Annotated in this window: 101 protein-coding genes and 1 pseudogene (1 of these 102 only partly in view); 52 read left to right on the forward strand and 50 right to left on the reverse strand. The window is 74.1% G+C overall.

Going from position 1 to position 112,386, the window contains the following annotated elements; genetic code table 11:
* The 3 genes and pseudogenes from IE248_RS21100 to IE248_RS21110 all read right to left on the reverse strand — a co-directional run.
* Positions 1-114 (reverse strand): annotated as a pseudogene (locus IE248_RS21100) (IS5/IS1182 family transposase); the annotation flags it as partial.
* 53 nt (positions 115-167) lie between these two features.
* Positions 168-614 (reverse strand): nitroreductase family deazaflavin-dependent oxidoreductase, encoded by a 447-nt coding sequence (locus tag IE248_RS21105; protein ID WP_047960468.1) that lies wholly within the window; start codon positions 612-614, stop codon positions 168-170.
* A gap of 208 nt (positions 615-822) precedes the next feature.
* On the reverse strand, positions 823-1,233 hold the full coding sequence (locus IE248_RS21110; protein ID WP_037797056.1) for a DUF5997 family protein: 411 nt from the start codon (positions 1,231-1,233) through the stop codon (positions 823-825).
* Between the two features lie 58 nt (positions 1,234-1,291).
* Here IE248_RS21110 and IE248_RS21115 point away from each other — a divergent pair, with 58 nt between their 5' ends.
* A complete protein-coding gene (locus tag IE248_RS21115) occupies positions 1,292-2,113 on the forward strand; it encodes a LysR family substrate-binding domain-containing protein (protein WP_190031395.1) in 822 nt (273 codons plus the stop codon).
* Between the two features lie 112 nt (positions 2,114-2,225).
* Here the strand turns inward: IE248_RS21115 and IE248_RS21120 are convergent, their stop codons facing one another.
* Positions 2,226-4,151, reverse strand: a complete 1,926-nt coding sequence (locus IE248_RS21120) for a serine hydrolase domain-containing protein (RefSeq protein WP_190031396.1) — start codon at positions 4,149-4,151, stop codon at positions 2,226-2,228.
* Positions 4,152-4,295: 144 nt separating this feature from the next.
* On the opposite strand from IE248_RS21120, the gene IE248_RS21125 reads away from it, so the two are divergent.
* The 4 genes from IE248_RS21125 to IE248_RS21140 all read left to right on the forward strand — a co-directional run bounded on the left by IE248_RS21125 (position 4,296) and on the right by IE248_RS21140 (position 8,754).
* On the forward strand, positions 4,296-5,402 hold the full coding sequence (locus IE248_RS21125) for a nitronate monooxygenase (protein WP_190031397.1): 1,107 nt from the start codon (positions 4,296-4,298) through the stop codon (positions 5,400-5,402).
* Positions 5,403-5,411: 9 nt separating this feature from the next.
* Complete coding sequence (locus IE248_RS21130; RefSeq protein WP_229895436.1) at positions 5,412-6,992, forward strand: acyl-CoA synthetase; 1,581 nt, start codon at positions 5,412-5,414, stop codon at positions 6,990-6,992.
* A 25-nt stretch (positions 6,993-7,017) separates the two neighbouring features.
* Complete coding sequence (locus tag IE248_RS21135; protein ID WP_037797050.1) at positions 7,018-7,368, forward strand: hypothetical protein; 351 nt, start codon at positions 7,018-7,020, stop codon at positions 7,366-7,368.
* Between the two features lie 153 nt (positions 7,369-7,521).
* Positions 7,522-8,754 (forward strand): calcium:cation antiporter, encoded by a 1,233-nt coding sequence (locus IE248_RS21140; protein ID WP_073798140.1) that lies wholly within the window; start codon positions 7,522-7,524, stop codon positions 8,752-8,754.
* Between the two features lie 56 nt (positions 8,755-8,810).
* Here IE248_RS21140 and IE248_RS21145 read toward each other — a convergent pair whose 3' ends face one another.
* Positions 8,811-11,282, reverse strand: a complete 2,472-nt coding sequence (locus tag IE248_RS21145; protein ID WP_190031398.1) for a penicillin acylase family protein — start codon at positions 11,280-11,282, stop codon at positions 8,811-8,813.
* 180 nt (positions 11,283-11,462) lie between these two features.
* Between IE248_RS21145 and IE248_RS21150 the strand changes: the two genes are divergently transcribed.
* Positions 11,463-12,980, forward strand: a complete 1,518-nt coding sequence (locus IE248_RS21150; RefSeq protein WP_190031399.1) for a fatty acyl-CoA synthetase — start codon at positions 11,463-11,465, stop codon at positions 12,978-12,980.
* Between the two features lie 33 nt (positions 12,981-13,013).
* Here IE248_RS21150 and IE248_RS21155 read toward each other — a convergent pair whose 3' ends face one another.
* The gene (locus IE248_RS21155) at positions 13,014-13,835 is read right to left on the reverse strand and encodes a YhjD/YihY/BrkB family envelope integrity protein (protein WP_198944832.1); all 822 of its coding nucleotides are present in this window, start codon (positions 13,833-13,835) and stop codon (positions 13,014-13,016) included.
* Positions 13,836-13,929: 94 nt separating this feature from the next.
* Positions 13,930-15,240 (reverse strand): phenylacetate--CoA ligase PaaK, encoded by a 1,311-nt coding sequence (gene paaK / locus IE248_RS21160; protein WP_073798136.1) that lies wholly within the window; start codon positions 15,238-15,240, stop codon positions 13,930-13,932.
* 106 nt (positions 15,241-15,346) lie between these two features.
* Between paaK and IE248_RS21165 the strand changes: the two genes are divergently transcribed.
* On the forward strand, positions 15,347-16,201 hold the full coding sequence (locus IE248_RS21165) for an alpha/beta fold hydrolase (protein ID WP_190031400.1): 855 nt from the start codon (positions 15,347-15,349) through the stop codon (positions 16,199-16,201).
* Positions 16,202-16,226: 25 nt separating this feature from the next.
* On the opposite strand, the gene IE248_RS21170 is transcribed toward IE248_RS21165, so the two are convergent.
* Entirely contained in the window at positions 16,227-17,858 is a 1,632-nt protein-coding gene (locus IE248_RS21170) for an acyl-CoA synthetase (RefSeq protein ID WP_073798134.1), read from the reverse strand.
* Between the two features lie 185 nt (positions 17,859-18,043).
* On the opposite strand from IE248_RS21170, the gene IE248_RS21175 reads away from it, so the two are divergent.
* From IE248_RS21175 to IE248_RS21195, 5 genes are all read left to right on the forward strand, one after another.
* A complete protein-coding gene (locus IE248_RS21175) occupies positions 18,044-18,844 on the forward strand; it encodes a crotonase/enoyl-CoA hydratase family protein (protein WP_073798133.1) in 801 nt (266 codons plus the stop codon).
* A 192-nt stretch (positions 18,845-19,036) separates the two neighbouring features.
* Positions 19,037-20,011 (forward strand): Zn-ribbon domain-containing OB-fold protein, encoded by a 975-nt coding sequence (locus IE248_RS21180; protein ID WP_190031401.1) that lies wholly within the window; start codon positions 19,037-19,039, stop codon positions 20,009-20,011.
* Positions 20,011-21,078 (forward strand): thiolase family protein, encoded by a 1,068-nt coding sequence (locus tag IE248_RS21185; protein WP_190031402.1) that lies wholly within the window; start codon positions 20,011-20,013, stop codon positions 21,076-21,078. Before IE248_RS21180 ends, IE248_RS21185 begins: the two co-directional genes overlap by 1 nt.
* Positions 21,075-22,250, forward strand: coding sequence for a thiolase family protein (locus IE248_RS21190; RefSeq protein WP_037797038.1), 1,176 nt, complete (start codon positions 21,075-21,077; stop codon positions 22,248-22,250). Before IE248_RS21185 ends, IE248_RS21190 begins: the two co-directional genes overlap by 4 nt.
* 134 nt (positions 22,251-22,384) lie before the next feature.
* On the forward strand, positions 22,385-22,612 hold the full coding sequence (locus IE248_RS21195; RefSeq protein WP_250568806.1) for a DUF397 domain-containing protein: 228 nt from the start codon (positions 22,385-22,387) through the stop codon (positions 22,610-22,612).
* An 83-nt stretch (positions 22,613-22,695) separates the two neighbouring features.
* Here IE248_RS21195 and IE248_RS21200 read toward each other — a convergent pair whose 3' ends face one another.
* A complete protein-coding gene (locus IE248_RS21200) occupies positions 22,696-23,907 on the reverse strand; it encodes a low temperature requirement protein A (protein WP_190031403.1) in 1,212 nt (403 codons plus the stop codon).
* Between the two features lie 26 nt (positions 23,908-23,933).
* Here IE248_RS21200 and IE248_RS21205 point away from each other — a divergent pair, with 26 nt between their 5' ends.
* On the forward strand, positions 23,934-24,341 hold the full coding sequence (locus IE248_RS21205) for an ACT domain-containing protein (RefSeq protein WP_073798130.1): 408 nt from the start codon (positions 23,934-23,936) through the stop codon (positions 24,339-24,341).
* Positions 24,342-24,442: 101 nt separating this feature from the next.
* Positions 24,443-27,403, forward strand: coding sequence for an ATP-binding protein (locus IE248_RS21210; protein WP_190031404.1), 2,961 nt, complete (start codon positions 24,443-24,445; stop codon positions 27,401-27,403).
* Between the two features lie 36 nt (positions 27,404-27,439).
* Here the strand turns inward: IE248_RS21210 and IE248_RS21215 are convergent, their stop codons facing one another.
* The 4 genes from IE248_RS21215 to IE248_RS21230 are packed head-to-tail and all read right to left on the reverse strand — an operon-like array spanning position 27,440 to position 31,234.
* A complete protein-coding gene (locus IE248_RS21215; protein ID WP_190031405.1) occupies positions 27,440-28,846 on the reverse strand; it encodes an FAD-dependent monooxygenase in 1,407 nt (468 codons plus the stop codon).
* Complete coding sequence (locus tag IE248_RS21220) at positions 28,843-30,060, reverse strand: MAB_1171c family putative transporter (protein ID WP_100583758.1); 1,218 nt, start codon at positions 30,058-30,060, stop codon at positions 28,843-28,845. The genes IE248_RS21215 and IE248_RS21220 overlap by 4 nt, the downstream gene beginning before the upstream one ends.
* A 2-nt stretch (positions 30,061-30,062) precedes the next feature.
* Entirely contained in the window at positions 30,063-30,608 is a 546-nt protein-coding gene (locus IE248_RS21225) for a toxin-antitoxin system, toxin component (RefSeq protein WP_073798145.1), read from the reverse strand.
* A 14-nt stretch (positions 30,609-30,622) separates the two neighbouring features.
* On the reverse strand, positions 30,623-31,234 hold the full coding sequence (locus IE248_RS21230) for a helix-turn-helix domain-containing protein (RefSeq protein ID WP_100583759.1): 612 nt from the start codon (positions 31,232-31,234) through the stop codon (positions 30,623-30,625).
* 600 nt (positions 31,235-31,834) lie between these two features.
* On the opposite strand from IE248_RS21230, the gene IE248_RS21235 reads away from it, so the two are divergent.
* Positions 31,835-32,335: a hypothetical protein gene (locus IE248_RS21235; protein ID WP_008742792.1), complete on the forward strand. Its 501-nt coding sequence runs from the start codon at positions 31,835-31,837 to the stop codon at positions 32,333-32,335.
* 61 nt (positions 32,336-32,396) lie between these two features.
* Here IE248_RS21235 and kstD read toward each other — a convergent pair whose 3' ends face one another.
* Both kstD and IE248_RS21245 read right to left on the reverse strand, forming a co-directional pair.
* A complete protein-coding gene (kstD, locus tag IE248_RS21240; RefSeq protein WP_190031406.1) occupies positions 32,397-34,190 on the reverse strand; it encodes a 3-oxosteroid 1-dehydrogenase in 1,794 nt (597 codons plus the stop codon).
* 209 nt (positions 34,191-34,399) lie between these two features.
* Positions 34,400-35,524: an aminoglycoside phosphotransferase family protein gene (locus tag IE248_RS21245; protein ID WP_190031407.1), complete on the reverse strand. Its 1,125-nt coding sequence runs from the start codon at positions 35,522-35,524 to the stop codon at positions 34,400-34,402.
* Between the two features lie 232 nt (positions 35,525-35,756).
* Between IE248_RS21245 and IE248_RS21250 the strand changes: the two genes are divergently transcribed.
* Positions 35,757-37,241: a DNA-binding protein NsdB gene (locus IE248_RS21250; protein WP_037794433.1), complete on the forward strand. Its 1,485-nt coding sequence runs from the start codon at positions 35,757-35,759 to the stop codon at positions 37,239-37,241.
* A gap of 119 nt (positions 37,242-37,360) precedes the next feature.
* Here IE248_RS21250 and IE248_RS21255 read toward each other — a convergent pair whose 3' ends face one another.
* Both IE248_RS21255 and IE248_RS21260 read right to left on the reverse strand, forming a co-directional pair.
* Entirely contained in the window at positions 37,361-38,797 is a 1,437-nt protein-coding gene (locus IE248_RS21255) for a PP2C family protein-serine/threonine phosphatase (protein WP_190031408.1), read from the reverse strand.
* 236 nt (positions 38,798-39,033) lie between these two features.
* Positions 39,034-39,282 (reverse strand): SCO4226 family nickel-binding protein, encoded by a 249-nt coding sequence (locus tag IE248_RS21260; RefSeq protein ID WP_008742797.1) that lies wholly within the window; start codon positions 39,280-39,282, stop codon positions 39,034-39,036.
* Between the two features lie 310 nt (positions 39,283-39,592).
* On the opposite strand from IE248_RS21260, the gene IE248_RS21265 reads away from it, so the two are divergent.
* Positions 39,593-41,515 carry an APC family permease gene (locus IE248_RS21265; protein ID WP_008742799.1) on the forward strand — a complete coding sequence of 641 codons (1,923 nt, stop codon included), beginning with the start codon at positions 39,593-39,595 and terminating at the stop codon, positions 41,513-41,515.
* On the opposite strand, the gene IE248_RS38210 is transcribed toward IE248_RS21265, so the two are convergent.
* Entirely contained in the window at positions 41,451-42,665 is a 1,215-nt protein-coding gene (locus IE248_RS38210; protein WP_190031409.1) for a PucR family transcriptional regulator, read from the reverse strand. The two genes, IE248_RS21265 and IE248_RS38210, sit on opposite strands and share 65 nt — an antisense overlap.
* A gap of 175 nt (positions 42,666-42,840) precedes the next feature.
* Between IE248_RS38210 and IE248_RS21275 the strand changes: the two genes are divergently transcribed.
* The 8 genes from IE248_RS21275 to IE248_RS21310 all read left to right on the forward strand — a co-directional run bounded on the left by IE248_RS21275 (position 42,841) and on the right by IE248_RS21310 (position 47,489).
* A complete protein-coding gene (locus IE248_RS21275) occupies positions 42,841-43,404 on the forward strand; it encodes a TetR/AcrR family transcriptional regulator (RefSeq protein WP_008742801.1) in 564 nt (187 codons plus the stop codon).
* A 41-nt stretch (positions 43,405-43,445) separates the two neighbouring features.
* Complete coding sequence (locus IE248_RS21280; RefSeq protein WP_229895437.1) at positions 43,446-44,084, forward strand: DUF6461 domain-containing protein; 639 nt, start codon at positions 43,446-43,448, stop codon at positions 44,082-44,084.
* A gap of 233 nt (positions 44,085-44,317) precedes the next feature.
* Positions 44,318-44,560, forward strand: a complete 243-nt coding sequence (locus tag IE248_RS21285; protein ID WP_037794439.1) for a helix-turn-helix domain-containing protein — start codon at positions 44,318-44,320, stop codon at positions 44,558-44,560.
* A 160-nt stretch (positions 44,561-44,720) separates the two neighbouring features.
* A complete protein-coding gene (locus IE248_RS21290; RefSeq protein WP_008742805.1) occupies positions 44,721-45,125 on the forward strand; it encodes a hypothetical protein in 405 nt (134 codons plus the stop codon).
* The gene (locus IE248_RS21295) at positions 45,122-45,910 is read left to right on the forward strand and encodes a hypothetical protein (RefSeq protein WP_008742806.1); all 789 of its coding nucleotides are present in this window, start codon (positions 45,122-45,124) and stop codon (positions 45,908-45,910) included. The genes IE248_RS21290 and IE248_RS21295 overlap by 4 nt, the downstream gene beginning before the upstream one ends.
* A 71-nt stretch (positions 45,911-45,981) precedes the next feature.
* The gene (locus tag IE248_RS21300) at positions 45,982-46,422 is read left to right on the forward strand and encodes a roadblock/LC7 domain-containing protein (protein WP_190031410.1); all 441 of its coding nucleotides are present in this window, start codon (positions 45,982-45,984) and stop codon (positions 46,420-46,422) included.
* A 73-nt stretch (positions 46,423-46,495) separates the two neighbouring features.
* A complete protein-coding gene (locus IE248_RS21305; RefSeq protein ID WP_008742808.1) occupies positions 46,496-46,870 on the forward strand; it encodes a hypothetical protein in 375 nt (124 codons plus the stop codon).
* A gap of 130 nt (positions 46,871-47,000) precedes the next feature.
* Positions 47,001-47,489, forward strand: coding sequence for a VOC family protein (locus IE248_RS21310; protein ID WP_190031411.1), 489 nt, complete (start codon positions 47,001-47,003; stop codon positions 47,487-47,489).
* A 33-nt stretch (positions 47,490-47,522) separates the two neighbouring features.
* On the opposite strand, the gene IE248_RS21315 is transcribed toward IE248_RS21310, so the two are convergent.
* Both IE248_RS21315 and IE248_RS21320 read right to left on the reverse strand, forming a co-directional pair.
* On the reverse strand, positions 47,523-47,780 hold the full coding sequence (locus IE248_RS21315) for a hypothetical protein (protein WP_008742810.1): 258 nt from the start codon (positions 47,778-47,780) through the stop codon (positions 47,523-47,525).
* Entirely contained in the window at positions 47,767-48,054 is a 288-nt protein-coding gene (locus tag IE248_RS21320) for a DUF6400 family protein (RefSeq protein ID WP_100583763.1), read from the reverse strand. The genes IE248_RS21315 and IE248_RS21320 overlap by 14 nt, the downstream gene beginning before the upstream one ends.
* Positions 48,055-48,182: 128 nt before the next feature.
* On the opposite strand from IE248_RS21320, the gene IE248_RS21325 reads away from it, so the two are divergent.
* Entirely contained in the window at positions 48,183-48,770 is a 588-nt protein-coding gene (locus tag IE248_RS21325; RefSeq protein ID WP_229895438.1) for a hypothetical protein, read from the forward strand.
* A 167-nt stretch (positions 48,771-48,937) separates the two neighbouring features.
* Here IE248_RS21325 and IE248_RS21330 read toward each other — a convergent pair whose 3' ends face one another.
* A complete protein-coding gene (locus tag IE248_RS21330; RefSeq protein ID WP_190031412.1) occupies positions 48,938-49,663 on the reverse strand; it encodes an SIR2 family NAD-dependent protein deacylase in 726 nt (241 codons plus the stop codon).
* 169 nt (positions 49,664-49,832) lie between these two features.
* Between IE248_RS21330 and IE248_RS21335 the strand changes: the two genes are divergently transcribed.
* Both IE248_RS21335 and IE248_RS21340 read left to right on the forward strand, forming a co-directional pair.
* Positions 49,833-50,255 (forward strand): hypothetical protein, encoded by a 423-nt coding sequence (locus IE248_RS21335; RefSeq protein ID WP_190031413.1) that lies wholly within the window; start codon positions 49,833-49,835, stop codon positions 50,253-50,255.
* 77 nt (positions 50,256-50,332) lie between these two features.
* Positions 50,333-51,199, forward strand: a complete 867-nt coding sequence (locus IE248_RS21340; protein WP_073793910.1) for a GNAT family N-acetyltransferase — start codon at positions 50,333-50,335, stop codon at positions 51,197-51,199.
* 106 nt (positions 51,200-51,305) lie between these two features.
* On the opposite strand, the gene IE248_RS21345 is transcribed toward IE248_RS21340, so the two are convergent.
* The 3 genes from IE248_RS21345 to IE248_RS21355 form a co-directional block, all read right to left on the reverse strand.
* Positions 51,306-51,749, reverse strand: a complete 444-nt coding sequence (locus IE248_RS21345; RefSeq protein WP_037794445.1) for a subtilase-type protease inhibitor — start codon at positions 51,747-51,749, stop codon at positions 51,306-51,308.
* 218 nt (positions 51,750-51,967) lie between these two features.
* Entirely contained in the window at positions 51,968-52,426 is a 459-nt protein-coding gene (locus tag IE248_RS21350) for a Crp/Fnr family transcriptional regulator (RefSeq protein ID WP_123076111.1), read from the reverse strand.
* Between the two features lie 294 nt (positions 52,427-52,720).
* Positions 52,721-53,023 (reverse strand): hypothetical protein, encoded by a 303-nt coding sequence (locus tag IE248_RS21355; protein ID WP_037794447.1) that lies wholly within the window; start codon positions 53,021-53,023, stop codon positions 52,721-52,723.
* Positions 53,024-53,273: 250 nt separating this feature from the next.
* On the opposite strand from IE248_RS21355, the gene IE248_RS21360 reads away from it, so the two are divergent.
* On the forward strand, positions 53,274-55,193 hold the full coding sequence (locus tag IE248_RS21360) for a glycoside hydrolase family 5 protein (protein WP_190031414.1): 1,920 nt from the start codon (positions 53,274-53,276) through the stop codon (positions 55,191-55,193).
* Between the two features lie 31 nt (positions 55,194-55,224).
* On the opposite strand, the gene IE248_RS21365 is transcribed toward IE248_RS21360, so the two are convergent.
* Positions 55,225-55,965: an HAD family hydrolase gene (locus IE248_RS21365; RefSeq protein ID WP_229895458.1), complete on the reverse strand. Its 741-nt coding sequence runs from the start codon at positions 55,963-55,965 to the stop codon at positions 55,225-55,227.
* A 265-nt stretch (positions 55,966-56,230) separates the two neighbouring features.
* On the opposite strand from IE248_RS21365, the gene IE248_RS21370 reads away from it, so the two are divergent.
* On the forward strand, positions 56,231-58,969 hold the full coding sequence (locus IE248_RS21370; protein ID WP_190031415.1) for a DNRLRE domain-containing protein: 2,739 nt from the start codon (positions 56,231-56,233) through the stop codon (positions 58,967-58,969).
* A 79-nt stretch (positions 58,970-59,048) separates the two neighbouring features.
* On the opposite strand, the gene IE248_RS21375 is transcribed toward IE248_RS21370, so the two are convergent.
* The gene (locus IE248_RS21375; protein ID WP_190031416.1) at positions 59,049-59,537 is read right to left on the reverse strand and encodes a hypothetical protein; all 489 of its coding nucleotides are present in this window, start codon (positions 59,535-59,537) and stop codon (positions 59,049-59,051) included.
* A 105-nt stretch (positions 59,538-59,642) separates the two neighbouring features.
* Here IE248_RS21375 and IE248_RS21380 point away from each other — a divergent pair, with 105 nt between their 5' ends.
* Positions 59,643-59,936: a hypothetical protein gene (locus IE248_RS21380; RefSeq protein WP_008742824.1), complete on the forward strand. Its 294-nt coding sequence runs from the start codon at positions 59,643-59,645 to the stop codon at positions 59,934-59,936.
* 90 nt (positions 59,937-60,026) lie between these two features.
* Here IE248_RS21380 and IE248_RS21385 read toward each other — a convergent pair whose 3' ends face one another.
* Both IE248_RS21385 and IE248_RS21390 read right to left on the reverse strand, forming a co-directional pair.
* Positions 60,027-60,569: a P-loop NTPase family protein gene (locus IE248_RS21385; protein WP_190031417.1), complete on the reverse strand. Its 543-nt coding sequence runs from the start codon at positions 60,567-60,569 to the stop codon at positions 60,027-60,029.
* A gap of 123 nt (positions 60,570-60,692) precedes the next feature.
* Positions 60,693-61,169 carry a hypothetical protein gene (locus IE248_RS21390; RefSeq protein WP_190031418.1) on the reverse strand — a complete coding sequence of 159 codons (477 nt, stop codon included), beginning with the start codon at positions 61,167-61,169 and terminating at the stop codon, positions 60,693-60,695.
* A gap of 200 nt (positions 61,170-61,369) precedes the next feature.
* Here IE248_RS21390 and IE248_RS21395 point away from each other — a divergent pair, with 200 nt between their 5' ends.
* The gene (locus tag IE248_RS21395) at positions 61,370-62,674 is read left to right on the forward strand and encodes an MFS transporter (RefSeq protein WP_190031419.1); all 1,305 of its coding nucleotides are present in this window, start codon (positions 61,370-61,372) and stop codon (positions 62,672-62,674) included.
* Positions 62,675-62,978: 304 nt separating this feature from the next.
* On the forward strand, positions 62,979-63,764 hold the full coding sequence (locus tag IE248_RS21400; protein WP_079195817.1) for a peptidoglycan-binding domain-containing protein: 786 nt from the start codon (positions 62,979-62,981) through the stop codon (positions 63,762-63,764).
* A 50-nt stretch (positions 63,765-63,814) separates the two neighbouring features.
* Here the strand turns inward: IE248_RS21400 and IE248_RS21405 are convergent, their stop codons facing one another.
* From IE248_RS21405 to IE248_RS21430, 6 genes are all read right to left on the reverse strand, one after another.
* The gene (locus tag IE248_RS21405) at positions 63,815-64,567 is read right to left on the reverse strand and encodes an SDR family oxidoreductase (RefSeq protein ID WP_008742830.1); all 753 of its coding nucleotides are present in this window, start codon (positions 64,565-64,567) and stop codon (positions 63,815-63,817) included.
* Between the two features lie 87 nt (positions 64,568-64,654).
* Positions 64,655-65,122 (reverse strand): hypothetical protein, encoded by a 468-nt coding sequence (locus IE248_RS21410; RefSeq protein WP_190031420.1) that lies wholly within the window; start codon positions 65,120-65,122, stop codon positions 64,655-64,657.
* Positions 65,123-65,124: 2 nt separating this feature from the next.
* Entirely contained in the window at positions 65,125-65,625 is a 501-nt protein-coding gene (locus tag IE248_RS21415) for a hypothetical protein (protein WP_190031421.1), read from the reverse strand.
* Positions 65,626-65,651: 26 nt separating this feature from the next.
* Positions 65,652-66,992 carry a hypothetical protein gene (locus tag IE248_RS21420; RefSeq protein WP_229895439.1) on the reverse strand — a complete coding sequence of 447 codons (1,341 nt, stop codon included), beginning with the start codon at positions 66,990-66,992 and terminating at the stop codon, positions 65,652-65,654.
* Between the two features lie 30 nt (positions 66,993-67,022).
* Positions 67,023-67,448 (reverse strand): hypothetical protein, encoded by a 426-nt coding sequence (locus tag IE248_RS21425; protein WP_037794457.1) that lies wholly within the window; start codon positions 67,446-67,448, stop codon positions 67,023-67,025.
* Positions 67,449-67,532: 84 nt separating this feature from the next.
* Complete coding sequence (locus tag IE248_RS21430; RefSeq protein WP_190031423.1) at positions 67,533-68,834, reverse strand: ROK family transcriptional regulator; 1,302 nt, start codon at positions 68,832-68,834, stop codon at positions 67,533-67,535.
* A 182-nt stretch (positions 68,835-69,016) separates the two neighbouring features.
* On the opposite strand from IE248_RS21430, the gene IE248_RS21435 reads away from it, so the two are divergent.
* The 5 genes from IE248_RS21435 to IE248_RS21455 all read left to right on the forward strand — a co-directional run bounded on the left by IE248_RS21435 (position 69,017) and on the right by IE248_RS21455 (position 74,596).
* Complete coding sequence (locus IE248_RS21435) at positions 69,017-70,339, forward strand: ABC transporter substrate-binding protein (RefSeq protein ID WP_100583775.1); 1,323 nt, start codon at positions 69,017-69,019, stop codon at positions 70,337-70,339.
* Positions 70,340-70,348: 9 nt separating this feature from the next.
* Complete coding sequence (locus IE248_RS21440; RefSeq protein ID WP_190031424.1) at positions 70,349-71,284, forward strand: carbohydrate ABC transporter permease; 936 nt, start codon at positions 70,349-70,351, stop codon at positions 71,282-71,284.
* Positions 71,277-72,182, forward strand: a complete 906-nt coding sequence (locus tag IE248_RS21445) for a carbohydrate ABC transporter permease (RefSeq protein WP_190031425.1) — start codon at positions 71,277-71,279, stop codon at positions 72,180-72,182. The genes IE248_RS21440 and IE248_RS21445 overlap by 8 nt, the downstream gene beginning before the upstream one ends.
* The gene (locus IE248_RS21450; protein WP_100583778.1) at positions 72,179-73,534 is read left to right on the forward strand and encodes a GH1 family beta-glucosidase; all 1,356 of its coding nucleotides are present in this window, start codon (positions 72,179-72,181) and stop codon (positions 73,532-73,534) included. Before IE248_RS21445 ends, IE248_RS21450 begins: the two co-directional genes overlap by 4 nt.
* Positions 73,535-73,678: 144 nt before the next feature.
* Complete coding sequence (locus IE248_RS21455) at positions 73,679-74,596, forward strand: NADP-dependent oxidoreductase (protein ID WP_190031525.1); 918 nt, start codon at positions 73,679-73,681, stop codon at positions 74,594-74,596.
* Between the two features lie 88 nt (positions 74,597-74,684).
* On the opposite strand, the gene IE248_RS21460 is transcribed toward IE248_RS21455, so the two are convergent.
* The 4 genes from IE248_RS21460 to IE248_RS21475 all read right to left on the reverse strand — a co-directional run bounded on the left by IE248_RS21460 (position 74,685) and on the right by IE248_RS21475 (position 82,533).
* Positions 74,685-76,844, reverse strand: coding sequence for a discoidin domain-containing protein (locus IE248_RS21460; protein WP_190031426.1), 2,160 nt, complete (start codon positions 76,842-76,844; stop codon positions 74,685-74,687).
* A 335-nt stretch (positions 76,845-77,179) separates the two neighbouring features.
* The gene (locus tag IE248_RS21465) at positions 77,180-80,050 is read right to left on the reverse strand and encodes an RNA repair domain-containing protein (RefSeq protein WP_190031427.1); all 2,871 of its coding nucleotides are present in this window, start codon (positions 80,048-80,050) and stop codon (positions 77,180-77,182) included.
* Positions 80,050-81,876: an RNA ligase family protein gene (locus IE248_RS21470; RefSeq protein WP_190031526.1), complete on the reverse strand. Its 1,827-nt coding sequence runs from the start codon at positions 81,874-81,876 to the stop codon at positions 80,050-80,052. The genes IE248_RS21465 and IE248_RS21470 overlap by 1 nt, the downstream gene beginning before the upstream one ends.
* Before the next feature lie 93 nt (positions 81,877-81,969).
* A complete protein-coding gene (locus IE248_RS21475) occupies positions 81,970-82,533 on the reverse strand; it encodes a hypothetical protein (RefSeq protein WP_190031428.1) in 564 nt (187 codons plus the stop codon).
* 239 nt (positions 82,534-82,772) lie between these two features.
* Between IE248_RS21475 and IE248_RS21480 the strand changes: the two genes are divergently transcribed.
* The 5 genes from IE248_RS21480 (at position 82,773) to IE248_RS21500 (ending at position 87,110) form a co-directional block, all read left to right on the forward strand.
* Positions 82,773-83,879 (forward strand): NUDIX domain-containing protein, encoded by a 1,107-nt coding sequence (locus IE248_RS21480; protein ID WP_229895440.1) that lies wholly within the window; start codon positions 82,773-82,775, stop codon positions 83,877-83,879.
* Between the two features lie 75 nt (positions 83,880-83,954).
* The gene (locus IE248_RS21485; protein ID WP_047960462.1) at positions 83,955-84,485 is read left to right on the forward strand and encodes an SRPBCC domain-containing protein; all 531 of its coding nucleotides are present in this window, start codon (positions 83,955-83,957) and stop codon (positions 84,483-84,485) included.
* Positions 84,486-84,646: 161 nt separating this feature from the next.
* Positions 84,647-85,381 (forward strand): SDR family oxidoreductase, encoded by a 735-nt coding sequence (locus IE248_RS21490; protein WP_100583781.1) that lies wholly within the window; start codon positions 84,647-84,649, stop codon positions 85,379-85,381.
* A 68-nt stretch (positions 85,382-85,449) separates the two neighbouring features.
* Entirely contained in the window at positions 85,450-85,953 is a 504-nt protein-coding gene (locus IE248_RS21495; protein WP_047960461.1) for a hypothetical protein, read from the forward strand.
* A 233-nt stretch (positions 85,954-86,186) separates the two neighbouring features.
* On the forward strand, positions 86,187-87,110 hold the full coding sequence (locus IE248_RS21500) for a class I SAM-dependent methyltransferase (protein WP_037797028.1): 924 nt from the start codon (positions 86,187-86,189) through the stop codon (positions 87,108-87,110).
* 90 nt (positions 87,111-87,200) lie between these two features.
* Here IE248_RS21500 and IE248_RS21505 read toward each other — a convergent pair whose 3' ends face one another.
* A complete protein-coding gene (locus IE248_RS21505) occupies positions 87,201-88,700 on the reverse strand; it encodes a DEAD/DEAH box helicase (protein ID WP_078899645.1) in 1,500 nt (499 codons plus the stop codon).
* 329 nt (positions 88,701-89,029) lie between these two features.
* Here IE248_RS21505 and IE248_RS21510 point away from each other — a divergent pair, with 329 nt between their 5' ends.
* Complete coding sequence (locus IE248_RS21510) at positions 89,030-89,233, forward strand: cold-shock protein (protein ID WP_037797027.1); 204 nt, start codon at positions 89,030-89,032, stop codon at positions 89,231-89,233.
* Between the two features lie 102 nt (positions 89,234-89,335).
* Here the strand turns inward: IE248_RS21510 and IE248_RS21515 are convergent, their stop codons facing one another.
* Together IE248_RS21515 and IE248_RS21520 are read right to left on the reverse strand one after the other, a co-directional pair.
* Positions 89,336-89,902 carry a TetR/AcrR family transcriptional regulator gene (locus IE248_RS21515; protein ID WP_037797026.1) on the reverse strand — a complete coding sequence of 189 codons (567 nt, stop codon included), beginning with the start codon at positions 89,900-89,902 and terminating at the stop codon, positions 89,336-89,338.
* Complete coding sequence (locus tag IE248_RS21520) at positions 89,899-90,252, reverse strand: DUF1304 domain-containing protein (protein ID WP_073780438.1); 354 nt, start codon at positions 90,250-90,252, stop codon at positions 89,899-89,901. Before IE248_RS21520 ends, IE248_RS21515 begins: the two co-directional genes overlap by 4 nt.
* A gap of 101 nt (positions 90,253-90,353) precedes the next feature.
* Between IE248_RS21520 and IE248_RS21525 the strand changes: the two genes are divergently transcribed.
* The gene (locus IE248_RS21525) at positions 90,354-91,355 is read left to right on the forward strand and encodes a BtrH N-terminal domain-containing protein (RefSeq protein ID WP_190031429.1); all 1,002 of its coding nucleotides are present in this window, start codon (positions 90,354-90,356) and stop codon (positions 91,353-91,355) included.
* A 12-nt stretch (positions 91,356-91,367) separates the two neighbouring features.
* On the opposite strand, the gene IE248_RS21530 is transcribed toward IE248_RS21525, so the two are convergent.
* From IE248_RS21530 to IE248_RS21540, 3 genes are all read right to left on the reverse strand, one after another.
* Entirely contained in the window at positions 91,368-91,568 is a 201-nt protein-coding gene (locus IE248_RS21530; protein WP_073780478.1) for a ferredoxin, read from the reverse strand.
* 5 nt (positions 91,569-91,573) lie between these two features.
* Complete coding sequence (locus tag IE248_RS21535; protein ID WP_190031430.1) at positions 91,574-92,761, reverse strand: cytochrome P450; 1,188 nt, start codon at positions 92,759-92,761, stop codon at positions 91,574-91,576.
* Positions 92,762-92,849: 88 nt separating this feature from the next.
* A complete protein-coding gene (locus IE248_RS21540; RefSeq protein WP_037797021.1) occupies positions 92,850-93,200 on the reverse strand; it encodes a thioredoxin family protein in 351 nt (116 codons plus the stop codon).
* 255 nt (positions 93,201-93,455) lie between these two features.
* On the opposite strand from IE248_RS21540, the gene IE248_RS37460 reads away from it, so the two are divergent.
* From IE248_RS37460 to IE248_RS21550, 3 genes are read left to right on the forward strand one after another with little or no spacing between them, the layout of a single operon-like run.
* Positions 93,456-94,100, forward strand: coding sequence for a molybdopterin-dependent oxidoreductase (locus IE248_RS37460; protein WP_209520581.1), 645 nt, complete (start codon positions 93,456-93,458; stop codon positions 94,098-94,100).
* Positions 94,101-94,102: 2 nt separating this feature from the next.
* Positions 94,103-95,386, forward strand: coding sequence for a Dyp-type peroxidase (locus IE248_RS21545; protein ID WP_373301582.1), 1,284 nt, complete (start codon positions 94,103-94,105; stop codon positions 95,384-95,386).
* 38 nt (positions 95,387-95,424) lie between these two features.
* Complete coding sequence (locus tag IE248_RS21550) at positions 95,425-95,694, forward strand: hypothetical protein (protein ID WP_073780433.1); 270 nt, start codon at positions 95,425-95,427, stop codon at positions 95,692-95,694.
* A 126-nt stretch (positions 95,695-95,820) separates the two neighbouring features.
* Here IE248_RS21550 and IE248_RS21555 read toward each other — a convergent pair whose 3' ends face one another.
* Positions 95,821-96,198, reverse strand: a complete 378-nt coding sequence (locus IE248_RS21555; RefSeq protein ID WP_190031431.1) for a DoxX family protein — start codon at positions 96,196-96,198, stop codon at positions 95,821-95,823.
* 208 nt (positions 96,199-96,406) lie between these two features.
* Between IE248_RS21555 and IE248_RS21560 the strand changes: the two genes are divergently transcribed.
* Positions 96,407-96,766 (forward strand): YciI family protein, encoded by a 360-nt coding sequence (locus tag IE248_RS21560; RefSeq protein ID WP_190031432.1) that lies wholly within the window; start codon positions 96,407-96,409, stop codon positions 96,764-96,766.
* Between the two features lie 57 nt (positions 96,767-96,823).
* Positions 96,824-98,053 carry an RNA polymerase sigma factor gene (locus IE248_RS21565; RefSeq protein ID WP_073793950.1) on the forward strand — a complete coding sequence of 410 codons (1,230 nt, stop codon included), beginning with the start codon at positions 96,824-96,826 and terminating at the stop codon, positions 98,051-98,053.
* 26 nt (positions 98,054-98,079) lie between these two features.
* On the opposite strand, the gene IE248_RS21570 is transcribed toward IE248_RS21565, so the two are convergent.
* The 4 genes from IE248_RS21570 to IE248_RS21585 all read right to left on the reverse strand — a co-directional run bounded on the left by IE248_RS21570 (position 98,080) and on the right by IE248_RS21585 (position 106,672).
* The gene (locus IE248_RS21570; RefSeq protein WP_124289854.1) at positions 98,080-99,540 is read right to left on the reverse strand and encodes a condensation domain-containing protein; all 1,461 of its coding nucleotides are present in this window, start codon (positions 99,538-99,540) and stop codon (positions 98,080-98,082) included.
* Positions 99,541-99,624: 84 nt separating this feature from the next.
* The gene (locus tag IE248_RS21575) at positions 99,625-100,632 is read right to left on the reverse strand and encodes an ABC transporter ATP-binding protein (protein ID WP_073793953.1); all 1,008 of its coding nucleotides are present in this window, start codon (positions 100,630-100,632) and stop codon (positions 99,625-99,627) included.
* The gene (locus IE248_RS21580) at positions 100,629-103,409 is read right to left on the reverse strand and encodes a hypothetical protein (protein ID WP_190031433.1); all 2,781 of its coding nucleotides are present in this window, start codon (positions 103,407-103,409) and stop codon (positions 100,629-100,631) included. The genes IE248_RS21575 and IE248_RS21580 overlap by 4 nt, the downstream gene beginning before the upstream one ends.
* Entirely contained in the window at positions 103,406-106,672 is a 3,267-nt protein-coding gene (locus IE248_RS21585; RefSeq protein WP_190031434.1) for an FtsX-like permease family protein, read from the reverse strand. The genes IE248_RS21580 and IE248_RS21585 overlap by 4 nt, the downstream gene beginning before the upstream one ends.
* A gap of 213 nt (positions 106,673-106,885) precedes the next feature.
* Here IE248_RS21585 and IE248_RS21590 point away from each other — a divergent pair, with 213 nt between their 5' ends.
* The gene (locus IE248_RS21590) at positions 106,886-107,560 is read left to right on the forward strand and encodes an ABC transporter ATP-binding protein (protein ID WP_229895460.1); all 675 of its coding nucleotides are present in this window, start codon (positions 106,886-106,888) and stop codon (positions 107,558-107,560) included.
* 117 nt (positions 107,561-107,677) lie between these two features.
* Here IE248_RS21590 and IE248_RS38215 read toward each other — a convergent pair whose 3' ends face one another.
* Positions 107,678-111,286, reverse strand: a complete 3,609-nt coding sequence (locus IE248_RS38215; RefSeq protein ID WP_190031435.1) for an NACHT and WD repeat domain-containing protein — start codon at positions 111,284-111,286, stop codon at positions 107,678-107,680.
* Between the two features lie 192 nt (positions 111,287-111,478).
* Here IE248_RS38215 and IE248_RS21600 point away from each other — a divergent pair, with 192 nt between their 5' ends.
* Positions 111,479-112,386, forward strand: the 5' portion of a protein-coding gene (locus IE248_RS21600) for a serine/threonine-protein kinase (RefSeq protein WP_190031436.1). The gene runs 694 nt beyond the window's last position; 908 of the gene's 1,602 nt are visible here — the first part of the coding sequence; it begins with the start codon at positions 111,479-111,481; the stop codon falls past the right edge of the window.

The raw sequence follows: 112,386 nt of genomic DNA on the forward strand, positions 1-112,386 counted from the left end.
GATGCCGTCGATGATCACGCGATGACTCTTCCACCGCCCGCCCCGCCCTGTGTTCTTCGGTAAGTGCGGCTCCAGCCGAGCCCACTCCAGGTCTGTCAGATCGCCCCGCCCCATGTGGGACAGAACGATCCGGGAACGCGCCCGTCACCTGACCCACCGGACACGGCCTAGGCGTCCTTGGGCTCGATCACCACGATCGGGATCACCCGGTCGGTCTTGGCCTGGTACTCGTCGTACGAGGGCCAGTGCTTCACCATCAGCGGCCAGTACGCGGTGCGCTCCTCGGGCGTGGCCGTACGGGCCGTCCCCTGCATGATCTTCGGGCCGACCTGGATGCGGACCTCGGGGTGGGCCGTGAGGTTCTTGTACCAGAGCGGGTGATCGGGGGCGCCGCCGTACGAGGCGACGATGAAGTAGCGGCCGTCGTCCTCGCCGTAGATGAGCGGGGTCCGCACGGGGTTGCCGGAGACCCGTCCCACGGTGGTGAGCAGCAGCGTCTGGGTGCCGTTCCAGTGCTGGCCCTCGGCGCCGTTCGAGCTGACGTACTGCTTGACGTGGTCCAGGGCCCAGCCCGTCTTCGGGTCGTTCGGGTGGTCCCAGTCGATGTCTGTCATATCGCTGTGCCTGCCTTCGGTGTTGAACTGTCAACGAACCTCAACAACGAGTCCCAACACGGGCGGGCACGGTTGTATGCCGCGTCCGGGGGAGCGCACGCGGGCGGGCGGGCGACGGGCGGGCAGCACAGAGGTCCCCGGCGATCACGTCGCCGGGGACCTCTGGGTCGTCACACGGGGTGACGGGGTGTGACGGGGGTCGGGCAGATCAGGCGTTCGGCTGCTGCTTCTGCGCGCGCTCCGCCTTCTCGGCCTGCTTCTCCTTGATGCGGACGGCCTCCTTGCGGACCTCGGCCTGGGTGGCGCGCTCCTTCTGCAGCCACTCGGGGTTCTCGGTCTTCAGGGCGTCGATGTCGTCCGTGGTCAACGGGTCGGTGATCCCGCCGCGGGCGAGGCCGGCGATGGAGACGCCGAGCTTGGCCGCGACCACGGGCCGGGGGTGGGGGCCGTTTCGTCGCAGATCCTGCAGCCACTGGGGCGGATCAGCCTGCAGCGCACTCAACTCGGTGCGCGAAACGACACCCTCCTGGAACTCTGCGGGTGTGGCTTCGAGGTACACACCCAGCTTCTTCGCCGCGGTCGCGGGCTTCATCGTCTGGGCGGTCTGGTGCGACGTCATGGTGTCAAGAGTAGCGAGCGTGTGCGATACCTCCGACCACGACCGGTAATCTGGGCGGGTGACAGGCTCGGAAGTACCTCCTTCGTTCCGGCTCGCCTACGTTCCCGGGGTGACGCCCAGCAAGTGGGTGCGGATCTGGAACGAGCGACTGCCCGACGTCCCGCTGACCCTCGTCCCGGTGGAGCCCGTCGGGGCTCCCGACGTCCTGCGGGCCCGCGGCGCGGACGCCGGGTTCGTACGGCTGCCGATCGACCGGACGGCGCTCAGCGCGATCCCGCTCTACACCGAGGTGACGGTGGTCGTGGTCCCGAAGGACCACCTCGTGGCGGCCGTCGAGGAGATCTCCGTCGAGGACCTGGCCGACGAGATCGTGCTGCACCCGATGGACGACACCCTGGACTGGGAGCGGCTGCCGGGCAAGCCCGCGATCGAGCGCCCCGCGACGACGGCCGACGCGATCGAGCTGGTCGCGGCCGGGATCGGCGTGCTCGTCGTCCCGCAGTCCCTGGCGCGCCTGCACCACCGCAAGGACCTCACCTACCGGACCGTCTCGGACGCGCCGCAGTCGCGCGTCGCGCTGTCCTGGCTGGAGGACGAGACCACCGACCTGGTGGAGGAGTTCATCGGGATCGTCCGGGGGCGGACCGTCAACAGCTCCCGGGGGCGCGGCAAGCCGCCGGCCGAGACGCCGGCCGTGCAGCCGAAGGCCAAGCGGCCCGACACGGGCGGCGGGGCGCGGCGCAAGCCCGCGCCGGGCAAGAACCCCCGCGGCGGCTCCGGGGGCTCCGGCGGTGCCAAGGGCGCGAAGGGCGCGAAGGGCGCGAAGGGCGGCGGCAAGGGCGCAGGCGCCCGCCGCGGCAAGCCCCGCGGCCGCGGCTAGGGCCTGATCCGAAAGACAGGCCCTAGGCCGTCCCGGACCTCCTCGGACCCGGCGTCCGGACCCCGCGTCCGGGCGCCTCGTCCCGGTGCCTCCCCCTCGGCCGTCTCCCGGGCTAGTCGGCCGACCTGGTCCAGCCGATGGCCTCGATGAGGGCCGCGTCGCGCGGGCGGTCCTCGGCGAAGAGCAGGCGTGCCGGTTCCGCCACCCGTACGACGTCCACGTAGACCCCCCGCCCGACGTAGCGGCCGGTCGCGGCGTGCCGGAAGCGCAGCCGGACCTCGCGCCCCGCCCAGGCGGTGAGCGGGGCTTCGAGGCGGTGCCAGATGCGGCCCGACCAGCCGCTCGCGGAGCCGGCCGGCCACTGCTCGGGGGTTCCGCCGGTGGACCGCAGCGTGCTGAACGGCAGCGGCTCCCAGTTCTCGCCGTCGGCGGAGGCCTCCAGGTGGAAGGCGCCCTCGCCGGGGACGGTGTCCCACCACACGGCGCAGCGCAGCCGTGCCGTGCCCGTGGCCGGGGTGAGCGGCGGCAGGGTGAGGGTCCCCGAGCCGCCCGGGGTGATCCCGGAGAACCAGGCCGGGCCGCCGTGCCGGGTACGGACCGGGACGGCGCGGGCGAAGCGGTTGCCGACCGCCACCCGGGGGGCGCTGCCGGCGCGCCAGGTCCGTACGGGGTGGACGGAATTGCCCAGCAGGATCAGGAAGGTGTCGGTGGAGGGGTCCAGGACGATCGAGGTCCCGGTGAACCCGGTGTGGCCGGCGGAGTGCGGGGTGGCCATCGCGCCCATGTACCAGTGCTGGTAGAGCTCGAAGCCGAGGCCGTGGTCGTCGCCCGGGAACGCGGTGTTGTAGTCGGTGAAGAGCAGTTCCACGGAGGCGGGGCGCAGGATGCGCCGGCCGGCGTAGACGCCGCCGTCGAGCAGGGTGCGCGCGAGGACGGCCAGGTCCCAGGCGGTGCCGAAGACGCCCGCGTGGCCGGCGACGCCGCCGAGGGCGTACGCGTTCTCGTCGTGGACCTCGCCCCAGACCAGCCCGCGGTCCAGGCCGGACCAGGGCGGCCGCTGCACCTCGGTGGCGGCGGTGATCCGGCGCCAGGAGAGCGGTGGGTTGTAACGAGTGCGGTGCATCCCGAGCGGAGCGGTGATCTCGTCGTGGAGCAGGACATCCAAAGTGCGGCCGGTGATCCGTTCCAGGAGCAGCTGGAGCGAGATCAGGTTCAGGTCCGAGTACCGGTACACCGTCCCGGGAGTGTCCTGCGGCCGCACCGACCACAGCAGTCTCAGCTGACCCTCCCGGGTCGGCTGCTGGTAGAAGGGCGCCCAGGAGCGCAGCCCCGAGGTGTGCGTCAGCAGCTGGCGGACCGTGACCGCCTCCTTGCCGCCGCCGGTGAACTCCGGCAGGTACCGGAACACCGGAGCCTCCAGCTCCAGCCGGCCCCGCTCCATCTGCTGCACCGCCAGGATCGAGGTGAACAGCTTGGTCAGCGAGGCCAGGTCGAACACCGTGTCCTCGGCCATCGCGATGCGCTCCGACTCCGGGAACTCCCGGACCCGGTCGGTCCGCCCGTCGTACTCCGCGTAGCGGACCGCGTGCCCCATGGCCCGGTGGAGCGCGATGGTACGGCCCCGCCCGGCGAGCACCACGGCCCCGGCGTAGTAAGGATGTTCGGGGGAGGGGCCGAGGAACCGCCGCGCCTCCTCCGCCGCTCCTTCCAGGTGGGCGTCGAGCAGCCCCGCCTGGCGGGCGGAGCCGTAGCGCAGCCGCAGGCCCTGGAGGGCGCGCCGCTCGGCGGGACCCCCGGCGGCCCCGGCCGAGCCGGGTAGCGCGGCGTGCAGGACGAGCACCCCGCCGAGCGCGAGCAGCCGCGCCCCGAGCCGGCGCCGGCTCAACCCGCCCGCACGCGAACCGGCAGCGCCCGCGCCCGTACCCGCACCGGCGGATGCCGCGTCGTCCGTACCCGTACCGGCGGACGCGGCGCCGCCCGCGCCCGTGGCGGCGGATGCCGCACCACCGTTCCCGACTGCCCCCGTGACCCCGTCCATACCGGTCTCCTGTCCGCTGTCGCGCCCTCTCGAAGTATCTGCCCGCCCGCTCCGCACCCTCCGCACCGACCGGCCGTCAAAGAATCTGACACAGCATCAGAAAATCTCTTCCCTCGGCCGCCGCGCTACGGCATCCTGCGCCCCATGGAGACGGAGCTGAGCAAGAAACTGGGAGTCGAGCACGCCATCTTCGGCTTCACGCCCTTCCCGGCGGTCGCCGCCGCCATCACCCGCGCGGGCGGCTTCGGAGTGCTCGGCGCGGTCCGCTACACCGCCCCCGACGACCTCAAGCGCGACCTCGACTGGATGCAGGGGCACACCGACGGCAAGCCGTACGGCCTCGACGTGGTGATGCCTGCCAAGAAGGCCGTCGACGGCGTCAGCGAGGCCGACATCGAGGCGATGATCCCGGCCGGGCACCGCGAGTTCGTCCGCGACACCCTCGCCAAGCACCACGTACCCGAACTGGCCGAGGGCGAGGCCTCCGGCTGGCGGATCACCGGCTGGATGGAGCAGGTCGCCCGCAGCCAGCTCGACGTCGCCTTCGACTACCCCATCAAACTCCTGGCGAACGCCCTCGGTTCCCCGCCCGCCGACGTCATCGCGCGCGCCCACGACCACGGCGTCCTCGTCGCCGCCCTCGCCGGCAGCGCCAAGCACGCCCGCCGCCACGCCGAGGCCGGCATCGACATCGTCGTCGCCCAGGGCTACGAGGCCGGCGGCCACACCGGGGACATCGCCACCATGGTCCTGGTCCCCGAGATCGCCGAGGCCGTCGCCCCGCTCCCCGTCCTCGCCGCGGGCGGCATCGGCAGCGGCGAACAGATCGCCGCCGGGCTCGCCCTCGGCGCCCAGGGCGCCTGGCTCGGCTCCCTCTGGCTCACCACCACCGAAGCCGACCTGCACTCCCGCGCCCTCACCGAGAAGCTCCTCGCCGCCGGATCCGGCGACACCGTCCGCTCCCGCGCCCTCACCGGCAAGCCCGCCCGCCAGCTGCGCACCGAGTGGACCGACGCCTGGGACGACCCGGACGGCCCCGGCGCACTGCCCATGCCGCTCCAGGGGCTACTCGTCGCCGAGGCCGTCTCCCGGATCCAGAAGTACGAGGTCCAGCCGCTGCTCGGCACCCCCGTCGGCCAGATCGTCGGCCGGATGAACTCCGAACGCAGCGTCCAGGCCGTCTTCGACGACCTCACCGGCGGCTTCGAGCGCGCCATCGACCGCGTCAACCGCATCGCCGGCCGGGCCTGAGGAGTGAGTGTGAGCGAGAACGCGAGCGTGCGGTCCGACAACGAGCGGACCCCCAACGGCTTCTGGGCGCAGGCCACCGCCGACCCCGGCCGCACCGTACTGATCGCGCCCGACGGCGAGGAGTGGAGCGCCGGCCGGCTGCACGCCGACGTCAACCGCCTCGTGCACGGGCTGCGCGCCGCCGGGATGGGGCGGGGCGACGCCTTCGCCGTCGTCCTCCCCAACGGCGTCGAGTTCCTCATCGCCTACCTCGCCGCCTCCCAGGCCGGTTTCTACCTGGTCCCGGTCAACCACCACCTCGTCGGGCCCGAGATCGCCTGGATCGTCTCCGACTCCGGCGCCAAGGTCCTCATCGCCCACGAGCGCTTCGCGGCCGCCGCCGGCGCCGCGGCCGACGAGGCCGGGCTCCCCGAGAGCCACCGCTACGCCGTCGGGGCGGTCGCGGGTTTCCGTCCGTACGGCGAACTCCTCGACGGTCAGCCCGCCACCGTCCCCGCGGACCGGACCCTCGGCTGGGTCATGAACTACACCTCCGGCACCACCGGCCGCCCGCGCGGCATCCGCCGCCCGCTGCCCGGCAAGCTCCCGGAGGAGACCTACCTCGGCGGGTTCCTCGGCATCTTCGGCATCCGCCCCTTCGACGGCAACGTCCACCTCGTCTGCTCGCCGCTCTACCACACCGCCGTGCTCCAGTTCGCGGGCGCTTCCCTGCACATCGGGCATCCGCTGGTCCTGATGGACAAGTGGACCCCGGCGGAGATGCTGCGCCTGATCGACACCCACGCGTGCACGCACACCCACATGGTCCCGACCCAGTTCCACCGCCTCCTCGCGCTCCCGCAGGAGACCCGCCAGGCCTACGACGTCTCCTCGATGCGGCACGCCATCCACGGCGCCGCGCCCTGCCCCGACCACGTCAAGCGGGCGATGATCGAGTGGTGGGGCAGCTGCGTGGAGGAGTACTACGCGGCCAGTGAGGGCGGCGGCGCCTTCGCCACCGCCGAGGACTGGCTGAAGAAGCCCGGAACCGTCGGGAAGGCCTGGCCGATCAGCGAACTCGCCGTCTTCGACGACGACGGCAACCGGCTGCCGCCCGGTGAACTCGGCACCGTCTACATCAAGATGAACACCGGCGGCTTCAGCTACCACAAGGACGAGGGCAAGACGCGCAAGAACCGGATCGGCGACTTCTTCACGGTCGGGGACCTCGGCCTCATGGACGAGGAGGGCTACCTCTTCCTCCGGGACCGCAAGATCGACATGATCATCTCGGGCGGGGTCAACATCTACCCCGCCGAGATCGAGTCCGCCCTGCTCACCCACCCGGCCGTCGCCGACGCCGCCGCCTTCGGCATCCCCCACGCCGACTGGGGCGAGGAGGTCAAGGCGGTGATCGAACCGGCCGAGGGCTTCGCCGCGAGCGCCGCGCTGGCCGCCGAGATCCTGCACCACTGCGAGCGGCAGCTGGCCGGGTACAAGCGGCCCCGGACGGTCGACTTCATCGAGACGATGCCGCGCGACCCGAACGGCAAGCTGTACAAGCGGAGGCTGCGAGACCCGTACTGGGAGGGGCACGAGCGCGCCATGTGACGTACAGGATGACTAGTCTGACGGTATGTCTTCCGCTCTCGTTCTCGGCATAGACCCGCTCGCGGTCCCCGGCATCGACGCCGTGCCCTTCCGCGCCTCCCTCGACAAGGAGCTTGCCCGCTTCGGCGAGCACGGCATCGACGCGGCCATGACGCTGCTCGTCTTCGACGGGTCGGAGGAGTCCGTGATCGTCGCCGCGCTCGTCGAGCGGCCCTGGGACGTCGTCGTGGTCGGCGGCGGGCTCCGCAAGACGCCGGAACTGCTCCCGCTCTTCGAGACCATCGTGAACCTGGTGCGCCTGCACGCGCCGGACGCGGCCATCGCCTTCAACGTGGGCCTCGACGACATGGTCGAGTCGGCGCAGCGCCGGCTCTGACAGCGGTCGCCGCCACGGGCGCGGGCGTGGTCACGGTCGCCGTCACCGTCGCCGTCCTCGCCACGCCCGGTGAGGCGTGAGAAGTCCCACGTCAGGGCCCCGGAAACGCGCCGTACGCCGCACCGGGAGGACAGTTCTGGCAACTTGGGTGATATGAGTACGGCAACTCGCAAATCCCCCCTGACCGACTGGACCCTCGTGGTCCCCGTGGTGGCGCTCGTGGCGCTCGTCTTCAGCTGGGGACGCGACCTGCCCTCAGGTGTGGTGGCGCTGGTCGCCCTCTGCCTCGGTGGCGCGGTGCTGGCGGCCGTCCACCACGCCGAGGTCGTCGCCCACCGGGTCGGCGAACCCTTCGGCTCCCTCGTCCTCGCCGTCGCCGTCACGGTCATCGAAGTGGCCCTCATCGTCACCCTGATGGCCGACGGCGGCCCCAAGACCGCCTCGCTCGCCCGTGACACCGTCTTCGCCGCCGTCATGATCACCTGCAACGGCATCGTCGGTCTGTCCCTGCTCGTCGGCGCCCTGCGCACCCGGGTCGCCGTCTTCAACGCGGAGGGCTCCGGCGCGGCCCTCGCCACCGTGGCGACCCTCGCCGTACTCAGCCTCGTGCTGCCCACCTTCACCACCAGCAAGCCCGGCCCCGAGTTCTCCACCGCTCAGCTCGCCTTCGCGGCCGTGGCCTCGCTCTCCCTGTACGGGGTGTTCATCGCCGTCCAGACCGTCCGCCACCGGGACTACTTCCTGCCCGTGGACACCGGCGCGGGCCGCAGCCGCCCGGCCGGGGCCGCGTCCCCGTCGGAAGCGGCGACCGCGATGGCCTCGGCGTCGGCGTTGGCCTCCGCGTCGGCGTTGGCCTCGGCGTCGGCGGGGGGCGGCGCCGGCCGGGAGGCCCCGGCTCCCGCGGACGAGGACCACGCCGAGCCGCCCTCCGTCCGCGACGCCCTGATCAGCCTCGGGCTGCTGCTCGTCGCGCTCGTCGCGGTGGTCGGCGATGCCAAGGCCGTCTCGCCCACCATCGAGTCCGGCGTCGAGAGCGCGGGCCTGCCCAACGCCGTCGTCGGTGTGATCATCGCCCTGCTGGTGCTGGCCCCCGAGACCCTGGCCGCCGTCCGCGCCGCCCGCCGCGACCGCGTCCAGACCAGCCTCAACCTGGCCTACGGCTCCGCCATCGCCAGCATCGGCCTGACCATCCCGGCCATCGCGCTCGCCTCCATCTGGCTCTCCGGCCCGCTGCTGCTCGGCCTCGGCCCGATCCACATGGTGCTGCTGGCGCTGACCATCGTGGTCAGCGCCCTCACCATCGTCCCGGGCCGCGCCACCCTGCTCCAGGCCGGAGTCCACCTCGTCCTGCTGGCCGCCTACCTCTTCCTCGCCGTCAGCCCTTGAGCACCCGGCGGGGCGGGAGCGCTCCGCCCCGGCCCCGCCGGCCGGCGTCAGTGGCGTCAGCGGCGTTCGCGCGGCCAGAGCACCTTCAGCTTCGGCGAGGTGAGGATGTCCCGCTCGCAGAACCGCGCCTTCACCCAGCGCTCCTGCGAGAACAGCCGCGTCTGGTCCGCGTAGTAGGGCGAGTTCGGGTTCGCCGACTGGCTGTACGTGAGCAGCGTGCGCGCCACCGGGCAGGGCCCGCCGTCCCAGCCGACCGCCTGGATGTGGCTGGAGCCGTGCACGACCTCCGGGTAGCCGCCCGCCGCCGCGTCCCAGGGGGCCTCGATCTTGTTCCAGACGCCGAGCGCCTCCGTGCCGCCGCCCACCGGCAGCCTGACGCCGCCGCGCACCACGAACTGGTGCTCCCCCAGCGGAGCGTCCAGCGCGATCCCGGCCGCCTTCAGCTCGGCGACCGTGTCCGCGAGGGCCCGCCCGACGCCGGGCGCCGCCTGGTTGAGCGTACGGGGCGTCCGTACCGGATCGGCCGCGGAGAACGGCACCAGCCACAGGTCCTTGGCCGGGGTGCCCGCCGTGAGCCTGCGCCAGAACCGGTCGAAGAGCAGCGCGCCCCGGCTGGCGGAGTCCGCCGTACGGTCCCAGGCCGCCAGCACGCCGCAGGCCGCGGAGACGTCCACCGCGGTCCCGTCCGTCCCGGTCGCCCTGCCGCCCGGCAGGGCCGCGCAGGCCTTCGCCGCGTCCGCCGCGGCGAGATCGCCCGCCGGGACCCGGTTCGCGTACTGCTGCGCCTGCAGGTCGGCCACCGTCAGCCGGCCCTTCGTGGCCATCGCCGCCACGTCCTCGACAGCCCCGCGGGTGCGCAGCGAGCGCGGGGTGGCGACCGTGCCCCAGATCCGCTCGTACCCCGTCAGCGGCCGGTCGGCGTTGGCCAGCCAGGCGCTGTCGTTGCTGTTCTCGGCGTACGGGGCGTTCAGCAGCGTCGGCGCCCGGCCCGGCCCGAACACGCCCGGCTGCGCCGCGTCCGGGTCCGAGCCGAGCGCGCAGTCAGCGCGTGACCCGTCGAGCACCGCGAGCCCAGAGGAGGGGTACGTGGCCCTGCCGAGCGGGGTCGAACAGCGGGCGGCGAGCTCGTCGGTGATCCGGGGGAGCACCTGGGTCTGGGTGAACAGCGTGCCGCCCGCCGAGTCGGCGGCGACGGTGTTGACCCAGGGCAGGCCCTGGGTGCGCTTCAGGGCGGCCTGGACGCCGGCCACCGAGCGGGCCTTGCCCAGGGCCAGGGCGGTGTCGGAGCCGCGCAGGTTCGCGGCGTTCGGGTCGTTCAGCGCGTACGCCGTGCCGGTTGTCCAGGGCAGCGGCAGGCCCGTACCGAGGCCGGTGATGACGGGCCCGTAGCGGGTCCACCACTGGGTGCGGGTGACCGGAGCCCCGCCCGCCACCTGGACGCTGACGTTCCGCTCGATCATCTTCTCGGACTTCCCGTCGACCAGGTACGCCGTCGGGTCGGCCGGGTCCAGGGTGAGCTGGTGGAGGTTGACGGGGGTGCCGGTGGCGACCGTGTGGCTCCAGGCGGCCTTCTCGTTGAAGCCGATGTTCACCACCACCGTGCCGAGCAGCGAGCCGCCCGACACGTTCAGCTCGCCCGGGATGGTCTGCTGCGACTGCCAGAACCGGCGTCCGCCCTGCCAGGGGTAGTGCGGGTTGCCCAGGAGCAGGCCGCCGCCGGACGCCGTGGTGGACCCGGCGAAGGCGACCGCGTTGGAGCCCATGTCGTACCGGGTGCTGTCGAAGAAGGCCTTGGCGGCCTCGGCCGCGGTCGCCGGGTCCGGTGCGGGCTGCGCCTGCGGCTGCGGCTGCGGCGCGGTCTGTGGGCTTGCTCCGGCGGTCCGGGCCGGCGGCTGCGCCGCGGTGATCCCGTCGACCCCGCGCCCCTGGCCGCCGAGCACGGAGACCGCGAAGCCGCGCGCGGCCACGTCGGTGGCGCTGACCGGGCGCACCCAGCCGGCGCCCTTGCAGGCCGGGTCGGTGATCCTGTTCTGGGTCAGCCACGCGTTGTAGCCCGCGGCCCAGCCGCGCATCAGCTCCCTGAGGTCCTTGCTCGGCCCGGCCGGGGCGGGCGTGGCCAGCAGTTTCTCGACCGTCCCGGACTCCCGTACGCCCTTGAAGTACAGATCGCTGGAGAGGTTCTTCGTCGCCGAGGAGAGCGAGAGGTCGGGAGCCGCGTCGGCGCCGAACCAGCGGGAGCGCTCACCGGCCACGGTCACGAACCCGTCGGCGAGGACACAGACCTGATCGGCCGCCTGGGCCCAGCCGGTGCCGAATCCGAGGTGCGCGTAGTCCTTCGCCAGAATGTGCGGAATGCCGTTCTCCGTGTACCGGATGACGGCGGAGAGTCCGCCTCCGGACGGGCCGCTGTCCGCTGCGTCCGGCGCCGGAGCGGCGGTCGCCGCCTGCGGCAGCGCGGCCGCGGCGGCCAGCAGCGCGGCGCCGGTGAGCGCGACGCGACGGAGGAGCGGGCGGGTGCGGAATTGCAACGTACCTCCCAAGTAGCCTGCGGTTGGGCGAGGTTGCCCGTGAGACGGGCCGTGCTTCCGTGCCTCCACACTCATGCAGGCGACCCGATGATCTGTCAACATGCCGCTTGGTATGCCCCCGGGAATCGCGAACGGCCCCGGTCATTGACCCTGGGCGGGGCGGGAGACGAGGATCGCCCCATGACGGCAGCCCGGGCAGTGCGGCACAACACGGTCGACGGACTGGTACGGGACACCGCGCGGCGGGTCCCCGATCGCACGGCCCTGCGCTACCGCGAGCGGAGCTGGACCTACGCGGAGCTCGACGCGGCGGTCTCCACCGGCGCCGCCGTCCTGCGGGAGCGGTACGGGCTGGCGCACGGGGACCGGGTCGCCACCTTCGCCCACAACTCCGACGCCTACCTGCTGGCCTTCCTCGCCTGCGCCCGGGCCGGGCTCACGCACGTCCCGGTCAACCAGAACCTCACCGGCGAGGACCTCGCGCACATCCTGGACGACTGCGCGAGCGCCCTGGTCCTCGCGGATCCGGACCTGGCGCCCCGGGTGCCCGGCGGGCGTCCCGTACGGCCGCTGCGCGACGCGCCCGGCTCCTTCCTGGACGAGCTCGCCGAGCCCCGGGACTTCACGCCCGACCGGGACGCCTACGGGGTGGTGCAGCTGCTCTACACCTCCGGCACCACGGCCGCGCCCAAGGGCGCGATGATGACCCACGAGGCGCTGGCGCACGAGTACGAGAGCGCGATCGAGGCGCTGGACCTGGCCGAGGGGGACCGGCCGGTGCACTCGCTGCCGCTCTACCACTCGGCGCAGACGCACGTGTTCCTGCTGCCGTACCTGGCGGTGGGCGCCGAGAACACCGTCCTGGACGCGCCGGTCGCCGAGGAGATCTTCGACCTGGTGGAGGCGGGCCGGGCCGACAGCCTGTTCGCGCCCCCGACGGTGTGGATCGGGCTCGCGGGCCACCCCGACTTCGAGCGGCGCGATCTGGGCGCGCTGCGCAAGGCCTATTACGGGGCCTCGATCATGCCGGTGCCGGTCCTGGAGCGGCTGCGGGCCCGGCTGCCCGGGCTGGGCTTCTACAACTGCTTCGGCCAGAGCGAGATCGGGCCGCTGGCCACCGTGCTCGGGCCGGACGAGCACGAGGGGCGGATGGAGTCCTGCGGGCGGCCGGTACGGCACGTCGAGGCGAGGGTCGTCGGCGAGGACGGGGCGGAGGTGCCCGACGGCACGGCGGGGGAGGTGGTCTACCGGTCGCCGCAGCTCTGCCTGGGCTACTGGAACGACCCGGAGGCGACGAAGAAGGCCTTCCGGGACGGCTGGTTCCGCTCCGGGGACCTCGCGGTGCGGGACGCGCAGGGCTACTTCACGGTGGTGGACCGGGTGAAGGACGTCATCAACTCGGGCGGTGTGCTGGTCGCCTCCCGGCAGGTCGAGGACGCGCTGTACACCCACCCGGGGGTGGCCGAGGCGGCGGTGGTGGGCCTGCCCGACGAGAGGTGGATCGAGGCCGTCACGGCGGTGGTGGTGCCGCGCGGCGAGGTGACGGAGGCGGAGCTGCTGGCCTACGCCCGGGAAAAGCTGGCCCACTTCAAGGCCCCGAAGCGGGTCCTGTTCGTGGACGCCCTGCCGCGCAACGCCAGCGGGAAGATCCTCAAGCGGGAACTCCGGACCCGGTTCGGCGGGCCGAGCGACCACTGAGGCCGGCCTGCCCGGGGCCCGGGCAGGGGCCGGCTACTCCGGCAGCAGGCCGTCCCGTCTGAGGCGGCCCAGGGTGAGGTGCTCGTGGACCAGCCGGCCGACGAGTGCCCCGCCGTACGTGACGAAGCCGACGCCGACCAGCCAGGACTGGACGACCAGCAGGGTGCCGAACTGGCCGTACGTCACGGCGTTGGAGGCGATCAGCGGGGAGAACACCAGCTGGGAGAAGAGCCGCAGACCGAGCAGGCCGACGCTGGTCGCCACCGCCCCCGGGAGCAGCGCGCGCCAGCGGACGCGGCCGCCGAGCAGCAGCCGCTGGGAGCCCCAGAAGAAGAGGCAGGTGCCGAGGAGGTCGCCCGTGGTGCCGAGGGCCGTGCCGACCGCGTCGTTCGACGGCGCCGGGATCTCCACCAGCAGCCCGAGGTAGCAGACCAGCAGCGCGAGCCAGACGACGTGCCGCCACATGGTGTGCCAGCGGGCGGTCGGCAGGTCCCAGACCTTCTCGTACCCGGTCTGCACCGCCGAGCCGAAGGTCAGGCCGAAGACGGCGAGGGCGGCGAGACCGAAGGCGGTGGTGCGCTCCAGCGCCTGGTCCGCCTCGCCGAACAGCATCTCGACGCGCGCCCGCGAGGCCTCGCTGACCCCCAGCGCCTGGCCGAGCCAGCGGCCGAAGCCGGAGCCGGAGCCGGGGGCGGCGGCCGCGACGACCACGAGCAGCGGGACGAGGGTGAGGAACCCGAGAGCGGCGAAGCCCATCGCCCGGTGCATCAGCTCCATCTCACGCCCCCGGCTCCAGGCCAGCCCGGCGGGGGAGGCCTGGAACCGGTCGTACAGCGTCCGGGGCTTCGGGGTCACGCGCACTGGCCTACCCGGGAGCACCCCGCACGCCCCGGCGGACCCGGGGTAACAGGCCCGAAGGGGTGGATTTCCGGCGCCCGCGCGGGGGAACTCAGCCGACCCGGGGGGTTTCCCGGAGGTCCACGAGCCGCTTGATCTTGCCGACGGAGCGTTCCAGGGTCTCCGGCGGGACGACCTCGACGGCGACGGAGACTCCGATGCCCTCCTTGACGGCGCGGACCACGGCCGCCGCCGCTGCCTCCCGCTGCCCCGCGTCGGCCTCGCGGCGGGCCTCCACCCGGACCGTCAGGGCGTCCATCCTGCCCTCCCGGGTCAACCGCAGCTGGAAGTGCGGGGCCAGACCGGGCGTGCGCAGGAGGACCTCCTCGATCTGCGTCGGGTACAGGTTCACCCCCCGCAGGATGATCATGTCGTCGCTGCGGCCCGTGATCTTCTCCATCCGGCGGAAGGCCGGGCGCGCCGTGCCGGGCAGCAGACGGGTCAGGTCACGGGTGCGGTAGCGGATGACCGGCATGGCCTCCTTGGTGAGCGAGGTGAACACCAGCTCCCCGGGCTCGCCCTCAGGCACCACCGCGCCGGTGAAGGGATCGACCACCTCCGGGTAGAAGTGGTCCTCCCAGATGTGCAGACCGTCCTTGGTCTCCACGCACTCCTGCGCCACGCCCGGGCCCATCACCTCGGAGAGGCCGTAGATGTCCACGGCGTCGATGTCGAGCCGCTCCTCGATCTCGCGGCGCATCTCCTCGGTCCACGGCTCGGCGCCGAAGATCCCCGTCCGCAGGGAGGTGGCCCTCGGGTCGATTCCCTGGCGCTCCATCTCGTCCAGCAAGGTGAGCATGTAGGACGGGGTCACCATGATGACCTCCGGCCGGAAGTCCTGGATCAGCCGGACCTGGCGGTCCGTCATGCCGCCGGAGGCCGGCACCACCGTACAGCCGAGGCGCTCCGCGCCGTAGTGCGCGCCGAGGCCGCCGGTGAACAGGCCGTACCCGTACGCGATGTGCACGATCTGGCCCGCTCTGCCGCCCGCCGCCCGGATGGAGCGGGCCACGACATCCGCCCAGGTGGACAGATCCCCGTCGGTATAGCCGACCACGGTGGGGCGGCCCGTCGTGCCGCTGGAGGCGTGGATCCGGCGCACCTCGGAGCGGGGCACGGCGAACATCCCGAAGGGGTACTGGTCGCGCAGATCGCCCTTGGTGGTGAAGGGGAAGAGGGAGAGATCGGCCAGGGAATGGCAGTCGTCGGGATGCACGCCCGCCTTGTCGAAGGCCTGCCGGTAGAAGGGCACCCGCTCGTACGCGCGCAGCAGCGTGGCGCGCAGCCGCTTGAGCTGGAGGGCGGCCAGCTCGTCGCCGCTCAGCCGCTCGCTCCCGTCCTGGACATCCGCGTACGCCGTCATGCCGTCACCTCGCCTTTGAGTCAACCGACCGATCATTCGGTAGCCTGCCGGACGCCGACGGCTAAATCAATGACTCGAACGAGTGATCGCATGATGGGATGGCCCCATGCCGATCTTCGACACCTACGACGGAACCGCGCTCGCCTACCACGTCCGGGGCGAGGGCGAGCCGCTCGTCTGCCTCCCGGGCGGCCCCATGCGGGCCTCCGCCTACCTGGGCGACCTCGGCGGGCTGACCGCCGGCCGCACGCTGATCCTCCTCGACGCGCGCGGCACGGGCGGCTCGGCGGTCCCGGCGGACACCTCCACGTACCGCGTCGACCGCCAGGTCGCCGACGTCGAGGCGCTCCGCCTCCACCTCGGCCTGGAGCGCATGGACCTGCTGGTCCACTCGGCCAGCGGCAACCTCGGCCTGCTGTACGCGGCGGCGCACCCCGAGCGGGTGCGCCGCCTGGTCCTGCTGACCCCGACCAGCTGGGCCGTGGACCTCGAATCGACCCCGGAGCGGAGCCTGGAGGTGGTCCGGTCGCGGTCGGGCGCCGAGCCCTACGACTCCGCGATCGCCGCCTACGAGCGGATGCTGGCGGCCGACGGCGCGCCCTCCCCGCAGGACCGGCGCGAGGCGATGGTGCTCGCGTACGGGCGCTGGGACGAGCGGGCGCGCGCCCACCGCGACGCGAGCGACGGCGAGCGCAACGCGGCGGCGGCCGCCCTCTACGCCGGCCCCGGAGCCTTCGACCCGCCCGCCACCCGGGCCGCGCTGCGCCTCTTCGGCGGCGAGGCGCTGGTGCTGGCCGGGGAACTGGACGGCTACCCCGCCCCCGGCCTCGCCGCCGAGCTCGCGGAGCTCTTCGTGCGGGGTACCGCCGAGATCCAGACAGGCGCCGGGCACTTCCCCTGGCTGGACGACGCCGAGTGGTTCGCGGCCCGCGTGGAACGCTTCCTGGCCACCGGCGCCTGAACCGCACGGGCCCCCGGCGGGGCGGTCACCCGGCCGCGTCCGCCTCCGCCGCCACCGACTTCGCCCAGCGGTAGTCCGCCTTGCCGCTCGGGGATCGCTGGACGGCGGGGGCGATCACCAGCTGGCGCGGGATCTTGTACCCCGCCAGCCTGGTGCGGCAGTGGCTCTGTATCTCGTCCAGCGTGGGCTCCGCCGCGCCGGCCCGCAGCTGGACGACCGCCGCGACGTGGTTGCCCCACTTCGGGTCCGGCACGCCGGCGACCAGGGCGTCGTACACGTCCGGGTGCGACTTCAGCGCCTGCTCGACCTCCTCCGGATACACCTTCTCGCCGCCGGTGTTGATGCACTGGGAGCCCCGCCCGAGGACGGTGACGATGCCCTCCCCGTCCACCGTCGCCATGTCCCCGAGCAGCACCCACCGCTCGGCGCCCCGCCGGAAGAAGGTCTCGGCGGTCTTCACCGGGTCGTTGTAGTAGCCGAGCGGTACGTGGCCGCGCTGCGCGAGCCGCCCCGGCACGCCCACCGGCACGGGCTCGTGCGTCACCGGGTCCACCACCTGCGTACGGTCGTTGACCACCAGCCGGAAGCCCTTCTCCGGGCCGGAGTCGTCCGTCGCCCTGCCGTTGGAACCGGACTCGGAGGAACCGAAGTTGTTCAGCAGCAGCACGTTCGGCACCAGCCGCTGGAACTCGGCCCGGACCGTCTCCGACATGATCGCCCCGGACGAGGAGACGCTGAACAGCGAGGACAGGTCGGTCCCCCGGAGCGGGCCGTTCAGGGCGTCGATGAGCGGCCGCAGCATCGCGTCGCCCACCAGCGACACGCTCGACACCTTCTCCTTCTCGATGGTGCGCAGCACCTCCTCGGGCGCGTACTTGCGGTGGATGACCACCCGCTGCCCGTAGTTGAAGGCGATGAACGAGGTCAGCGTCGAGGTGCCGTGCATCAGCGGGGGAGCGGGGAAGAAGGTGAGCCCGGCGCCCTTCGACGCGACCCGCTCGGCCAGTTCCTCGGGCCGCTTCACCGGTTCGCCCGAGGGCTCGCCGCCGAAGAGCCCGGCGAAGAACAGGTCCTCGGCGCGCCACATGACGCCCTTGGGCATACCGGTGGTGCCGCCGGTGTAGATGATGAACAGGTCGTCGGGGGACCGGGGCGCGAAACCGCGCGCGGGGGAGCCGGCCGCCTCCGCGTCCGCGTAGGCGACGGGGGCGATCGAGGGCTCCGGGGCGCCCTCGGGAGCGGACCCGACCCGGATCAGGTGCCGCAGCCGGGTCGTCTGCGGGAGGGCGGCGGCCACCCGCCCGGTGAACTCGCCCTCGAAGACGAGCGCGGCGAGGTCGGCGTCGTTGTAGAGGTAGACCAGCTCCTCCTCCACGTACCGGTAGTTGACGTTCACCGGCACCAGGCGGGCCTTGAGGCAGGCCAGGACGGTCTGGAGGTATTCGACGCCGTTGTAGAGGTGCAGGCCCAGGTGCTCGCCGGGCTCCAGCCCGCTGTCCAGCAGGTGGTGCGCGAGGCGGTTCGCCGCCGCGTCCAGCTCCGCGTAGGTCAGGCGCCGTTCGGCGCCGGTCCCGGGGTGGTCCACGTAGACGAGGGCCTCGCGGTCCGGGACCACGTCCACCACCGACTCGAACAGGTCGGCAAGGTTGTACTCCACCGTTCCTCCTGACCTGGAATTCCCATGGCCGACCCCGTCAGCGGTCTGCTCGGCGGTCATTACAGCGCCGCTCAGGCCAAGGGGGAAGGGAGCCGTCCAAGAAAACTGACTGGGTGTCAGAAAACTATTGAACTGCACTCGCCCCTCCTGCAACCTGTTCTAGGTCTTGAGACGGGAGGACGGCAATGGGTGGGACGGAACACCTGACCGTGGAACGCCGCGGAGCCACGCTGGTACTCACCATGAACCGGCCGGAAGCGAAGAACGCGCTCTCGCTGCCGCTGCTGGTGGGGCTCTACGACGGCTGGCTGGAGGCGGACGCGGACGACGGGATCCGCTCGGTCGTCCTGACCGGCGCCGGCGGGGACTTCTGCGCCGGCATGGACCTGAAGGCCCTGGCCGGCAAGGGCATGGCGGGGGACCGGTACCGCGACCGCCTGAAGGCCGACCCCGATCTGCACTGGAAGGCGATGCTGCGCCACCACCGGCCGCGCAAGCCGGTCATCGCGGCGGTGGAGGGGTACTGCGTGGCCGGCGGGACGGAGATCCTCCAGGGCACGGACATCCGGGTCGCGGGGGAAGGGGCCACCTTCGGGCTGTTCGAGGTCAGGCGCGGCCTGTTCCCGATCGGCGGTTCCACGGTGCGGCTGCCGCGGCAGATCCCGCGCACGCACGCATTGGAGATGCTGCTGACCGGGCGCCCGTACTCCGCCGCCGAGGCGGAACGGATCGGGCTGGTCGGGCGGGTCGTACCGGACGGGACGGCGCTGGCCGAGGCCCTGGAGATCGCGGAACGGGTCAACGCGTGCGGGCCGCTGGCGGTGGAGGCGGTCAAGGCGTCGGTGTACGAGAGCGCCGAGATGACGGAGACGGAGGGGCTGGCCGCCGAACTGGTGCGGGGCTGGCCGGTGTTCGACACCGCCGATGCCAGGGAAGGCGCGAGGGCCTTCGCGGAGAAGCGGGCCGCGGTGTATCGGCGCGAGTAGCCGATTCCCCGTCTGCCGTCTGCCGGAGTGCCGGTGCGGCGCCGTTGCCGGGGCTCCGCCCCGGACCCCGCGCCTCAAACGCCGGCGAGGCTGGAGTTGGTCGCCGGCGGTGGTGGAAATGGCCGGCGGTGCTGGAGGTGGCCGGTGGTGGAGGTACGTGTGTTGACCGTTTCGAACATCGGAGAGCCGCTCATGACCGCAGCCGCGTCGTCGGCCGGGGTGCTCCGTGCGCCCCTCGTCGTCGAGTTCCCCTTCACCCGGTCCCTCGGGCCCGTGCAGAGCGCCTTCCTCACCGGGCTGCGCGAACGCGTCGTCCTCGGGGTCAGGACCTCCGACGGGCGGGTGATGGTGCCTCCCGTCGAGTACGACCCCCGCACCGCCGAGGAGATCCGGGACCTCGTCGAGGTCGGCGCCACCGGCACCGTCACCACCTGGGCCTGGAACGGCGCCCCGCGGCCCCAGCAGCCCCTGGCCACCCCCTTCGCCTGGGTGCTGGTGAAGCTCGACGGCGCCGACACCGCCATCCTGCACGCCCTCGACGCGCCCGGCCCGGAAGCGGTCCGCAGCGGGATGCGGGTGCGGGTGCGGTGGGCCGGGGAGCGGACCGGGGCCATCACCGACATCGCCTGCTTCGAGCCGGGCGAGGGCGGTGAGGAGCCCGGCGCCCCCGCACAAGGCGCTGCGTACGACGGGCGGTTCGGCGACCCGGTCACCGGGATCGTCGCCGAGGCCCGCCTCGACTACACCTACAGCCCCGGCCGCGCCCAGACCGCCTACATCAACGCCCTCTCCGAGCGCAAGACCGTCGGCGAGCGCTGCCCCTCCTGCCACAAGGTGTACGTGCCGCCCCGCGGCGCCTGCCCCACCTGCGGGGTCGCCACCACCGACCGGGTGGAGGTCGGCCCGGCCGGCACCGTCACCACGTACTGCATCGTCAACATCAAGGCGAAGGGCCTGGACATCGAAGTCCCCTACGTCTACGCCCACATCGCCCTCGACGGCGCCGGCCTCGCCCTGCACGGCCGGATCGGCGGCATCCCGTACGACCAGGTCCGCATGGGCCTGCGCGTCGAGCCCGTCTGGACCGAGGGCGGCCGCTACCCCGACCACTACCGCCCCACCGGGGAACCGGACGCCGACTACGACGCGTACAAGGAGCTCATCTGATGCCCCGGACCGGACCCGCCCGCGAGGTCGCCGTCGTCGCCTTCGCGCAGAGCGACCACCTGCGCCGCACCGACGAGCTGAGCGAAGTCGAGATGGTCATGCCCGTCCTGCACCAGGTGCTGGACCGGACGGGACTGAAGGCCAAGGAGATCGGCTTCACCTGCTCCGGCTCCAGCGACTACCTCGCAGGCCGGGCGTTCTCCTTCACGATGACCCTCGACGGCGTCGGCGCCTGGCCGCCGATCTCCGAGTCCCACGTCGAGATGGACGGCGCCTGGGCCCTCTACGAGGCCTGGGTCAAGATCCAGACCGGCGAGGCCGACACCACGCTCGTCTACGCGTACGGCAAGTCCTCGCCCGGGCCGGTACGGGACGTCCTGACCCGGCAGCTCGACCCGTACTACCTCGCGCCCCTGTGGCCCGACTCGGTCGCCCTCGCCGCCCTCCAGGCACAGGCCCTGATCGACGCGGGCGAGACCGACGAGCGCGCCCTCGCCGCGATCGGCGCCCGCAGCCGGGCCGCCGCCGGGGCCAACCCGCACGCCCAGCTCAGCGGCGACGCCGTCCCTCAGGGCGACTACCAGGTCGCGCCGCTGCGCACGGGCGACTGCCCGCCCATCGGCGACGGCGCGGCCGCCGTCATCCTGGCCGCCGGGGACACGGCGCGCCGGCTGTGCGCGCGGCCCGCCTGGATCACCGGCATCGACCACCGCATCGAGGCGCACGGCCTCGGGCTGCGCGACCTCACCGACTCCCCGTCCACCCGGCTCGCCGCCGAGCGCGCCGGGGTCTTCGAACGCCCGGTGGACACGGCGGAACTGCACGCGCCGTTCTCCTCCCAGGAGGTGGTGCTGCGCAAGGCGCTGGGCCTCGGGGCGGACGTCCTCGTCAACCCGTCCGGCGGGGCGCTCGCCGCGAACCCGATCATGGCCGCGGGCCTGATCCGGATCGGCGAGGCCGCCGCACGGATCCACAGCGGCGCTTCCGACCGGGCCGTCGCGCACGCCACCTCCGGCCCCTGCCTCCAGCAGAACCTGGTCGCCGTCCTGGAAGGGGAACGCGCATGAGCACCTCGGGCAAGGAGCCGGTGGCCGTCGTCGGCATCGGCCAGACCAAGCACGTGGCCGCCCGCCACGACGTCTCCATCGCCGGGCTGGTACGGGAGGCGGCCGCGCGGGCGCTCGCCGACGCCGAGCTGACCTGGGCGGACATCGACGCGGTCGTCATCGGCAAGGCCCCCGACTTCTTCGAGGGCGTGATGATGCCGGAGCTGTACCTCGCGGACGCCCTCGGCGCGGTCGGCAAGCCGATGCTGCGCGTGCACACGGCCGGTTCGGTCGGCGGGTCCACCGCGCTCGTCGCCTCCAACCTGGTCGCGGCGCGGGTCCACCGCACCGTCCTGACCCTCGCCTTCGAGAAGCAGTCCGAGTCCAACGCGATGTGGGGCCTGTCGCTGCCGGTGCCCTTCCAGCAGCCGCTGCTGGCGGGCGCCGGCGGGTTCTTCGCCCCGCACGTGCGCGCGTACATGCGGCGCACCGGCGCGCCCGACGCGGTGGGCTCGCTCGTCGCGTACAAGGACCGCCGCAACGCGCTGAAGAACCCGTACGCGCACCTGCACGAGCACGGCATCACCCTGGAGAAGGTCCAGGCCTCGCCGATGCTGTGGGACCCGATCCGGTACTCCGAGACCTGCCCCTCCTCGGACGGGGCCTGTGCGATGGTCCTCACCGACCGGGCGGGCGCGGCCCGTTCGCCGAGGCCGCCGGCGTGGCTGCACGGCGGGGCGATGCGCAGCGAGCCGACGCTCTTCGCGGGCAAGGACTTCGTCTCGCCGCAGGCGGGCAAGGACTGCGCGGCCGACGTCTACCGGCAGGCCGGGATCACCGATCCGCGCCGGGAGATCGACGCGGTGGAGATGTACGTGCCGTTCTCCTGGTACGAGCCGATGTGGCTGGAGAACCTCGGCTTCGCGGAGGAGGGCGAGGGCTGGAAGCTCACCGAGGCGGGGGTCACCGAACTGGACGGCGACCTGCCCGTCAACCCGTCCGGCGGGGTGCTGTCCACCAACCCGATCGGTGCCTCCGGCATGATCCGCTTCGCGGAGGCGGCCCTCCAGGTGCGGGGACAGGCCGGGGAACACCAGATTCCGGACGCCCGCCGGGCCTTGGGCCACGCGTACGGCGGCGGGGCGCAGTTCTTCGCGATGTGGCTGGTGGGAGCGGAAGAGCCCGGCCGCTGAACGCGGCCGCCCTTCCGGGGAAAGGGCGGCGGACCGGTCACCGGCCGCGCACGGCGGCCTGTGCGGCACCCGCCCGGGTGGTTAACCTGGCCCCCGGACGACGTACCGGGAGGAGCACGCACGTGGCCGACAGCATGATTTCGCAGCCTCTGGCCGGCTGGGGCAAGCCGGACCTCGATCTCAGCGGGGCGGACTGGCAGTCGAGCAGCCGGGGAGCGGGCGACGTCCAGATCGCCTTCGTCGAGGGGTTCATCGCGATGCGCAACAGCGAGCACCCCGAGAGCCCCTCGCTGATCTTCGCGCCGGACGAGTGGCGCAAGTTCGTGGTCAACGCGCGGGGCGGCGCCTTCGACCTGACCTGACGCGGCCCCGGACCGGGGCGGGAGCGGCGCACCACCGGGGCGCGGAACCGCCGCCCCGGTGGCGCCGAAATCCCCCGCTCCGCCTACGGGGCCGGCAGGGCGGGCCGCCCCCGCCGCCCCGGCCGGCGGCGCTCCGCCACCAGCCGGGTCCACGCGGCCGCCGCCACCAGCAGCCACACCAGGTGCGGCCCCTCGGCCTGCCGGGCCGCCGCCCCCGCCACCAGGACCACGGCCAGGGACGGCCCCACCAGCAGCAGCGTCCCGGGCACCCCGCGGCCCGAGCAGAGCGCCGCCACCCCCGCGACGGCCAGGTACACCCCGAGGCTCCCGCACAGCAGCCAGCGCACCGGCTCCGGGACCGGGTGGTGCGTGTACTCCACCGCGTCGCCGAGCCCGGCCGCGAGCGCCGCCACCGCGCCCGCCACGAAGCAGTGCGGCGGCAGCACCAGCCGCACCGGAAGCACGTCCCACACCAGCAGCGGGACCCCGTCCGCGCCGTGCCGCAGCGACAGCGACCACAGCAGGAGCAGCAGCAGGAACGAGCCGGCGCCGACCGAGTACAGCGCCGCGTCCCACTCCGCTTGCGAGGCGGCCGCCACCACCTGCGCGACCGCCTCGCCGAGCACGATCAGCTGGAACAGGCCGAGCCGCTCCCCGAGGTGCGGCGCGTCCATCAGCGCGGCCGCGGGCTTGGCCGCGATGCGCCGGCCGGGCCCCGCCTCCCGCTCCTTGCGGGCGTACCGCGCGTCCACCCGGGCGGCCAGCGCGGTGCCGGAGACCGAGAACATGACGGTCAGGTCGATGAGCAGGCCCAGCGCCCACAGCGCGTACCGCTCCGTCCCGTCGAACCACATCGACACGACCCACGGCGTCAGCCCCAGCCCCAGCTGCGTGATCGGCAGCTCCGGAACGTACTCCCCGCGCCGCTCCCACGCCTTGCCGGCCAGCGTCCGCACCAGGATGTAGGCGAGCGCGAACGCGCCCGCCCGGTCCTCCCGCACGCCGTGCACCGAGGCCGCCATCACCGCCATCCCGAACATCCCCGCGAGCACGGTCCAGGTACGGACCTCGTCCCCGCTGACGTTCCCGTACACCGTGAACAGCATCCAGCCCGTCCAGAAGGCGAGGAACATCACCGCGTACAGCGCCACGTCGTCCCAGCCGGGGCTGCCGTGCAGCAGGTGCGCCAGCTGGGCGACGCCCGCCACCGCCGTGAGGTCGAAGAACAGCTCCAGCCAGGAGGCGTGGCGCTCGCCCCCCGCGGGCGCCGACACTGCCGGCGTGGATTCGGTCATAGCGGGATGATAGTTAAGGTGGTTGCATGAGCGGCGAGAGTGACCTGAGGAAACTGCTGAGCGGAATGCGCCCCGAACTGAACGAGGGGCGGTACGTGTTCTGCACGGTCCCCGGGGCCACCGCGCCCCCGGCCGGGACCGCCCCCGTCGCCACCGTGCTGGAGGCCGAGGGGCTCACGCTGGTGCTGCGCCAGGAAGACGCCGACGCCGCAGGCCTCGCCTACGACTACACCGCGGGATGGATCACCCTGCGCGTCCACTCGGCCCTCGACGCCGTCGGTCTCACCGGAGCCTTCGCCGCCGAGCTCGCCGCCCACGGGCTCAGCTGCAACGTCATCGCCGGATACCACCACGACCACCTGTTCGTGGCGGCCGACCGGGCGGCCGAAGCCGTCGCCGTACTACAAGAACTGGCCACGCGGTCGGCGGAATAGGAAAAACCCAAAAAGTATCTGATCTTTCCCGGCCGAGCCCTCCTCGCGCACGTACGCGGGCGTACGCTGAGGCCCCCGAACAGGCCTGGGGGGTACCAGCCATGACGGAGCGACCGATCCGCAAACGGCGCGTAATGTTCGAACGCGAGACCGAACTCGCCACCGTGGAAGAGGCGCTGGACCAGCTCACCGGCACCGGTGACGGAGACCCCGGCGGGGGCGGCGCCCTGCTCGCCTTCTCCGGCCCGGCCGGACTCGGCAAGACCACGCTCCTCGCCGAGGTCCGCCGCCGCGCCCACGCCCGCTCCTGCACCCTCCTCGCCGCCCGCGGCGGCGAACAGGAACAGAGCCAGCCCTTCCACGTCGCCCGCCAGCTCATCCAGCCCCAACTGGCCGGCCTCACCGAGCGGCAACTGCGCGCCACCCTCGGCAGCTGGTACGCCATCGTCGGCCCCGCCCTCGGCCTCTGCGCCCCCGAACAGGGCGCCCCGCCCGACCCGCAGGGCCTGCGCGACGGCCTCGACTGGGTGCTCACCCACCTCACCGTCCAGCGCGCCCCCGTCGTCCTCGTCCTCGACGACGCCCACTGGGCCGACCCCGAATCCCTCAGCTGGCTCGCCGCCTTCGCGCCGCGCGCCGAACACCTCCCGCTGCTGCTCGTCGTCGCCTACCGCCCCGACGAACTGCCCGCGCACGCCGAAGCCTTCCGTACGCTGCCCGGCCGGGCCGGACAGCGCCCGCTCACCCTCGCGCCGCTCACCGCCGCCGCCGTCTCCACCCTGATCCGCGAGGCCGTCGGCGAGCACGCCGACGACGCCTTCTGCCGGGAGGCCTGGGCCGTCACCACCGGCAACCCCTTCGAGGCCGTCGAACTCACCGCCAAGGTCCGGGACAAGGGACTGGAGCCCACCTCGGCCAGCGCCCCGCAGCTGCGCGACCTCGTCGCCGCACAGCGCGGCAGCGGCCTAGTCGCCCGGCTGCACAGCCTCGGACCCTCCACCGTCCGCTTCGCCTGGGCCTGCGCGGTCCTCGGCACCGCCATCCCGCAGGACCTCGCCGCCCGCGTCGCCGGCCTCGGCACCGAGGAGGCCGTCGACTCCACCGCGCGGCTGCGCGACGCCCGCATCCTGGCGGGAGGCGCGGCTCCCACCCTCACCGTCACCCTCGCCCTCGTCCCGGAAGCCGAAGCCGACGCGCACGCCTACGGCCACCCCCACCACGACGGCGCCACCGGTGGGCACGCCGGGCCGCTGGAGTTCGTCCACCCCCTGATCGCCACCGCCCTCTACCGGTCCATCCCGGACGCCCTGCGCGTCGCCCTGCACGGCCAGGCCGCCGTGGCCGTCATCGACGCCGGACTCGGCGCCTCCGCCGCCGCCCGCCACCTGCTGGAGACCCACCCCGAAAGCGACCCCTGGGTGGTACGGACCCTGCGCGAGGCCGCCGGCGAGAACCTCCGGGCCGGCGCCCCCGAAGCCGCCCGCCGCCAGCTCGCCCGCGCCCTGCGCGAACCACCGGACTTCGACGAACGCGCCGCCGTGCTCTACGAACTCGGCTGCGCCTCCCTGCTCACCGAGCCCGCGAACACCGTCAACCACCTCCGCGCCGCCCTCGCCGAGCCCTTCGACGACCCCGCCCTGCGCCAGGGCATCGTCATCCGGCTGGCCCAGGTCCTCGCCCACAGCGACCGCCTCGCCGAGGCCTCGGAATCCCTCGCGCGGGAGATCCCCTACACCCAGGACGTGCGCGCCCGGCTGCGCCTGCAGTCCGAGCAGTTCATGTGGGACGCCTTCAACGCCCGCGAGAGCGACTCCCCGGCCCGCTCGCGCCGGCTGGCCCGGCTCGCCGACCGGCTCATCGGGCGCGACCTCACCGAGCGGTACGTCATCGGCCTGCGCGCCTGGGACGCCTGCCTGCGCGGCGAATCCGTCGACACCGTCCTGCACCACGCCCGCCGCGCACTCGACGGCGGCCTCAGCTGGGCCCACGAGGACCGCGGGTTCGAGGTCCCCGTGCTGGCCGCCATGGTCCACATGTACGCCGACCGGCCCGGCCGCGCCGAGGAGCTCTTCGAGGCCGGCACCGCCGAGTTCGAACGGGAGGGCTGGCGCGGGGCGCACCTCTCCTTCGGCTACAGCCTGCGCGCGTACATCCGCTACCGGCGCGGCCGCCTCGCCGAGGCCGAGGAACTCGCCCGGGCCGGGCTGAGGCTCGCCGAGCGCGTGGGGCGGCGCACTCCCGTCCACTGGTACGCCATCGCGATCCTCGCCACCACCCTGCTCGCCCGGGGCCGGGTCGACGAGGCCTGGGAACTGGCGCGGGACCACGAGTTCGGGGAGCCCTTCCCCTCCGCCGTCGTCTTCCCCGACTCCCAGACCGTCCACGCCGAACTGCTGCTCGCCCGGGGCCGGACGAAGGAGGCCGTCGACGAACTGGAGGCGGTGGACCGCAGGCTGACCCCGCGCGGCATCCAGAACCCCTCCTGGTGCCCGTGGCAGCTGCACCTGGCCCGGGCGGTCGCCGGCGACGACCCGGAGCGCGCCCGCGCCCTGGCCGCCGACGCGGTCCGCCGGGCCCGCGCCTTCGGCGCCCCGTCCGGCATCGGCCAGGCGCTCCGCGTCGCGGCCGAGGTCGCCGCCCCCGGCGCCCGCGCCGCGCTGCTGACGGAGGCGGTGGAACTGCTGTCGGCCTCCCCGGCCGGATACGAGCTGGCCCGCGCCCTGACCGCGCTGGGTACCGAGAGCCGGGACACGGAGCTGCTCGCCCGGGCGGTGGCCATGGCCCGGGAGTGCGGGGCCGACGGCCTCGTGGCGCGAGCGACCGAGGCCCTGCTGAGGCTGGGCGGCGCCCCGCCGCGCGGCAGCGACTGGCAGGGCGCCCTCACCGAGGAGGAACGGCGCCTGGCCGAACGGGCGCGCGACGGCGACCCGATGAGGACGGAGCCCGAACGGTCCCTGCTGTCGGCGGTGTGCCGCAAGCTGGGCACGGACCTGACCGGCCTCGCGGAGGCGCTCAACGCTTCCGCCGCCTCTGCCGCCTCCGCCGCCGTCAGCCGAGCCTGAGCCGCCCTCGGCCGCGCCGCTCCCGAACCCGGCGGGTTACGGGAGGATCCCGGCGATCGCCTCGCGCTCGGCGGGGCGCAGCGGCGGCCCGGTCAGCTGCTCCCGGCGCGGCCCCAGGACCGCCGCCAGCAGCACCGGCGGGGTGAACAGCCGGGCGGCGGTGCGCTCCAGGGTCACGACATCGGTGACGGCGCGGGCGACCCGCCCGTTTCCGGTGCTCGTCAGCAGCAGCCGGCGCACGTAGGCCGCGCCGATCCGCTCGGTCAGCGTCGGGCCGTCCTCCGTCGCGCCCGGGTAGAACACGTCGTTGCCGGTGGACAGGGCCCAGGCGGCGCCGACCGGCCCGGCGACGGCCTTCTGCGCGCGGGCGCCGAGCCCAGGCGCCGACCAGCCCAGCGCGCGGACGGTGTCCCGCAGCCCGACGGCGCTCTGCGCGGCCACCGCCATGCCGTGCCCGTACACCGGGTTGTAGGCGGCGGCCGCGTCCCCGAGGACGACGAACCGCTCGGGGAGCCGGGCCCGCTCGTAGGCGTGCCGGCGGTTGACGGTCGTACGGGTGACCGCGACGTCCGTCAGCGGCTCCGTCCCGGATATCAGCTCCCCGACGATCGGATGCCGCACCGACCGGGCGAACGCCTCGAAGAGTTCCGGGTCCTTGGTCGGCTCGCCGCCCCGGGTCCCGGAGAGCGTGACGAGCCAGCGGTCGCCCTCGATCGGCACCAGCGTCGAGGACCGGCCCGGACCTGCCTCCCGCGGATCGGCCTGGACGTTCACGATCACGGGGAAGGTGTTCCCGAGGTCCTTCGGCGCCCGGAAGACCCGGCTCGCGTACACGAGACCGGGGTCGACCGTCCGTACCGCGGCGGCCGGCAGGCCGAACTCCCGCAGCCAGGCGGGCGTACGGGAGGACCGCCCGGAAGCGTCGACCACCAGCCCGGCGGCGAGGACCCGCTCCACCCCGTCGGCGCCGCGCACCCGGACCCCGGTGACACGGCGGGCGTCGCCCTCCAGGCCCAGCACCTCGGTGCGGTCGGAGACGGTGACACGTGGCAGCGCCCGTACGGAACGGCGGACGTGCCAGTCGAGCAGGTCCCGCCCGGCGAGCACGACGTAGTGCGACGGCTCCGCCCAGCGGCGGAACCAGCCGGCGGGCGAGAAGCCCACCATGTTGGTCGGGAGCGCGATCCGGTGTCCGCCGTCGGCCAGCAGCCGCCCCACCGTGCCCGGCAGCAGCGCGTCGATGGCCCGCGCCCCGCCGGACCACAGCAGGTGCGCGTGCCGGGCCTGCGGCAGCCCCTTGCGCGGCCCGGGTCCCTCGGGCAGCACGTCGCGCTCGACGACCACCACGTCGGCGGACTCGGCGAGCGCCGCGGCGGCGAGCATGCCCGCCAGGCTGCCTCCGATGACGACAGCCGTGCGCGGGCCGGACGGCGTATCGCTCATGAGGTCACGCTCTCTGGACGGTCGGCCGGCCCGTAGCGGGCGCGGTGGGCAAGGACGGCGGGGGAGCGGCGCAGGGCCCTGGACACGGCGACCAGGTCCGGGGAACGCATCCCGCCGGGGGCGCCGGTCAGGAGGGTGGCCGCGTCCCCGGCCTCCGGCTCGGGGGCGAACTCGTCGCCGAGGCGCAGCCGGTGGATCGCGGCGATCACCGCGACCGCGTCGGCCGTGGCGGCCGCCCGCGCCGGGCTCTCGCCGCGCCCGGTGGCCTCGCCGAGCGCGCGCAGGCGCACCTCGGGGTCCATGTAGGGCTGGAGGCGCAGGAGTCCGTCGCTGATCCGGGTCCTGCGCTGGACCAGGCGCCGGCTCATGGGGGCCCGCCGCGACAGCCGGATCGTCCCCGTGTCGAGGACGGCCAGCTCCTTCACGAACGGTCCGAGGGAGCGGTACTGCCGGTAGTCCATGCAGAACCCCTGCACCGCCTCGCCGGCGTGCGGGAGGATGAACCCGACGGCGACGAAGAGCGCGCAGACCGACGCGAGCGGCGGGGCGACGTACGTGCTGAGCCAGTCCAGGTCGTTGCCGGCCCAGCGGCTCACGACCGCGATGAGCTTCACGGTGTCGTAGGCGAGGTTCAGGATGAACCCGATGACCAGCAGCACCAGGCCGGCGCGCAGCCAGCCCGACACCTGGCGCAGCCAGGTCCAGGTGACCACCGAGGTGATCGCGCAGGCCGTGGTGTGGGCCAGCAGGTAGAGCAGGATGTGCTCGCGCATCCAGGGCGTGTTGGCGTAGTAGGTGTCCAGGTCCCGCAGCCGTTCGACGGGTACGTCGGCGAACGCGAAGGTGACCCAGAGGCCGGCGACGACCGCGGAGTAGATGACGCCGATCGTCCACGTGGTCCGCCGCACGCGCCGGGGATCGCCGCCGCGCCAGTGGATGATCATCACCAGACAGGCGGCGCAGAACAGCGTGAGCACCGTGTAGACCACCGGCGCCGCGAAGTTGCTGATCCCGCTGCCGCGGTTGATCGCCGCGATGGTCTCGGGGCGGCCGAAGTAGAACACGGCGGAACCCAGGAGCAGCAGACCGCCGACGTTGCGCACGTTGGGGTCGTTGCGCCAGAACCTCATCATCACCGGAAGCCGGATGACGAAGGCCAGGGTGAGGATCGCCGCCGGGATGAAATAGGGGATGTAGTACTTGTCCGAGGTCACCGTCAGCCGTTCGGTCCGCGATAGCCGAGTGTGTTGCCGATGCGGCCGGCCACGCCGCCGCGCCGGGCCGGGCCGGTGGCGGCGTCGTCGCCGGCCAGCCAGGCCCGGCACCGGTCGCCGAGGAGCAGGCCGAAGGTCTCGGCCTCGATCTCGTGGGCGTCCTCGTGGTGCGAGCGCGCGGCGACGGCGGCGTACGTCAGGTCGCTCCCGCCCGGCAGGGACCGGGCCGCCGCGGCGGCGCCGGGGCCGCGGGGGGCCGAGTGGCCCGCCTGCATGTGCCACAACTCGTGCCCGAGGATGACGAGTTGGTGGTCAGGGGTGGTGAACTTCTCCACGACGACGATGTCGTAGTCCTCCATGTTCAGCCACAGGCCCGAGGTGGTCAGCTGGGTGGGGAAGCGCTCGAAGCGCAGGATGATGGGGCGTCCGCCGCGCCGCGCGCTCATCGCGTCGCACAGCCGGCGGAACAGGGCGTGCGGTTCGACGGGCGCTTCGAGCTCGCGATCGAGGTCGAGGGCGGACGTCAGTGCGGCGCACAGCTTGCGCATGGAGCGGGCGACGCTCACGAAGCCCCCTCGGACGACAGAATTCCGGTGATCATGCCGAGCAGCAGTGTCTCCTGTGTACGGGTGAGGGGCTTGCCCGGGGTGGTGTTGCGGGTGGAGAGGGAGACGAGCCCGTACCGGCCTACGAGTTCGGCCATCATGTCACCCCCGGAAACGTGGTCGAGGGACCGGAGCACCGGCTGGAGGGCCCGGCTCACCGCCTGCGCCGGGGTGTCGGTGAGGAAACCGGGGTCGCGGCCGAAGAACGCGGCGATGCGCAGGAGTTCCGCTTCCGATGGCTGGTTCCCCGCCCTGCCGGCGACGAGGTCGGTGATGACGCGGGGGGCGGCGCCGATCGCCTCGGCGATGTCGGCGGCCCGGTACGGGTGCCCGGCCGCGTCGCGGGAGCGCGCGCAGAGGAACGCGGCCCGCCGGCGTGCGGTCTCCCCGGGGGCGGCCTCGGCGGTGTCCTCGCCGCGCAGCAATCCGGCCACGACCTCGGGGGGAACCCCGGTCCTGGCCGCGAGGTCTTCGACGTCGAGCATCTCGGCCGCGGTGAGTTGCCTCTCCTCGGCGAGCGCCCGGATCTGAGCGAGCGTCACGGCGAGGGAAGGAACAGACTCGATCATCTGCCTGCGCTTCCTGTGTCTGAGGGCAACCACTGGGGCGTGCGCGCGCCTGCGCCAAGCCTAGGGTCCCGAAAATACAAGATCCATATTGAGCCAACGATTGTTGTCGAATCGAAAGCGACCCCTCGCCGCCGGCGCCGGCCGGTACCGGGTGGGGGAGGGGCCCGGACGTGGACCGCGTGGTCGGCCGCGGCGCCCCCCGGCCGGAGGCCGGCCCGGAGCCGCGCGAGCCGCGCGGGAGGCCGGGCCCGGGCGATCCGGTGGCCGCGCCGGGCCGAGCCGGGGGTCAGGCCGGAGGTCGGGTCGGGTCGAAGGTGGGGCCGGGCCAGAGGGGCCGGCGTCGGGTCGGGGTCGGGCTGGGGCGAGCAGGGGTCGGGGCGGGGCGAGCCGGGGGCCGGTGTCGGGGTTCGGGTCGGGGTGGGCGGGGCGCTGGGTCGGGGGCGGGTGGGACGGGCGCGGGGGCGGGATCCGGGGCGCGGGTCGGGGGCGGGCCGCGGGGGCGGAGCGGGGTCGGGCGGCGGCCGCCTCGGGGGACGGGGAAGCGGGTGGGGTTGAGGGGGGTAGCGCCGGGGAAGGGGCTCGGGCACGTACCATGGCGGCATGTCCTTCCTCCGCCGCCACCGCGCCGCCACACCCGCCGGCCCGGACTTCGACGTCCTGGCCATGGACCCGGGGGACTGGCCGGGCAATCTCGGGGCCGGGCTGCTCCCCGCCCCCGACGGCAGCTGCCAGGGCGTCTTCCTCCGCTACGACCTCTTCGGCGGACGCGGACCCGCGATGATCATCGGGAACCTCCCCGAGGGCTCCCCCGCCCGGGACCTCGCCGACGGCCAGGTCCCCTTCGAGGTGGCCCAGCTCCTCGACGCCCTGGAGAACGACGAGGACGTCGAGGTCACCGGCATCGAGGACTGCCCCGTCATGCAGGGCGACAACCTCCTCATCGTCCGGAAGGTCAAGCTCTCCGAGGGCCGGATCAGCTGCGTGCAGTTCGACCGCAGTGACAACGTCCTGGTCACCATCGCCAGCTGGGACCGGCCCATCACGGACGACCTGTACGCCCTGCTGAAGCCGCTCCCGGCCGAGCTCTTCCAGCAGGGCTGAGCCCGGCCCGGGCGGCGGCCCGGACGGCGCTCCGGGCCCCCGGGGTGAGCTACGCGTCCGGCTACGCGTCCGCGATGTCGTTCGCCGCCACGTAGCCGAAGGTCATCGCGGGCCCGATCGTCGAACCGGCGCCCGCGTAGCTGTGCCCCATCACCGCCGCGCTCGCGTTGCCCGCCGCCCACAGGCCCGGGATCACCGAGCCGTCGGCCCGCAGCGCCCGCGCCCGCGCGTCCGTCACGATGCCGCCCTTCGTCCCGAGGTCCCCCGGCACGATCTTGAACGCGTAGAACGGCGGCACCCAGACCGGCGCCAGGCACGAGTTCGGCTGCACGTTCGGGTCCGTGTAGTAGTGGTCGTACGCCGTGTCGCCCCGGTGGAAATCGGCGTCGTTCCCGCTCCACGCCTGCGCGTTGAACCGGCTCAGCGTCGCCCGCAGCGCCGCCGCCGGCACCCCGATCTGGCCCGCGAGCGCGTCCCAGGTCCACGCCTTCTTCGCCGCGCCCGCCTCGTACCACGCGTCCGGGAACGGCAGCACCGGCAGGATGTCCTTGAACAGGTACCTGTTGCGGTAGTTCTGGTCCACGATCAGCCACGCCGGGATGTGCGACCCGGCCGCGCCGCGGTCCTTCTCGTACATCACGTGCACCACATCGCTGTACGGAGCCGCCTCGTTGACGAACCGCGCCCCGTTCCGGTTCACGATCAGCCCGCCCGGCAGGGTCCGTTCGGCGAGACAGAAGTACGGCTCGCCGGGCAGCGGGATCGACGGCCCCCACCAGGCGTCCTCCATCAGCCCCAGCGCCGCCCCGGCGCGTTCGCCCGCCCGGATGCCGTCGCCCGTGTTCTCCTTCGCGCCCACCGACCACTGGGTGCCGATCGGCTGCTGCTGGTACCGCGCCCGCATCTCCCCGTTGTGCTCGAAGCCGCCCGAGCCGATGACGACCCCCTTGCGGGCGCGCACGACGCCCCGTACGCCCTCCTTCTCCACCACCACCCCGGTGACCGCGCCGCCCTCCCGCACCAGATCGACCAGGGGGCTGTTCAGCCACACCGGCACCCCGGCCCGCTGGAGTCCCGCCCGTAGCCCGGTGGCCAGCGCCTGGCCCATGGTCAGCGGCTTCTCCCCGCGCAGCGCCGCCTTCGTACCGCGTGCCAGGCATTCGGTGGAGACCGCCAGGCCCCTGGCGGTCACCGCCGCGAGGTTCAGCCACTTGTAGTCCTGGCTGAAGACCACCATCCCGGCCGGCACCGGCATGTACGCCGGGTTCAGATGGGCGAGTTCCGCGCCGAGGACATGGCCGTCGATCTGGTCCGGTTCGATGGAGCGGCCGTTCGGCAGGCCGCCCGGCAGGTTGGGGTAGTAGTCGCTGTACCCCTCCATGAAGCGGAACCTCAGCGGGCTGTTGGCCATCACGAAGTCCAGCATCCGGGGCCCGTTGGCGAGGAACGCCTGCTGCCGGTCCGCCGGAACGTCGGGCCCGACGACGGCGGAGAGGTACGCGGCCGCCTTGGCCGGCGTGTCCGGCACGCCCGCGCCCAGGATCACCGAGTTGTTCGGCAGCCAGATGCCGGCCCCGGAACGCGCGGCCGAGCCGCCGAAGGTCGGGGCCTTCTCGACCACCAGTACGCTCAGCCCCCGCTTGGCCGCGGTGAGCGCGGCGGTCATGCCGGCCGCCCCGGACCCGACCACGACGACGTCGTACTCGCCGAGCGGGGCTCCGTCGGCGGCCCGCGCGGCGGCGGGCAGCACGGCGGCGGCGAGCACCCCCGCCCCGGTCCCGGCGAGGACCGTCCGCCGGGACGGGAGGGGGGCGTGCGCGCCTTCGGTACGGACGTGTTCGGGACTCGCGGGCATGGGCGGGCTCCAGCGGGTGGGGAGGACGGGGCCGAACCAGCACATCTGATGCTGAATCAGAAAAGGTGTTCGGGGGATCATGTGAAGTCAAGGCATACGTGCCAGTCGAACGGGCCGGACCGCCGATCCCCTCCCGGAAACGGCGAAATCCCGTGGCGCGCACACCCAGGTGTGCCCGCCACGGGATCCCCGTGATCACGCCGTCCTCGTCAGCGCGTCCCCACCGCCGCGCGCACCGCCCTGCGGGCCATCCCGCAGTCGTCGTGCAGGCGGCGCAGCAGCAGCCGCTGCTCCTCGCCCGAGGACAGGGAGCCCGCCTGGAGCGGCTGAGCCGGCGCGGTCGCCTGCATCGAGCGCTGCACCGCCGTCTCGGCCATCCGGATCTCCCGGGTCAGCACCAGCATCAGGTTCACCAGGAACGCGTCCCGGGCCGCCGGACCGGCCGACTGCGCGAGGCGGCTGATCTGGCCGCGGGCGGCCGGCGCGTCGCCCAGTACCGTCCACAGCGTGGCCAGGTCGTACCCCGGCAGGTACCAGCCCGCGTGCTCCCAGTCGAGCAGCACCGGCCCCGCCGGGGACAGCAGCAGGTTCGACAGCAGCGCGTCACCGTGGTTGAACTGCCACGGGGTCCCGGACAGCTTCAGCCCGTGCAGCAGCTTCTGCAGGTCACCGAAGTCCCGGTCGGTCAGGAGCCCCAGCTCGTGGTCCCGGTTGATCCGCCGGGCGTAGTCCACCGGGTGCCCGAACAGCTCCCCCGGCGGCTGCCACTGGTTGACCCGGCACACCGCGCCCAGGGCCGCCCGCAGGTCCGGCCGCGGCGGGGCCTCCACCGGATGACGCTGCAGGGCCGCCACCCGGCCCGCCATCCGCTCGACCACCAGGGTGCAGTTCTCCGGGTCCGCCGCGATCAGCCGCGGTACCCGGACCGGCGGACGGTGCCGGACGAACGCCCGGTACGCAGCTATTTCGTGCCGGTACCGCTCCCGCCACTCCGGCGAATGGTCCAGTAAGACCTTCGCGACGGCGGTCATCCGCCCCGTGGTCCCCACCAGCAGGACCGACCGGCCGCTGCGCCGTAGCACCTGCACCGGTGCGAACTCCGGACAGATCCGCTGCACCGAGGCGAGCGCGGTGCGCAGTTGCGCACCTTGCGGCCCGGACAAGTCGATTCTTCCACTGGGCGGCTGCGACGGGGATCCGGGCGCGCGCCGGGCCCGTACGCCACCCTGGGCCGGAGCCGCCGAGCGGCCGGGATCGAGGTAGGGGCCGCCGCCCGCGGGGATGGTGCGGTGCGGCCGGACCGGTGCGGACACGGAGGACGTTGCTGCGTACATGGCGGTTACGGTTCCCTTCGTGCGCCGACGACTTGCGTACGCCGCCCCGCCGGATCCCGTACTTCACCCTGGGGAGTTCCGCCGGTGAACCGGGTCGGGGAGGCGCATTCCTACCTGACACCGCGCTGCGGGTGGCACACCATCTGGCGGACCCTGGCGAACCCTGGCGAATAGTCGCTCGGCATCTGACGGCGGGCTACTGTCAACTCAGCCGAGAACCTGGGGGCTTGACGTGAGCAAAGGTCCAAACACCCGTCTGAACGACTTGTTCGGCCTGGCCGGCTGGTCGAAGGGCGAACTGGCGAGGATGGTCAACCGGCAGGCGGCGGCCATGGGTCACCACCAGCTGGCCACCGACACCTCGCGGGTGCGGCGCTGGATCGACATGGGGGAGACCCCGCGCGAACCGGTGCCCACGGTACTGGCAGCACTGTTCACCGAGCGGCTCGGTCGTGTCGTGACCATCGAGGACCTCGGGTTCGTACGGCAGCGGCGCACCACCAAACGGCAGTCCGACGGGGCCAAGGAGAACCCCGACGGCCTGCCCTGGGCGCCCGAACGCACGGCCGCGGTCCTCACCGAATTCACGGGAATGGACCTCATGCTCAACCGTCGCGGTCTGATGGGCGCGGGCGTCGCGCTCACCGCCGGCACTGCCCTCAGCAACGCCATGTACGACTGGCTGCGTGCCGACCCCACCCCGGCGAAGGCCGCCCCGGCCTTCGGTGACTCCTTCCAGGCCGACCAGGCGGGCTACGACCGCTACGAGGCCGCCCCGATCGGCTCGCAGGAGATCGAGGCCCTGGAGCGTTCCGTCGAGGTCTTCCGGGCCTGGGACGCCTCCAGAGGCGGCGGCCTCCAGCGCAAGGCCGTCGTGGGCCAGCTCAACGAGGTGGGCGGCATGCTCGCCTACCACCACCCCGACCACCTCCAGCGGCGGCTGTGGGGGGTGGCGGCCAACCTGGCCGTGCTCGCGGGCTGGATGTCGCACGACGTCGGCCTCGAACCCACCGCCCAGAAGTACTTCGTCATCGCCGCGCACGCGGCCCGCGAGGGCGGCGACCGGCCGCGCGCCGGCGAGGCACTGTCCCGCGCCGCCCGCCAGATGGTCCACCTGGGCAAGCCGCACGAGGCCCTCGACCTGATGAAGCTGGCCCAGTCGGGCTCCGGCGAGCAGACCCTGCCGCGCACCCGCGCCATGCTGCACACCATCGAGGCCTGGGCGCAGGCCGCCATGGGCAAGGGGCAGGCCATGCGCCGCACCCTGGGCGAGGCCGAGGACCTGTTCGTGTCCGACAAGGGCGACGTACCGCCGCCGAGCTGGATGCAGAGCTTCGACGAGGCGGACCTGCACGGCATGCAGGCGCTGGCCTTCCGCACGCTCGCCGACCACGACCCCTCCGCCGCCCCGGTCGCCCAGCGGCACGCCATGGAGGCGCTGCGGCTGCGGGCCAGCGGACACCAGCGCTCGCAGATCTTCGACTACATCTCGATGGCCTCCGCCTGCTTCATCGCCGACGACCCGGAACAGGCCGACCGCTACGCCCGGCTGGCCCTGGTCTCGATGAACGAGACCTCCTCGCACCGGACCTGGGACCGGCTGCGCGAGATGTACCGGCTCACCGGCCAGTACGCCGGCTACGCCCGCATCGAGGACCTGCGTACGGAGATCAAGCTGGCCCTCCCCAACAGCCCGACGCCGCAGCACGTCGTCTAGGGCGCGGCAGGTGACCACCGGGCACCCGCACCACGTACCCGTCCCGCACCACGTACCCGTGGAGCGCACGAAGAAGGCCGCGCCGGCCGGCGCGGCCCCGATTTCCCCGGCGGCGGCCGCTACCCGCCGACCCGCGCCACCAGCACGCAGGCGTCGTCCTCGCGCTCGCCCTCGCCGAACTCCTCGATCACCATCCGTACGCAGTCCCGCGCCGACCGGGCCGCCGAGAGCCGGGGCGCGAGCTCCAGCAGCCGCTCGGACCCGTCCGAACGGCCGAACTCGATGCCCCGCGGAGTCAGCCCGTCCGTGTGCAGGACGAGTACGTCGCCCGCTTCGAGCCGCTCCTCCGCCTGCCCGTACGCCGCGCCGGCGGTCGCCCCCAGCAGCACGCCCTCCGGCGGCTGTAGCGAGCGGCCCCGGCCGCGGCGGAACAGCAGCGGAGCCGGGTGCCCGGCCTGTGCCCAGGACAGTACGCGGCGCGCGGGATCGTACCGGCAGCACACGGCCGAACCGAGCGCCGGCTGTACGGAGTTCTCCAGGAGCCGGTTCAGCCAGCCCATCAGCGGGCCCGGCTCGATGCCCGCCATGGCCATGCCGCGCAGCGCGCCCAGCATCATCGCCATGCCGGAGGCGGCGGTGACGCCGTGCCCGGTCAGGTCACCGACCGTCAGCATCGAGCTCCCGTCGGGGAGTTCGAGCGCGTCGTACCAGTCGCCGCCGATCAGCGCGTTGTCCGGGGAGGGCAGGTAGTGCGCGGCCGTGTCCAGGGAGCCGGTGCCGTGCTGCGGGAACCGCAGGGAGCCGCCCCACGGGGGGAGGACGGCTTCCTGCAGTTCGACCGCCAGTCGGCGCTCGGTCCGTGCGATCTCCCGGCGCCGCTGGAGCGATTCCCGGGTTTCGCGCACGGCCCGCTCACTGCGCCGCAGGTCGCTGACGTCGCGGAGCACGGCCCACATGGAGGCCGTGCAGCCGTCGTCGTCGAGGACGGGTTCGCCCCGCATGTGCAGGGTGCGGACCCGGCCGTCGGCCCGGACGATGCGGAACTCGCCGTCCAGGGGCCGTCCGTCCACGAGGCAGGCCGTGACCATCGCGGTCAGCAGCGGCTGGTCCTCGGAAAAGAGGGTGGAGCCCAGTTCGTCCAGGGGCAGTGCGCCCGACTCGGGGGACCGGCCGAAGATCTGGAACAGTTCCTCGGACCAGGTGACCTCATCGGTCAGCAGGTTCCACTCGGCGCTGCCGACCCGGGTCTGCCGGTCCTCGGGCGCGGGAACCGGCCCGGACTCGGCCTGTCCCGGGAACGTGACGAGGTCGGGCGCGGGCGGCAGGCCTTCCTTGAGCCGGCCGAGGTGCTCACCGAGGTCGTCGAGGTGGTGCACGGCCAGATCGCAGAGCGCGCGCTGCCAGCGGCCCTGGGCGTCCTCCTCGTCGTCCGCGACGGTGTCGCGGCGGACCGCGTCCACGTCCCCCCGGAGCCGCCGGGTCTGCGTGATCAGCGCGTCCACCGATCCCGGCTCGGGCGGTTGCGCGGGACGGTCCGCGAACAGGTGGGACGGCATGAGCACTCCGATACAGGCGCGGCGCGGCCAAGTCTGAAGGAAGGACCGCTCACGACTGTGGCACAGCGGGCGAGGGCCCGTAAGGCGTTTGGCAACATCCGTAGAGGCGTTGCTTCTGGCATGTGCCTGCGGCCCTCCGGAGGCTCCTCCGATCGTACGAACGAATCCGGTCAGCCCTTCCGGGGCGTTGCCGCCCGCTGTTCGCCCGCCGGTCGCCCGCCCCCCCGGCGGGGGGATCACACCACGAGCGGGACCGGGTGGATCTCGCTGGCCGGGTGGCCCGTGCGCTCGTGGATCCGCATGACCGCGTCCGCCGAGGGCGCCTCGGACAGGCAGTAGACCGTCCCGGAGGCGGGGTCTGCCCAGGCTCGCTCGAAGTGGACCTTCTCTTCCCCCTCGATCGCCAGATCCGCCTTGTGGGCGGCCAGCAGCTGGTCCGCCGTGATGCCGTGCATGCCGTGGTGGACGTCCATGAACTTCGTCACCGCCGCACACCTCCTCGTTCCGTCTCGGTGCGCAGAACCATTCTTTCTCCATCCTCCGCCCACGGCCGGAAACCGGCCCTCCGGAGGGGCCGGCTCGAAGGTACGGCCGATGCGTACGAGCCGTCCGCGCACCCGGACGGGTGCGCGGCGGTGTTCGCGGACTTCGGGGAAAGACCCCCCGAACGGAGGAACCGGCTCGCCACGCTACGTGCCGGTAACGAACCGGGAGCTCCGCGCCGAGCATCGCCGGCCCACAGGACACAGCCCGCAGAACGGATGAACCATGCCGTAAGTGGCTGATCATGCCTGAATGAGGCGTATCAATGCGAAACGCGTGCTGGTCGGCGAACCGCTCGACACCGCGCGCCTGGGCGAGACCCTGCTGCCGAAACGGCTCGCGCTCCCGATCTTCTGCAGCGACCCGCTCTCCTCGGTGGCCTACGCCACCGAGGAGATCCTGCTGATCCTCGCCCTCGGCGGTGTCACGCTGCTCCACCTCACCTGGTACGCGGCCGCCGCCATCGTCTTCCTGATGGTGGTCGTCGTCGCCTCCTACCGGCAGACCTGCCACGCCTACCCCGGCGGTGGCGGCGCGTACGTAGTCAGCGCCGAGAACCTCGGCCAGACCGCCGCGCTCACCGCCGCCAGCGCGCTGCTCGTCGACTACGTGCTGACCGTCGCCGTCTCGGTGGTCTCCGGAGTCGCCGCCATCACCTCCGCCATCCCCGCCCTGAGCGACCACCAAGTCGGCCTCTCCGTGGGCTTCGTGGTGCTGCTCACCCTGATGAACCTGCGCGGCGTACGGGAGTCGGGGCGGATCTTCGCCATCCCCACCTACGGGTTCGTCCTCGTCATCTACGTCATGTTCGCGGTCGCGGCGGTCCGCTACGCCACCGGCGACACCATCCGCGCCGAGTCCGCCGACCTCCCGATCATCGCGGAGGGCACCTTCACCGGGCTCGGCCTGGTCCTGCTCACCATGCGCGCCTTCGCCTCCGGCTGTACCGCCCTGACCGGTGTCGAGGCGATCAGCAACGGCGTGCCCGCCTTCCGGAAACCCAAGAGCCGCAACGCCGCCAACACCCTGGCCGCGATGGGTGCCCTGTCCGTCACCATGTTCACGGGCATCACCGTCCTGGCCATGGCTTACCACGTCCACGTCGCCGCCGACCCGACCGAACTGGGCCTGCCCGCCGGCACCCCGACCTCCACCGCGCTCGCCCAGATCGGCCGCGCCACCTTCGGGAACTGGCACTTCCTCTTCTACCTGCTCCAGGCCGTCACCGCCGGCGTGCTGATCCTCGCCGCGAACACCGCCTTCAACGGGTTCCCGATGCTCGCCTCGATCCTCGCCAAGGACCGCTACGCGCCCCGCCAGCTCTTCAACCGCGGCGACCGGCTCGTCTACTCCAACGGCGTGGTGCTGCTCGCGCTCGCCGCCGTCGCCCTCATCGTCGCCTTCGACGCCCAGCTGACCCGCCTCATCCAGCTGTACATCATCGGTGTCTTCGTCTCCTTCACCCTGTCCCAGTCGGGCATGGTCCGGCACTGGAAGCGGGAACTCGACTCGCCCGGCACCCCCAGGGAGGAGCGGATCCACATCCACCGCCGGCGCGCCATCAACGCCGTCGGCGCCTGCCTGACCGCGCTCGTGCTCGTGATCGTCCTCATCACCAAGTTCACGCACGGCGCCTGGCTGGTCGTCATCGCGATGCCGCTGCTGTTCGTCGGCATGAAGGGGGTCCGGCGCCACTACGAGACCGTCGCGGCGCAGGTCGCCGTCGCCCCCGGGGTCAGGGCCCGCATGCCCGCCCGCCACCACGTCATCCTGCTCGTCGCCGCCGTGCACGCCCCGACGCTCAAGGCCCTCGGCTACGCGCAGGGGCTGCGGGCCGACACCCTGACCGCGCTGTCCGTCGCCGCCGACGAGGAGGACGCCCGCCGGCTGCGGGAGGCCTGGGCGGAACACGACCCGGGGATCCCGCTGACCCTGCTGCACTCGCCGTACCGGGAGGTGATCGGGCCCGTCCTGGCCCACGTACAGGAACAGGCCGCCGCCGAGGACACCGACGTCCTGTCCGTGGTCATCCCCGAGTACGTGGTGGGCCACTGGTGGGAGCAGCCCCTGCACAACCAGAACGCGCTGCGGCTCAAGGCGCGGCTGCTGTTCACCCCGGGAGTCGCGGTGATCGACGTACCGTACCTGCTGGAATCGGCGAAGCAGGTGCGGTAGCCGCCGCCCGCTGGACCACCGCCGCGTGGGCCAGCGCCAGCTCCACCACCTGCGCCGGATCGGACAGCGACCGGCCGGTCAGCTGCTCCAGGCGGCGCAGCCGGTTCGAGACGGTGTTGCGGTGGCAGTACAGCCGCTGCGCGGCGTACGTCGTCGAGCCCTGGCAGGCCAGCCACGTCCCCAGCGTGGTCAGCAGCACCCGGCAGTCCTCCGGCGGCAGCGCCAGCACCGGGCCCAGCACCACCTGGCGCAGCCGGTCCGCGAGCTCGGCCTGGGCCGCGACGAGCGCCGCCGGGAGCCGCTCGTCCAGCAGGGCCGTGCGCGCTCCGCCCCCGGACCCCGGGGCGGTGCGCAGCGCGAGGTCGGCGAGCCGCCGGGCCCGCGCCAGATCGGCGGGGTCCTCCACCACCGGGCTGATCCCGGCCCGCACCCCGAGCGGCGCGAGCCCCTCCCGCAGCGACTCCAGCGGCAGGTGGCCCAGCTCCACCAGGGCGCTCTCCCCGTCGGCCCGGATCCGCCGCAGCACGCGCGGGGCGCCGGACCCGGACTCCAGGCCCTCGCTGCCGGAGCCGCCCGGCCCCAGGACGACCACCGCGAAGCGGCCGCGCTCCGGCAGGCCCAGCTGTGCGGCGGCCTCCGCGGCCGTCCCGGTGCCGTCCAGCAGCGCGTCCAGCAGGGCCGCCCGGTACGCGCGCTCGCGCTCGCCGCGCGCGGCCTCGGCCTGCCGGTACGCCTGCGAAGCGGCGTCCGTCATCTGGTCCAGTACGTCCCACAGCGCCGCGGCTCCCGGCAGCAGCCGGGGCAGCGCGGCCCGGTCGTGCGCGGCCACCGCCTCGACGAGGGTCTGCCACAGCATCCGGCCGCTGTGGCGGTAGGTGCGCAGCAGGGAGTCGAGCGGCAGCCCCTGCTCGGCGCGGAGCCTGCCGGTGGCCCGGGCGTCGGCGATCTCGGGCGCCAGCCCGCGCCCGCTGCGGACCAGGCCCTCGACGGCCTGGCGCAGGGTCAGGTGGATCCGGTCGCGCAGCTCGGCCCGCCCGAGCAGCGCGGCGTACGCGGGATCCTCGGCCAGGGTCCGGTCGGCGAGCCGGTCGGCCGTCACGGCGATCCGGCGGGCCAGGTCCTCGCGTATCTGCTCGATGATCCGATCCATGACCGGCAGGGTGACACGGGGGAGGGGGCGCTGGGGAGGGCCCGAACCGCGCCACGTCCGCTAGCGTGTGCGAAGCACTGCGCGTGCAGTGCTTCGACATGCCGGCTCAGCCGCCCCGCCGGGCCCGTCCCCCGGGTCCGGTGCGACGAGCCCCTCACGCCCCAGGGACCCGCCCATGCGCCAGAATCCGGAGCGCCGCGCCGCGCTGCTCGACGCCGCGATCGAAGTGCTGGCCGCCGAGGGCTCGCGAGGCCTGACCCTGCGCGCGGTCGACAAGGAGGCTGGCGTACCGACCGGCACGGCCTCGAACTACTTCGCCAACCGGGCCCAGCTGCTCGTCCAGATCCTGCACCGCACCCGGGAACGGCTGGTTCCCGACCCGGCCGAACTGGCCGGCCCGCTGGACACCAAGGTGCTGCTCGGCCAGCTCCTCGCCCGGATGCGGCGCGAGCGCAGCGTCCACATCGCGATGCTGGAGCTGCGGCTGGAGGCGACCCGGCGCCCCGAGCTCCAGGCGGAGGCCGCCCGGTTCCAGGGCGCCGAACTGGAGGCGAACGTCGCCTGGCACCTGGAGGCGGGCCTGCCCGGGGACCGGCAGGGGGTCGTCCTGATCTACCTGGCGATGCTGGGCCTGATCGTGGACGACCTGACCGTTCCGGCGGTCCTGGAGCCCCATCCCGTGGAGGGGCTCATTGAGGCAATGGTCGAGCGCCTCCTCCCGGATCCGCCCGCGGAGTGACTATCGTGCCGGTGGGGGAAGACCGGACACGGGAGGACACCGTGCTGACAGCCGACATATCGGACGCCGTCGGGGACACGGGCGGCAGCGGCATCCAGTGGCTCGCCCACTGGGACGGCTGGTTCGTCAGCCTGACCTTCGCCCGGGGCATAGCGCCCGAGGAACTCGCCGCGCGGCTCGGCGCGCTGCCCGGCATCCGCCCCGGCCCGCTGGGCGCCTCGGACGCGTGGAGCATGGCCGGCGAGACCGTGGACGGCGACGGCGTGGCCCGCGTCGGCCGCTGGGGCGGCTGGTCCTTCGCCGTCGAGCACGGCATGCCGTCCGGCGCCGAGCGGCTCGCCGAGGTCTCGTGGGGCGGCGTCGAGGCCGTCCACCTGGACCCGCAGCCCGACCACCCGCCGCGGCAGTTCGCGTACGCCCGGGACGGGGAGCTGCTGTGCTGCTTCGGCCTCGGCGAGGAGTGCTGGCGGGGCGGCCACCAGCCGGACCTCCTGCTCCCGGAGCTGGTCGCGGCCAAGATCCTCCTGCCGGACGGCGCCTGCGCGCGCCCCGAGGACGAGCCGTGGGAGGAGCGCGACCGGCTCACCCTCGCCGTACTGGAATCCCGCTTCGCGCTGGCCCTGCCGAGGCACCTGGTCGAGGACGCCCCGCTCCCGGCCTTCGTGACCTGCACGCGGTAGCGGTGGCGGAGGCGGCCGCGCCGACGGAGCCGCCGCCGCGCGCCCGGTCTCCACGCCCACCTTTCCCGTTCGCCCCTCTCGGGGGCGCGTTCCGGGCAGGATGGAGAGCCGCAGGGCGCTGGCCCGGCGTGCGGTGATCTTATGCTCAGGTTTAAGCGCGTCCGCTGGTTTTGCGGCCTGTGACCCACTTTGATGGGTTCGCCAGGCCTCGTACCGGAGCAGGGGGATCACTCATGGGCGCCGATCACAGCCAGAAGGACAGCACACCCACCCTCATCGGTTCCGTGCAGCGCGCGCTGCGCCTCGTCGAGGCGATGCACGCGGAGGGCGAAGCGACGGCGAAGCGCTTGTCGCGGGTGACCGGAATCCCGTTGCCGACCGTCTACCACCTCCTCCGCACCCTCAGCCACGAGGGATATGTGCGGCGCGAGCACGGGGCGTTCAGGCTCGCGGAGGACCTTCCGCTTGCTTCGTGAGCAGAAGTGGACGGGTTCCGGCCAAGCTGCTTAGCACACCTGTGCATGTTCCAGCGGAAAATGCCAGAACGCCCTTTCGTACTGTGGAACTTGAGTAAGTTCCCTCCTGTCGCGCCGTACGACCGTGCACCCAGCACGTCTGGCCGGGAGGGGAGCCCGCGTGCCCGGGATCGACGAATGCCTGCTCGAAGCCATGACCCTGCCCGGGGCGCGGGGTGCCGCGCTGGTCGACTGGAGCAGTGGACTGGCCCTCGGCACCGTCGGGGAATCACCCGTGGGGGACCACGAGACCACCGCCGCGGAAACCGCCGAACTGGCCCGCGCCGCCGCCGAGTACGAGTCCTTCGCCCCGGCGGCACCGGAAACCGGAACCCCCGACCCGGCAGGTCCGCCGCTGGAGGACCTGATCGTCACCACCCGCACCGGCTACCACGTCCTGCGCTTCGTCGAGACGAGCTTCGACAGCAGCGTCTTCCTCCACCTCTGGCTCGACCGCGCCGACGGAAACCTCGCCCTCGCCCGCCACCGACTCCGCGCCCTCGCCGAGGGACTGGTACTCAGATGACCCCCTCCACCCTCCCCGGTATCTCCGTTGAGGTGTCCCCCTTGCTCACCCGGCTCGCCGCCGAACGCGCCACCGGCGCCCTCCTCCGCGACCGCGGCACCCTCTTCCTCGAAGACGGCCGCATCGTCCATGCCGAAAGCCCCGCCACCCCCGGACTCGACGTCCTCCTCACCACCGGCGGCGGACTCGCCCCCGAGCGCTGGCGGGAGGCCGTCGACCGGGCCGGCGCCCGCCGGCAGGTCGCCCGCTTCCTCGTCGACAGCGGCGGGCTCGCGGGAGGTGAACTGGAAATCTGCCACCTCGCCGCGATATTCGACGCCGCCTTCTTCGCCCTCTCCCCGGGCAGCGGCCCCTCCCGCTTCCGCCGCGGGGCCACCCACTGGATCGGATCCATGCGCTCCGTCCCCGCGGCCGCCGTGGAACGCGAGACCCGCCGCCGCCGAGAACTCCTCGACGCGGTCTGGCCCTACCCGCTGCTCGACACCGCCCCGGTGGTGCCACGGGCCGCCGCCCCCGGCCAGACCGTCACCGCACGCCAACGGCTCCTGCTGGCGCAGGCGGACGGCATACGGACGCCGGCCGACCTCGCCTGGGTGCTGGGCCGGCCGGCCTTCCACACGCTGCTCGACGTACGCAGACTCGCGGCGGCCGGACTGGTCGACACCCCGCACGCTCCCGCTCCGGCACCGGTGGAAGCGCCGCTGCCCGACTGGATGACCCAAGCCCAACCTCCGGACGTGGCGCTGCTCCGCCGGTTACGCGACGCACTGGAGGCAAGCCTGTGAGGCTCCCGCTGCGACCGGTCCTGCGCACCGAACGCTCCGAGCGGAGGCAGCCCGAAAGGAGTAAGGCCGACATGAGTACGGCGATGGTGTCCGCCGAGTCCGAAGCCGAGATACTCGCCGAGCTCCGCCGGCTGCGCGCCCGCGTCCCCCAGCTCACCGGCGCCCTCGCCGCGAGCGTCGACGGCCTCGTGCTCGCCCAGGACAGTGCCTCCGCCGAGGCGGAGGCCGTGGCGGCCCTGACCGCCGCCGCCCTCGGCGTGGCCCAGCGGCTCAGCGACAGCACCGGCCAAGGCGGCTTCCGTGAACTCCTCGTCCGCGGCGAACACGGGTACGTCGCCACCTACGCGGCCGGCGAAGCCGCCGTCCTCACCCTCATCGCGCAGCCGCGCGTCAACGTCGGCCGCCTCCACCTGGAAGCGCGCCGCTCCAGCGTCCGCATCGCCGAGCTCATAGAGCACAGCCTCGGCCGCCGGGGCCCGGGTGCGAACCCCCCGGGCGCCCCGCCGGCCTGAGCCCCCCAGACCACCCCTCGCAGTACCGAAATCCAGGACAGTTCAGCAGTTCAACGAGAAAGAGGAATCCCTCATGGTCAACGTGGAGACCGCCCTCAAGGAAGCCACCACCACCATCGAAGGCGCGATCGGCGCAGCCCTCGTCGACTACGGCAGCGGCATGGCCCTCGGCACCATCGGTGGCGGCAAGGACCTTGACCTCGCCGTGGCCGCGGCGGGCAACACCGACGTGGTGCGCGCGAAGGTCCGCACCATGGAGATGCTGGGCCTCAAGGACGAGATCGAGGACATCCTGATCACCCTCGGCGGCCAATACCACCTGATCCGGCTGATGAAGGCGCGGGGATCCGACGGATTCTTCCTCTATCTGGCCCTCGATCGGGGCAGGGCGAACCTCGCGATGGCGAGGCACCAGCTGAAGAAGATCGAAAACGATCTGGAGGTGTAGGGCCGCAGGCCGCCGTCACAGCGCGTTCCAGGATGAAAGACGGACCGGTCCGGGCCGACCGATGAGTTTCGGTCCCGGCTCCGGTCTGTAGGTGCGGGACGCTGGTCCCGCACACACTCTGGAGGCAGTCATGAGCGTCAGCGGCAAGGGCTTCACCACCTGTCTGTGGTTCGACGGCGACGCGGAAGCCGCAGCCGACTACTACATGTCGGTGTTCAAGGACGGCAGGATCGGCCGCATCGGCCGCTACAACGAAGCGGGCCCCGGTACGGCCGGCGAGGTCATGGTCGTCGAGTTCGAGATCAACGGACAGAAGTTCGTCGGCCTCAACGGCGGACCGCAGTTCCCGTTCACCGAGGCCATCTCCTTCCAGATCCACACGGAGGAGGAGGCCGAGTCGGACTACTACTACGACGCGCTCACCGGGGACGGCGGCCAGGAGTCCGCCTGCGGCTGGGTCAAGGACAGGTTCGGCGTCTCCTGGCAGGTCATCCCGCCGGGCGCCATCGAGCTGATCTCCGACCCCGACCCGGAGCGGGCGGCCCGCGCGACCGCCGCCATGATGAAGATGAAGAAGCTCGACGTGGCGGAGCTGCGGCGGGCCGCCGACGGCGCCTGAACGGCGCCCGCGTCCTTCGGCGGCCTCAGGGCCTCAGTGGCGGGACCAGCCGCTCGTGACCCGGTCCCACAAGGAGCGGGTCGCGCCGAAGCCGCTCTCGTGCACCCAGACATGCGTGCACGACGGGCACTGCAGGTTCAGCAGGCTGCCGGTGTTGGACAGCATGTAGCGCCAGTGCTCGGAGCAGGTGCGGCGCTGCTCGCACGGCTCGCAGCCGCGGGCGTCGTCACAGCTCGGGCAGGCCACCCACGCCCGGCGTCCGATGTCCGCCTGCGGGTCAAGCGGCAGCACGGCCGCCCCCGCGCCGCGGCAGCACGCCGGCCGCGACGAGGTCGTCGTAGAGGCGCTGCTGGTCCGCGTCGAGACCGGAGTACAGCAGGTCGTACGCCGCCTCTTCGCCGCGCAGCACCTCGATCGGGTCCCAGTCGGGGCCGATGGCGGCCAGGACCTGGGCCTGCCGGAGCGCCTCCTGCGCGGTGAGGTCGACGGCGAAGTCGACCAGCTCGGGGGAGCCGGGCCGGCCGGCGCCGTCCGGGCCGGTGGGGGGTGTGGGGGAGGGAGCCATACAACGAACTTAGGTAACCCTTCCTTCTCCGGGCAAGAGGGGGTGGGAGATGTCACAGCCGCCCGGGACGGGCTCCCGGGCGGTGCGCGCGTTGTGTTCCAAGATCCACATCGGTGAGACTGCGCGGTATGACAAGGGAAAGAACGGGCCGGATCATCGGCGCGAGCTTCGGGCTCGCCTTCATCCAGGTGAACGCGGGCGCCCTGCCGGTCGCCGCGGGCACCGCGCTGCGGGTGCTGGCGGTGGCCGCCTTCGTCGCTCTGCTGATCACGCTGCGCCGCGCGCCCGCGTCCGGGCCCGCGCCCCGGCCCGAGGCGGCCGCCGAGGCCGCGCCGGCCGTGCACTTCGGGCGGCGCTACCGGTACGTGGTGGCCGCCGAAGCGGTCGTCGGCGTCGCCGGCATCGTGGTCATCAACAACGTGCTGCACACCCCGCGGGCCACGGTGGGCTGGATCGCCCTCGTGGTCGGCGTGCACTTCTTCGGCCTCGCGGTCGTCTGGCGGATGCCTGCGCTCCACCTGCTGGGCGCGGGGCTGTCCGGGTGCGGCGCCGCCGGGCTGGCGCTGGCCGCCGCCGGAGCCCCGCAGGCGGCCGTCGCCGCCGTCGCGGGAGTGCTCCCGGGCGCGCTGCTGCTCGGATCGGCCTGGTGGAAGGTGCGCGGCGACGCGGAGCCCCGCCGCGCCGCCACCCCCAGCTCCGGCGCGGCCGTCAGCTGACCCGCGCACCCCGCCGGGGCCCGGGCGCGGCCGAAGCCGGCGCCCGCTGGGCTGGTGCCTGCTGGGCCGGCGCCCGCTGGGCCGGCGCCCGGCTGGGCCCTGTCGTCATGCCGGCGCCCGGGCCGCGGCGCCCGGCGCCGCACGGCACCGGACTTAGGCGGCAGGCCCTACGCGGCGATCCGGGTGAGGAGGGCCGGTAGGGCGGTGCCGATCGGTTCGCGGATGACCTCGTCGGCCAGCTCGTCGTACGGGGTCTCCTCCGCGTTCACGATGATCAGCCGGGCCCCCGCCGTCGCGGCCATGCCGGCCAGCGAGGCGGCCGGCTGCACCTGGAGCGTCGTCCCGACGGCGATGAAGACCTGACACCCCTTGGCCACGGCCACGGCCTGCGCCAGTACCTGCGGGTCGAGCCGCTCGCCGAACATCACGGTCGCCGACTTCAGGATCCCGCCGCACGCCAGACACGCGGGATCCGGTTCCCCGGCGGCGACCCGGGCCAGCGCCTCCTCCATCCCCGACCGGGCGTGACAGGCCGTGCAGAGCACCGACCGGGCGGTGCCGTGCAGCTCGAAGACCTTGCGCGCGGGCATCCCGGCGAGCTGGTGCAGCCCGTCCACGTTCTGGGTGATCACCCGGACCGGGGTCCCGCCCCGCTCCAGCTCCGCGACGGCCCGGTGCGCGGCGTTCGGCCGCGCCCCGAGGGCGCCGATCTCGGCGCGCATCCGCCAGGAGCGCCGCCGGATCTCCGGGTCGGCCATGTAGTACTCGTACGTCACGAGCTTCTCGGCATCCGGGTCACGCCGCCACAACCCCTGGGGCCCCCGGTAGTCCGGAATCCCGGAGTCGGTGGACATCCCGGCCCCACTGAACACTGCGACAAGCGGCTTTCCCATGATCCGACCCTACGTACGGCCCGCGTCCCCCCGCGAACGGATTAACCTCCGCCCCCGCAAGCGGCGCGCCGCCGGATGGTCGTGTCTGCGGTGAATCCCGCCCGCCACCGGAGTGAGATCCGCCCCGCGCCCCTCCTGCGCAGCCGCCCGGGCGGTTAAGAAACGGGGCATGAAGCCCCTGACGCACATCCTCGGCGCCCTGCTCGTGACCGTCCTCGCCGCCGCCCCCTCCGCGGCGGCGACAACGGTCACCGCACCGGCCCCGCCCCACGACGCCGCCCAGATCAGAACCTTCCTCACCGATTTCTACGGCCATCACGGACCCTCCGAGGCCAACCGCTACGACCGGATCTCCCAGGCCCTCAGGGACAAACAGCAGCAATCCGATGTCGACGTGCTGTTGTGCTCCCGGAGCACCCCGGAGCAGATCGAGGTCGGCGCCGTCACCGTCGCCCCGGGAGCGCGCGTCGGATGGGCCACCGTCACCACCCACTGGGGCCGCGGAGCCGAGGCGCGCACCGACACCTTCACCGCGTACGTCCGCCTCGACTCCCGGCCGATCAGGCTCGACGACGTGATCTGCGCGGGCTGACGGCGCGTACTCCGGTCTCACGCCGGCCGGTTGGCACCAGCTGCCGGGGCCGCCGCGCATCTGGTACAACACCCGACATGACGGGATTCGAGATCACCGGCGCCAGCGCCGCAGACATGGAAATGATCCGCGCCTGGGCCGATGAGGAGGGCTGGAACCCGGGCGACACCGACCGCTTCGCCTTCGCGGTCGCCGACCCCGAGGGCTTCCTCGTCGGCCGTCTCGACGGCGAACCGGCCGCCTGCATCTCCGCCGTCCGCTACGGGGCCGGCTTCGGGTTCATCGGTTTCTACATCGCGCGCCCCGCCTTCCGTGGCCGTGGATACGGGATCCGGCTGTGGCAGGCCGGGATGGAGCGGCTCGACGGGCGGCTCGTCGGCCTGGACGGGGTGGTCGACCAGCAGGACAACTACCGCAAGTCCGGGTTCCGTTCGGCCTGGAACAACGTCCGCCACGAGGGTGTGCCGCAGGGGGCCGCGCTCGATGCGGCGGGCACGGACGGTGCGGACGGCGTGGAGATCGTGGACGCCGCCACCCTCCCCTTCCGTCAACTCGCCGCGTACGACCGCAGGTTCTTCCCCGCGTCCCGTGACGCCTTCCTCTCCGCCTGGACCGGCCTCCCGGGCCGCACCGCCCTCGCCGCCGTCCGGGACGGGCGGATCGAAGGGCTCGGAGTGATCCGCCCGTGCAGCTCCGCCTCCCGGATCGGACCGCTGTACGCCGCGACCCCGGGGGTGGCGGCCGCCCTGCTGCGGCGGCTCGCGGAGCACGCGCCCGGTGGGGAGGTCGCCGTGGACGTACCCGACGTGAACCGGGCCGCCACCGCCCTGTTCACCGGCCTGGGCCTGGTCCCCACCTTCGAGGCGGCCCGCATGTACACGGGCCCGGCCCCGGAGCTCGATCTGGCCGGCCTGTACGGGGTCACCAGCCTCGAACTCGGCTGACATCCGCGGGGCCGGGTCCGGAGCCGGGGCCGGGCGGCGGTCGCACGGCGCCGCCCGGCCCCTCTCCTCGTCGATACCGCGGGACGTCGCCGGACGCCGCGGGACGTCAGAAGCCGAACAGCGCCCCGGTGGTGTTCCGCAGGCCGCACGGGTTGCCGAAGGTGTACGAGTAGCTCATCCGGTGGCCCTGCCACACCCCGTCGGCTGTCACGGTCACGGGGTTCCACTCCCTGGTACACGCGGCGCCCCTGCCGGGCTTCGCCACCGCGTCCAACCGGTCGGAGTTCGCCCGCAGTTCGGCGCACGCGGCGGCGGGGGACGGGTGCGTGCCGCCCGGCCTCGGTGCGCAGACGAGGGTCACCGCGCGCAGCACCGTCCCGCTCGCGGCGTCCTCCCCGGCGGTGATGCCGAGCACGAGCGCCGACGGCGCGTACAGGCTTGCCGTGCCGGAGGGTGCGGCTCCGGCCGTTCCGGGCCAGGCCAGCGCGGTGAGCGCGGTGAGAGCCATGGCGGCGGAACCGAGTCCGAGACCCCTTGCGATGGACCGCATTTCGAACACTCCCTTGGGTTCGCGTTTCGGATAACGGACGGGAGTCTTGCGCACACGGGCTGTGAACGCCCGTTCGGACCCCTATTTCTCGTCACCGATCGTGAGCGCATGAGTGCAGTCCGCAGCGGTGCCGGGATGCTGACCTGTGGGGGAGCGCACGGCGGAAACGGCCGAACACACCCCCAGAAGCCCTTCGCGCGCCCCCTCGGGGGCCCGCTCTAGCCCGCGATGGCGTGCGGGGCGTAGAGGTCGATCAGGCGGGTCCGGGTCTGCTGGAGCCGCAGCGCGAGGACGCGCCCGACCCAGTGCCCGATGGCGGAGCCGAAGGCGGGATCGGCGTCCATCAGCACGCGTACGGTCGTCGCGTCGAACTCGTACGCGCGGACCGGTGTCATCGCCTCGGCGCTCAGCTGCCACACGTACGGCGGGAACAGCCAGGACCAGCCGACCAGCTCACCGGGGCCGAGGCTCTCGATCGGCGTGGGCCGGCGGCTGGGCATGGGGACCTCCAGGGTCATCGTGCCGGAACGCACGATCCAGAAGGACTCCGCGCGGGCGCCTTCGTCGAAGACCCGGGCGCCCTCCGGGAAATTGACCTCGCGGGCGTGGGACATGAGCCGTCCACGGTGCTCGGTGGACAGGACGGCGGCGATCCGTACAGGGGAAGGTGTGCTCACGACGGCCTCCGATCACGACCCCCCGGGACGCTCCTGCTCCCCCCAGTGTCGCCGAATCCCGGCGATCCAGGGCCGGCCCGTCACCGATCGGTGCGTCGCGGCCGCCCGGCGGCCCTGAACGGGCCGCGGCGAGGCCCGGCGCCCCCGGCGACACCCGCCCGGCACCTCGACGCCCGTCGGCGGTCGACCTCGCGCCCGCCGGCCCCCACCCGGCGGCCCGCGCCCGCCAGCGGCCGCCTGTCGGCCCGTGCCCGTGCCCGCGCCCGGCGGCCCGCGGCCGGGGGCGCCGCGAACCTAGTCCTCGGCGTTCGCCTCCAGGCAGGCCAGTTCCATCGCGTCGAGCACCGCCTCGTGGCTGCGCCGGCTCAGCTCCGCCACGTTCTCGATCTGGGCCGTCGCCCAGGCCGCCAGGGTCATCACGAGGACGCGGAGGCCGTCGGTGCCGTGCTCGGCGAGGATCGCGTCCGCCACCAGCATGGCCTCCTCGGGCACCTGCTCAGGGGGCTCCATACCGGCCAGCCCGCGCAGCATCGCGAGCGTGCGGCGCGAGATCTCCGGGGTCATCCTCGCAAGCCGCATGTCTTCTTCGTCGTCCATCCGCCCCACCCTCCCGTGCCGTGCCCAACCCTGAGGGCACGGTAGGCCCGCCGGGCGCCGCGCGGGGCCGTTTCGACAGGGTGACCCTGTGTGAAGGGGTGGCGAGGGCCGCGTCCGGTTGACGGGACTCCGGGCCCGCACGGCCCCGCCAGGGGCCCGAAAGTGCCCGCGCGCGTGGCTTCCGCTCCAGCTGACCGGCCGGTAACTTGACCGCGGCAATCCCCGACGTCCGGCCCCTGTCAGGAGCGAGATGCAGAACCACCTCTTACGCGCGATACCGGGCGTCCTCATGCTCCTGGCGGGGCTCCTGCCCGCCGTGGCGGCGACCCCGGCGGCCGCCGCTGCCGCCCCCGCGCCCGCCGTCGCGCCCGCCTGGACGGCGCCGCTGTCCACCCGCGGCCGCTACATCGTGGACGCGAACGGCGACCGGTTCCGCCTCCGCTCCGGCAACTGGGACGGAGCCCAGGGCTCCTGGAACGGCTCCGGCGACCGCAACGATCCCGCGACCCACCACAGCGGCCAGGACTCCCACGGCATCCCGCTCGGACTCGACCGGGTGCCCCTGCCCACCCTGCTGGCCGACTTCCGCGCCCTCGGCCTCAACAGCATCCGGCTGCCGTTCTCCAACGAGATGCTCCGCACCGCCGCCCCCGTCCCCGATGCGGCCGTCGCCGCGAACCCCGCCCTGCGCGGCCGCACCCCGCTCCAGGTCTACGACGCGGTCGTCGCCGCCCTCACCGACGCCGGGTTCGCCGTCATCCTGAACAACCACACCGGCACCACCCGCTGGTGCTGCGGCCTCGACGGCAACGAACGCTGGAACAGCGGCCGCTCCACCGCTCAGTGGGCCGACGACTGGGTGTTCCTCGCCCGCCGCTACCGCGACAACCCGCGCGTGGTCGGCGTGGACCTCTACAACGAGGTGCGCCGCGACGTCTTCGACGACCCCAACTGGGGCCTCGGCGACGGCCACGACTGGCACGCGGCCGCCCAGGAGGCCGCCGACCGGATCCTCACCGAGGCCAACCCGAACCTGCTCATCGTGATCGAGGGCATCAACTGGACCGGCATCCCCGTGGACGGCTTCGCCCACGGCCGCCCCGCCCTCGCCCCCGTCCGCACCCTCTCCCACACCCTGGCCGTCTCCCACAAGCTCGTCTACGCCGCCCACTTCTACGGCTACACCGGCCCCCACCACAGCGGCGCCACCGGCATCGGCGAGACCAGCGACCTCCGCTACCAGGACATGACCCCGGCCCAGCTCGAACAGACCCTCTACGACCAGGCCTTCTTCGTCTCCGCCGAAACCGGTACGCACTTCACCGCACCCGTGTGGATCAGCGAGTTCGGCATCGGCGCCGACGAGACCGGCGCGAAGCCCCGCGCCTGGTTCGAGAACCTCACCGGCTACCTGACCCGCGCCGACGCCGACTTCGCCTACTGGCCCCTGGTCGGCTGGAGCACCACCGCGCAGGGCGCCCCGGGCGGCGACAGCTGGGCGATGCTCCGCTACGACAACACCGGCCGCCGCTCCGGCGTACCGGACCCGGCGGACTGGCGCACACGGCCGTGGACCGGGCTCGCGGGCACGGCGGGCCGCACCGGCGCGATCCCCGAAGCCCCCGCCTGGTACCAGCTCGACATCGACCACCGCGACCACAACGCCTCGCTGCTCACCAGGGCCGCCGGGGACTGGGACAGCGGCGCCCGCAAGGCCGTCTGCCCCGACGGCTCCCGGCTGGCCGGCCTCGCCCACACCGGCGGCCGGGGCCTGTGCGCCGGCTCCGGCCTGCGCGCCCCGACGGGCGGGAACACGGTGGTCCGCGACGAGGCCCACGTCCCGCCCGGCGGGGACTGGGCGAGCGGGTACACGAAGCTCCAGTGCCCGGCCGGGCAGTACCTGACCGGCTACAGCCTGCGGGGCGAACGCGTCTCGGCGGCCCTGTGCGCCCCGGCGCGCACCGCCCTCCCGGCGGCGGCCGGCCGTACGGTGTGGTTCGACCGCGGCGACAACCGCCCGCCCGGTGCGGGCGGCGGCGAGTTCGCGTACGGCAACTACAAGGGCCAGTGCCTGCTCACCGAGTACGCGGCGGGCATCGCCTTCACCACCCGCGCCGCCTCCCGCCAGGGCCCGGCGGCCCTCCTGTGCCGCCCCCTTCCGGCCGGGTGACCGGGGCGGAGCCGCTTCGGGGTCCGTCCGTTCACGCCCGGGCGGTCCCCGTGGCCGGCCCCGCGGCGGCGATCAGCGACGGCAGGTCGCGCATGTCGGTGAAGACCACCGTGCCCGGTCCGGCGAGGGCCTCCGCCGGGGTCAGCCCGCCCGCGTAGCCGAAGGAGCGCATGCCCGCCGCGCGGGCCGCCTCGACGCCCGGGCGGCTGTCCTCGACCACCACGCAGGCCGCCGGGTCGACGCCCATCCGCCGGGCGGCGTGGAGGAACAGGTCGGGGGCGGGCTTGCCCCGGGAGACCTCGGTGGCGCTGTGGATCCGGCCCTCGAACCGCTCGTACAGGCCGGTGCGGCCGAGGGTGTGCCGCATCTTCTCGTGCGAGCCGCTGGAGGCCACGCAGGTCGCCAGGGTGATCGCGTCGAGCGCCTCGGGCAGGCCGTCGACCGGGGTGAGCCCCGCGTCCACCGCCTCCGCGTGCAGGGTCACGAACCGCTCGTCCCACACCCGCGCCGCCTCGGCGCCGATCCGGGCGGCCACCAGCTCCCGTATCGAGGCGCTGGAGCGGCCGATGAACCGGCGGACCACCTCTTCCTCGGTGAGCGGCCAGCCGAGTTCGGCGCCGAGCGCGACGTTCACCCGGGCGGCGATCCGCTCGCTGTCGACGAGCACCCCGTCGCAGTCGAAGATCACGAGCTCGACGGCTGCGGTCGGTGCGGTCGGTGCCGTCGGTGCGGTTGGCCGGATCGGATCGGACGGGGTGGTCTCGGTCGGCAAGATCATGTGGGAAGGATAGGCCGGACCGCCCGAGCCGGGTAAAGTCCCGCATCCCGTGGGCATCCGATGGGTCAAGTGGGGTGTCCGCCGGGCCGAATCGACCTAGAGTGCGGCCAACGCCTATGACCGTTCGGCCGTTCGCACGATCGGTTTCACGCCAAGAGCCAACGGTCCACGGCCCACGGCCCACGGTCGGTCATACGGCGGCGCGGCGCGCTCCCGTGCGCCGTGCGCGTACCAATCGGCACACCGAACTGGGGGGTTCATGCGTAGATCCAGAAGGTTGGCGGCCGCTCTCGCCCTGTCCCTGGCCGGCACCGGCGCGGCCGTGGGCCTCGGCCTCGCCCCGCAGGCGGCGGCACTCACCCCGCCCGTGGCCTTCACCGCCGACCCGCTGTCGACCTGGCAGCCCAACGGCGTCGTCTGGGCCCTCGCCGAGGCGGGCGGCACGGTCTTCGCCGGCGGCACCTTCTCCGCCGTGCGTCCGCCCGAGGGCGCCGGCGGCAGCGAGCAGCAGGCGGTGAACTTCGTGGCGCTCGACGCCGCGACCGGAGCCCCGACCTCCTGCAAGCTGTCCTTCACCGTCGGCGGCGGCACCGCCACCGTCCGCGCGCTCACCCTCTCGCCGGACAAGCGGACCCTGTACGCGGGCGGCTACTTCGGGGCCGTCAACGGCACCCCGGTCTCCAGCCTGGCCGCCATCGACGTGGCGACCTGCACCGTCAAGCCCACCTTCCGGCCGGCCTTCGCGGCCACCGTACGGGCCCTCGCCGTCACCGGTGACACCGTCTACGCGGGCGGCGACTTCCTCACCGTCGCCGGCCAGCAGCGCGAGCGCTTCGCCGCCGTCGACGCCACCGACGGGACGCTGCGCCCCTTCGTCGCCAACGCCGACGAGCCCGGGCGCGCCGTCGAGGTCACCCCGGACGGCGAACACGTCGTCCTCGGCGGTGACTTCTTCACCCTCAACGGCACGGACACGCACGCGCTGGCCGTCGTCGACGCCACCAGCGGCGCCCTGACCAAGTCGTACGCCGGCTTCATCGAGAGGAGCTCGGTGGTCAAGGACATCGCGACCGACGACACCGGCTTCTACACCGCCAACGAGGGCACCGGCGGCGGGGTCTTCGACGGCCGCATCGCGCTCAACCTCAGCGACTTCAACCAGCGCTGGCGCGACACCTGCCTCGGCGCCACCCAGGCCGTCCTCCCGTACCGGAGCGTGCTCTACAGCGCCTCCCACGCGCACGACTGCTCCAGCGTCGGCGAGTACCCCGACGGCCAGCGCCACCACCTGCTCGCCCAGCCGACCAGCGGCACCGGCAAGCTCGGCTGGGCCCCCGACACCAACGACGGCATCGGCGAGGGCATCGGCCCGCGCGTGATGGCGGTCGGTTCCAAGGGCGGCGTCCAGTACCTCTGGGTCGGCGGCGAGTTCACCACCGTCAACGGGGCGGCGCAGCAGAGTCTGACCCGCTTCTCCTCCACGGGGGACACCGGCGCGCCCACCGTGCCCGTCGCCAGCGCCGTCAGCGTCAAGCCCGGTGAGGTCCAGGTGCGCTGGCGCACCAGCCTCGACCTGGACGACAGCGCGCTGACCTACCGGATCTACCGCAACGGCGCGGCGACGCCCGTCGCCACCGTCACCGCGGACTCGCTGTTCTTCAAGCGCCCGCAGGCCTCCTGGACGGACACCACCGTCACCGCGGGCCAGTCGTACACCTACCGGGTCACCGCGAGCGACGCGGCGGGCAACACCAGCGCCCTGTCCGGGACGGCGAGCGTGACGGTACCGACCTCGGTGGACGGCTACCCGAACGCGGTCCGCGCGGACGGCGCCCAACTGTACTGGCGCTATGACGAGTCGGCGCTGCCCTTCGTCGCGGACTCCTCCGACGGCGGGAACCAGAGCGGGGTGCACCTGAACGGGCCCGCCCTGCGCCAGACGCCCGCGGCGGTCACCGGCGCGAGCACGGCGATCGGCTTCAACGGCACGGACAACCGGGTGTACGCGGACAAGCGCCAGAGCGTGGGCGGCAGCTACACCATCGAGACCTGGTTCAAGACGAACACCACCCGGGGCGGCAAGCTCTTCGGCTTCGGGAACAACCAGGACCGGCGCAGCAGTCAGTACGACAAGCACATCTACATGACCAATGACGGCCGGCTCGTCTACGGCGTGTACACCGGGGACACCCGCACCATCACCACCGGCGGCACCGACCGCTACAACGACAACCAGTGGCACCACGTCGTCGCCACCCAGGGGCCGGGCGGCATGACCCTGTACGTGGACGGAGCCCAGAAGGGCACCCTCAACGTCACCACGCACGAGAACTTCGCCGGCTACTGGCACGCCGGCGGCGACAACCTCGACGGCTGGCCCGACCGCCCCACCAGCGAGTTCTGGGCGGGCCAGCTCGACGAGAGCGCCGTCTACCCGAGCGTCCTGAGCGCGGCGCAGGTCCAGCACCACTACGCCCTGGCCTCCGCCCCGGCGGACTCGGTCGTCCAGGTCACCGCCGCCGAGGACACGTACGCCAACGCGGGCGCCCCCGGAAGCAACTACGGCACCTCGGGCTCGCTCGCCGTGCGGGGCACCTCCCCGTACGCCAGCTACCTGAGCTTCAACCTGCCCGCCGCACCCGCGGGCACGGTGCTCAAGTCGGCCACGCTCAGCGTGAAGACCAGCACCATGAGCGGCGCCGGAACGACGGACACCGTCTCGGTCGTCCCGATCACCGGATCGTGGACCGAGAGCGGGACGACGTACAACAACCGCCCCGCGCTCGGCGGCACGGCGCTCGGCGCCTTCGCCGGGATCCCGGACGGCTCGGCCGTGCACACCACCGGGCTGACCACGGGCACCGTCGCCGCGGCCCTCGGCGGCGGCTACGGCCTCGCGCTGACCAGCGGCGGGACGGACGCGCTATGGCTGTGGTCCTCGGAGGCGGCCGCGGGCGAGGCTACGCCGCAGCTCATCCTGACGTTCGGGGCGCCGTGACGTGACGTACGCGATGTGACAGCGGGCTGATACACGAGGGGCGCACCCCGGCCGGGGTGCGCCCCTCCGTACGTCGGGTTCACGGCCCGGGGGAAGTGGGCTTCGGCGGCCCGGACGCCGGTTCCACCTCCAGGAAACGCCGTCGGCGCGGGCCCCGGTACAGCAGGCACTCCCAGCCCATCGGCTCCAGCACCGCCGCGCAGGCCGTCAGGCGCTCCTGTTCCTCCTCGGCCGCGCCGCCGCCGGGCGGGACCGGCCAGGTCACCTCCACCCGCCCCGGCTCCGCGGCGGCGGCCACCCGGTAGCCGGTGCGCGTCCGCCGCCCCGCCGCGTCCACCGCCGACGGCGTGATCCCCGCCGCCTCCAGTACGAGGGCCACCGCGCGCGGCATCTGCCGCAGCTCCCACGGCGCGGGAACCCCCGTGCCCGCCCCGGCGTTCACCAGGCGACGGATCTGAAGCAAGCCCTCGTACGCCGTCCGCAGCTCCCGGGCGCGCGAGGCCGCGTCCCCGAGGTCCGCCGGCCCGTCGCCCGTGGCGGGCTCGAACCCCTGCCCGGGTACCGTCATCCCCCACCGTCCTTCGCCGCACAGGTCGCGTCTGAGTACCTCATGCCCAACGGCCTGAGTATCCGCCCCGATTCCCCGCGGCGCCGCCGGTGATCGAATGAGGGCATGACCTCAGCCGCCCCGCGCCCCGCGCTCCGCCCGCGCATGCAGCACGTGACCACCGCCGGCACCGCGCTGGCCGTGGCCCTGGTCCCGCTCGTCGTGGGGGTCCTGGTCGCCAAGGGCCTGGGAGCGGACCCGCTGACCCCGGTCAACGCCCTGATCAGCGGCGGCGGCCAGCGGGCCGGGCTGCCGCGGGCGGAATGGCGCCGCCGCCGGTACCGCACGATGCACCGGCTGCGCACCGCCCGCCGCGACACGGCCGCCCGCTGCGCCCACGTGTGCGGCCGCCGCCCCTGAGCCCCGCCGCACGTCCCGCCCGGTAGCCCGTCACCCCGCCCCGTCCCGCCCGGTAGCCCGTCACCCCGCCCCCTCCCGCCCGGTAGCCCGTCACCCCGCCCCGTTCCGCCGGGGCTCCTGGGCCCCGAGCCAGACCGCCGCGGCCCTCGGGGTGCGCAGGCGGACCACGTGCAGCGGGGCGAACCGGGCGTCGCCCGCCCGCCGGGCGATCTCGGCGCGCCGGGCCCCGTACTGCGACCAGGCCCACCACGCGGGGTGATCGGAGCGCAGCCACTCCCGCCACTTCTCCCGGTTCCCGCCGAACAGCCGCTCCCGCAGCAGGCTCCGGCGCAGCGAGCGCAGCAGTACGCGCCGCATCACCACGCGCCGGGGGAGGTCGAGCCACACGATGGTGTCGGCCCGCTCCCACAGCAGGTCCCGGACTTCCGGATAGCCCAGGGAGTCGAAGATCCACCGATCCGTCCCGGCCAGCCGCGCCGTGTCCTCGGCGAAGGTCGCGCTGACCGCCCACCCCGGCCCGCCGAAATGGAGCGCGTCCATCTCGTGGAACGGCAGCCCGAGCCGCCGCTCCAGTTCCCGGGCCAGGGTGGACTTCCCCGCTCCGCTGATTCCGACCACCAATACGCGCCGCATCCGCGGAGATTAGCGGTCGGGCCCCCGGGTCGTCGCCCCTTTCCCGCGCGGATGGAGCCGGGCGACCCGATCCTCGCCGGGCTTCGACCGGGGCCGTCGGCCGTCGGCCGTCTCCGGGCCGCGTCAGAGCGTGGGCTGCCCGTACTGGCGGACGCACAGGTCCACGATCGACGGCGGTGCGGCGCCCTCCGCCGCCGCGCACAGCTCGTCGACCCGGGGCAGCCGGCCCTGCGGCCGGGGGACCCGCGGCGCCGTGGGCCTGGCCGGGCGCACCCGGCGCGGCGGTACGGCGGGTTTCGCGCGCCGTTCGGAGGGCGGCCGGGCCCCCTTCGCGAGGGGCCGGCTCGGGTCGGGCTCCGCCCCGGGGCCGCTCTCCGGCCCCGCGCCCGGCAGGTCGCCCAGCGGCAGCGGGAGCGGTACGGACAGCGCCGGCAGCGGCCCGGCGTCCCCCGGCAGCACGGCCCCGCCGGGTACACCGGCGGTGTCGGGCGCGCCCACGGGCGGTACGGAACCCCGCGCGGGATCCGGGGCCCCCGGGCCGACGGAGACGCATCCGGCGCTCGCGAGGAGGGAGAGGGGCACGGCCCGTCGCAACTGCATCGCTCCACCATGCCGCACGCCCGGCCCGCCCGAGTGCCGCTCTCACGCATCCGGGTGACGCTGATTCAGGGCGGGTGGCGGGAATGCCCCGCGCCCCGAGGGAATTGGAACGACGGTGCGGGCGGTGGGGGAGGCGCGACCCCCGGCGCTCCGCGCTGCCGTGTCCGGTTCGTCGCCTGCCCCGTACGGAGTGCCGATTCATGACCGATGCCGATGCCGATGGCGATGCCGTCGCTCCCGCCCGTACCGCTGCCGTCGCGCCCGGCAGCAGCCCCTGGAAGGGCTGGGCGGCCGTATCGGCCGTCTCCCTCGGGATCTTCTGCCTGATCACCTCCGAGCTGCTGCCCGTCGGCCTGCTCACCCCGGTCGGGGACTCGCTCGGAGTGTCCGACGGCACCGCCGGACTGATGGTCACCGTGCCCGGCCTGATCGCCGGGTTCTGCGCACCCCTCGTCACCGTCGGCGCCGGACGGCTGGACCGCCGCCTCGTCCTGTGCGTGCTGATCGCCCTGATGGCCGTCGCCAACCTCGCCGCCGCCCTCGCGCCCGGCTTCGCCGTGGTCCTCGCTGCCCGGCTGCTCGTCGGGGTCAGCGTCGGCGGGTTCTGGGCGATAGCCGGCGGACTCGCCGTCCGCCTGGTCCCCGAGCGCCACGTCGGCCGGGCCACCGCCGTCGTCTTCGGCGGCGTCCCCACCGCCTCCGTGCTCGGCGTCCCCGCCGGGACCCTGCTCGGGGAGCTCGGCGGCTGGCGCACGGCCTTCGCCGCCGTGGCCGCCCTCGGCCTCGTCACGCTGATCGCCCTGCTCCTGCTGCTGCCGGCGCTGCCCGCCGACCGCGGCATCCGCTTCGGGGAACTCCCCGCCCTGCTGCGCGACAACCGGGCCGTGCGCGCCGGAGTGATCGTCACCTTCCTCGTCGTGACCGGGCAGTTCACCGCGTACACCTTCGTACGGCCGATCCTGCGGGACGTCTCCGGCATCGACGCCGAGTACGTCAGCACCCTGCTCCTCGGATACGGAGTGGCCGGGGTCGCCGGGAACTTCCTGGCCGGCGCGCGCGATCCCCGCCGGACCCTGCTGGTGGTCAGCGCCTCCCTCACCGCGGTGCTCGCCCTGATCGCCACCCTGCCCGGGGCCTTCGCCGGTACCGCTCTGCTGCTCGCCTGGGGGCTCGGGTACGGCGGGGTGTCGGTGAGCCTGCAGAGCTGGATGATCCGGGCGGCGCCGCGCGCGGCCGAGGCCGCCTCGTCGCTGATGGTGGCCATGTTCAACCTCGCGATCGCCGCCGGCGCGTTCGCCGGGGGTCTCGCGGTCGACGGCCTCTCCGCGCCGGCCGCGCCGCTGACCGGGGCCGCCCTGATGCTGGCGGCCGCCGTCACCATCGGGACGACCTCGGTCTCGGCCCGCCGCCGGGAGCCGGCCGCCGGGATCCCGGACCACCCGCGCCGGGCGGCGGAGGCGAGCCGGACGGCGGGGGCGGAAGTCCCGTACAAAACGGATGGATAGGGCGGATCGACTGTCCGGCTTGACCGGGGCCGTCCCGAAGGGCAAGAGTGCGCCGATCAAGAACCACCGCTCGGGCCGTACTTCGGAGATCCTCAGCATGCGCATAACCGTTCGCTCTTCGCTCGCTCCGGCTCGGCCTTCCGCTGCGGCCGTGACCGGCGGTTCTCTCACGACCGGCGGCCCCGGCGGGCCCGCCGTCGCCCCGGGCACGGTCCTCGCCGCGTGGCGGCGCGGGGCCTGACCGGCCGGGTGGAGGCCGCCGCCGCACCGCCGCGCCGGCCTCCGCCCCCGCCGGGAGACAACCGTGTCCCACCACCCCGATGAGAGCGGGGCCGTCCTCCCCGACGACCGCCTGCTCGTACGCCCCTACGTCGCGCCCTCGGGCCGTCCGTCCCCCTCGACGGCGCCCGCCTGGCCCCGGAGCGGTCCCGCCGCCACCCGCCGCGCTCCCGCCCCCGACCCCGTGCCCGCACCCGACCCTGCCCGCGGTCCGGGTTCCGCTTCTGCTGCCGCCGCAAGCCCGGAACGGACCGCGCGGCGCGGCCGCCGACTGCCGGTGGCGGTGTCCGTGCTGCTCGGGCTGGGCGTGGTGGGCGGTCTGGCGCTGCTGCTGACCGGGCCCGAAGAGCGCCGGCCGGAGCGGGCGGTGGCGCCGCCCGGGCTGTCCGTACCGGTACTCCCGGAGCGCAGCCCCGGCGCCGGAGCCGAGCCCTCGCCCGGGCCGTCCACGCCGCCCCCCGCCTCACCGCGCCCCTCCGTACCGGCGTCGGCGTCGGCCTCCGCCCGGCCCGGGTCCGCCCCCGGCGTCTCCACGAGCCCGACCGCGCCCGCGTCGGGCTCCGCCCCGGCGGGCACGCCGTCCGCCGGGATCACGGCCGCCGGGGGCGGGACGCTGCGCCCGGGGGACCGCGGATCCGAGGTGCGGGCCCTCCAGGAGCGGCTCCACGGGCAGGGGTTCACGTACGTCGTGGTCAACGGGGTCTACGACGGCCGGACCCGGCGCGGTGTCGCGCAGTTGCAGAGCGACCGAGGCATCAGCGGCGATCCGCAGGGCGTCTACGGCCCGGCCACGCGAGCAGCCTTCGGCTGAGCGCCCTTCGGCCGGGCGGCCTTCGGCCGAGCCGCCCACTGCCCCGTCCTTCAGCGGCCGCCCGCGACCCGCAGGACGGTTCCGGTGGTGTACGAGGCTTCGGGGGACAGCAGCCAGGCGATGGCCCCGGCGATCTCCTCGGGCTGCCCGGGCCGCCCGAGGGGGATCCCGGCGGCGGCCCGCGCCGGGCGGTCGGGGTCGCCCATCGCCGCGTGCATGTCGGTCTCGACGATGCCGGGCGCGACCGCGTTCACCCGGATCCCGTCCGGGCCGAGTTCCTTGGCCAGGCCCACGGTGAGGGTGTCGACGGCCGCCTTGGTGGCCGCGTAGTGGACGTACTCCCCGGGGCTGCCGAGGGTGGCGGCCGCCGAGGAGACGTTCACGATGACCCCGCCGTAGCCGCCGCCCGCCTCCGACATGTCCCGGGCGGCCCGGCGGCAGCAGAGCAGGTACCCGAGGAGGTTGACCTCCACCACCCGCCGCAGGTCGTCCGTCGTGGCGTCGGCGAGCCGGCCGAGCGGCCCGGTGACCCCGGCGTTGTTGACGAGCCCGGTGACCGTGCCGAGTTCGGCCCCGGCGATGTCGAAGAGCCGCTCGACGCCGCACTCCTGGGAGGTGTCTCCCCGTACGGTCACGCACCGGGCGCCGGCCTCCCTGACCCGCGCGGCGGTGGCCTCGGCCGCCGCGTCGTCCTTCGCGTATCCGAGGACCAGGTCATGACCGGCGGCGGCGAGCCGCACGCAGGTCGCCGCGCCGATGCCCCTGCTGCCTCCGGTGACGATGGTGACTGGGCGACGTGCCATGTGAGCCTCCTGTGCGACGCGGTGAGCGGCGCAGGCTAGCAGCCGGGTCTGCCGACGTACGTGGCCGAGGCCGCCGCGCGCGGCCGGTCAGAGCTTGCGCAGCACTCCGCGCCAGGTCCATCCCGCGGCGAGGACGGTGTCGCGGAGGGGGTTCTTGACGTCCCGGGTGTCGAAGCGGAAGGTCTCGACACGGCGGCGTCGGCCGTCGGCTCCCCTCCGGAACTCCCACTTCTTGTACACCATGGTCGCCGGCCCGCGGCCGTACTGTCCCCGGGAGTGCTCTTGCGACCGCTCCTCCCACTGCTCATCGAGGGCGCGGACCTCACGCTTCGAGGGGACGAAGAGCATCCGGGTCTTGAGGGTGAGGCACACCTCGGGGACCCTGCACTCCGCCACCAGGTCCGCCCGCTCTCCGGGGAGGGCGTTGCGTACGCGGAACCGTGCGTCCGGGCCGCCCAGCGCCAGCAGTGCGCCTCGGACCTCCAGGACGGGCAGCGGCTCGACGCCACCGTCGGGGTACTTGGTGCCCATCCACTTGTCGAAGAGACGGCCCATCGCTAAACCTCGTCCCCGGAGTTCGGGCGCACCGTGCGCACGAACTCCTGGAAGTCTGCCAGCACGGCCTCGTGCTGGGCCGGCGTGGCGGTCAGGGCCAGGCGGATCACCGCCCGCTCGCGCGGATCGCGGACGTCCAGCAGGGACAGGTACACCTGGGACTGGACGAGGTCGCGGCGCACGCCGCCGGCGACGGCCGAGAAGGTCAGCTGTTGGGTCACGGCGGGCGCCCCGTCGGAATCGATCTCGCGGCGGTGGGCCACCGCCACCGCCCCTACGACCTCGGACAGGCGCTCCACCGACTCGTCGGCGAGCTGTGCCAGGGTCGCGCTGTCCGGCCGGTACTCGCCGTCGATGGTGATGTTGGCGGTGAATCCGGCGTCCGACACCGGATGAACCGCGGCGAAGGCCACTCCCGGGGCGTCCGGCCCCTCCGGAGGGGAGGCCGGGAGCCAGCCCTCGGGCAGGCGGAACGAGATCGGCACTGGCAGGGTCGTGGGCACCGCCGGCCCTCCTTCGGGAAAGGACATCAGAAGGCCAGGTCCAGGATGTGCTTCTTGAACGCCCTGGCGCCGGTGTTGACCCCATCGGCCATGTCGCCCACCGCGTCCGCCGCGCGGTCGACGGCTTTGGACACCTTCGCCGGATCGAAGGTGATCTCAAGCCCCAGCCCACCGCCGGAACCGGGCGAGAGGCCCGCCTTGCTGTCGTACTCCCATATGCCGGTCGTCTTGTCCTTCTCGTAGCCCCACTTGGCCTCCACGCCCGGCCCCTCCCACTTCTCGACCGTTCCCCCGATTCCGATCCCGGCGAACTCGAAACCGGCGGCGGCGGACACCTTCTTCCCGGCGAACGCCTTGAAGCCTCCGGTGAGCTCTTCCCTGGTCGCCTTGGCGGTGGCCGAGGCCTCGCCGCCGGCGAATCCCTCGGCCCGTACGTACGCGCCCGCCATTTCGCCGTATTGGGCACGCCCCTCGGCGAGCCCCCGAACTCCCACGGACGCCTCGGCCTTGGCGACGAGGCCCTTGTCGGTAAAGCCGGCGTTCGCGGTGGCCCTGGCACCGGCGTAGGCGTCGGCGACTCCGGAGAGCTTCCACGGTCCGTTGGTCAGCGAGCCTTCCGCGGTGATGTGGAAGAGGTCGGCGTACGCCTTGGCCGAGACTTCCTTGCCGTACTTGGGGCCGCTGGCGGAAGCGCCGACGCCGGGACCCGTCACGGTGAGCTTGCCCTCGGACTCCCACCCGTTCGTCTTGGTGGCGGCCTGCGCCGCGGGCTCCCTGGCCTTCGCCAAGTCGCTCTCGGCGTACGCGTTGAACCCGGTGAGGGTCTCGTCGGCGCCCTTGCCGAGGGCGTCCTTGTTGCTGTCGACGACGGCCGCGCTGAGGGCCAGTCTGACCGTGTGGTCGGTGGTGGTGACGGCCTTGACCCGGTCGTCGATGTGCTGCTGCCACTTGGTGACCGCGGTACGGATCGACGCCTGGCCGTCCGGGTCGTGGTGGTAGGCGTTGCGCTCGGCGGGCGTGAGCTTGGTGTGGTCGAAGGCCACGTGTCCCTGGTCCGAGACGGTCATGCCGGCGGCTATCGCGTCCGCCCGGGCGCTCTCCAGCTTCTTCTTCAGGTCGGTGAGCGCCTCGTGCGCGGTCCGCAGCAGGGTCGCGGTCGCCTTGGCCTGGCTCTGCGCGGCGGTGTACTCGTAGCGGGTCGCCGCGAAACTCGTGTGCGCGACACCGGCGCTGACGCCGGACCAGTTCCGGCCCATGGTGATCTTCTGGACGGAGTCCGCGTAGCGGGTCTCGACCCTCTTCAGCTCGCCCGCCATCGCGTCCCACTTGTCGGCCGCCGCCGTGAGCAGGCCCAGATCCGTGGTCATGATCTCGTGGTAGTTCGGCACCGCGACCCCCTACAGACCGTTCAGCTTGGACTGCGCGAGGAACTGGTTGCCCAGGCCGATGTCGTTCCGTGTGAAAAGACCCGAGGCCCCGCGCAGGGCGGCCTTCTCCGAGGACAGCCGGCCCATCAGGGTCTTGACCTGCTGGTCCCAGGTGTCGGCGACGGTCTTCAGGCCGGCGGCCGTCTCCCACCCGTCGAAGCCCTTGTGGGCGGTGGTGGTGGCGTCGTCCGCGTGCTCCGCGGCCTTCTTGGTGTTCGGCTCCAGCTCGGTCTCGATCGTGCCCGCCGCGGCCTTCTTCTGCGCCGGGGTGGAAGCGAAGGCGTCCGCCGCGCCGGGAGCCGGGGGCCCCGGCGCACCGTTCAGGCGCGTGCCCGCCTGCTGGTCCGGAACACCCGTGTGCCCTCGGTCCCACGTCGGACCGGAATCCCCTGACATGTCGCGCCTCCCCCGTTGTCGGCCGGCGCTGATCATATACATGGCAAATCGCAGAAGCAAAGGATTTGGTCGCCGGTCCGCGTGCTAGCCGCGCCGGGTCAAGGCCGTGCGCCAACCCGGCTGTTCGGGGGCTGCGGGCGGTGCGGTGCGGCGACCGCCGGTGGTGAAGAAGGCGGAGAGCGGGAGCGTGGCCGCGCCCACGGTGACCGCGTCCGGGCCGAGGGAGCCCAGGTCGATCGAGACCCGGGCGGCCGGGTGGCGCAGGGCGTGGCGCCTCGCGTGCTCCCGGACCGCGGGGAGGACGTACGGGCCCAGCAGCAGGCCCGCCCAGCCGCCGATCAGGATCCGCTCCGGCCGGAACAGGTTGATCAGGTCCGACAGGCCCGCGCCCAGGTACTCCGCCGTCTCGTCGAGGACGTCCCGGGCCACCGGGTCACCCGCGAGCGCCGAGGCCAGCAGCGCCGCGAGCGCCTCCTCCTCGTCCGCAGGACCCGCCGCATCCGCCGGACCCCCGCCGCCGCGTTCCGCCCAGCGGGCCAGCAGCGACTCCGCCCCCGTGTACGCCTCCAGGCAGCCCCGCGCCCCGCACCGGCAGCGCCGGCCCCGGACCGAGACCGTCAAGTGGCCCCACTCCAGCGGGGTTCCCTCCGTACTGCCGCCCTCCGGCGAGCCGTCCGTGATCAGGCTCGCGCCGACCCCCGACCCGAACAGGACCACGACGGCGTCCCGCGCGCCCCGCCCCGCCCCGAACCACATCTCCGCCTGGCCGAGCGTTCGCGCGCCGTTGTCGATGAGGTACGGGACCTCCTGCGGCAGGGCGCCGGTCGCGCGCAGCAGCGCCTCCAGCGGCACCGCGTCCCAGCCGATGGTCTGCCCGTGGACGACCGCTCCGCCCGGTGCCTCGCGGTCCACGATCCCGGGGACGCCCACCCCCACGCCCAGCAGCCGGTCTGTGCCGACCCCGGCTTGCGCGAGCACCGCGCCGATACCGGACCGGATGTGGTCCACGATCGGGCCGACGTCGTAGCAGCCGCGTGGCAGCAATGGGGTCTCGGCGCGGGCGAGTTCGGTCAGGGTGAGGTCGAACAGCTCGACGCGGACCCGGGTCTCGCCGACGTCGACGCCGATCAGGTGGGCGCTGCCGGGGGAGACCCGCAGCAGGGTGCGCGGGCGGCCCCCGTCGGAGTCCACGACGCCCGCCTCCTCCAGCAAGCCGTCCGCGATGAGTTCGCCGACGACGTTGCTCACGGATCCGGAGCTGAGCCCGGTCGCGGGTCCCAGTTCCTGACGGCTCATCGGGCCGCCGAAGTACAGCTTCTGGAGCACGGCGCCGCGGTTGCCGCGCCGCAGGTCCCGCACTGTTCGGCCGCTACGCCCTGTGGTCATCTGGCCTCTCCCGCCCTGTGGTTGGTCGCAACATACCCCTGCGCGAGCTCTTGACGCGACCCTTTCACGAGGCTTAACTCACGTCCTGAATTAAGGCCTGGACCAGCGGACGCCGATGAGGCGCCCCGGCCGCGACCGCACGCCGGCCTTCCCCCGACCCTGCCGAAAGGGGCCGATCCGCCATGCGCAGAACCCGAGCCGCCACCACCGCCGCGATCACCCTCTCCCTCCTCGCCGCCACCGCCACCGCCTGCGGAGGCGGCAGCGCGAACGGCGACGGCGGCTCCAACAGCGCCCCCAAGGAGCTGACCTACTGGGCCTCGAACCAGGGCCCCGACATCGCGGCGGACGAGGCGACCCTCGCCCCCGAGCTGAAGAAGTTCGAGGAGCGCACTGGCATCAAGGTCAAGCTGGAGGTGATCCCCTGGCCCGACCTCCTGGGCCGGATCCTCGCGGCCACCGCCTCCGGCCAGGGGCCGGACGTGCTCAACATCGGCAACACCTGGTCCGCGTCCCTCCAGGCGACCGGGGCCCTGCTCCCCTGGGACGGACGGAACTTCGACGCCATCGGCGGCAAGGACCGCTTCGTCGCCTCCGCCATCGGCTCGTCCGGCGCCACCGGACAGGACCCGGCCGCCGTCCCGCTGTACTCGATGTCGTACGCGCTCTACTACAACAAGAAGATGTTCCGGGAGGCCGGCATCGAGAAGCCCCCGGCCACCTGGGACGAGATGGTCACCGTCGGGCAGCGGCTGTCCAAGGACGGCAAGTGGGCCCTCGGCGCCGAGGGTTCGAACCTCGCCAACAACATCCACCAGGTCTTCGTCCTCGCCAAGCAGCACGGCGCGGACTTCTTCGACGCGGCCGGTAAGCCGGCCTTCGACGGCCCCGCCACCGTGGACGCCGTCAAGCAGTACGTCGACCTGATGGCCAAGGACCGGATCATCGCCCCGGGCAACGCCGAATACGCCCAGAACCAGTCCCTCCAGGACTTCGCCGCCGGCAAGACGGCCATGGTGCTGTGGCAGAGCGCGGCCACCTCCTTCAAGACCCACGGCATGAAGGAGGGCGACTGGGGCGTGGCCCCGGTCCCGGTACCCGCCGGGGGCGCGCCCGGCACGGGCAGGAACACCAACTCCATGGTGGCCGGGATCAACATGGCCGTCTTCAGGAACACCGACAACATCGACGGCTCCCTCGCGTTCGTGAAGTTCATGACCGGTGACGAGGAGCAGAGGCTCCTGAACAAGGCCTACGGGTCGATCCCGCCGGTCAAGGCCGCCCAGACCGACGCCGCGTTCGCCTCCGAGGACCTCACCGTGCTCCGCGAGACCCTGTCCACCAGCGCCGCCCCGCTCCCGCAGGTCCCCCAGGAGTCCCAGTTCGAGACCACCGTCGGCACGGCCGTGAAGGAGCTGTTCGCGGACGCGGCGGCGGGCCGCCCGGTGACCACCGAATCGGTCAAGGCCGAACTGACCAAGGCCCAGCAGCAGATGACGAGCTGAGCCCGGCCGATGAGCCCCCACACCACCGTCCGCGTGCGCAAGTCCGCCCTGCCCTACCTCCTGTTGCTGCCCGCCGTCCTCCTCGAACTGCTCATCCACCTCGTACCGATGGTCATGGGCGTCGTGATGAGCTTCCGGCAGCTGACCCAGTTCTTCATCCGGGACTGGACCCGCGCCCCCTGGGCGGGGCCGGCCAACTACGAACTCGCCGTCGACCTCAACAAGCCCGTGGGACAGGCCCTGCTGGGCTCCTTCGTTACCACCTGCCTGTTCACCCTGCTCTCCGTCGGGCTGTGCTGGCTGCTCGGCACCGCCGCCGCCGTGTTCACCCAGGAGTCCTTCCGCGGCCGTGGCCCGCTGCGCGCGCTGTTCCTCGTCCCGTACGCCCTGCCCGTCTATGCGGCCGTCATCACCTGGGCGTTCATGTTCCAGCGGGACAACGGGCTGGTGAACCACGTCCTGCACGACCAGCTCGGTCTCGGCGGCGCAGACCGGACCTTCTGGCTGCTGGGAGACAACAGCTTCTGGGCGCTGCTGACCGTCTCCGTCTGGAAGGGCTGGCCGTTCGCGTTCCTCATCGTGACGGCCGCGCTCCAGAACATCCCCGGGGAGCTGTACGAGGCCGCCGCTCTGGACGGCGCCGGCAGCTGGCAGCGGATCCGCCGGATCACCCTGCCCTCGGTCGGCCCGGTCAACCAGGTCCTGGTCCTGGTGCTGTTCCTGTGGACCTTCAACGACTTCAACACGCCGTTCGTGCTGTTCGGCAAGGCGGCCCCCGAGGCCGCCGACCTGATCTCGCTGCACATCTACCAGTCCAGCTTCGTCACCTGGAACTTCGGCGCCGGCGCGGCCATGTCCGTCCTCCTGCTGCTGTTCCTGCTGCTGGTCACCGCCGGATACCTCTTCCTCACCGGGCGCGGACGCAGGAGGAACGCCGATGCCTGACCGCCCCGGCCCCCGCGCGCGGACCCGCCCCCGCCGCCGCCCCCGCCCCCGGTCGCCACTGGATCCGCCGCCCTCGTTCCGGGCGGTCCGGGCCGTCTTCCTGACGCTCCTCACCGGGTTCGTGCTGCTGCCCGTCCACGTGATGGTCACCAGCTCCCTCAAACCGCTGGGCGAGGTCTCCGGCCGGTTCCGCTGGTTCCCCGGCCGGCTCACCGTCCGCCCCTACCTCGACATCTGGCACACCGTGCCGCTCGCCGAGTACTTCGTGAACTCCCTGATCGTGGCGGGCGCCGCCACCGTCTGCTCGGTGGTCATCGCCGTCTTCGCCGCCTACGCGGTGAGCCGGTACCGCTTCCGCGGCAGGCGCCTGTTCACCGTCACCGTGCTGTCCACCCAGATGTTCCCGGGGATCCTGTTCCTGCTCCCGCTGTTCCTGATCTTCGTGAACATCGGCAACAGCACGGGCGTCGCGCTCTACGGCTCCCGGGGCGGGCTGATCCTCACCTACCTGACGTTCTCCCTCCCCTTCTCCGTCTGGATGCTCATCGGGTACTTCGACTCGGTGCCCCGCGAACTCGACGAGGCCGCCACCGTCGACGGCTGCGGCCCGCTCGGCGCCCTGTTCCGGGTCGTCATCCCGGCGGCCGTCCCCGGCATCGTCGCCGTCGCCGTCTACGCCTTCATGACCGCCTGGGGCGAGGTGCTCTTCGCCTCCGTCATGACCAACGACACCACCCGTACCCTCGCCGTCGGACTGCGCGGCTACTCCACGCAGAACGACGTCTACTGGAACCAGATCATGGCCGCCTCGCTCGTCGTCAGCATCCCCGTCGTCGCCGGATTCCTGCTGCTCCAGCGGTACTTGGTGGCCGGACTCACGGCAGGAGCCGTCAAATGACCGATCACGCCATCGACCTCGCCGCACTGCCCCGGGACTTCGCCTGGGGCACCGCCACCTCCGCCTACCAGATCGAGGGCGCGGTGGAGGAGGACGGCCGCGCCCCCTCCATCTGGGACACCTTCTCCCGCACCCCCGGAACCATCGACGGCGGCGACACCGGGGACACCGCCTGCGACCACTACCACCGCTGGCGCGAGGACATCGCCCTGATGCGGGGCCTCGGCGCCGACGCCTACCGGTTCTCCGTCGCCTGGCCCCGCGTGGTCCCCGGCGGCGACGGCCCGGTCAACCCCAAGGGCCTGGACTTCTACGACCGGTTGGTGGACGGCCTGCTGGCCGCCGGGATCACCCCCTGCGTCACCCTCTACCACTGGGACCTGCCCCAGGCCCTCCAGGACCGCGGCGGCTGGCCCGAGCGGGCGACCGCCGAGCACTTCGCCTCGTACGCCGGGCTCGTCGCCGAACGCCTCGGCGACCGCGTCACCCGGTGGACCACCCTCAACGAGCCCCTCTGCTCGGCGTGGATCGGGCACCTGGAGGGCAGGATGGCCCCCGGTCTCACCGACCTGACCGCCGCCGTCCGGGCCTCCTACCACCTGCTGCTCGGCCACGGCCTGGCCACCCGGGCCATCCGCGCGGCCGCCCCGGGCGCGGAGATCGGCATCGTCAACAACCTCTCCACCATCGAGCCCGCCGGCTTCGGCGAGGCCGACCGGGCCGCGGCCGTACGGATGGACGGCCACGTCAACCGCTGGTGGCTCGACCCCGTCCACGGCCGCGGCTTCCCCGCCGACATGCGCGAGGTGTACGGCGTGGACCTCCCCGAACGCCCCGGCGACTGCGCCGCCATCGCCGCGCCCCTCGACTGGACCGGGCTGAACTACTACTTCCCGCAGACCGTCACCGCCGACCCGGCCGGCCCCGCCCCGTACGCCCGCCAGATCGCCCGCCCCGGGGTCCCGCGCACCGGCATGGGCTGGGAGATCGACGCGAGCGGAATCGAGACCCTGCTGATGCGGCTGACCGAGGAGTACGGGGCCCGGCGCATCCTCGTCACCGAGAACGGCTCCTCATACCCCGACACCGTCGGCCCCGGCGGCGCCGTCCACGACCCCGCCCGGGCCCACTACCTGACCGCCCACCTCGCCGCCTGCGCCCGCGCGGCCCGCCGCGGCGCCCCGCTGGCCGGCTACTACGCCTGGTCCCTGCTGGACAACTTCGAATGGGCCTACGGGTACGACAAGCGCTTCGGCCTGGTCCACGTCGACTACGCCACCCAGCGCCGCACCGTTAAGACCAGCGGCCGCCGCTACGCGGAGGTGATCGCCGCCCACCGGGCCCTGCGCTGACCGCAGCCCGAGCCCGAGCCCCGATTTCGGCCGTGCCCGCCCTGCTTCGGGGGATGGGCACGGCCTTCGTGGTGGGATACGGAGCGACTTATTCCAGTAGCTCGCGGAGAGGCCGGGTCCATGTCCCAGGAGACCGAGAACACCATGCGCGCGATGGCGTACGAGTCGTACGGCGGGACGGAGGTGCTCACCGAGACCCGCCTCCCGATGCCCAAGGTCGGTCCCGGCGAGGTCCTCGTCCGGGTCAAGTGCGCCGCGGTCAACCCCGTCGACTGGAAGATCATGGCCGGTGGGCTCGACCCCCTGATGGACGTCATGTACCCCGTCGTCCCGGGCTGGGACGTCGCCGGGACCGTGGAGCGGGCCGGCATCGACGCGCCCGAGTACGCCGTCGGCGACGAGGTGATCTCCTACGCCCGCAAGGACTACGTGCACGGCGGGACCTTCGCCGAGTTCGTCAGCGTCCCCGTACGCATGCTCGCGCCCAAGCCCGCCCGCCTCGGCTGGCAGGAGGCGGCGGGCCTGCCGCTGGCCGGGCTCACCGCGTACCAGCTGCTCACCCGGCTCGGCACGGGCAAGCAGGACACCGTCCTCATCCACGGCGCGGCCGGCGGGGTCGGTTCCTTCGGCGTCCAGATCGCACGCGTGCTGGGCGCCCGGGTGATCGGCACGGCCTCCGAGCGCAACCACGAGCGCCTGCGGGCCATGGGCTGCGAGCCGGTCGAGTACGGCGAAGGCCTGACCGGGCGGGTCCGCGCGCTCGCCCCCGACGGCGTCACCGTCGTCGCGGACTTCGTCGGCGGCGTCCTCGACGTCACCCAGGCCGTGCTGGCCCCGGGCGGCCGGCACGCCTCGATCGCCGACCCCGGCGTGCTCGGCGAGGGCGGCCAGTGGATGTGGGTCCGGCCGATCGGCACCGACCTCGCCGAACTGGGGCGGCTCGCCGACAGCGGACAGCTCACCGTCCCCATCGAGCGGACCTTCCCCCTCTCCGAGCTGGCGGCGGCGTTCGAACTCAGCCAGACCGGCCGCGCGGCCGGCAAGATCATCATCGAGCTCTGACGCGCGGACGCGCGGACGCTCTGACGCGCGGACGCTCTGACGCGCGGACGCGCGGGACGGTCTCCGGGCCGCCCCGCACGCCCCCGGCCTACGGGAACGAGGTGACGGTGGACGGTACGGTCGAGGTGCCCGAGGTCGGGGCCCCGACCGCGTTGACGACGTGCTCGTACTGGCCTTTGCCGCCGAGCGAGACGACCAGCAGGTCGTGGAACCTGACGCCCGGCCTCACCGGCGCCTGGAAGCCGTGGTCCTGACGGATCGTCGGGTCCACGTTGTAGTAGCAGTAGCTGCCCAGCCCCCAGCCCTCGTGGGTGCTGACCGAGTCGGCCACCTTGTAGGCCGCGTAGCCCTTGGTCGCGCCGTTCTGGATCGCGGCCTGGCTGGGGGCGTCGTACGCCTTCTCGTTCTGGAAGAAGACCGTGCGGCCGCGCTCGCCGTTCCACTCCACGTCGTACTTGTTGAAGTGCTCGACGAACAGCCCGGTGGCCAGGACGTCGTCCCCGTTCACCCGGAACCCGTAGTCGGCGCGGTTGGTCTCCCAGCCGACCCCGTCGCCGTGGTCCGCCCGCCAGATCCAGGTGTGGTCGACGATCGTGTCGTGGCTGTTGACCACCATGCCCACGGTGGCCCTGCCGGGCCCCGCCCCGCCGACGCGCAGGAACACGTCCTGCACGGTCGTCGGGTTCGCGGCGTGGTCCGTGCGCGCGCCGGCCGGGCCGACCTCCAGCAGGCTCGGGGAGTTGACGGGGCCCGCGTCGATCAGGAAACCCGCGAGCCGGACGCCGTCCACGTCGGCGACCTTCATCGCCGTCACCCCGTTGTCGGGGACGAGGGTGGCGAGGCCCAGGCCGAGGACGACCGTGTCGGGGCGGTCGACCTGGATGGTCCGGTCGAGGTGGTAGACGCCCGGGGTGAAGAGCAGGTGCAGGCCCTGGGCCAGTGCCTGGTTGACCGTCGCGGCGCTCGCTCCCGGCTTCACCACGTAGAAGCGGCTCAGGGGAAGCGACGTGCCCTGTGGGGCCACGCCGTTGCCCCAGGAGGTGCCGCGCGCGTTCTCCCGCTTGGCGGGGACGAACACCTTGTACTCGGAGCCGTCCAGGTAGAGGAAGGGCTTCTCCCGCGACACGGGGGTGGTGTCGAGGGTGGTGTACGGGGCGCTGGGGAAGGACTGCGCCGGCGCGCCCTGGGTGCCCGAGAAGACCTGGTTCCAGACGGCGTTGGACCAGCCGCCGATGGAGCTGTCCCGGGTGTACCACTGCTGCTGGGAGTAGTTGCCGACCTGGCCGTCGATCTTCGAGTCGGCGATGTAGCCGCCGGAGGCCCAGCCGTAGCCGTCGGGGGAGAGGTTCAGACCGCCCTTGACGTGCATCCGGCGGAAAGGAGCGGCCTGGGAGACCGCCCAGCGGTCGGTGCCGTTCACGGGGTTCAGCGCGAGGTTCTCGGCCGAACGCCAGAAGTTCTGGGTGGCGTTGCCGCCGAACCAGCCCGCGTCGACGGTCACGTCGCCGTTGATGGTGGTGTCGTCGGGGCTCAGGCCCAGACCCGAGATCGAGGTGTAGAAGCCGATCTGGGCGTTGAGGCCGTTGTAGGTGCCGGGCTTGAACAGGAACTGGTAGCGGCCGGAGCCGAACTGGGCCGACTCCTGGCGGGCGAAGACCTCGTCGAGGCGGCCCTGGATGTTCGGCGTGGCGGGGTCGAAGACGATCACGTTGGGGCCGAGGTCCCCGCCGCCGGGAAGCGTCGGGCCGGTGCCGGTGCTCCCGTAGACCTGGAACTCGTAGAGGGAGTAGCCCCAGGCCGTGGCGCGCTCGGTGCCGAAGACGCGGACGTAGCGGGCGGTGCCGGAGATGGCGAGGGTCTGCACGCCGCCGGTGCCCGTGGTCGTCGAGTGGGCGGTGGACCAGGAGGCGCCGTCGGTGGACAGCTCGACGCGGTACGCCTTCGCGTACGCGGTCTCCCAGCGCAGCACGACCTGGCTGAGCGAAGCGGCGGCGCCGAGGTCCACCTGGATCCACTGCGGGTCGGCGAACTGGCTGGACCAGCGGGTGGCGTTGTCGCCGTCGACGGCGGCGGAGGCGGGCAGGGCGCCGTTCTCCTGGCTGGAGGCGGTGGCGGGCCGGCCCTGCGAGAGCAGGACCGGCGCCGCCTGGGCCGCACTGCCGGGGAGCAGTACGAGGAGGGCCGCGACCAGCGCGGCGGCGAGGGCCGCGGCGGTGGTTCGTGGTGGAGCGACGGAGGGGCGAGGCATGGGGGCACTCCTGACGTCGTGGATCCGGGGGGATCGAAGCGTGAGTGAACTGCGCCGCCACGAGGGCCGTCAAGGGGTTCAGCGTTCATGAAATGAAGGCCGGATGGTGTGTCAACTCGCCTTCAGGGCTGTGAACTTGGGGTTTCTTCAATCCTTGTGAAAAGTGTTGACCAAAAAAGGCGGCAGGGCTGTACTGAGGCTCCTGACCGCTCCGTCGCGCCGCGCCCGCCATGCCCGCCGGGCGGGCATGGCGGGCAGGGGGGTTCGAGGAGTGACCTCCTCCCCGGGACGGGCGCTGCCATGCGTTCGTTACTTGTCGGCCGGAACCACCGGGTTCAGGAGAGGTCGGGGACCTCGCCGCACTCGGCCCGGGCGACCTCGACACCCACGAGGGCCGTGGCCCACGGGGCGCAGAGGGCGGCCAGCCGGGCCGCGTCGGGCGGCTCGGCGCCGAGACCGATCGCGTACCGGGCCACGGTGTCACCGCGCTCGAACGGACGGGGCCAGGCGTGCGCCTCCGCGACGCCGCCCTCCTCCAGGGCGCCGAGCAGGGCGCGCAGTCGGCCGCGCGTGCGCCCGAGCGACTCCTCGAACTCCTGCGGCGTGGCGCCCCGTACGGTCACCACCGCCCACGCCGCGTGCCGGCGGTGCGGCGACGGCGGCCCGGCCTGCGGGGACTCCCACGCCTCGTACAGCTCCCGCCCGAGCAGGTCGCGCAGCCCCGGCCCCACCTGGGCCGTACAACTGCGCACCGGCTCGGAGGGGGTGAGGACGGTGACGGCCCCCTCCGCGCCCGGGGCCGGCGGCGGATCGTGCAGCGCGACCGGATCGCGCCAGTCCCAGGCGGCCCAGGCCCCGAAGAACTCCCGGAGCAGGCCGTCCGGGGACAGGCCGTCCGGGGACAGGCCGTCAGGGGACAGGGCGTCCGGGGACAGGGCGGCCGCCTCTCGGACCGTCCGGGCCGCCAGGACCGCCCAGGCGATGCCCGGCAGGCCGCCGAACGGCGCCGAGTCCAGCCCCCGGGCCCGCGCCCACGCCTTGACCTCCCGCGCCAGCCGGGCGAACGCGGCGTGCTCCGCGCCCACCGACTCCCGTACCGCGTCCGCGTCGCTCACCGCGCTCAGCGCGACCGCCGCCGCCTCGCCGAGCTCCGCCCGCCGGGCCAGGGCCCGCGCCGGGTCCAGCCCGCCGGTGGCCACGACCACCAGGTCCACGTCCAGCCCGGCCACGCGGAACCGCAGCCCCGGCACCCGCGCGCCCCTCACCTCGCGCAGCCGCTCGGCCTCCGGCAGCGCGGCCGCGATCCGCTCCCGGACCTCCGCGCCGCCCACCGCGCCCGGGAGCGCCGCCACCAGGTCCAGGTCCGCGCCCGGCCCGGCGCAGCCCATCCGCCGCGATCCGGCGAGGTGCACCACGCCGCCGTCCAGCGCCCGGGCGACCCGCGCGCGCACCGCCTCGGCCTGCGCCTCCGCCGCCCCGGCCTCCGCCGGCCCCGCCTGCGGTTCCGGGATCCAGCGCACCTCGCCCGTCCCCAGCTCCACCGTCGCCCGCACCCGCATCGGCCCGTCGCCGCGCCGCGACAGCACGGCCAGCGCGCCGACCCGCGCCGGCGCCGGAGCCGCCGCGCCGCCGAGCCGGGCCGTGAACTCCCGTACGGCCCGCCGCGGATCCCGGCTGTGCCCCAACGTCAGGTGCGGGGTGTACCCCTCGCGGCGCCCCCGGCACCCGGGGAACCGCTCCACCAGCGCCCGGCGCAGCTCCTGCCACGGGCCGTCGCCGTCCGCCGCCGGGTCCAGCCAGAGCGTCGCGCCCTCCCGGTGCCCGAAGTCGTGCACCCCCGCCATCCGGACCGTGAACGCCTGCGTCCGCGCGGCCACTTCGGCCAGCAGCGGCACGGCCTCCCCGAACGAGGACTCCGGCACGAAGCCGAACAGCAGGTTCACGTGCGCCGGCCAGCGCCCCGCCTGGGGGTCGTGTTCCCGGCGCAGCTCCTCGACCGCCGGATCGTGCGGCGGCAGCCAGGCCACCGCCGTCCGCGCCGTCGCCGGTACGTCGAGCGGCGCCGGCCCCTCACCGGGCGCACCGGACTCCAGCACCGCCTCCACGCCGTAGTGGTCCGAGACGAACAGCCCCTCCGGCGAAGGGGAATCGCCCCGCAGCGAGGCCTCCCGTACCCGCACCGCCCCGGGCCCCGGGCCCGGCCGCAGCAGGATCCGGTCCAGCCGCGCGGAGCGCCCCGTCAGGGAACCCACGGCGGCCAGCGGATTGGCCGCGGGATCGAAGGTCGGCGTACCGTCCGCCGCCCCGTGTACGTCGCTCCAGGCGTCCCGCATCCCCAGCGCGGCGGCCGGTCCCTCGGCCCCGCCCCGGCCGTCGTTGAAGTCGCCGACGAGCGCGAGATCCGCCTCGATCCCGCCGAAACCCTCCGCGATGGCGGCCAGTTCGGCGTCGCGGCGGGCCGCCCCGCCCTCGGTGTGATCGCTCGTCAGGTGGGTCGCGGCGACCACGAGGGGCCCGGCAGCCCCGTCCACCGTCACGGCGGCGACCGCCTTGTGCCGGCGCAGCACGTGCAGCCCGGCCTCCCGCACCGGCAGCCGGCTCAGGAGCAGCAGCCCACTGTCGGCGACGTCCCGGCCGCCCGGATCGGTGCCCAGGGTGTACCCGGCCCGCACCCACGGCGCCGCCAGCAGCAGGTCCAGCAGCGCGGGCTCCACCTCCTGGAGGGCGATGACATCGGCGTCGGCCCGCGCCAGCTCGGCCAGCAGCAGCGGCCTGCGCCGGGCGGTGGAGATGCGCGGGGCGTCGTACCGGTCCCACAGCGTGTTCCAGGTCAGCACCCGTATCCGGGCCGGCGGCCGCGCGGCGGGCCCGGGCTCGGACGGCCGCCAGGCGCCGCCGCCCGCCGGATCCCAGGCGTGGGGGGTGCGGGCGGTGAAGAAGGGGGAGCGCAGCAGCCGCGCGGCGCGGACCCGCCCGGCCCGTGTGGTGTCGACGAGGTCCAGGCCGGTCGCCCGGTCCCACACCAGCTCGCCGTCCGCCTCCGCGAACAGCACCCGGTGCCAGGGGATGTCGCCCCCGGGCACGAAAGAAGGCAGCGGAACCCGCTTCGGGGCGGCCCCGCGCTGGAGCAGCCCGAACACGAACCGCGCCGGGTCGAACCGGGGGTCCCAGCGGACCTGGTGGTAGAGCTCCTCACTGGTACGCATCAGCTGTCCCCGTTCCCGGCCCCGGTCCCGGCCCCGTGCGCGTTGCCGTCCCCGTGCCCGTTGCCGTCGCGGATGCCGCCCGCCGTGTCCTCGACCGTGCCGCCCGCGCCGATGTACCAGGTGCGGTGCGCCCGGCCGCCCTGACCGGGGTACGGGGGGCTGAACCGGTGTAGCTGCGAGGCCAGCACCGGCTCCGGCACGGGATGTTCCCGCGTCGCGTTGCGCCGCAGCAGCTCCGGCTCGTCCACCAGCACCACGGCCTGAGTGACCAGCGCGTCGCGGCGGCGCGCGACCGCGCCGGCCAGGCCCCGCTGCTGCTCGGTGAGGGAGGTGGCGTCCCACACCACCGTCCCGCCCGCCGCCAGCGCGGCGTCCAGCCGGTCCAGGCCCTCGCGCAGCACGTCCGCGTTGTCCCGCTGGTCGGAGCGCGAACCCCGGGCCGCCCGCAGGTCGTCCAGGGCGACGTACGCCGTCACGCCCGGAAGCTTCCGCGCGAAGGTGCTCTTGCCGCTGCCCGAAGGCCCGCACAGCTGCACCATGCGCGGATACGCCCCGCCCCGCCACCGCCAGGTCGCGGCCACCGCCTCCTGCGGGGTGGAGATCCCGCCCCGGGCGAACGCCTCGCGCGCCTCGGCCCAGCAGCGGTCGGCCGCGTCCGGGTCGGTGTCGCCGAGCCCGCCGAGGGCCTCCCGCAGCCCGGCGCGCAGCGGTTCGAGCGGCGCCTCCCCGAGCAGCCCCGCCTCCTCGGCGCAGAGCGCGGACCACTCCACGCACTCCCGCTCCACGGGATCCGCGGTGGCCCCGGCCAGCGCGTGCAGCACCCCGAGGTCGGCCGCGAGGCTCATCCGTACCAGCCCGGCGCGCCGCTCCGCGTCCGGGAACGGGCGCCGCAGCGACGGGTACAGCCCGGCCAGGTCGGCCACGCGCCGCGCGAGCGGCATCCCGGCCGGCCCCGCCGCCAGCCGCGCCGCGATCCGCGACCTCGGTACGCGGTGCAGCGCGGCGGCGAGCACACCGGCCAGCCGGGTCTCCCCGGTGCGGCCCAACCCGTCGAGCGCGGCGGCCACTTCGCCGACGACCGCGTCCTCGGCGCCCGGCACCTCGCCCGGCACCTCGCCCGGCACCTCGTCCGGCTCGAAGCCGACGGCGCGCAGCAGCCCGGCCGGGTCCGGGCCGGCCCCCGACCGCACCTCCCACAGCGGGGCGCGCGGGCCGAGCCCGTTCGGCACGACCTGCGCGTACATCCAGTGCGTGTCCGTCTGCACGTGGCCGCCGCGCACCCACTTGGCCACGCGCCGCCCGAAGTCGGCCCGGTCGAACCCGGCCGTGGTACGGACGACGTACCCCTCCTGCCGGGCGGTGTCGAGCCGCAGCTTGCGCAGCGCCCGCTCGTCGAAGGTCCCGCGCCACAGCACGCGCGGGGCGGGCACCCCGAGGCCGTGCAGGAACCGAACGGTCCGGTCCCAGTCCAGGCAGCGCTCGCCGTCCCACACCGAGAACCCGTAGAACCAGCTGTCCAGGTCCTCGTACGGGAGGGAGTGCCGGGCGTACAGGTTCTCCCCGCACACCCGCCAGCCGGCCGGTATCCGGGCCCCGACGCGGCCCTGGAGGGCCTTCACCCAGGCCCGGGAGGGGTGGTGTCCGGAGTCGAGCGAGCGGGCGTGCAGTCCGTCGGAGTACAGCGTGGTGTTCTCCCCGTCGAGCTTCTCGGTGACGACCACCTCCTGCCCGGCCAGCCCCGCGAGCTCGGCCCCGGCCCGCACGTCATCCCCGCCCACCCCCGGTGACCAGGGCAGATGTGCTGTGCGGGGATAGTGGGTGCGCATGATCCGCTCCTGCTCGACGAGGCTGTGCCCGATCACTCTAGGTATCCGGAGCACCCCCATCCACCGGTTAAACCGGCGGCGGCCGGCTGTGCGTCAGCCGCCGAAGCGGCCCGTGCACAGGGCGACGATCGAGGGGTCGAGCATGCCCCGGGCCGCCGAGCACAGCGAGGCCATGTCGTACGCGGACCGGGGCGCGGGCCGCGCCTTCGGGCGGGCCGCGGCGCGCGGGCGGGACTTCGCGGCGGGGCGGTGGCGGACCGGGTGCGCGGCCTTCGGCGGCCGGGCACGGCGCGCCTCGGACTCGACGGCCCGCGCCGGGCGGAGCGGCCGTACGGGGTGCGGCGGGGGCAGCGGATCGGCCCGCTCCGGGGCGGCGGCCGCGACCGGTGCCTCCGACGCGTCCGGGGTCGGCTCGGCCGCGCCGGAGGGCGACGGCAGTGGGCCGAGCGGCAGCGCCGCGGGCTCCGGTAGCGGGGCGGCGGCCGGCCGGGCCACCGCGGACCGGGCCGCCGCGGGCGCCGGACCCGGCGGTCCGGTGGGTCGTACGGTCATGCATCCGGCGGTCAGTGCCAGCGCGGCGAGGGTCAGGGGCAGGGTCCGGCGCAGCTGCATCCGCCCACCCTGCCGTACCGGCACCCCGGTCGTACGGACCGTCACGCGGACGGGTGAAACCGGGCCCGGCCGGGCCCGCCGGGGCGGTGACGTGGTCGGACCGACGGTTGTTCACGCCGCCGGTCCGCGGGATGGACCGTAGCAAGATCGACATAACCTGGCAATAAGGAGGTATGGGGACGGCGCGGGAGGGCGGGTGCCGGCGCCGGCCGTCGCGCCGTAACCCGGGGACCGTGCCCGCTGTTGCACAGCAGGCGGGTCCACCCACGGTGAACGGAGTTCCAATGCCGCAGCTGACCGACGAGGCCGTGACACCAGACGCGCCGGAGCACGCGGCGGAAGAGACCCCCGAAGGGACAGCGCCACCCGCGGCCGGAGCCGCCGCGGTGCCGGAGCGGTCCGGGACCTGGATGACTCCGGCGGAGTACGGGGCGTCGCGCGCCGCCCTGTGGACCGGAGCCCTCGTCCTCGTCACCGACACCGACGGCCGGGTCCTCCTCCAGACCGTCGACTACCGGCCCGACCGCCTCATGCCCGGCGGCGCCGTCGACGCCGGCGAGTCACCCGCCGCCGCGGCCGCCCGCGAGATGCGCGAGGAACTCGGCGTGGACGGCCACTACCCGCACGGCCTCGCCGTCGACTGGATCCCCGCCGACACCCCCGGCTTCCCGCCCGAGACGCGCTTCCCCGGGGAGATCCTCCACGTCTACGACGGCGGCACCTGGACCCCCGACCGGATCGACGCCGTCCGCCTCCCCGCCCAGGAGATCACCGGCATCGAGTTCGCCGAGCCGGCCGACCTCCCCGCCCTGATGGACGCGGGCGACGCCCGCCGCGCGCTGTCCGCCCTGCGCGCCCGCGTGGCCGGAGCAGGCGCCGTCCTGCTGGAGGACGGCCGTCCCACCGCGCCCACCGCCCTCGACCGGCTCGGCGCCCTGCGCACCCGCCGCGTCCCGCAGCGCGCCGCCTGGCACCCCGGCCCCGTCCCCGCGCACCTGCCGGTACGGGAGCGCTCGGGCTGGCTGTTCGCCCCCGACGGCCGCGTCCTGCTGCTGATCGCCCGCGCCACCGGCGCCGCCCGCCTCCCCTCCCCGACGGCCGGACCCACCGCCGGCGCCCTCCCGCTGGGCTACCGGCACGACGCCGGGGCAGCGGGTCCCGCCTGCGCCGACGCCCGTACCGCCGCCCGCCTCACGGCCCTGCCCCCGGCCGCCGACCCGGCGTACGCCCGCCTGCTGGCCACCCCCGAACAGGTCCGGGAGCTCAGCGACTGGGGCCCGGCGGGGCTGCGGGAACTCGCCTCGGTGCACGAGGCCCGCGAACACCTCTGCCTCCCGGCCCCGCCCCGGACCCCGCCCGTGGAACTCCCCGAGGAAGGCCGCCACTTCTGACCCGGCGGGGAGCCGCCCGCCGCCGCGACCGGCGAAATCCCGGGCGCGCGGGCCGCGGTCCAGCAGCATGGCCCCATGAGCGACAGCGCGATCACCTACACCCTCTACATCCAGGCCGACCCCTCCCGGGTGTGGCAGGCCCTGACCGAGCCCGCCTTCACCCGCCGCTACTGGGGCCTGAGTTTCGAGACGGACTGGACGGTGGGCTCGGCCATGGCCTGGGTGGAGCGCGGGGCCCGCACCACCGACCCCGCCCAGGTGGTCCTGGCCTGCGTCCCCCACCGGCTGCTCGCCTACACCTGGCACACCTTCACCCCGCAGTGGGCCGCGGCCGTCGGCATCTCCGAGGAACTGCGGGCCGAGCTGGAGCGGGAGCCGCGCACGAAGGTCACGTACGAGATCGAGCCGGTCGGCGACACCCTCGCGCGGCTGACCGTCCGTCATGAGGGGTTCACCCCCGGCGGCACCCTGATCGGCATGTGCGGCCGCGCCTGGCCGATGCTCGCCTCCAGCCTCAAGACCCTTCTGGAGACCGGCGCCCCGCTGCCCGAGCCGGAGCACGAAGGCACCCAGGGCCACGGGGGCCACGAGGCGCACGAGCACTGACCGAGCGGACGGCGCGGCCCGGAGCCCGGAGCCCGCGCTCCGGCCGCACCCGGCCCCGGCCGCGCTCCCGCCGCACCCGGCCCCGTCCGACCCGCCCCGCCCGAACGGGCCTGTCCCGCACCTGAGATCATGTGTATCGACCACGAATCAGGAGCGCCGCCATGACACTCGAACACCACCGTGTCGTCATCACCGCCGCCGGCCGCGACTTCGGGCGAACCCTCGCCCTGCGTTTCGCGAGCCTGGGCGCCGAGGTCTTCCTCTCCGCCCGCACCCTCGACGCCGCCGAACGCGTCCGCGAGGAGATCCGTGCGCAGGGCGTGGACGCCGACCGCGTCCACGCCTTCGCGTGCGAGCTCACGGACCCGGCCTCCGTCCGGGAGTTCGCCGCCTCGGTCGCCGCCCGCACCGGCCACATCGACGTCCTGCTCAACAACGGCTCCCGCTACCAGCACGGCACCGACCTGCTGTCCGCCTCCGACGAGGACGTCGTCGACACCCTCGCTTCGGGAGCCACCGGCACCGTCCTGGCCACCAAGGCCTTCCTGCCGCTGCTCCTCGCCTCCGCCAAGCCCGACATCGTCACGATGGTCTCCGGCTGCGGCGAGAGCGGCCACCACCGCTCCGAGGCCCACGACGCCTTCTACGCCGCCAAGAGCGCCCAGGCCGGATTCACCGACATCCTCTCCCGCCGGCTGCGCGACCGGGGCGTCCGGGTGATCTCCCTCTACCCGCCGGACTTCGACAACCACGACCCGCTCTCCGAGGCCTGGGAGAACGCCCCGCGCACCGCGAAGGACCCGCTCACCGCCCAGTCGTTGGTGAACTGCGTCCTCTTCGCGATCGGCCAGCCCCGCGACTGCTTCATCAAGTCCTTCCACTTCGAGCAGGTCTGACGGGCCGGCCGGGCCCCTGACCAGCCCCCGCGCGCCGCGCGTGCGCCCGCGTCGTGTGGAATGGGGGGATGGGGACAGCTGAGAACCTGATACGCGGGGGAGGCGACCCGGTGCGCCCCGTCGAGCCTCCCGAGTACTGGCGTTACACCCTGCACCTCGCCTCCCTGGCCGCCGCCCCCGACGAGGCCGACGAGGCCGAGCGGGTGGCGGCGGTCCTGCGCGATCCCGACCGGGTGATGGCCGAAAGCGCCGTGGTGACCCATCTGGACCGCCGGGCCGCGCGGCTGCTGGCCGACGAACGGTTCCAGGACTGGGCCCGCGCCGTGGGCGCCGCCCTCGAAGGCCGCGCCTTCCCGGTGGCGAGGCTGCGCGAGTGGAGCCTGCTGCAGTCGGTCAACCAGGGCGGGCCCTGGTCCGCCGCCGAGCTCGCCGGCGCCTCCGACTGGTGCCAGCGGACCGCCGTCGCGCTGCTCACCTCGTACGAGGCGCTGCGCCTGCTCGCCGACGCCGGCCGCACCCGCCGCGTCCGCCACGCCGCCGCCCAGCGGCTGGTCCGGCGCCCCTCCCTCTGACCCGTGGCTGCGGGCTCCGGCCCGGCGCGCCGCGCGCTTCCGGGCCTGCGTCGGACGCCGGAGCTTCGGGCAGGTGTCGCCCCGCGGAACGGTGAGTGTCATTCCGCCCCCGGCGCCGAAGAACCGCCTCGTGCGCCCATTCGGGGGTCTATGGTCTGCGTACCCGGCCGGTGCCCAGTGTTGTCCGATGCCACTCCGCTACGGGAGGACTCTCCGTGTCGCAGGCTTCACCCATGTCCGCCACCACCCCCGCCCCGCCGGTCCCCACGGCGTTCGGCCAGGTCAAGGGCTGGTTCTCGGCGTACGACCAGGCGCTCTTCGACTGGTTCCTGACCCGCCAGAACCGTGACGCGGACCAGCGGGGCGACATCGCGGAGCTCGGCGTCTACATGGGGAAGAGCGCGATCTTCCTCGGGCAGTACCTGCGGGACGGCGAGGAGTTCACCGTCTGCGACCTCTTCGACTCGCCCGCGCCGGACGACGCGAACCTCGCCGAGATGCAGGGCTCGTACTCCACCCTCACCCGCCGGGCCTTCGAGGCGAACTACACCGCCTTCCACGAGGAACTGCCCACCGTCATCCAGGCCCCGACCTCGGTGGTCACCGCCACGGTGCGCGCCGGCAGCTGCCGCTTCGTCCACATCGACGCCTCGCACCTCTACGAGCACGTCGTCGAGGACGTCGTGTCCTCGCGGACGCTCGCCGCCCCCGGAGCCGTCGTGGTCTTCGACGACTACCGCGCCGCGCACTGCCCCGGCGTCGCCGCCGCGGTCTGGGGCGCGGTCGCCTCCGGCGACCTGAGGGTCATCTGCATCTCGCCGAACAAGCTGTACGCGACCTGGGACGACCCGGAGCCCCTCCAGAAGGAGCTGCGCACCTGGCTGGAGGGCCTCGACGGCGTCTGGCACGGCGTGGAGACCGTGGCCGGGCGGCCGCTGGTCCGCATCGGTGACAAGGGGCTCGCCGCCCCGGAGCCGCCGAAGCCGCTGCGCCCGGCCCCCGCCCCGGAGGCCGCCCCCGCCGCGGCTCCCGTCCGTACGCCCGTGGCCGCGGCCCCCGCGCGCAGGCCGGCGAGCGGCTGGCGCGCGCTGGCCAAGGACCTGCTCCCGCCGGTGGTCACCCGCGCGATCGTGGCGGAGCGCAAACGGCGCCGCTGACCGACGCCGACCGCCGCCGAACGCCGAAACGGCGCCGGCCCCCGCTCGGGGGGCCGGCGCCGTCGTCCGTGCGGCCGTGGAGCGAAGGGCTCAGAGGCCCTTGCGGACCCGGGCCGCGCGGCGGGCCTCGGCGGCCTGGCGGGCCTCCATCGTCTTACGGGACTCCTTGCCCTTGCCGGGCCGGCCCGGGCGGGTCCCGATGCCCCGGAAGCCGAGGTCGGAGCCGGACGGCCGGCCCTTGGCGTCGGTCGGCGCGGCGCCGGCCAGCGGCACCCCGGAGGGGGCCTTCGCGCCGGTGATCCGGCTGAGGGCGGCCTCGCCGGAGCGCACCTGGGTGATCGTCGGCCGGATCCGCGCGTCGGACATCAGGCGCACCATGTCGCGGCGCTGGTTCGGGGTGACCAGCGTGACGACCTTGCCGGACTCGCCGGCGCGGGCCGTGCGGCCGCCGCGGTGCAGGTAGTCCTTGCTGTCGGCCGGCGGGTCCACGTTGACCACGAGGTCGAGGTCGTCGATGTGGATGCCGCGCGCGGCGACGTTGGTCGCGACCAGGACGGTGACCGCCCCGGTCTTGAACTGGGCGAGCGTCCGCGTGCGCTGCGGCTGCGACTTGCCGCTGTGCAGGCCCTCCGCGCGTACGCCCATGGCCCGCAGGTGCTTCACGAACTGGTCGACGCCGTGCTTGGTGTCCAGGAACATCAGCACCCGGCCCTCGCGGGCGGCGATCTCGGTGGCCGCCGAGTACTTGTCGGCCGCGTGGATGTGCAGCACGTGGTGGTCCATCGTGGACACCGTGGCCGACTGCGGGTCCACCGAGTGCGAGACCGGGTCCTTCAGGTACCGGCGCACCAGCTGGTCCACGTTGCGGTCCAGCGTCGCGGAGAACAGCATCCGCTGCCCGGCGTGGTGGACCTGGTCCAGGATCTCGGTGACCTGCGGCATGAAGCCCAGGTCGCACATCTGGTCGGCCTCGTCGAGGACGGTGATCTTCACCCGCTCCAGGTGGACGTCACGCCGCCCGACCAGGTCGCTGAGGCGGCCGGGCGTGGCCACGACGACCTCGGCGCCGGTGCGCAGCGCGCCCGACTGCCTGCCGATCGACAGCCCGCCGACCACCGTGGCCAGCCGCAGCTCCAGCGCCTCGGCGTACGGGGCAAGCGCCTCGGTGACCTGCTGCGCCAGCTCGCGCGTCGGTACGAGGACCAGCGCGAGCGGTCGCTTCGGATCGGCCTTCTGTCCCGCGGTGCGCGCCAGCAGGGCCAGGCCGAAGGCGAGGGTCTTGCCGGAGCCGGTCCGGCCGCGCCCGAGGATGTCCCGGCCCGCGAGGGAGTTCGGGAGGGTGGCCGCCTGGATGGGGAACGGCTCCTTCACCCCCAGGCCGGTCATGGTCGTCATCAGCTCAGGGGGCAGGCCGAGCTCCTCGAAGGCCGCCACCGGCGGCAGCGCCGGGGTGAGGGTCGCGGGCATCGCGAACTCGCCCTGCGGTCCGAGGGTCCGGGGTGCCTTGCCGGAGCCCTTGGCGCCCGGCTTGGTGCCTGCCTTCGCTCCGGCCTTGATGCCGAAACGCCCATGAGGTGACGGGTTCTTCATGCAGAACCTTCCGTGAGGAGTGCGCACGCGGAATGCGGACAGGGTGGTGAACGGAGACGAGCCGGGGCCCGTACCCCTCGGTACGGGCCCCGGCTCGTCGTACGTGTCCGCACCGGGCGAAGGCGCCCCGCGCTTCAAGTTTCCCGGCCATTTTACCAGCCGGCGAGGGTGGTCACGGGGCGGCGCTCCCCCGATCCGCGTACGAGGCGCCCATAAGTTCGATAACCCCCTGTTGGCCGCGCCCGGGGTGTGGCGGGGGTGGCACCCGGGCACTATCGAGACGGCCGCGCGTGCGGCCCGCAGTGGAACGTTGAGAAGGATCAGTACCCATGGCAACAGGCATCGTGAAGTGGTTCAACGCGGAAAAGGGCTTCGGCTTCATCCAGCAGGACGACGGCGGCCCGGACGTGTTCGTGCACTTCTCCGCCATCCAGACCACCGGCTTCAAGGAGCTGGCCGAAGGCCAGAAGGTCGAGTACGACGTCACCCAGGGCCCCAAGGGCCCCCAGGCGGAGCGGGTGGTCGGCATCTGACGGCGCTTCACGAGTCCAGTCCGTGAGGGTGAGCCCCGCCGGGTCGGCCCGGCGGGGCTCACGCGTGCCGCGACGGCCGGAGCGCGGCGGCCGGCCCGCTGCTCACACCGCGCGGTGGAGGCCCTTCAGCAGTCGCCAGACCAGCTCCGCGAGCTCCTCTGGGCCCGCCGCCGGGATCCGCCCGTGCAGCCAGTCCGCGAGGACGCCGGTGAAGGCGGCGGCGACGGCCGTGGCGACCAGATCGGGGTGCGGGGCGCCCACCGCCGCCCGCTCGGCGCGGGAGCGGGCGCGCAGCTCCCGGTGCAGGCGCTCGCCCAGCGGGCCGCCGCCACCCGGCAGCAGCAGGGTCCGGTACAGCGCGCCGTGCTCGGCGGCGCCCGCGAGGAAGCCGGCCAGGGCCGCCGGCGGCCGGGCCGGGGGCGGCGCGGCGGGCTCCGTCTGCCAGGCGTGCAGGGCGTCGACCGCGGCGCGCACCACCTCGGCGCACGCGTCCACCGCCAGCGCGGGGAGGTCCTCGTAGTGCAGGTAGAAGGTGGCGCGGCCGATCCCCGCGCGGCGGACCACCGCCGAGACGCTGACCTCACCGAGCGGGCGGTCCGCGCACTCCTCGAACAGGCTCTCGCGCAGCCGGGCCCTGGTCCGCGCGGTGCGCGGGTCCTCGGGGCTCACGCGGCCAGCAGCGCCGCGCCCAGGGCGAGGGCGCCGGGAAGGGCCTGGGCGATCAGGATCCGCCGGTTGGCGGTGGCGGCCCCGTACAGCCCGGCGACGATCACGCAGACGAGGAAGAAGACCTGCGTCGCGAGCGAGTCGATGACCAGCGCCCAGACCAGGCCGGCGGCCAGGAAGCCGTTGTAGAGGCCCTGGTTGGCGGCGAGCGGGGCGGTGAGGCGGGCGGTGTCCGCGTCGAAGCCGGACAGGGCCCGGCCGGGCGGCCGCTGCCACAGGAACATCTCCAGCACCAGGAAGTAGCCGTGAAGCGCGGCGACTATGCCGATGAGGACCTGGGCGACCGTGTGCACGGTGATCTCCGCTCTGTGGGGCGTGCGCGACTGAGGCGGCCCACGGTAGCGATTTCCTGGACAGGTGTCCAGAAACTCTCGGGAGCGGTTAGGGTGGCCGCATGACCGTGCTCGTGTATGAGGATTTCGGTACCGGACGCCACCGTGAGAGCTCCCTGATCCGCCACGCCCTCGGCAGCGTGCACGACGAGGTGCTCCTCGCGGGCCTCGCCGGCGGCATCGGCTTCATGTACTTCGTGTTCGAGTACCCGGGCCGGCCGCCCGTTCCGACGATCGTCGCCCAGGCGCACCCCGAGCCCTGGGTCCAGGTCACCCTCGGCCGTCTGGGCATCCCCTACCAGGCCACCCGCAGCGCCGCACCCCGCTGGGGCCGGGTGTGCGGCGCGCTCGACGCCGGGTTGCCGGTGTTCTGCACCGTCGACAGGTCCCGGCTGCCCTGGCACGGCGCCGCCGTCAGCCCCGAGCTGGCCGGCGCCGACCCGTACACCGTGGTGGTGGCCGGGTACGAGGGCGATGACCTCTACGTCGAGGACGGCGCCGCGACCCCGTACCGGATCGGCCGGGAGGAATTCGGCGCCGCCTGGACCGGGCACCGCGACGGCCACCACCAGATGGTCCTGCCCACGGGACGGGCCACCGCCGAACCGGACGTCGACGGTGCCGTCGCCGCCACGGTCACCCGCCTCACCGGACCCGTCCTCGGCAACCGGTTCGACGTCAACTTCGGCTTCTCCGGCATGGAGAGGTTCGCCGCGCAGCTGCGCGACGCCCACACCGAGGCCGGCTGGGAAAGCCGCTTCGGCACACCGGAGGCCTTCGCGGCGGTCACCGGCCGGCTGGACGCCTGCCTGGAGCGGGAGTGGACCGCCCCCGGCGCCACCCGGCCGCTGTACGCCGACTTCCTCGACCTCGCCGGGCGGCCGGAGGCGGCCGGGCTCTTCCGGGACTCCGGCCGCCACTGGTCGCGCCTGGCCGAGCTGGCCCGTACGGCCGCGCCGGACTCCGACACGGCCGCGCGGCGGGACCTGTTCGACGCCTGCGCCGACCTCGTGGACCGCTCCGTCGCCCTGGAGCGCGAGGCCGTCGCCCTGCTGGAGCGCTGAGCCCGGCCGGCCTCAGGTCTCCCGGGCGGAGACGGAGATGGCGGAGACCGGACAGGCCCGGGCCGCCTCCCGCACCAGGGCGCTGCCCGCGCCGTCCTCCCGGCCCGGCACCAGCTCGCTGAAGCCGTCGTCGTCCTGCGTGAACACCTCGGGCGCGGTCAGGGCGCACTGGCCCGCGCCGATGCAGACGCCCGTGTCGATGGAGATCCGCACGGCGCTCACCACGCCACGGGGAGTTCGACCATGCCCTGGATGGTGTCCCCGGGCTTGAACGGGATCAGATCGGGCTCGGCCGCCAGCCGCAGACCGGGCAGCCGGTCGAACAGGGTGCCCAGCGCGATCTCCATCTCGGCCCGGGCCAGGTTCTGCCCCAGGCACTGGTGGATGCCGAAACCGAAGGCCAGGTGGTGCCGGGCGGGCCGGTGCCAGTCCAGCGCGTCGGGGTTCTCGAACACCGCGTCGTCGCGGTTGATGACGGAGGTGGAGAAGACCACCCCGTCGTCCGGGCGGATGGTCACCCCGCCGATCTCGATGTCCTCGGTGGCCACCCGCAGCATCCCGTCCGCGATCGACAGGAACCGCATCAGCTCCTCCACGGCCTCCGACATCAGCGACGGCTCCGCGCGCAGCTCGGCCAGCTGCTCCGGATGCCGCAGCAGGGTGAACGTACCGAGCGAGATCATGTTCGCCGTGGTCTCGTGTCCCGCGATCAGCAGGATCGCGGCGAGCGAGACGAGTTCGTCGATGTCCGTCTCGCCGGTCTCCAGGCGCGTCGCGACCAGCTCGTCCAGCAGCCCGTCACCCGGGTCCGTCCGCTTGCGCTCGATCAGACCGGCCAGATAGCCGTTGATCTGATCGCGGGCGTCCCGGGTGTCCGCGGCCTCCGGGCCGCGCAGCAGCCGCCTCGACTGGGCCTCGAAGAACTCGTGGTCCTCGTACGGGACCCCGAGCAGGGCGCAGATCACCATCGAGGGCACCGGCAGGGCGAAGGAGCTCACCAGCTCGGCGCGCGGGCCCCGGGCGACCATCGCGTCGATCAGCCGGTCCACGGTCTCCTGGATCCGCGGCCGCAGGGCGGCGGTCCGCTTCAGGGTGAAGCTCGGGATCAGCATCCTGCGCTGGGCGTTGTGCTGCGGGTCGTCGACGCCGAGGAGGGCGGTGCGGCGGTCCTGCAGGCCCTGGAAGCGGCGGCTGGGGGTGGGGAAGGAGGCGTTCTGGCGGTCGGCGGAGAGCCGGCCGTCGGAGAGGAGGGAGCGGGCCTCGGGATGGCCGGTGACCACCCACACGGAGCGGCCGTCGAAGAGGGTGACCCGGGAGAGGGGCCGCCCCTCCCGCAGGGGCTCGTAGGCGGCCGGGGGGTGGTAGGGGCAGGTCCGGTCCTGGGGGAAGGCAACGGTTTCTGACATTCCAGCACCTCGCAAGCGATGGTTCCGTCGTTCCGGACTCCATTACATGCCTTGGGCACCTATCCCACCTATGCCACTTTCGGCCACATCATCCGAGTTCGCCCAGGTGGGTGTCGAGGAACGCGCGGAACTCCTCGCCGGTCATCGGGCCGGCCTGGCTCGCGACCGCCTCGCCGGCGCTGACCAGGACGGCGGTGGGGGCGCCGGTGACCCCGAAGCGCCTGGTCGTGCCGGGGCAGCGGGTCATGTCGGTACGGACGGCGGTCAGCCGCGCCCCGTACTCCTCGGCGAGCTCGCCGACGACGGCGTCCATCGCCCGGCAGGCCTCCACGGCCTTCGGCCAGGTGCCGGTGAAGTAGGCGAGAACCGGCCCCGGGGCCATGGAGAGGATGAAGTCGAACTCCTGGTCTTCGAGTGGCTGGTGGATCCGACGTGCCATGGGTGGGGCTCCTGCTCGTGCTCATCCGGCGTGGGTGACCATCATCGCCGCCCGCCGGAGTGGGTGTTTGCGCCAAGGCGCGCGGCCGGTTCCCGGGGGTACGGAGGGGGTGTTCCGGTCGATGCTCCAGGACCCTTCGCGAGAGGTAGGGCAGATGCGTCCGCTGATGTATGTTGCGCACGGCATTTCCGCCATCAGGGGGCCGATCGCCTTGCATGTGCGAGGTAGTTGATCGGTGTGTCGGGAGGGGTCTCCATGACGTGTGGCAGGCAGAACCAGCGGAGAGCGGGCCTCGCGCTCGCGGCGGCGGCGCTGCTCCTGGCGGGCTGCGGGCAGTCGGCGGAGACGAAGGGCGCGGATGGCGCGAAGGACGGCGCGAAGGGCGGCGCGGCGGCCGGGGCTTCGGCTTCGGCTCCGTCTTCGGCGAAGGTTTCCGTGGCACCGCTGGGGCCCGGTGAGGTACGGGTGGGCGGCGAGGTCGCCAAGCCGTACTCCGTCACCCTGGCCGACCTGCGCAAGCTGCCGCAGGCCTCGGTCGAGGTCAAGTTCACCAGCGCCAAGGGCGAACAGCGCCACACCTACCAGGGGGTGCCGCTGCACGACGTGCTCAAGACGGCCGAGCCGCGGTTCGACGCCGCCAAGAAGAACGGCCAGCTGCGCGGCTTCGTCTCCGCGACCGGCGGCGGCGACTACCGCGCCGTGTTCGCCTGGGCCGAGATCGACCCTGGCTTCGCCAAGAGCCAGGTGCTGCTGGCCGTCTCCGAGGACGGCGTGGCCTTCGACGACGCCGCCGGGCCCCGGCTCGTCGTACCGCAGGACACCAAGGGCGGCCGGTACGTGTCCGAGCTCAACCAGCTGTGGGTCGGGGTCGTCGACCCGGTGGTCGACGGGGCGAAGTGACGGTGGGTCCGCGGGAGACCGGCGGCCGCTCCCGGCCCGGGCGGCGGGCCGTCCTCGGCGCCGGGGGACTGGCCGCGCTCGCCGCCGGCGCAGCCGTACTGACCACGGCCGACGCGCGCACCCCGGGCGACGACCGGGAGGCCGCGGCGGGCGGCGCGGTCGCGTTCCACGGCCCCCACCAGGCCGGCATCCTGACCCGGCGCCAGTCCCACGCCCACCTCGCCGCCCTCGACCTCGCCGCTCCGGCCGTCGCCCCCGGTGCCGGAGCCGGTGCCGGCACCGGGGCTGGACGGGCCGGGGCGGCCGCCCTGCTGCGGACCTGGAGCGCCGCCGCCGCGCGGATGACCCGGGGCGAGCCGCCGGTCGACGGCGGGGCCGACACGGGGGTGGCACTCGGAGCCGGGCCCGCCGCCCTCACCGTCACCTTCGGCCTCGGCCCGGGCTTCTTCGACCGGGCCGGGCTCACCGCCGCCCGGCCCGAGGCCCTCGCCCCGCTGCCCGCCTTCCCCGACGACGAACTCGACCCCGCCCGGGGCGGCGGTGACCTGTTCGTCCAGGTCGCCGCCGACGATCCGTTCGTCGCCGTACACGCGCTGCGCACCCTCCAGCGGCTCGCCCGGGGCGCCGCGAGCACCCGCTGGGTCATGTCCGGGTTCACCCGCTCGGCCGGCGGGACGCACCGCAACCACATGGGCCAGCTCGACGGCACCGCCAACCCGGCCCCGGCCACCGATCCCGCGCAGCGGGCCCGGATCCTCGTCACGGGTTCCGGCTCCGGCTCCGGTTCCGGCGTGCCCGGCTGGCTGGAGGGCGGCTCGTACGTCGTCGTACGCCGGATCCGGATGCTGCTCGACCACTGGGAGGGGCTCCCCGCGCAGCACCGCGAGCAGGCCGTCGGGCGGCGGGTGGCCGACGGGGCGCCGCTGACCGGCGGCGCCGAGCGCACCCCCGCGGACCTCGATGCCGCCCGGCCCGACGGGGTCCCGGTCATCGCCGCCAACGCCCACATCCGGCTCGCCGCCCCGCGGAGCAACGCCGGGGCCACGATGCTGCGGCGCGGCTGGTCGTACTACGACGGGCTGCGCCCCGACGGCACGCCGGACGCCGGGCTGCTCTTCGTCGCCTGGCAGGCCGATCCCCGGACGGGCTTCATCCCCGTCCAGCACCGGCTGGCCCGGGGCGACGCGCTCGCGCGGTACGTCGTGCACGAGGCCTCGGCGCTCTTCGTCGTACCGCGGGGCGCTGCCGAGGGGGAGTACGTGGGGCAGGCGCTCCTCGAAGCCTGACGGACCGGTTGTCAGTGCCGCCTGTGAAGCTTGGGGGCATGGACGACAGGATGCTGCGGCGCCGGGTCTACGGCGCCGACCACGAAGACCCCGACCCCGGCCCGCGCCCCGGCCATGTCTACGGCGAACTCGTGGGCGGTCCCCTCGACGGACTGCTCCTGGACGTCACGGGGTGGAGCGAACCGCAGTGCGCCGAGGAGGCCCGGCTCCCCACCGAGATAGGCAGGTACGGGGCGGGCGGGCGCGCGCACTACCGCCGCCGGGCGGCCGATCCGGGGCGCTGGGACTGGGCGGGGGACAGCCCGTGACGCCGTGCTGACGCCACGGCCGTGCGGTGGCGCGGCGGACCGAGCCCCCGGACCGCCGACGTGTGTCCGGGGGCTCTGTACTCCTCTTCGGCCGGAGGGGCCGATTCGGATGCGCCCGGCGCCCGGTCAGTCGCGGACGGCCCCGCGGCTCACGCTGCGGGCCCACAGGACCAGCGGGACCTGGAGCGGCAGCCGGCCGACCGCCACCGCCCGCACGGCGGGGGACCGACGGCGGGCGTCGACCGCCATCTTCACGTTCGCCGGGAACACGCCGACGAAGAACGCCGCCGTGGCCAGCGCCGCCACCCGCCGCGTCCGCGGATGGGCGACACCGGCGGCGAGGGCGAGTTCGGCCACGCCGCTGGCGTACGTCCACTGCCGCGGGGTGCCGGGCAGCGAGCGCGGCACGATCGCGTCGAACTTCTCCGGCGCGACCGCGTGTGCCACCGCCGCGCCGGCCAGCAGACCGGCGAGCAGCAGGGGTGAGGAGGGGGTGCGCGGCATGGGAGTCCTCTCGGAGGGGCCTGGGCCCGCGATCCTACTCGCCGGTAGCCCGGACCGGGAGGGCCGGATTCCGGGCCCCGCGCCGCGCCGCCGCGGCTGCGCCGGGGCCGGCCCGAATAATTTCCCGGAAGCTGTCGATCCGGGCCCCTCCCGTTCGACGCAGGGGTGAGAGGCGGGGAAAGCCCCGCCTCCCGACCGAGGAGTCACCATGCCGCGCTTCCTTTCGCTCATCCGCATCGACGAGCAGAGCCTCAACTCCGACACCGAGTTCCCCCCGGACTTCATGGAGCGCATGGGCGCGCTGATGGAGGAGATGACCAAGGCCGGGGTCATGCTCGGCACCGACGGGCTGCTCCCCACCGCCGACGGCACCCGCGTCACCTGGTCCGGGGGCAAGATCAGCTACACCGACGGCCCCTTCACCGAGACCAAGGAGGTCGTCGGCGGCTACGCCATCATCCAGGCCAAGGACAAGGCCGAGGCCCTGGAGTGGACGAAGCGGTTCCTGGAGATCCACCCCGAGCAGTGGACCGTCGGCGCCGAACTGCGCCAGATCGCCGAGGGCTGACCGCGCCGCGTTTGCCCCGCCCCGTCACGGCTGCTCTGATGGGTGGCCGTGACGGCAGTGACGGCGGCCCAAGCGGTCGAGACGGTGTTCAGGATCGAGTCCGCGCGCATCATCGCCGGTGTCGCCCGCATCGTGCGGGACATCGGCATCGCCGAGGAGATCGCGCAGGACGCCCTGGTCGCCGCCCTCGAACAGTGGCCCGAGTCGGGCGTCCCGGAGAAACCGGGCGCCTGGCTCATGGCCACGGCCAAACACCGCGCCGTCGACCTCGTCCGCCGCAAGGAGACCTACGCCCGCAAGCTCGCCGAGGTCGGCCGCACCCTGGAGGACGTCCCCCCGCCCGCGGAGCCGGCCGGACCGCAGGACATCGACGACGACCTGCTCCGGCTGATCTTCACCGCCTGCCATCCCGTCCTGGCCACCGACGCCCGGATCGCACTGACGCTGCGCCTGATGGGCGGGCTCACCACCCAGGAGATCGCCCGCGCGTTCCTCACCTCCGAGCCCACCGTCGCCCAGCGCATCGTCCGGGCGAAGCGGGCCCTGGCCAAGGCCGGGGTGCCCTTCGAGGTCCCGTACGGGGCGGACCGAGACGAGCGGCTCTCCTCCGTCCTCGAAGTGATCTACCTGATCTTCAACGAGGGGTACGCGGCGACCGCCGGCGAGGACCTCGTCCGCCCGGCCCTGTGCGAGGACGCCCTCCGGCTCGCCCGCGTCCTGGCCGCCCTGATGCCGAAGGAGCCCGAGGTGCACGGCCTGGCGGCGCTGCTGGAGTTCCAGGCCTCCCGGATCAACGCCCGCACCGGCCCCGACGGCGAACCGGTGCTGCTCGCCGACCAGAACCGGTCCCGGTGGAACCGCCTCCTCATCCGCCGGGGCATCGAGGCCATGGGCCGCGCGGGCAGCGGGCCGTACTCCGTACAGGCCGCCATCGCCGGCTGCCACGCGGACGCCGTCCGGTACGAGGACACCGACTGGACGACCATCGCCGCGCTCTACGGGCGGCTCGTCCAACTGGTCCCGTCGCCGGTGGTCGAACTCAACCGGGCGGTCGCCGTCTCCATGGCGCAGGGCCCGCAGGCGGCGCTCGCGATCGTCGACGCCCTCGCGCAGGAGCCGGCCCTGCGCGCGTACCACCTGCTGCCGAGCGTACGGGGTGACCTGCTGCGGCGGCTGGGCCGCCGGGCGGAGGCCCGCGCCGAGTTCGAGCGGGCCGCCTCCCTCACCCGCAACGCCCGGGAACGGGCGCTGCTGCTGGGGCGAGCCGCCGAGGCGTCGGAGACCTGAACGCGGCCTTCGCGCCCGCCCGGCCGTCAGACCTCGACGCCGCCGCGCACCGGCTGCCGGGGCGGGGTCAGCGCGATCGGCCGCCGGAAGCCGCCGCCACGGGCGATGTCCTGCACCGTGCGCCGCAGCGCCTCCTGGAAATCGCCCATCGTGCGGCGCGCCGCCGGGGTGTCCACGTACAGCGAGTTCATGTGCAGGCCGGCCGCGTCCCGCTGGAACCAGGAACAGGCCCCGTTGGCGCGCGCCGACCAGACGTGGGTGGCGGGCCGCCAGTCGCCGTGGCGTTCCGCGCCCGGGACCTTGCGCATGTCGATGTACGAGAAGAAGTTCACCGGGTACGGCCAGGACTGGGCGGCGAACTCCTCGGGCGCCAGCAGCTGCCACGCCCGGACGAACGGCACGTCGATGTGGCTGATCATCTCGCTGAATCCGGCCCTGACCCCGGCCATGACCTGGCCGAAGTCCCGGCCGGGCGAGGCGTCGAACTCGATCGGCATGGTGTTGACGAACCAGCCCACCGCATGGTTCCAGGGGCCGCGACCGCGCTCGCTGACCGGCATGAACCCGCGGTACACGCCGGGCCCGCCCGCTTCCCGCAGACAGAACGCGACCGCCGCGAGCACGCCCATGAACGGCTTCCCGTCCACCGCGAGACAGGACTTCTCGAACACCTCGGCCTCGGCGGCGTCGAGCAGCTCGGAGGCCTCGTTGACGATCGGGTACATCCGGTCCGGCTCCACGCCGAGGTCCAGCGGGAAGCGCGGGAAGAACTCGCCGTTGCGCGCGATGAACGACTTCCAGTAGTCGAGGCGTTCGTCGCCCGCGTCGATGGAGAGGTAGCGCCGGCGCTGCTCGTCGGCGAAGTCGAGGTAACTCGGGGCGGCCGCCGGCAGCCCGGCGTCCAGGCCGCGGCGCAGGGCCTCGTACTCGGTCAGCACCTCGCGGACGACGATCGGCATCGACATGCCGTCACAGACGATGTGGTCGAAGGCCAGGTACACCGTCGCCGAGTCCTCGCGCAGGACGGCGCCCATGGTGAACAGCGGCCAGGACAGCGTGTCGATGCTGCGCGTGAACCGTTCCGTCAGGAAGCCGCGCAAGCCCTCGGAGGTGTCGAAGGAGCCCACGGGCACCGCGTCCAGGGCGAGTTCGGCGGGTGTGAAGGGTGCGCAGGAGAGCTCACCCGCCAGCCGGCGGAACTCGCAGCGCAGTACCTCGTGCCGCCGGACGAAGGCCAGCAGGGCCTGGGCCAGCGCCTGTTCGTCGAGCCGGCCGGCCACCTCGAAGGTCACCGCGAGCCAGGACGCGACCGGGTCGCCGGACCCGCGGCTCTCCTCGGCGACGGTGAAGTGCTTGTCCTGGTTGAAGGACGCCCTCCTGTCCGCCGCCCCGTCCCGGCCACGGGCCCGCGCCGCCGTGGACCGCAACCGCCACTCGACCACCCGTCCGGGCGCCAAGTGGTGCATCTCCAGAGGAAACTGCCGCATTCCGTCATCCCTTCGCCCCCAGAGTCAACCCCCAGCCCCTAACGACACCCGCAGCACGGAAGTGACGCCCGGCCCGGAGGGGGCCTACCGGGGGCCCGTCCCGTCGGGGTCCCCGGTGGCCTCGGGGCTCTCGGGGTCCTCGGGGTCCTCGGTGGCGTCGGGGCGGACGGCGATGTGGTCGGAGGCGAGGTCGACGGCGACGCGGTGTTCCATGCCGAGGGCCTGGAGGAACTTGTGGGGGAGCTGGACGCGGCCGGTGCGGTCGAGCATCACGTACTCGCGTTCGGTGGTGGTCTCCTCGCCGTGTTCGTCGGTGGTGGTGCGGCGCAGGACCTCGCTGCTGGTGCGGCCGTCGCGGATGGCGACGGTACGGCGGACCTCGCCGGCGACGAGGGGGTCGTGCGTGACGATGACGACGGTGGCGCCGAGTTCGCGGTTGACGGTGCGGAACGCCTCGAAGACGGCGGCGCCGGTCTCGGAGTCGAGTTCGCCGGTGGGTTCGTCGGCGAGCAGGACGGCGGGATCGTTGGCCATGGCGACGGCGATGGCGACGCGCTGCTGTTGTCCGCCGGAGAGTTCGGCGGGCCGGCGGGCGTGGAGGTCGCCGATGCCGAGGGCGTCGAGGAGCTGGTCGACGCGGGCCGCGTGCGCGCGGGCGGACCTGCGGCGGGGGTCCCCCAGCTGCATGGGCAGCGCGATGTTCTGGGCCGTGGTGAGGAAGGGGAGGAGGTTGCGCGCGGTCTGCTGCCAGACGAAGCCGACGGCCGAGCGGCGGTAGCGCAGACGCTCCTTGGGCGGCATGTCGAGGAGGTCGTACCCGGCGACGGTGGCCTGGCCGGCGGTGGGGGTGTCGAGGCCGGCGAGGATGTTGAGCAGGGTGGACTTGCCGCTGCCGGAGGCTCCTACGAGGGCGACGAGATCGCCCTGGCGGACGGTGAGTTCGAGGCCCTGGAGCGCTTGGACCTCGATGCCGTCGGTGCTGAAGATGCGGACGAGGCGGTCGCAGGTGATGGCGGCGTCGGCGGCGTGGCCGCGCGGGGCGGCCGCGGCGAGGGCCTGGCGGCGCAGGTCGTCGAGGGTGGGGCTGGTCATCGGCTGTCTCCCGCTCGGAGCTCGGTGGTGATCTGGCGCCGTCCGGAGACCGCGGCTTCGGCCAGGACGGCGAGGACCGCGAGGGCGGCGAGGGTGAGGGTCTGGGTGGTGAGGGGACGGGGGAGGACGCGCAGGCCGGTGGGGACGGCGGTGCCGACGAGGGCGGAGAGGTCCACGGCGGGGCCGAGGAGCGCGACGGCGGCCGCGGCGAGCAGGCCTCCGCCGCAGGCTGCGGCGACGGCCTGGGGCAGCGCCTCGGCGAGGATGAGCGCGATGCCCTGGCGCGGCCGCAGGCCCATGGTCCGCAACCGCGCCAGCGACGCCGCCCGCTCGGGCGCCGCCCGCGCCAGCGTGATCAGCAGAGCCAGCAGTGCGAAGACGGCCGCGGCGGCGACCGAACCCCAGAAGATCCGGCCCGCCGAAGCCTGGAGCGGATCACGCCCGAGCTCGGCGGCGGTGGCCTCACTGGTCTGGATCAGCAGGCGCTCGGCGACCGCCGCCGGGACCGTCTCCCGGACGAGCGCCCGCAGCCGGGCGTCCGCGACGGGCCCGAGCCCGAACCAGAGGTTGGGCTTCGCCGCCCGGGGGACGTGGGCGAGGACGGGGCCGGCGGGCAGCACGATCGTGGCCGCGCCGGCGCCGGGCAGCGCGGGCGTGCCGTCGAACTCCCCGACGGGCCGCGCCCGTAGCTCCTCGCCGCCGCCGAGCCGTAGCCGGTAGCCGTCCTCGGTGGCCTTCGCCGCCAGGTCCTTGCTGAACAGCGCCGGTACCGGGGCGTTCGCCGCCGCCGCGCCGCCCGCGAGCAGTCCCGGATCGAACTGCCCGCGCCCCACGGCCCGGGCCAGCTCCGCGTACGCCACCGGATCCGCGACGACCACCGTGATCCGCGGGGAACCCTGCCCGCCGGCGCCGAACAGGAACGCCTCGGAGTCCGTCCACACCGGGAGGCCGGTGCGCACCCCGGACAGAGCGGTGGCCGCCTCCGTCAGCGCCGGCGGCAGCGAGTCCCCGGCGGCCGCGGCGATCCGGGCGTCGCCGCCGACGCTCTGGCGGGCCGCCTGGGCGCGGGAGCCGTCGACCGCCGTCAGGACGTTCGCCCCGAACCCGGCCGTGGTGACGGCGAGCAGCAGCGCCACCAGCGGCAGTACGGAGGGCCTGCCGCGGCCCCCGGCGCCCCGGGCGGCGCGCGCCAGGCCCAGGAAGCCGATCACTCCCGACCCCCGCCCGGCGCTCCGGGCCAGGGCCCCCATCAGCGGGGGCTGGATCCTGGCCAGCAACAGCCCGCCGGACAGCGCCAGCAGCAGCGGCGCCGCGATCAGCAGCGGGTCCACGCTCTGCCCGGCCGGGGCGATCCCGCGCGAGCGGACCTCGTACACGGCCGCGGCGGTGGCCGTGAAGACGAGCAGTTCCCCGACCAGGCGCCGGCGCGCGGCGGGCCGCCCGCGCCGGGGGGACAGCAGCACCAGCGCGCGTACGGGAAACGCGAGCAGCGCGAACAGCGTGATGGCGGCGGCCGCGAGGAGCGCGGGCGCCAGCCGCGGCGTCGGCAGCAGCGACACCGCGAGCGCGGTCGCGAGCAGCGCGCCCGGCAGTACGGTCACGGCGCTCTCGCCGAGGAGCCTGCGCAGGATCTCGGGGCGCGAGCCGCCGCGCGCCAGCAGCAGCACCAGCTCGGTCTCGCGCCGGTCCCCGGTGAGCGCGGCGGCCAGGCAGAACACCACCAGGGCCACCCCGGCGACCCCGGCCGGACCGATCGCGGTGAGCGGCGCGGCGGCCTGCCGGCGCGCCTCGGCCTCCTCGAAGAGGGCCGGCAGCCGGGAGCTGATCCGCAGGTCGTTGCGGTTGGAGTCCTGCATCAGCTGCGTGGCGGTGGGACCGGACACGTACGCGGCGACCTGCCGCCGGGTCTCGGGCAGCTCGTGGACGTGCAGGCTCCCGGTGTCCACCGGGAGCCGCCAGAAGTCCGTGGCGCCGCCGCCCCATTGGACCAGCTGCTCCAGCCCGCCGGCGCCGACGAGGGCGAAGGTCTGCCAGTAGTTCTTGGGCAGCTTGGCCGGGTACACCCGCAGGCAGGCGTGGGTGACGCAGGGCAGGTCGCCCCAGTACGGATCGGCCTCGTCGGCCGCCTCGTACAGGCCGACCACCTCGGCGGAGGCCGCTCCGGTCACGGAGGGGGCCGCGTTCAGCACCGTGCCGACGCGGACGTTCAGCGTTTCGGCCGCGCGGTGCGACAGCGCGACCTCGACCGGTTTCCCGGGCGCCGCGCCGTCCGGCCAGCGGCCGGCGGCGAGCCTGGTGTGCTCGGGCGCCTGCTTGAGGTAGCCGAGGCCGAGGGCGACCGGTACCGCCTCGGGCTGGGGGAGTTCGGGGTTGGTGAGCGAGCGGGTCTTGAGCCCGAGCGAGCCGTGCACCTCGGCGCCGGGAACGAGGCCGAACCCGTCTCCCGTCCTCGCCCGCAGCACGTCCAGTACGGAGTCCAGTTCCCCGGCGGAGCGGCCGGCGGGCCGGGGGCCGGCGGTGGCGTACAGGCTCGCCGCCGTGGGTCCCTTGTCCGTCAGGTAGTCGCGCAGGGCCTGGTCGGCGCCCCGGTCCAGGGCGCGCGGCAGGCCGGCGGCCAGGAGGACGGCGACGAAGGCGAGGGCGGCGGCGAGCAGCGAGGCCGTCGGGGTCGCCCGCAGCCGGGTGCGCACCCAGGGCGTGGGGCGGTTCCGCCGGGGCGGGACGGGGCCGGGCGGCGGAACGGTGCCGGGCGGCGGGCCGGGCGGCGGGCTGGTCACATCTCCTCCACGTGCCGCAGCCGGGCGGCTGTGTTCATGACGTTCCTGTTCCTCGTGCTGCCGAGCACCGCCGACAGCAGCGGTACCGCGGCGATGGCGGCGGTCAGCAGTAACGTTTCCCCGGCCGGCAGGTCCACCAGTACCTCCGGCACCGGACGGCGCGCGGCGGGGGTCAGCACCACCAGCGGGACCACCAGGTGCACGATGGCCGCGCCCAGTGCCAGCCCGACCCCGGCCCCGAGACCGACCAGCACACCGCTCTCGGCGGCGGCCGTCCGGGCCAGGTCCCGCCGGGGCGCCCCGAGCGCCAGCAGGATGGCGAACTCGCGGCCCCGCTCGCGCGCCGCGGCCGCCGCCGAGGCGGCGAACCCGATCGCGGCGAGCACCGCGCAGGCCAGCGCGAGCGCCGCCAGCGCCGCCTGCGGGCCCGCGCTCAGCGGGTCGTCCAGCAGCCCGGCGGCGACCTCCTCGCGCAGCTCCACCCGCTGGGTGCGGGCCCCGGCGCGCAGTTCGGCGGCGGCCTCGGCGGGAGCGCGGTCGTGGGCGGACGCGGCCGGCAGCCACCACTCGTCGGGCGGGGGCAGCTCCAGCCCGCCGCGCGCGGCCAGCAGCCGCCCGGCGGTGGCGGCGTCGACGGCCACGGCGGTGTCCCCGGCCGTGGGCAGCGAACCCACGGCGGCGGTGATCCTCACCGGTACGGAGGTGCCCGCCAGGGTGACGGGCACGACATCGCCGACCTTGGCATCGACGGCGTCGAGGTAGGCGTGCGTGGCGATCCCGGGGACGTCGGCGGCGCCGGCCCCGCCGGTGGTCACCGCGACCTCGGAGCCGGCCCCGCCGTTGTACCCCAGCCGCAGCAGCGGCGGGGCGCCACCGGAGGCGTCCTGACGGTCCTGGTCGTCCGGCAGCAGGAGCCCGTTGGGAGAGGCGCCGCTGCCGCTCCGGGCCGGGGCCGACAGGGTCCAGGCGGGCGCGGTGACCCGGAGCGGAACCGCCGGGCCGGACCCGTCGCGCGCGACGGAGATCCCGCGCACGGCCAGCTGACCGGCGTTGCCCGAGGAGGTGCTGTGGGAGACCAGCACCCCGGCGATGCTCAGGGGCGGCGCCGCGGACCCGACCGGGGCGTCGACCAGCGCGCCGACGTTGAACGCCGCGGTGGCGTCGCCGCTGTCCGGGAGACGGACCATCGGCAACTGGTAGGTCAGCCCGAACCGGTCGCGCAGCAACAGGCCGAGGCGGGGACCGCTCCCGTCACCGGTGCGCTGGACCGTCACGTCGAGATCGATGCGGCGCGGGGCCCCGGGCAGCGGGATGCCGGCCGAGCCGGGGGAGCCGGCGGTGTCCGCCGCGAGGGGGGAGAACAGCTCCTTCATCGGCCGGCCGTCCCTCAAGTCCTCGCGCAGCGGCACCCGTTCGGCGACGGCGGCGGCGTCCAGCGCCAGCAGCTGCCCGGCCTTCCCGTCCGGCAGGTCCTGCCGGGACCGGATCACGGGGAGCACCCGCTCACCGCCGGGCAGCGCCGCGTACCGGCCGCCCCGGCCCAGCGGAGCCAGCTCGCTCTCGGAGATCCGCAGGCCCCCGGCGGTGGCGAAATCGGCCTGGTCGCGCTGGGATCCGGACCACGCCGTGTGCTGCCCCAGCGCCAGGACGCCACTGGAGACGGCCAGGACCAGCAGCAGCACGGGCCCGGTGGCCCGCCCCGGCCGGCGGGCCAGCTGCCAGCCCGCCAGCGCCGGGCCCAGCCCGCGCCCGCGGGCCGCGATCCGCCCGCCCAGCCGCGCCGCGAACGGCAGCAGCCGCAGGACCAGCAGGGTGCCCGCGCACAGCGCCAGCGTCGGCGCCGCGACCAGCACCGGATCCACCCCCAGGCGCCCCGCTCCACCGGCCGGAACGCCGCCCTCCCCGCTGTACCGGTCGAGCTGGCGGTACGCGAGGAACGCGAGCGCCACCAGCGCGAGGTCCGCGCCGGACCGGGCCGCGCTCCCCACCAGCGCCTGCCGGCGCCCGGCCAGGCGCAGGGCCCCCGCCGTCGCCCCGCGCAGTACGGACGGCAGCGTCGTCAGCAGCACGCACACCAGCGCGCAGCCCGCCGCGACCGGCCACAGCAGCCAGGTCCCCGACGTGTCGCCCAGCGGCACCCGGGCCAGCGGGCCCACCCGGCCCAGCAGCCCGAGCAGCGGCGGGGTGAACAGCGGCGCGAGGACGGCGGCGGGCAGGGCCAGCAGCACCGACTCGGTCGCGGTGAGCGCCCCGAGCCGGCGGCGCGAGGCGCCGCGCGCCGTGAGCAGCACCCGCTCGAACTCCTGGCGCTCCGTGAGTAGATGAGCCACCAGAAGCAGCGCCGCCGAGGCCAGTACCGCCAGTTGCAGCGCGCCGACCAGCAGGCTGGACCGGGCGACCACCTGCCCCGACTCCAACGCAGCCAGGAATTCAGGCAGTTCGGTCTGCGACTGGAGCGCCGACGAGGTCTGGAGCCCGGCCTGCAGACCCGTCGCGCGCTCCCGCATCGCCGCCGCCTCCGCGGGCCGCAGGCCGTCGAGATCCGGCGTCAGCAGGGAACTCCGGCCGTTCTGCGGCAGCCCGCCCGAGGTGAACACGGAATCGTCCACGAGCAGCGGGCCGTACGTGGTGAACGCGCCGACCCGCATCTCCCGGCCGCCCAGCGGATCGAGCCGCCAGTACGGGGCGTCGGGCTCGGCCGCCCGGTACACGCCGGTCACCAGCACCGTCAGCGGCGGCCCGCCGAACCGGTCGTCGAGCCGGACCTCGGCGGGCAGCGCGCCCGCCGTCAGGCCGAGCCGGGCCAGCGTCGTCTGCGGAACGGCCAGCTGGATCCGGCCGTCCGCGCCCGCCGCCGGCTTCGGCAGCCGGCCCGCGACGAGCCGTACCCGCCCGGGGTCGAGGGCCGCCAGCACGGTCAGGTCGGCGTCCTTGCCCGGGGCGTGCTCGCCGGGCAGCCCGTACGAACGGCTGCGCGCCAGGCTCTCGATCCCGACCCGCCGGTCGCCGAACAGGTCGGCCGCGAAGGTCCGTACGGCCCGGTCGTCCTTGGCGCGCGCCGACTGCGGACGGTCACCGGTGACCACGACCGCACTGCGCGCCCGCCCCGGTCCCTGGAGCGCCTGGCGCAGCCCGGCCTCGCCCACGGTCCGGGTGAACGCGAGCAGCGCGGTCAGCACGGTGGTGGTGATGAGCGCGGTCAGCAGCACCGCGGCGGCGAGCGGCCACCGCCCGCGCAACCGGCGCACGACGAAGCCGATCATCTGTTCTTGCCCTCCCCGATCCGGACCTTTGGCACCGGATAGCGGACGATGCTGTCAGACGGAAAAGGGCAAGGGAAGGGCCTCGCGGGCAGGATGTGCATGATGAGCACATTCGAAAAAGCAGTGTGCCGGGGGGAATTGACCGGCCGAATCGAGGGGGATTCCAGCATGACGCGACAGCTGACCACGACCCTGGACCCGACCCTGGCCCCGATGGTGGTCGCCGAGGATCTGCACCGCAGTTTCGGTACCGGAGAACGGGCCGTTCACGCCCTGCGCGGAGTCTCTTTCGAAATTCGCCGCGGCGAACTCACCGCCCTTAAAGGACGTTCCGGTTCCGGAAAGACCACGCTCCTCAACCTGGTCGGCGGACTCGATTCCCCGACCCGCGGCAGCGTCACGCTCGACGGCACCGACCTGGCCGGACTGGACGAGAAGGGACTGCTCGCGATGCGGCGCGACCGCATCGGCTTCGTCTTCCAGTCGTTCGGCCTGATCCCCGTCCTCACCGCCGCCGAGAACGTGGGCGTCCCGATGCGGATGCGCAAGGTCGCGGCCGCGCGGCGCGAGGAGCGGGTCCGCACCCTGCTGGCCCTGGTCGGCCTCGCCGACCACGCGGAGCAGCGGCCCGGCGAACTCTCCGGCGGACAGCAGCAGCGCGTCGCCGTCGCCCGGGCGCTGGCCAACGACCCGGCGCTGATCATCGCGGACGAGCCCACCGGGCAGCTCGACTCCGAGACGGGACGCTCGATCATGCGGCTGCTGAGGGCGGTGGTGCGGAGCGAGGGAGTGACCGTACTCGTCGCCACGCACGACCCGGCCCTGATGGAACTCGCCGACCGGGTGGTGGAACTGCGCGACGGCCGCGTCGTGGAGCCGGCGGAGTAGCCCCCGACGCGGTGGCCTCCGTACGCAACCCGGCGAAACCCACGGCGAAGCAGGATTCCGCTTCGGGTCCGCAGCCGCACCCGGAGCCGGACCCCGGGCCGCGACGGGTTCAGGGGCTCAGGGGCGCGGGGGCAGCTGATAGGCGCGCCGTTCCTCCCGCGTCGGCGGGTGCAGGATCCGGGCGGCGGCCAGCCGGAGCAGCGGCCCGGCGTCGGAGGCGGCCGGGGTCCACAGCCGTACGGTCCGGTCGCGCGAGGCGGTGGCGATCCGGGTGCCGTCGGGGGACCAGCACAGCCCGTTGGCCCAGTCGGCGTGCACACCGAGGACCGAGACGGCCGTACCGCCCGCCGGGTCCCAGAGCCGGACCGTCCGGTCCCGCGAGACCGAAGCGAGCCGCGCACCGTCGGGTGACCAGGCGAGGTCCTGGACCCGCTCGTCGTGCCCGGAGAGCACGACGGGCCCGGCTGCGGGGTCGGCGGCGGCCGCGCCGGGGTCGGCACCGGCCGCGCCGGGGAACTCCCATACGCGCAGGGTCCGGTCGCGCGATCCGGTGGCCAGCCGGGTGCCGTCCGGCGACCACGCGACCTTCCACACGTGGTCGGTGTGACCGCTCAGGGTGGCCACGGACCGGCCGCTCTCCGCGTCCCAGACGATGACCGTACGGTCGGTGCCGCAGGTCGCCAGCCACGCCCCGTCGGGGGACCAGTGCGCCCCCGTCACCCAGTCCGCGTGCCCCGACAGGACCCGGGGCGCCCGGCCGCCGGCCGCGTCCCAGACCCGTACGCTGCCGTCGCGCGAGGCGGTCGCGATCCGGGCGCCGTCCGGGGACCAGCACACCGCCGACAGCTCCTCGCGGTGCCCGTGGAGGGCGGTGTGCTCCGTACCGTCCGTCCCGTAGACGGCCGCGCTGCCGTCCCGGCGTCCCACGGCGATCCGCGTGCCGTCGGGGGACCAGGCGAGGTCCCCGCACTCCCCGGTGCGCAGGATCCCGGCGGGGGCGCCGTCGGCCGGGTCCCACAGCCGTACGGTGCCGTCCTGCGCGGCGCTCGCGAGCCGGGTGCCGTCCGGCGACCAGTCGGTCTGCCACACGGAGTCGGTGTGCCCGCGCAGCACCGCCCGCGGGGCGCCCGCGTCCCACACGGCCACGGTCCGGTCGCGGGAGGCCGTCGCGAGCCGCGCCCCGTCGGGGGACCAGGCCACGGCGTACAGGGTGTCGGTGTGACCGGCCAGCCAGACGGCCGCGGCGTCCTGCGGATCGGGCGCGTCCAGGTCCCAGATCCGGGCGCCCCGGTCCTGGTCCCCGGCGGCGAGCCGGCGCCCGTCCGGGGACCAGGCCAGGCAGTTGATGCCGTCCATGCTCCGCAGGGTGCGCAGGTTCTCGCCGGTGTACGGGTCCCAGAGCACGGCCGTCCGGTCCGTGGAGCCGGAGGCCAGCCGGGTGCCGTCCGGGGACCAGGCGAGCGCGGCCACGGTGTCCTGGTGCCGCAGCACCCGGACCACCCGGCCGTCCGCCACCCGCCAGATCCGCACCCGGCGGTCCTTCCCGGACGCGGCCAGCAGCGTCCCGTCCGGCGACCAGACCGCGTTCCACAGCATGCGGGCGTGCCCGACGAGGGTCCCGGCCAGGGTGAGGGTGTCGGTGTGCCACAGCCGCAGCGGGCCGGCGCCGCCCGTGACCAGGAGCCGGCCGTCCGGGGAGAACGCCACCACGGAGAGTCCGGTGCCGCCGCCCCCGCCGCGCATGTCCGGCTGGCTCACGGTGTTCAGCGGCCGCCAGGTGGTGGTGGACCACAGCGTGAGGCGGGCGTCGCGCGTCACGCACGCCAGCCGGGTGCCGTCGGGGGACCAGGCCACCGCGCGCGGCCAGTCGCCCGGGACGGGGATCTCGACCGGCGCCGCCGCGGAGCCGCTCCCGCCGTCCGCTCCCGCCTCCGGTTCCGATGCGGGACCGGTTCCGGCTCCGGGCCCGGTCTCGGACGCGGCCCCCGCCCCGGACTCCAGCCCGGCACCGGACCACACCCGGATCCGCCCGTCCCCCGAACAGGCCGCGAGCCGGCTGCCGTCGGGGGACCAGGCCGCGCCCGTGACCGGCCGGTCGAAGTCCTGGTGGACGGCCCGCAGCCGGGAGGCGTCCACCGCCGACCGCAGCGCCTGGACGGCGGCCGGTGTCGGCGCGTACTCGGTGACCGCGGCGTGGGCGATGCCGATCGCGGTCTCCGGCTCCCGCTCCACGTTCTCCAGCACCCGCGCGGCCACGGCGTCCGCGGTACGGGCCCGGGCGTCGCCGTCGCAGCGGGCGGAGGCCCCGACGAACTCCGCCGCGAGCCCGGACAGCGGAGCCCCGGCGCCCGCCTGCCACGCCCGGGCCGCCTGGAGCCGCTCCCCGGTCAGCAGATAGGCCCCGGCGCGCCCGGCGAACTCCCACTCCTGCGCCCAGCGCTCCAGCTCGGCCCGGCGGCGCAGCTGGTCGAGCCGGTCCGCGACGGCCAGCCGCAGCGGCCGCCACTGCCGCAGCAGCGCCTCGTGCGCGACGCCGAGCGTCCCGGCGTCCGAGGTGAGCAGCCGGCCGGCGACGAACGCGTCCGCCATCTCCCGCTCGGCGGGGCCGAGTTCGTCCCTCGGTACGCGCCGGCGGGTCGGCTCGTCCCGCTCCACGGTGACCAGCCGCAGCAGCATCTCCACGACCGGGTCGGCGCCCTCCCGGGGGCCCGGACCGAGCAGCGCCGCGTGGATCCGGTCGGCCTGACCGACCAGCGCGCCCGCGACCCCGCCGGCCTCCCGGTAGTGCGCGTGGGTGAGGGTGGACCCGGCGCCGCCGGCGCGCGCGTACAGCTCCTGGAGGGCGTACGCGAGCAGCGGGAGGGCGTCGCCGCCGCCGCAGTCGTCGACGATCCGGGACACCAGGCCCGGCTCGAAGGAGGCCCCGGCCGCGGCCGCCGGCCGGGCCACCACCTCGTGCAGGGCGTCCCGCCCGAGGGGGCCGATCAGCACCGGTTCGTGCGCGAGTTCCGCGAGGTCCGCCTCCAGGAACCCGGTCAGGAAGTCGGACCGGAGCGTGCCGACGAGCCACACCTTCGGTTCCCGGCGCAGCAGTTCCCGTACCTCCGCGGCGAACGCCGTCCGCTCCCCGGGCCCCGACAGCGTCAGCAGTTCCTCCAGCTGGTCCACCACCAGCACGAGCGGCCGCGCCCGCCCGGCCTCGGCGACCGCCTGCCGGAGCGCGCCGACCGGGTCGCTCCCCGGGGTGAAGACGGGCCCCGCGTGCCAGCGGGAGCGGCGCGCGGTCAGGGCGGGCAGCAGCCCGGCGCGCACCAGGGAGGACTTGCCCGATCCGGAGGGGCCGACCACGGTCACGAACCGCCGGGCCCTGGCCGGTACGGGCGGGTGCAGCCGGGCCACCAGCTCGGCGGTCTCCCGCTCGCGGCCGAAGAACACGGCCGCGTCCGCCTCCCCGAACGCCTCCAGGCCCGGGTACGGGGGCTGCCCGGCCGTCCACGACGGGGGCGCGGGCAGCGGGCGCCGCTCCAGCCAGCGCAGCCACACCTGACCGCAGGCCAGGGCGAGGAGCGCCAGCCCGACCAGGGGTATCGACCACGCGCGCAGCACCCGCAGCGGCAGCGGCACCTCGCCCTCCACGCTCGTCGCGTAGTTGGTGGCTATCCCGAGCAGGGCTCCCAGCAGCATCAGAAGGACGTCGAGTACCAGTGCGAGGGGCCGTCGTTGCATAGCCGACGAACCTAGTCGCCGGGCCTCGGAGTTGGGAAACCGGGCCCGGCCCCCGGACACCGCGGCAGGGGCCGGACCGGCGAGCCGTGGCCGGCGCCGGCGGCCGGCATGTTCGCCGATCACCGGTGGCAGGGCCGGGATCGGTCATACCCTGGCGGGACACTGGGCAAGGCTTTGTCATGGGGGGTGGCGGTGCAGCGCGGTGAGCTGATCGCGGGGCGGTACGAACTGATCAAACGGCTCGGCCGGGGCGGCATGGGTGAGGTGTGGGCCGCACGGGACCGAACGCTGCGCCGGGACGTCGCGGTGAAGATGCTGCACCTCGACGAGGCGGTCCACCCCGACCTGCCCCTCCGCTTCGAGCGGGAGGCGGTGGCCGCCGCCCAGATCAGCCATCCGAATGTCGTCGCCCTCTTCGACCGCGGCGTTCACGAGGACCTGTGGTTCCTCGTCATGGAGAGGGTCGACGGCACCGATCTCGCCCACCACATCCGCGCCGAGAACCCCATGGAACCGGCCCGCGCGCTGGACATCGCGCGGGAGATCTGTGCCGCGCTCGTCGCCGCGCACCAGGCGCATGTCATCCACTACGACATCAAGCCGCACAACGTGATGCTGACCCCGGACGGCCGTGTCAAGGTCGTCGACTTCGGCATAGCCGGCTTTCTCGGTACCACCTTCACCCTCGCCCCTTCTTCCCAGCTCACCCCCGCCGGGACCCCCCAGTACGGCGCGCCCGAGCAGTTCCTCACCGAACGCGGTGACGCGCGGTCCGACCTGTACGCCCTCGGCAGCGTCCTCTTCGCCCTCCTCGCCGGAGGGCCTCCGTTCGACGGCCACAGCAGCTTCGCCATCATGCAGCGCAAGCTCACCGAGGACGCCCCGTCTCTGGGTGAACTCCGCCCGGACCTGCCGGTCGCGGTCGTGCGCCTGGTCGATCAGCTGCTGGAGCGGGACCCGGACAGACGCCCCCAGACGGCAGCGGCGGTCCACGAACGGCTGGAGCGGCTCCGCGGCGCACTCCCGGATCCCCACGTCCCCCACGAGGCCACCGTCACTTCGACGTCCTCTCGTACCCTGGCCCCGCCTCCCACCCGGCG

Origin of the sequence: Streptomyces goshikiensis (genome assembly GCF_014650555.1) — a bacterium.
Lineage (GTDB): Bacteria > Actinomycetota > Actinomycetes > Streptomycetales > Streptomycetaceae > Streptomyces > Streptomyces goshikiensis.

Coding starts and splice junctions, on each gene's coding strand:
- IE248_RS21585 (WP_190031434.1), bottom strand. CDS start 106,672: ATGATCGGCTTCGTCGTGCGCCGGTTGCGCGGGCGGTGGCCGCTCGCC.
- IE248_RS21420 (WP_229895439.1), bottom strand. CDS start 66,992: ATGACCACGGATCTGGGCCTGCTCACGGCGGCGGCCGACAAGTGGGAC.
- IE248_RS21275 (WP_008742801.1), top strand. CDS start 42,841: ATGCGCCAGAATCCGGAGCGCCGCGCCGCGCTGCTCGACGCCGCGATC.
- IE248_RS21555 (WP_190031431.1), bottom strand. CDS start 96,198: ATGCCGCGCACCCCCTCCTCACCCCTGCTGCTCGCCGGTCTGCTGGCC.
- IE248_RS21110 (WP_037797056.1), bottom strand. CDS start 1,233: ATGACGTCGCACCAGACCGCCCAGACGATGAAGCCCGCGACCGCGGCG.
- IE248_RS21330 (WP_190031412.1), bottom strand. CDS start 49,663: ATGGGAAAGCCGCTTGTCGCAGTGTTCAGTGGGGCCGGGATGTCCACC.
- IE248_RS21570 (WP_124289854.1), bottom strand. CDS start 99,540: ATGCGGCAGTTTCCTCTGGAGATGCACCACTTGGCGCCCGGACGGGTG.
- IE248_RS21235 (WP_008742792.1), top strand. CDS start 31,835: ATGTCCTTCCTCCGCCGCCACCGCGCCGCCACACCCGCCGGCCCGGAC.
- IE248_RS21120 (WP_190031396.1), bottom strand. CDS start 4,151: ATGGACGGGGTCACGGGGGCAGTCGGGAACGGTGGTGCGGCATCCGCC.
- IE248_RS21305 (WP_008742808.1), top strand. CDS start 46,496: ATGGTCAACGTGGAGACCGCCCTCAAGGAAGCCACCACCACCATCGAA.
- IE248_RS21210 (WP_190031404.1), top strand. CDS start 24,443: ATGACGGAGCGACCGATCCGCAAACGGCGCGTAATGTTCGAACGCGAG.
- IE248_RS21230 (WP_100583759.1), bottom strand. CDS start 31,234: ATGATCGAGTCTGTTCCTTCCCTCGCCGTGACGCTCGCTCAGATCCGG.
- IE248_RS21445 (WP_190031425.1), top strand. CDS start 71,277: ATGCCTGACCGCCCCGGCCCCCGCGCGCGGACCCGCCCCCGCCGCCGC.
- IE248_RS21165 (WP_190031400.1), top strand. CDS start 15,347: ATGCCGATCTTCGACACCTACGACGGAACCGCGCTCGCCTACCACGTC.
- IE248_RS21180 (WP_190031401.1), top strand. CDS start 19,037: ATGACCGCAGCCGCGTCGTCGGCCGGGGTGCTCCGTGCGCCCCTCGTC.
- IE248_RS21470 (WP_190031526.1), bottom strand. CDS start 81,876: ATGCGCACCCACTATCCCCGCACAGCACATCTGCCCTGGTCACCGGGG.
- IE248_RS21370 (WP_190031415.1), top strand. CDS start 56,231: ATGCGTAGATCCAGAAGGTTGGCGGCCGCTCTCGCCCTGTCCCTGGCC.
- IE248_RS21185 (WP_190031402.1), top strand. CDS start 20,011: ATGCCCCGGACCGGACCCGCCCGCGAGGTCGCCGTCGTCGCCTTCGCG.
- IE248_RS21505 (WP_078899645.1), bottom strand. CDS start 88,700: ATGAAGAACCCGTCACCTCATGGGCGTTTCGGCATCAAGGCCGGAGCG.
- IE248_RS21430 (WP_190031423.1), bottom strand. CDS start 68,834: ATGACCACAGGGCGTAGCGGCCGAACAGTGCGGGACCTGCGGCGCGGC.
- IE248_RS21125 (WP_190031397.1), top strand. CDS start 4,296: ATGGAGACGGAGCTGAGCAAGAAACTGGGAGTCGAGCACGCCATCTTC.
- IE248_RS21200 (WP_190031403.1), bottom strand. CDS start 23,907: ATGACCGAATCCACGCCGGCAGTGTCGGCGCCCGCGGGGGGCGAGCGC.
- paaK (WP_073798136.1), bottom strand. CDS start 15,240: ATGACGGCGTACGCGGATGTCCAGGACGGGAGCGAGCGGCTGAGCGGC.
- IE248_RS21345 (WP_037794445.1), bottom strand. CDS start 51,749: ATGCGGTCCATCGCAAGGGGTCTCGGACTCGGTTCCGCCGCCATGGCT.
- IE248_RS21550 (WP_073780433.1), top strand. CDS start 95,425: ATGGACGACAGGATGCTGCGGCGCCGGGTCTACGGCGCCGACCACGAA.
- IE248_RS21310 (WP_190031411.1), top strand. CDS start 47,001: ATGAGCGTCAGCGGCAAGGGCTTCACCACCTGTCTGTGGTTCGACGGC.
- IE248_RS21295 (WP_008742806.1), top strand. CDS start 45,122: ATGACCCCCTCCACCCTCCCCGGTATCTCCGTTGAGGTGTCCCCCTTG.
- IE248_RS21410 (WP_190031420.1), bottom strand. CDS start 65,122: ATGGGCCGTCTCTTCGACAAGTGGATGGGCACCAAGTACCCCGACGGT.
- IE248_RS21150 (WP_190031399.1), top strand. CDS start 11,463: ATGACGGCAGCCCGGGCAGTGCGGCACAACACGGTCGACGGACTGGTA.
- IE248_RS21360 (WP_190031414.1), top strand. CDS start 53,274: ATGCAGAACCACCTCTTACGCGCGATACCGGGCGTCCTCATGCTCCTG.
- IE248_RS21325 (WP_229895438.1), top strand. CDS start 48,183: ATGACAAGGGAAAGAACGGGCCGGATCATCGGCGCGAGCTTCGGGCTC.
- IE248_RS21525 (WP_190031429.1), top strand. CDS start 90,354: ATGACCGTGCTCGTGTATGAGGATTTCGGTACCGGACGCCACCGTGAG.
- IE248_RS21575 (WP_073793953.1), bottom strand. CDS start 100,632: ATGACCAGCCCCACCCTCGACGACCTGCGCCGCCAGGCCCTCGCCGCG.
- IE248_RS21380 (WP_008742824.1), top strand. CDS start 59,643: ATGACCTCAGCCGCCCCGCGCCCCGCGCTCCGCCCGCGCATGCAGCAC.
- IE248_RS21405 (WP_008742830.1), bottom strand. CDS start 64,567: ATGGCACGTCGCCCAGTCACCATCGTCACCGGAGGCAGCAGGGGCATC.
- IE248_RS21435 (WP_100583775.1), top strand. CDS start 69,017: ATGCGCAGAACCCGAGCCGCCACCACCGCCGCGATCACCCTCTCCCTC.
- IE248_RS21265 (WP_008742799.1), top strand. CDS start 39,593: ATGAGGCGTATCAATGCGAAACGCGTGCTGGTCGGCGAACCGCTCGAC.
- IE248_RS21375 (WP_190031416.1), bottom strand. CDS start 59,537: ATGACGGTACCCGGGCAGGGGTTCGAGCCCGCCACGGGCGACGGGCCG.
- IE248_RS21320 (WP_100583763.1), bottom strand. CDS start 48,054: ATGGCTCCCTCCCCCACACCCCCCACCGGCCCGGACGGCGCCGGCCGG.
- IE248_RS21385 (WP_190031417.1), bottom strand. CDS start 60,569: ATGCGGCGCGTATTGGTGGTCGGAATCAGCGGAGCGGGGAAGTCCACC.
- IE248_RS21490 (WP_100583781.1), top strand. CDS start 84,647: ATGACACTCGAACACCACCGTGTCGTCATCACCGCCGCCGGCCGCGAC.
- IE248_RS21215 (WP_190031405.1), bottom strand. CDS start 28,846: ATGAGCGATACGCCGTCCGGCCCGCGCACGGCTGTCGTCATCGGAGGC.
- IE248_RS21175 (WP_073798133.1), top strand. CDS start 18,044: ATGGGTGGGACGGAACACCTGACCGTGGAACGCCGCGGAGCCACGCTG.
- IE248_RS21245 (WP_190031407.1), bottom strand. CDS start 35,524: ATGTACGCAGCAACGTCCTCCGTGTCCGCACCGGTCCGGCCGCACCGC.
- IE248_RS21500 (WP_037797028.1), top strand. CDS start 86,187: ATGTCCGCCACCACCCCCGCCCCGCCGGTCCCCACGGCGTTCGGCCAG.
- IE248_RS38210 (WP_190031409.1), bottom strand. CDS start 42,665: ATGGATCGGATCATCGAGCAGATACGCGAGGACCTGGCCCGCCGGATC.
- IE248_RS21450 (WP_100583778.1), top strand. CDS start 72,179: ATGACCGATCACGCCATCGACCTCGCCGCACTGCCCCGGGACTTCGCC.
- IE248_RS21540 (WP_037797021.1), bottom strand. CDS start 93,200: ATGGCACGTCGGATCCACCAGCCACTCGAAGACCAGGAGTTCGACTTC.
- IE248_RS21300 (WP_190031410.1), top strand. CDS start 45,982: ATGAGTACGGCGATGGTGTCCGCCGAGTCCGAAGCCGAGATACTCGCC.
- IE248_RS38215 (WP_190031435.1), bottom strand. CDS start 111,286: ATGCAACGACGGCCCCTCGCACTGGTACTCGACGTCCTTCTGATGCTG.
- IE248_RS21340 (WP_073793910.1), top strand. CDS start 50,333: ATGACGGGATTCGAGATCACCGGCGCCAGCGCCGCAGACATGGAAATG.
- IE248_RS21455 (WP_190031525.1), top strand. CDS start 73,679: ATGCGCGCGATGGCGTACGAGTCGTACGGCGGGACGGAGGTGCTCACC.
- IE248_RS21205 (WP_073798130.1), top strand. CDS start 23,934: ATGAGCGGCGAGAGTGACCTGAGGAAACTGCTGAGCGGAATGCGCCCC.
- IE248_RS21535 (WP_190031430.1), bottom strand. CDS start 92,761: ATGTCAGAAACCGTTGCCTTCCCCCAGGACCGGACCTGCCCCTACCAC.
- IE248_RS21510 (WP_037797027.1), top strand. CDS start 89,030: ATGGCAACAGGCATCGTGAAGTGGTTCAACGCGGAAAAGGGCTTCGGC.
- IE248_RS21285 (WP_037794439.1), top strand. CDS start 44,318: ATGGGCGCCGATCACAGCCAGAAGGACAGCACACCCACCCTCATCGGT.
- IE248_RS21225 (WP_073798145.1), bottom strand. CDS start 30,608: ATGCGCAAGCTGTGCGCCGCACTGACGTCCGCCCTCGACCTCGATCGC.
- IE248_RS21255 (WP_190031408.1), bottom strand. CDS start 38,797: ATGCCGTCCCACCTGTTCGCGGACCGTCCCGCGCAACCGCCCGAGCCG.
- IE248_RS21485 (WP_047960462.1), top strand. CDS start 83,955: ATGAGCGACAGCGCGATCACCTACACCCTCTACATCCAGGCCGACCCC.
- IE248_RS21425 (WP_037794457.1), bottom strand. CDS start 67,448: ATGTCAGGGGATTCCGGTCCGACGTGGGACCGAGGGCACACGGGTGTT.
- IE248_RS21560 (WP_190031432.1), top strand. CDS start 96,407: ATGCCGCGCTTCCTTTCGCTCATCCGCATCGACGAGCAGAGCCTCAAC.
- IE248_RS21140 (WP_073798140.1), top strand. CDS start 7,522: ATGAGTACGGCAACTCGCAAATCCCCCCTGACCGACTGGACCCTCGTG.
- IE248_RS21335 (WP_190031413.1), top strand. CDS start 49,833: ATGAAGCCCCTGACGCACATCCTCGGCGCCCTGCTCGTGACCGTCCTC.
- IE248_RS21440 (WP_190031424.1), top strand. CDS start 70,349: ATGAGCCCCCACACCACCGTCCGCGTGCGCAAGTCCGCCCTGCCCTAC.
- IE248_RS21105 (WP_047960468.1), bottom strand. CDS start 614: ATGACAGACATCGACTGGGACCACCCGAACGACCCGAAGACGGGCTGG.
- IE248_RS21195 (WP_250568806.1), top strand. CDS start 22,385: ATGATTTCGCAGCCTCTGGCCGGCTGGGGCAAGCCGGACCTCGATCTC.
- IE248_RS21355 (WP_037794447.1), bottom strand. CDS start 53,023: ATGGACGACGAAGAAGACATGCGGCTTGCGAGGATGACCCCGGAGATC.
- IE248_RS21395 (WP_190031419.1), top strand. CDS start 61,370: ATGACCGATGCCGATGCCGATGGCGATGCCGTCGCTCCCGCCCGTACC.
- IE248_RS37460 (WP_209520581.1), top strand. CDS start 93,456: ATGACGTGTGGCAGGCAGAACCAGCGGAGAGCGGGCCTCGCGCTCGCG.
- IE248_RS21390 (WP_190031418.1), bottom strand. CDS start 61,169: ATGCAGTTGCGACGGGCCGTGCCCCTCTCCCTCCTCGCGAGCGCCGGA.
- IE248_RS21480 (WP_229895440.1), top strand. CDS start 82,773: ATGCCGCAGCTGACCGACGAGGCCGTGACACCAGACGCGCCGGAGCAC.
- IE248_RS21495 (WP_047960461.1), top strand. CDS start 85,450: ATGGGGACAGCTGAGAACCTGATACGCGGGGGAGGCGACCCGGTGCGC.
- IE248_RS21190 (WP_037797038.1), top strand. CDS start 21,075: ATGAGCACCTCGGGCAAGGAGCCGGTGGCCGTCGTCGGCATCGGCCAG.
- IE248_RS21465 (WP_190031427.1), bottom strand. CDS start 80,050: ATGCGTACCAGTGAGGAGCTCTACCACCAGGTCCGCTGGGACCCCCGG.
- kstD (WP_190031406.1), bottom strand. CDS start 34,190: ATGCCCGCGAGTCCCGAACACGTCCGTACCGAAGGCGCGCACGCCCCC.
- IE248_RS21460 (WP_190031426.1), bottom strand. CDS start 76,844: ATGCCTCGCCCCTCCGTCGCTCCACCACGAACCACCGCCGCGGCCCTC.
- IE248_RS21135 (WP_037797050.1), top strand. CDS start 7,018: ATGTCTTCCGCTCTCGTTCTCGGCATAGACCCGCTCGCGGTCCCCGGC.
- IE248_RS21590 (WP_229895460.1), top strand. CDS start 106,886: ATGGTGGTCGCCGAGGATCTGCACCGCAGTTTCGGTACCGGAGAACGG.